The organism is Enterococcus ureasiticus, assembly GCF_001730285.1.
In the GTDB taxonomy this organism is placed as follows: Bacteria; Bacillota; Bacilli; order Lactobacillales; family Enterococcaceae; genus Enterococcus_L; species Enterococcus_L ureasiticus.
The window spans coordinates 1-115,343 of the sequence record NZ_MIJZ01000014.1; the positions used below are offsets into that span (position 1 = coordinate 1).

At 36.5% G+C, this 115,343-nt stretch carries 112 protein-coding genes, 1 pseudogene and 1 riboswitch; of the genes and pseudogenes, 23 read left to right on the forward strand and 90 right to left on the reverse strand.

All coding sequences use genetic code 11. The annotated features are described in order from the left end of the window. Positions 1–579 precede the first annotated feature (579 nt). From BCR21_RS10815 to BCR21_RS10835, 5 genes are all read right to left on the reverse strand, one after another. Entirely contained in the window at positions 580–2,088 is a 1,509-nt protein-coding gene (locus tag BCR21_RS10815; protein WP_420809828.1) for a HAMP domain-containing sensor histidine kinase, read from the reverse strand. 5 nt (positions 2,089–2,093) lie between these two features. Next, positions 2,094–2,780 carry a response regulator transcription factor gene (locus BCR21_RS10820; protein ID WP_010765234.1) on the reverse strand — a complete coding sequence of 229 codons (687 nt, stop codon included), beginning with the start codon at positions 2,778–2,780 and terminating at the stop codon, positions 2,094–2,096. A 150-nt stretch (positions 2,781–2,930) separates the two neighbouring features. Next, positions 2,931–4,352, reverse strand: coding sequence for an NADP-dependent phosphogluconate dehydrogenase (gene gndA, locus BCR21_RS10825; RefSeq protein WP_069646484.1), 1,422 nt, complete (start codon positions 4,350–4,352; stop codon positions 2,931–2,933). 244 nt (positions 4,353–4,596) lie between these two features. After that, entirely contained in the window at positions 4,597–4,776 is a 180-nt protein-coding gene (gene rpmF, locus BCR21_RS10830; RefSeq protein WP_010763436.1) for a 50S ribosomal protein L32, read from the reverse strand. Between the two features lie 56 nt (positions 4,777–4,832). Then, positions 4,833–5,402, reverse strand: coding sequence for a YceD family protein (locus tag BCR21_RS10835; protein ID WP_069646485.1), 570 nt, complete (start codon positions 5,400–5,402; stop codon positions 4,833–4,835). A 158-nt stretch (positions 5,403–5,560) separates the two neighbouring features. On the opposite strand from BCR21_RS10835, the gene BCR21_RS10840 reads away from it, so the two are divergent. Continuing rightward, on the forward strand, positions 5,561–6,340 hold the full coding sequence (locus BCR21_RS10840) for an ABC transporter ATP-binding protein (RefSeq protein WP_069646486.1): 780 nt from the start codon (positions 5,561–5,563) through the stop codon (positions 6,338–6,340). 68 nt (positions 6,341–6,408) lie between these two features. On the opposite strand, the gene recQ is transcribed toward BCR21_RS10840, so the two are convergent. The 5 genes from recQ to BCR21_RS10865 form a co-directional block, all read right to left on the reverse strand. Continuing rightward, entirely contained in the window at positions 6,409–8,196 is a 1,788-nt protein-coding gene (gene recQ / locus BCR21_RS10845; protein ID WP_069646487.1) for a DNA helicase RecQ, read from the reverse strand. A gap of 275 nt (positions 8,197–8,471) precedes the next feature. Continuing rightward, positions 8,472–10,298 (reverse strand): translational GTPase TypA, encoded by a 1,827-nt coding sequence (gene typA, locus BCR21_RS10850; protein WP_069646488.1) that lies wholly within the window; start codon positions 10,296–10,298, stop codon positions 8,472–8,474. Positions 10,299–10,523: 225 nt separating this feature from the next. Further along, a complete protein-coding gene (locus BCR21_RS10855; RefSeq protein WP_069646812.1) occupies positions 10,524–11,279 on the reverse strand; it encodes an inositol monophosphatase family protein in 756 nt (251 codons plus the stop codon). Positions 11,280–11,295: 16 nt separating this feature from the next. Continuing rightward, a complete protein-coding gene (locus BCR21_RS10860) occupies positions 11,296–11,574 on the reverse strand; it encodes a UPF0223 family protein (protein ID WP_069646489.1) in 279 nt (92 codons plus the stop codon). A gap of 55 nt (positions 11,575–11,629) precedes the next feature. After that, positions 11,630–12,856 carry a voltage-gated chloride channel family protein gene (locus BCR21_RS10865; RefSeq protein WP_420809830.1) on the reverse strand — a complete coding sequence of 409 codons (1,227 nt, stop codon included), beginning with the start codon at positions 12,854–12,856 and terminating at the stop codon, positions 11,630–11,632. A gap of 364 nt (positions 12,857–13,220) precedes the next feature. Between BCR21_RS10865 and BCR21_RS10870 the strand changes: the two genes are divergently transcribed. After that, positions 13,221–14,588 carry an MATE family efflux transporter gene (locus BCR21_RS10870; RefSeq protein ID WP_069646491.1) on the forward strand — a complete coding sequence of 456 codons (1,368 nt, stop codon included), beginning with the start codon at positions 13,221–13,223 and terminating at the stop codon, positions 14,586–14,588. Between the two features lie 56 nt (positions 14,589–14,644). Here the strand turns inward: BCR21_RS10870 and BCR21_RS10875 are convergent, their stop codons facing one another. After that, on the reverse strand, positions 14,645–15,148 hold the full coding sequence (locus tag BCR21_RS10875) for an HD domain-containing protein (RefSeq protein ID WP_010771925.1): 504 nt from the start codon (positions 15,146–15,148) through the stop codon (positions 14,645–14,647). A 140-nt stretch (positions 15,149–15,288) separates the two neighbouring features. After that, complete coding sequence (locus tag BCR21_RS10880; protein WP_069646492.1) at positions 15,289–16,248, reverse strand: aromatic acid exporter family protein; 960 nt, start codon at positions 16,246–16,248, stop codon at positions 15,289–15,291. A 116-nt stretch (positions 16,249–16,364) separates the two neighbouring features. On the opposite strand from BCR21_RS10880, the gene BCR21_RS10885 reads away from it, so the two are divergent. Beyond that, complete coding sequence (locus BCR21_RS10885; protein ID WP_069646493.1) at positions 16,365–16,976, forward strand: FUSC family protein; 612 nt, start codon at positions 16,365–16,367, stop codon at positions 16,974–16,976. Positions 16,977–17,028: 52 nt separating this feature from the next. Here BCR21_RS10885 and BCR21_RS10890 read toward each other — a convergent pair whose 3' ends face one another. The 4 genes from BCR21_RS10890 to BCR21_RS10905 all read right to left on the reverse strand — a co-directional run bounded on the left by BCR21_RS10890 (position 17,029) and on the right by BCR21_RS10905 (position 23,390). Continuing rightward, on the reverse strand, positions 17,029–18,507 hold the full coding sequence (locus BCR21_RS10890; RefSeq protein ID WP_069646494.1) for a flotillin family protein: 1,479 nt from the start codon (positions 18,505–18,507) through the stop codon (positions 17,029–17,031). A 19-nt stretch (positions 18,508–18,526) separates the two neighbouring features. After that, positions 18,527–19,051, reverse strand: coding sequence for an NfeD family membrane protein (locus tag BCR21_RS10895; protein WP_069646495.1), 525 nt, complete (start codon positions 19,049–19,051; stop codon positions 18,527–18,529). A gap of 202 nt (positions 19,052–19,253) precedes the next feature. Then, entirely contained in the window at positions 19,254–22,682 is a 3,429-nt protein-coding gene (locus BCR21_RS10900; protein WP_084013305.1) for an FtsX-like permease family protein, read from the reverse strand. Between the two features lie 6 nt (positions 22,683–22,688). After that, complete coding sequence (locus BCR21_RS10905) at positions 22,689–23,390, reverse strand: ABC transporter ATP-binding protein (RefSeq protein WP_069646497.1); 702 nt, start codon at positions 23,388–23,390, stop codon at positions 22,689–22,691. 199 nt (positions 23,391–23,589) lie between these two features. Between BCR21_RS10905 and BCR21_RS10910 the strand changes: the two genes are divergently transcribed. Then, on the forward strand, positions 23,590–24,258 hold the full coding sequence (locus tag BCR21_RS10910; RefSeq protein WP_069646498.1) for a DNA/RNA non-specific endonuclease: 669 nt from the start codon (positions 23,590–23,592) through the stop codon (positions 24,256–24,258). A gap of 135 nt (positions 24,259–24,393) precedes the next feature. Beyond that, complete coding sequence (locus BCR21_RS10915) at positions 24,394–24,783, forward strand: hypothetical protein (RefSeq protein ID WP_069646499.1); 390 nt, start codon at positions 24,394–24,396, stop codon at positions 24,781–24,783. A 116-nt stretch (positions 24,784–24,899) separates the two neighbouring features. Here the strand turns inward: BCR21_RS10915 and budA are convergent, their stop codons facing one another. Both budA and alsS read right to left on the reverse strand, forming a co-directional pair. After that, positions 24,900–25,613, reverse strand: a complete 714-nt coding sequence (gene budA / locus BCR21_RS10920; protein WP_069646500.1) for an acetolactate decarboxylase — start codon at positions 25,611–25,613, stop codon at positions 24,900–24,902. Between the two features lie 13 nt (positions 25,614–25,626). After that, the gene (gene alsS, locus BCR21_RS10925) at positions 25,627–27,288 is read right to left on the reverse strand and encodes an acetolactate synthase AlsS (RefSeq protein ID WP_069646501.1); all 1,662 of its coding nucleotides are present in this window, start codon (positions 27,286–27,288) and stop codon (positions 25,627–25,629) included. Positions 27,289–27,733: 445 nt separating this feature from the next. After that, a riboswitch (M-box (ykoK) riboswitch) is annotated at positions 27,734–27,903 on the forward strand. 255 nt (positions 27,904–28,158) lie between these two features. Between alsS and BCR21_RS10930 the strand changes: the two genes are divergently transcribed. The 3 genes from BCR21_RS10930 to BCR21_RS10940 are packed head-to-tail and all read left to right on the forward strand — an operon-like array spanning position 28,159 to position 31,429. Continuing rightward, entirely contained in the window at positions 28,159–29,085 is a 927-nt protein-coding gene (locus BCR21_RS10930) for an LCP family protein (protein ID WP_069646502.1), read from the forward strand. Further along, the gene (locus BCR21_RS10935; RefSeq protein ID WP_069646503.1) at positions 29,082–30,263 is read left to right on the forward strand and encodes an FtsW/RodA/SpoVE family cell cycle protein; all 1,182 of its coding nucleotides are present in this window, start codon (positions 29,082–29,084) and stop codon (positions 30,261–30,263) included. Before BCR21_RS10930 ends, BCR21_RS10935 begins: the two co-directional genes overlap by 4 nt. After that, positions 30,260–31,429 carry an FtsW/RodA/SpoVE family cell cycle protein gene (locus BCR21_RS10940; RefSeq protein WP_069646504.1) on the forward strand — a complete coding sequence of 390 codons (1,170 nt, stop codon included), beginning with the start codon at positions 30,260–30,262 and terminating at the stop codon, positions 31,427–31,429. The genes BCR21_RS10935 and BCR21_RS10940 overlap by 4 nt, the downstream gene beginning before the upstream one ends. Positions 31,430–31,836: 407 nt before the next feature. On the opposite strand, the gene BCR21_RS10945 is transcribed toward BCR21_RS10940, so the two are convergent. The 3 genes from BCR21_RS10945 to BCR21_RS10955 form a co-directional block, all read right to left on the reverse strand. After that, entirely contained in the window at positions 31,837–32,127 is a 291-nt protein-coding gene (locus BCR21_RS10945; RefSeq protein ID WP_069646813.1) for a DUF1292 domain-containing protein, read from the reverse strand. Between the two features lie 247 nt (positions 32,128–32,374). Beyond that, a complete protein-coding gene (locus tag BCR21_RS10950; RefSeq protein ID WP_069646505.1) occupies positions 32,375–33,196 on the reverse strand; it encodes a hypothetical protein in 822 nt (273 codons plus the stop codon). A gap of 835 nt (positions 33,197–34,031) precedes the next feature. After that, positions 34,032–34,268 (reverse strand): helix-turn-helix domain-containing protein, encoded by a 237-nt coding sequence (locus BCR21_RS10955; protein WP_069646506.1) that lies wholly within the window; start codon positions 34,266–34,268, stop codon positions 34,032–34,034. Positions 34,269–34,372: 104 nt separating this feature from the next. Here BCR21_RS10955 and BCR21_RS10960 point away from each other — a divergent pair, with 104 nt between their 5' ends. After that, on the forward strand, positions 34,373–34,552 hold the full coding sequence (locus BCR21_RS10960) for a hypothetical protein (RefSeq protein ID WP_069646507.1): 180 nt from the start codon (positions 34,373–34,375) through the stop codon (positions 34,550–34,552). A 514-nt stretch (positions 34,553–35,066) separates the two neighbouring features. On the opposite strand, the gene BCR21_RS10965 is transcribed toward BCR21_RS10960, so the two are convergent. The 4 genes and pseudogenes from BCR21_RS10965 to BCR21_RS17300 all read right to left on the reverse strand — a co-directional run. Beyond that, entirely contained in the window at positions 35,067–35,870 is an 804-nt protein-coding gene (locus tag BCR21_RS10965) for a hypothetical protein (RefSeq protein ID WP_069646508.1), read from the reverse strand. A 13-nt stretch (positions 35,871–35,883) separates the two neighbouring features. Further along, complete coding sequence (locus BCR21_RS10970; RefSeq protein ID WP_069646509.1) at positions 35,884–36,417, reverse strand: matrixin family metalloprotease; 534 nt, start codon at positions 36,415–36,417, stop codon at positions 35,884–35,886. A 254-nt stretch (positions 36,418–36,671) separates the two neighbouring features. Continuing rightward, the gene (locus tag BCR21_RS10975) at positions 36,672–37,133 is read right to left on the reverse strand and encodes a lytic exoenzyme target recognition domain-containing protein (protein WP_338031237.1); all 462 of its coding nucleotides are present in this window, start codon (positions 37,131–37,133) and stop codon (positions 36,672–36,674) included. Further along, positions 37,110–37,337 (reverse strand): annotated as a pseudogene (locus BCR21_RS17300) (peptidoglycan amidohydrolase family protein); the annotation flags it as partial. The pseudogene BCR21_RS17300 and the gene BCR21_RS10975, both read right to left, overlap by 24 nt. 32 nt (positions 37,338–37,369) lie before the next feature. Here BCR21_RS17300 and BCR21_RS10980 point away from each other — a divergent pair. Continuing rightward, complete coding sequence (locus tag BCR21_RS10980; RefSeq protein WP_069646510.1) at positions 37,370–37,666, forward strand: tyrosine-type recombinase/integrase; 297 nt, start codon at positions 37,370–37,372, stop codon at positions 37,664–37,666. A gap of 277 nt (positions 37,667–37,943) precedes the next feature. On the opposite strand, the gene BCR21_RS10985 is transcribed toward BCR21_RS10980, so the two are convergent. Genes BCR21_RS10985 through BCR21_RS10995 form a run of 3 tightly spaced genes read right to left on the reverse strand, consistent with a single transcriptional unit; the run spans position 37,944 to position 38,992 of the window. Next, positions 37,944–38,252 carry a DUF1292 domain-containing protein gene (locus BCR21_RS10985; protein WP_069646511.1) on the reverse strand — a complete coding sequence of 103 codons (309 nt, stop codon included), beginning with the start codon at positions 38,250–38,252 and terminating at the stop codon, positions 37,944–37,946. Positions 38,253–38,297: 45 nt separating this feature from the next. Further along, complete coding sequence (ruvX, locus tag BCR21_RS10990) at positions 38,298–38,726, reverse strand: Holliday junction resolvase RuvX (RefSeq protein WP_069646512.1); 429 nt, start codon at positions 38,724–38,726, stop codon at positions 38,298–38,300. Next, the gene (locus tag BCR21_RS10995) at positions 38,723–38,992 is read right to left on the reverse strand and encodes an IreB family regulatory phosphoprotein (protein WP_010760982.1); all 270 of its coding nucleotides are present in this window, start codon (positions 38,990–38,992) and stop codon (positions 38,723–38,725) included. Before BCR21_RS10995 ends, ruvX begins: the two co-directional genes overlap by 4 nt. 255 nt (positions 38,993–39,247) lie before the next feature. Between BCR21_RS10995 and BCR21_RS11000 the strand changes: the two genes are divergently transcribed. Then, the gene (locus BCR21_RS11000; RefSeq protein WP_069646513.1) at positions 39,248–39,865 is read left to right on the forward strand and encodes a class I SAM-dependent methyltransferase; all 618 of its coding nucleotides are present in this window, start codon (positions 39,248–39,250) and stop codon (positions 39,863–39,865) included. 42 nt (positions 39,866–39,907) lie between these two features. On the opposite strand, the gene argF is transcribed toward BCR21_RS11000, so the two are convergent. From argF to BCR21_RS11030, 6 genes are all read right to left on the reverse strand, one after another. Continuing rightward, positions 39,908–40,840, reverse strand: a complete 933-nt coding sequence (gene argF, locus BCR21_RS11005; protein WP_084013306.1) for an ornithine carbamoyltransferase — start codon at positions 40,838–40,840, stop codon at positions 39,908–39,910. A gap of 6 nt (positions 40,841–40,846) precedes the next feature. Beyond that, on the reverse strand, positions 40,847–42,025 hold the full coding sequence (locus BCR21_RS11010) for an acetylornithine transaminase (RefSeq protein WP_069646515.1): 1,179 nt from the start codon (positions 42,023–42,025) through the stop codon (positions 40,847–40,849). Then, positions 42,022–42,774, reverse strand: a complete 753-nt coding sequence (gene argB, locus BCR21_RS11015) for an acetylglutamate kinase (RefSeq protein WP_069646516.1) — start codon at positions 42,772–42,774, stop codon at positions 42,022–42,024. Before argB ends, BCR21_RS11010 begins: the two co-directional genes overlap by 4 nt. A gap of 52 nt (positions 42,775–42,826) precedes the next feature. Further along, on the reverse strand, positions 42,827–43,858 hold the full coding sequence (argC, locus tag BCR21_RS11020; RefSeq protein WP_069646517.1) for an N-acetyl-gamma-glutamyl-phosphate reductase: 1,032 nt from the start codon (positions 43,856–43,858) through the stop codon (positions 42,827–42,829). 218 nt (positions 43,859–44,076) lie between these two features. After that, positions 44,077–44,466, reverse strand: a complete 390-nt coding sequence (locus BCR21_RS11025) for a GyrI-like domain-containing protein (RefSeq protein ID WP_069646518.1) — start codon at positions 44,464–44,466, stop codon at positions 44,077–44,079. Positions 44,467–44,562: 96 nt separating this feature from the next. After that, entirely contained in the window at positions 44,563–45,261 is a 699-nt protein-coding gene (locus BCR21_RS11030) for a DUF554 domain-containing protein (RefSeq protein ID WP_069646814.1), read from the reverse strand. A 230-nt stretch (positions 45,262–45,491) separates the two neighbouring features. Between BCR21_RS11030 and BCR21_RS11035 the strand changes: the two genes are divergently transcribed. The 3 genes from BCR21_RS11035 to BCR21_RS11045 all read left to right on the forward strand — a co-directional run bounded on the left by BCR21_RS11035 (position 45,492) and on the right by BCR21_RS11045 (position 47,291). Further along, positions 45,492–46,244: a threonine/serine exporter family protein gene (locus tag BCR21_RS11035; RefSeq protein ID WP_069646519.1), complete on the forward strand. Its 753-nt coding sequence runs from the start codon at positions 45,492–45,494 to the stop codon at positions 46,242–46,244. Positions 46,245–46,298: 54 nt separating this feature from the next. Then, positions 46,299–46,781 (forward strand): threonine/serine exporter family protein, encoded by a 483-nt coding sequence (locus BCR21_RS11040; protein ID WP_069646520.1) that lies wholly within the window; start codon positions 46,299–46,301, stop codon positions 46,779–46,781. Between the two features lie 81 nt (positions 46,782–46,862). Next, positions 46,863–47,291 (forward strand): GNAT family N-acetyltransferase, encoded by a 429-nt coding sequence (locus BCR21_RS11045; protein WP_069646521.1) that lies wholly within the window; start codon positions 46,863–46,865, stop codon positions 47,289–47,291. A gap of 31 nt (positions 47,292–47,322) precedes the next feature. Here the strand turns inward: BCR21_RS11045 and BCR21_RS11050 are convergent, their stop codons facing one another. The 7 genes from BCR21_RS11050 to yycF form a co-directional block, all read right to left on the reverse strand. Then, positions 47,323–48,171: a TIGR03943 family putative permease subunit gene (locus BCR21_RS11050; RefSeq protein WP_069646522.1), complete on the reverse strand. Its 849-nt coding sequence runs from the start codon at positions 48,169–48,171 to the stop codon at positions 47,323–47,325. Between the two features lie 14 nt (positions 48,172–48,185). Continuing rightward, positions 48,186–49,091, reverse strand: coding sequence for a permease (locus tag BCR21_RS11055; RefSeq protein ID WP_069646523.1), 906 nt, complete (start codon positions 49,089–49,091; stop codon positions 48,186–48,188). A 266-nt stretch (positions 49,092–49,357) separates the two neighbouring features. Continuing rightward, positions 49,358–50,164 (reverse strand): MBL fold metallo-hydrolase, encoded by an 807-nt coding sequence (locus tag BCR21_RS11060; protein WP_069646524.1) that lies wholly within the window; start codon positions 50,162–50,164, stop codon positions 49,358–49,360. Positions 50,165–50,217: 53 nt separating this feature from the next. Continuing rightward, complete coding sequence (locus BCR21_RS11065; protein ID WP_069646525.1) at positions 50,218–51,099, reverse strand: two-component system regulatory protein YycI; 882 nt, start codon at positions 51,097–51,099, stop codon at positions 50,218–50,220. Next, positions 51,099–52,406 carry a YycH family regulatory protein gene (locus BCR21_RS11070; RefSeq protein ID WP_069646526.1) on the reverse strand — a complete coding sequence of 436 codons (1,308 nt, stop codon included), beginning with the start codon at positions 52,404–52,406 and terminating at the stop codon, positions 51,099–51,101. Before BCR21_RS11070 ends, BCR21_RS11065 begins: the two co-directional genes overlap by 1 nt. After that, a complete protein-coding gene (gene walK, locus BCR21_RS11075) occupies positions 52,403–54,232 on the reverse strand; it encodes a cell wall metabolism sensor histidine kinase WalK (protein WP_069646527.1) in 1,830 nt (609 codons plus the stop codon). The genes BCR21_RS11070 and walK overlap by 4 nt, the downstream gene beginning before the upstream one ends. 6 nt (positions 54,233–54,238) lie before the next feature. Further along, positions 54,239–54,943, reverse strand: coding sequence for a response regulator YycF (gene yycF / locus BCR21_RS11080; protein ID WP_069646528.1), 705 nt, complete (start codon positions 54,941–54,943; stop codon positions 54,239–54,241). 185 nt (positions 54,944–55,128) lie between these two features. Between yycF and BCR21_RS11085 the strand changes: the two genes are divergently transcribed. Continuing rightward, on the forward strand, positions 55,129–56,088 hold the full coding sequence (locus BCR21_RS11085; protein ID WP_069646529.1) for a S66 family peptidase: 960 nt from the start codon (positions 55,129–55,131) through the stop codon (positions 56,086–56,088). Between the two features lie 50 nt (positions 56,089–56,138). Here the strand turns inward: BCR21_RS11085 and BCR21_RS11090 are convergent, their stop codons facing one another. Further along, entirely contained in the window at positions 56,139–56,504 is a 366-nt protein-coding gene (locus BCR21_RS11090) for a MerR family transcriptional regulator (protein ID WP_069646530.1), read from the reverse strand. Positions 56,505–56,700: 196 nt separating this feature from the next. Here BCR21_RS11090 and BCR21_RS11095 point away from each other — a divergent pair, with 196 nt between their 5' ends. Further along, positions 56,701–57,468 (forward strand): SDR family NAD(P)-dependent oxidoreductase, encoded by a 768-nt coding sequence (locus tag BCR21_RS11095; protein WP_069646531.1) that lies wholly within the window; start codon positions 56,701–56,703, stop codon positions 57,466–57,468. Positions 57,469–57,527: 59 nt separating this feature from the next. On the opposite strand, the gene BCR21_RS11100 is transcribed toward BCR21_RS11095, so the two are convergent. The 8 genes from BCR21_RS11100 to BCR21_RS11135 form a co-directional block, all read right to left on the reverse strand. Then, on the reverse strand, positions 57,528–58,193 hold the full coding sequence (locus BCR21_RS11100; protein ID WP_069646532.1) for an MIP family channel protein: 666 nt from the start codon (positions 58,191–58,193) through the stop codon (positions 57,528–57,530). 196 nt (positions 58,194–58,389) lie between these two features. Then, a complete protein-coding gene (locus BCR21_RS11105; RefSeq protein ID WP_069646533.1) occupies positions 58,390–59,247 on the reverse strand; it encodes a DegV family protein in 858 nt (285 codons plus the stop codon). Continuing rightward, positions 59,240–59,809 (reverse strand): DUF1836 domain-containing protein, encoded by a 570-nt coding sequence (locus BCR21_RS11110; RefSeq protein ID WP_069646534.1) that lies wholly within the window; start codon positions 59,807–59,809, stop codon positions 59,240–59,242. The genes BCR21_RS11105 and BCR21_RS11110 overlap by 8 nt, the downstream gene beginning before the upstream one ends. Positions 59,810–59,956: 147 nt before the next feature. Continuing rightward, positions 59,957–60,580, reverse strand: a complete 624-nt coding sequence (locus BCR21_RS11115; protein ID WP_069646535.1) for a MarR family winged helix-turn-helix transcriptional regulator — start codon at positions 60,578–60,580, stop codon at positions 59,957–59,959. A 192-nt stretch (positions 60,581–60,772) separates the two neighbouring features. After that, a complete protein-coding gene (locus BCR21_RS11120) occupies positions 60,773–61,414 on the reverse strand; it encodes a TIGR01906 family membrane protein (protein WP_069646815.1) in 642 nt (213 codons plus the stop codon). Position 61,415: 1 nt separating this feature from the next. After that, positions 61,416–62,186: a TIGR01457 family HAD-type hydrolase gene (locus BCR21_RS11125; protein WP_069646536.1), complete on the reverse strand. Its 771-nt coding sequence runs from the start codon at positions 62,184–62,186 to the stop codon at positions 61,416–61,418. 6 nt (positions 62,187–62,192) lie between these two features. Beyond that, complete coding sequence (locus BCR21_RS11130; RefSeq protein WP_069646537.1) at positions 62,193–62,852, reverse strand: YutD family protein; 660 nt, start codon at positions 62,850–62,852, stop codon at positions 62,193–62,195. Between the two features lie 34 nt (positions 62,853–62,886). Continuing rightward, entirely contained in the window at positions 62,887–64,266 is a 1,380-nt protein-coding gene (locus tag BCR21_RS11135; protein WP_069646538.1) for a bifunctional metallophosphatase/5'-nucleotidase, read from the reverse strand. Between the two features lie 91 nt (positions 64,267–64,357). Between BCR21_RS11135 and BCR21_RS11140 the strand changes: the two genes are divergently transcribed. Then, positions 64,358–64,825, forward strand: coding sequence for a methylated-DNA--[protein]-cysteine S-methyltransferase (locus BCR21_RS11140; protein WP_069646539.1), 468 nt, complete (start codon positions 64,358–64,360; stop codon positions 64,823–64,825). A gap of 103 nt (positions 64,826–64,928) precedes the next feature. On the opposite strand, the gene BCR21_RS11145 is transcribed toward BCR21_RS11140, so the two are convergent. From BCR21_RS11145 to BCR21_RS11175, 7 genes are all read right to left on the reverse strand, one after another. Then, positions 64,929–65,351, reverse strand: coding sequence for an Asp23/Gls24 family envelope stress response protein (locus BCR21_RS11145; protein WP_084013296.1), 423 nt, complete (start codon positions 65,349–65,351; stop codon positions 64,929–64,931). Between the two features lie 25 nt (positions 65,352–65,376). Next, the gene (locus tag BCR21_RS11150; RefSeq protein ID WP_069646541.1) at positions 65,377–65,610 is read right to left on the reverse strand and encodes a DUF2273 domain-containing protein; all 234 of its coding nucleotides are present in this window, start codon (positions 65,608–65,610) and stop codon (positions 65,377–65,379) included. Positions 65,611–65,622: 12 nt separating this feature from the next. Then, complete coding sequence (gene amaP / locus BCR21_RS11155) at positions 65,623–66,186, reverse strand: alkaline shock response membrane anchor protein AmaP (RefSeq protein WP_069646542.1); 564 nt, start codon at positions 66,184–66,186, stop codon at positions 65,623–65,625. Between the two features lie 198 nt (positions 66,187–66,384). Next, positions 66,385–67,566 carry an AI-2E family transporter gene (locus BCR21_RS11160; RefSeq protein WP_069646543.1) on the reverse strand — a complete coding sequence of 394 codons (1,182 nt, stop codon included), beginning with the start codon at positions 67,564–67,566 and terminating at the stop codon, positions 66,385–66,387. 248 nt (positions 67,567–67,814) lie between these two features. Continuing rightward, positions 67,815–69,503, reverse strand: coding sequence for a ribonuclease J (locus BCR21_RS11165; protein ID WP_069646544.1), 1,689 nt, complete (start codon positions 69,501–69,503; stop codon positions 67,815–67,817). Positions 69,504–69,534: 31 nt separating this feature from the next. Beyond that, a complete protein-coding gene (dapA, locus tag BCR21_RS11170) occupies positions 69,535–70,407 on the reverse strand; it encodes a 4-hydroxy-tetrahydrodipicolinate synthase (protein WP_069646545.1) in 873 nt (290 codons plus the stop codon). A 266-nt stretch (positions 70,408–70,673) separates the two neighbouring features. Then, positions 70,674–71,729, reverse strand: coding sequence for an aspartate-semialdehyde dehydrogenase (locus BCR21_RS11175; protein WP_069646546.1), 1,056 nt, complete (start codon positions 71,727–71,729; stop codon positions 70,674–70,676). A gap of 332 nt (positions 71,730–72,061) precedes the next feature. Between BCR21_RS11175 and BCR21_RS11185 the strand changes: the two genes are divergently transcribed. Both BCR21_RS11185 and BCR21_RS11190 read left to right on the forward strand, forming a co-directional pair. Then, on the forward strand, positions 72,062–73,708 hold the full coding sequence (locus BCR21_RS11185; protein ID WP_069646548.1) for an alpha-keto acid decarboxylase family protein: 1,647 nt from the start codon (positions 72,062–72,064) through the stop codon (positions 73,706–73,708). A 92-nt stretch (positions 73,709–73,800) separates the two neighbouring features. Beyond that, the gene (locus BCR21_RS11190) at positions 73,801–74,259 is read left to right on the forward strand and encodes an S-ribosylhomocysteine lyase (RefSeq protein ID WP_069646549.1); all 459 of its coding nucleotides are present in this window, start codon (positions 73,801–73,803) and stop codon (positions 74,257–74,259) included. Positions 74,260–74,304: 45 nt separating this feature from the next. On the opposite strand, the gene BCR21_RS11195 is transcribed toward BCR21_RS11190, so the two are convergent. Continuing rightward, entirely contained in the window at positions 74,305–75,123 is an 819-nt protein-coding gene (locus BCR21_RS11195; RefSeq protein ID WP_069646816.1) for a ZIP family metal transporter, read from the reverse strand. 159 nt (positions 75,124–75,282) lie between these two features. Between BCR21_RS11195 and spxB the strand changes: the two genes are divergently transcribed. Beyond that, the gene (spxB, locus tag BCR21_RS11200; RefSeq protein WP_069646550.1) at positions 75,283–77,010 is read left to right on the forward strand and encodes a pyruvate oxidase; all 1,728 of its coding nucleotides are present in this window, start codon (positions 75,283–75,285) and stop codon (positions 77,008–77,010) included. 44 nt (positions 77,011–77,054) lie between these two features. On the opposite strand, the gene BCR21_RS11205 is transcribed toward spxB, so the two are convergent. The 3 genes from BCR21_RS11205 to BCR21_RS11215 all read right to left on the reverse strand — a co-directional run bounded on the left by BCR21_RS11205 (position 77,055) and on the right by BCR21_RS11215 (position 79,067). Further along, entirely contained in the window at positions 77,055–77,309 is a 255-nt protein-coding gene (locus BCR21_RS11205) for a CsbD family protein (protein WP_010760943.1), read from the reverse strand. A 98-nt stretch (positions 77,310–77,407) separates the two neighbouring features. Then, on the reverse strand, positions 77,408–78,007 hold the full coding sequence (locus tag BCR21_RS11210) for an alpha/beta hydrolase (protein WP_069646551.1): 600 nt from the start codon (positions 78,005–78,007) through the stop codon (positions 77,408–77,410). A 118-nt stretch (positions 78,008–78,125) separates the two neighbouring features. Continuing rightward, positions 78,126–79,067, reverse strand: coding sequence for a helix-turn-helix transcriptional regulator (locus BCR21_RS11215; protein WP_069646552.1), 942 nt, complete (start codon positions 79,065–79,067; stop codon positions 78,126–78,128). An 85-nt stretch (positions 79,068–79,152) separates the two neighbouring features. Between BCR21_RS11215 and BCR21_RS11220 the strand changes: the two genes are divergently transcribed. Continuing rightward, positions 79,153–79,596 carry a VOC family protein gene (locus BCR21_RS11220; protein ID WP_069646553.1) on the forward strand — a complete coding sequence of 148 codons (444 nt, stop codon included), beginning with the start codon at positions 79,153–79,155 and terminating at the stop codon, positions 79,594–79,596. A gap of 64 nt (positions 79,597–79,660) precedes the next feature. Here the strand turns inward: BCR21_RS11220 and araA are convergent, their stop codons facing one another. The 9 genes from araA to BCR21_RS11265 all read right to left on the reverse strand — a co-directional run bounded on the left by araA (position 79,661) and on the right by BCR21_RS11265 (position 89,788). Further along, on the reverse strand, positions 79,661–81,088 hold the full coding sequence (gene araA, locus BCR21_RS11225) for an L-arabinose isomerase (RefSeq protein ID WP_069646554.1): 1,428 nt from the start codon (positions 81,086–81,088) through the stop codon (positions 79,661–79,663). A 28-nt stretch (positions 81,089–81,116) separates the two neighbouring features. Then, positions 81,117–81,812, reverse strand: coding sequence for an L-ribulose-5-phosphate 4-epimerase (locus BCR21_RS11230; RefSeq protein ID WP_069646555.1), 696 nt, complete (start codon positions 81,810–81,812; stop codon positions 81,117–81,119). A 17-nt stretch (positions 81,813–81,829) separates the two neighbouring features. Beyond that, positions 81,830–83,437 carry a xylulokinase gene (locus tag BCR21_RS11235; protein ID WP_069646556.1) on the reverse strand — a complete coding sequence of 536 codons (1,608 nt, stop codon included), beginning with the start codon at positions 83,435–83,437 and terminating at the stop codon, positions 81,830–81,832. Positions 83,438–83,473: 36 nt separating this feature from the next. Continuing rightward, complete coding sequence (locus tag BCR21_RS11240) at positions 83,474–84,436, reverse strand: glycoside hydrolase family 43 protein (protein ID WP_069646557.1); 963 nt, start codon at positions 84,434–84,436, stop codon at positions 83,474–83,476. A 14-nt stretch (positions 84,437–84,450) separates the two neighbouring features. Then, positions 84,451–85,968 carry an alpha-N-arabinofuranosidase gene (locus BCR21_RS11245; RefSeq protein ID WP_069646558.1) on the reverse strand — a complete coding sequence of 506 codons (1,518 nt, stop codon included), beginning with the start codon at positions 85,966–85,968 and terminating at the stop codon, positions 84,451–84,453. Positions 85,969–85,980: 12 nt separating this feature from the next. Then, complete coding sequence (locus BCR21_RS11250; protein ID WP_069646559.1) at positions 85,981–86,580, reverse strand: DUF624 domain-containing protein; 600 nt, start codon at positions 86,578–86,580, stop codon at positions 85,981–85,983. A 10-nt stretch (positions 86,581–86,590) separates the two neighbouring features. After that, positions 86,591–87,481, reverse strand: a complete 891-nt coding sequence (locus BCR21_RS11255) for a carbohydrate ABC transporter permease (RefSeq protein WP_139125654.1) — start codon at positions 87,479–87,481, stop codon at positions 86,591–86,593. Positions 87,482–87,493: 12 nt separating this feature from the next. Further along, positions 87,494–88,402, reverse strand: a complete 909-nt coding sequence (locus tag BCR21_RS11260) for a carbohydrate ABC transporter permease (protein WP_069646818.1) — start codon at positions 88,400–88,402, stop codon at positions 87,494–87,496. Positions 88,403–88,501: 99 nt separating this feature from the next. Next, entirely contained in the window at positions 88,502–89,788 is a 1,287-nt protein-coding gene (locus tag BCR21_RS11265; protein WP_069646560.1) for an ABC transporter substrate-binding protein, read from the reverse strand. 245 nt (positions 89,789–90,033) lie between these two features. On the opposite strand from BCR21_RS11265, the gene BCR21_RS11270 reads away from it, so the two are divergent. Further along, positions 90,034–90,924 carry an ArsR/SmtB family transcription factor gene (locus tag BCR21_RS11270; RefSeq protein ID WP_069646561.1) on the forward strand — a complete coding sequence of 297 codons (891 nt, stop codon included), beginning with the start codon at positions 90,034–90,036 and terminating at the stop codon, positions 90,922–90,924. Between the two features lie 75 nt (positions 90,925–90,999). Here BCR21_RS11270 and BCR21_RS17205 read toward each other — a convergent pair whose 3' ends face one another. The 8 genes from BCR21_RS17205 to arfA form a co-directional block, all read right to left on the reverse strand. Continuing rightward, complete coding sequence (locus BCR21_RS17205) at positions 91,000–91,236, reverse strand: DUF6171 family protein (protein WP_069646562.1); 237 nt, start codon at positions 91,234–91,236, stop codon at positions 91,000–91,002. 3 nt (positions 91,237–91,239) lie between these two features. Further along, entirely contained in the window at positions 91,240–92,679 is a 1,440-nt protein-coding gene (locus tag BCR21_RS11280) for an alpha-N-arabinofuranosidase (protein ID WP_069646563.1), read from the reverse strand. 23 nt (positions 92,680–92,702) lie between these two features. Next, positions 92,703–94,307: a glycoside hydrolase family 43 protein gene (locus BCR21_RS11285; protein WP_069646564.1), complete on the reverse strand. Its 1,605-nt coding sequence runs from the start codon at positions 94,305–94,307 to the stop codon at positions 92,703–92,705. Positions 94,308–94,352: 45 nt separating this feature from the next. Next, on the reverse strand, positions 94,353–94,787 hold the full coding sequence (locus BCR21_RS11290) for a DUF4064 domain-containing protein (RefSeq protein ID WP_069646565.1): 435 nt from the start codon (positions 94,785–94,787) through the stop codon (positions 94,353–94,355). A 12-nt stretch (positions 94,788–94,799) separates the two neighbouring features. After that, positions 94,800–95,645 carry a carbohydrate ABC transporter permease gene (locus BCR21_RS11295; protein WP_069646566.1) on the reverse strand — a complete coding sequence of 282 codons (846 nt, stop codon included), beginning with the start codon at positions 95,643–95,645 and terminating at the stop codon, positions 94,800–94,802. Positions 95,646–95,657: 12 nt separating this feature from the next. Beyond that, positions 95,658–96,536: a carbohydrate ABC transporter permease gene (locus tag BCR21_RS11300; protein WP_069646567.1), complete on the reverse strand. Its 879-nt coding sequence runs from the start codon at positions 96,534–96,536 to the stop codon at positions 95,658–95,660. 127 nt (positions 96,537–96,663) lie between these two features. Further along, entirely contained in the window at positions 96,664–97,905 is a 1,242-nt protein-coding gene (locus BCR21_RS11305; protein ID WP_069646568.1) for an extracellular solute-binding protein, read from the reverse strand. A 15-nt stretch (positions 97,906–97,920) separates the two neighbouring features. Then, positions 97,921–99,414 (reverse strand): arabinosylfuranosidase ArfA, encoded by a 1,494-nt coding sequence (gene arfA / locus BCR21_RS11310; RefSeq protein ID WP_069646569.1) that lies wholly within the window; start codon positions 99,412–99,414, stop codon positions 97,921–97,923. 201 nt (positions 99,415–99,615) lie between these two features. Here arfA and BCR21_RS11315 point away from each other — a divergent pair, with 201 nt between their 5' ends. Continuing rightward, positions 99,616–100,506, forward strand: a complete 891-nt coding sequence (locus BCR21_RS11315; protein WP_069646570.1) for an ArsR/SmtB family transcription factor — start codon at positions 99,616–99,618, stop codon at positions 100,504–100,506. A 60-nt stretch (positions 100,507–100,566) separates the two neighbouring features. On the opposite strand, the gene scrK is transcribed toward BCR21_RS11315, so the two are convergent. The 12 genes from scrK to BCR21_RS11375 form a co-directional block, all read right to left on the reverse strand. After that, a complete protein-coding gene (scrK, locus tag BCR21_RS11320) occupies positions 100,567–101,442 on the reverse strand; it encodes a fructokinase ScrK (RefSeq protein WP_069646571.1) in 876 nt (291 codons plus the stop codon). 29 nt (positions 101,443–101,471) lie between these two features. Then, positions 101,472–102,512: an aldose epimerase family protein gene (locus tag BCR21_RS11325; protein WP_069646819.1), complete on the reverse strand. Its 1,041-nt coding sequence runs from the start codon at positions 102,510–102,512 to the stop codon at positions 101,472–101,474. A 188-nt stretch (positions 102,513–102,700) separates the two neighbouring features. Further along, positions 102,701–105,331 (reverse strand): HAD-IC family P-type ATPase, encoded by a 2,631-nt coding sequence (locus tag BCR21_RS11330; RefSeq protein WP_069646572.1) that lies wholly within the window; start codon positions 105,329–105,331, stop codon positions 102,701–102,703. A gap of 194 nt (positions 105,332–105,525) precedes the next feature. Then, complete coding sequence (locus BCR21_RS11335; protein WP_069646573.1) at positions 105,526–105,795, reverse strand: type B 50S ribosomal protein L31; 270 nt, start codon at positions 105,793–105,795, stop codon at positions 105,526–105,528. Between the two features lie 98 nt (positions 105,796–105,893). Then, complete coding sequence (gene rho, locus BCR21_RS11340; RefSeq protein WP_069646574.1) at positions 105,894–107,186, reverse strand: transcription termination factor Rho; 1,293 nt, start codon at positions 107,184–107,186, stop codon at positions 105,894–105,896. Continuing rightward, complete coding sequence (locus BCR21_RS11345) at positions 107,183–108,463, reverse strand: UDP-N-acetylglucosamine 1-carboxyvinyltransferase (RefSeq protein ID WP_069646575.1); 1,281 nt, start codon at positions 108,461–108,463, stop codon at positions 107,183–107,185. Before BCR21_RS11345 ends, rho begins: the two co-directional genes overlap by 4 nt. 254 nt (positions 108,464–108,717) lie before the next feature. Continuing rightward, complete coding sequence (locus BCR21_RS11350) at positions 108,718–109,584, reverse strand: class II fructose-bisphosphate aldolase (RefSeq protein ID WP_069646576.1); 867 nt, start codon at positions 109,582–109,584, stop codon at positions 108,718–108,720. A 215-nt stretch (positions 109,585–109,799) separates the two neighbouring features. Further along, positions 109,800–110,249, reverse strand: a complete 450-nt coding sequence (locus BCR21_RS11355) for a hypothetical protein (RefSeq protein WP_069646577.1) — start codon at positions 110,247–110,249, stop codon at positions 109,800–109,802. After that, positions 110,249–111,022 carry a MurR/RpiR family transcriptional regulator gene (locus BCR21_RS11360; protein ID WP_069646578.1) on the reverse strand — a complete coding sequence of 258 codons (774 nt, stop codon included), beginning with the start codon at positions 111,020–111,022 and terminating at the stop codon, positions 110,249–110,251. The genes BCR21_RS11355 and BCR21_RS11360 overlap by 1 nt, the downstream gene beginning before the upstream one ends. Positions 111,023–111,124: 102 nt before the next feature. Further along, on the reverse strand, positions 111,125–112,456 hold the full coding sequence (locus BCR21_RS11365) for a 6-phospho-alpha-glucosidase (protein ID WP_069646579.1): 1,332 nt from the start codon (positions 112,454–112,456) through the stop codon (positions 111,125–111,127). A 21-nt stretch (positions 112,457–112,477) separates the two neighbouring features. Next, positions 112,478–114,094, reverse strand: coding sequence for an alpha-glucoside-specific PTS transporter subunit IIBC (locus BCR21_RS11370; protein WP_069646580.1), 1,617 nt, complete (start codon positions 114,092–114,094; stop codon positions 112,478–112,480). 226 nt (positions 114,095–114,320) lie between these two features. Beyond that, positions 114,321–115,256, reverse strand: a complete 936-nt coding sequence (locus tag BCR21_RS11375) for a YitT family protein (RefSeq protein ID WP_069646581.1) — start codon at positions 115,254–115,256, stop codon at positions 114,321–114,323. Positions 115,257–115,343: the final 87 nt, after the last annotated feature.

A 115,343-nucleotide genomic window follows, 5' to 3' on the forward strand; every position in this document is an offset into this window, starting at 1 on the left:
ATTGCTTCGCTTTTGTTAAAAATTGTTGTTTGTTTTTACCGTTGTAAAAACAACCTACACATTTGGTTCGTCTTACTTTGTTCAGTTTTCAAAGGTCTACTGTGTTACCTCGCAGCAACTTTTACATCATATCAAATCTTCGATTTGATGTCAACACTTTTTTGAAAAAGTTTCAAAGTTTTTTTCTGCTTGATGTTATCGAATGTTCCGCGACAACTTCATTAGTTTATCAGGTTGTTTGTTATTTGTCAACAACTTTTTTCCTGATTTCCTAAGTTCTTTTGGTTGTTTTAAATTAACAACTTTGTTATTCTATCATGATTATATTCCTTTCGTCAAGTAGAAAAATATATAATTTTTCTCTTTCACTTAAGCAATGTTTAATCATCAGAACATGTATAAATATAACAATACTTATCATAAAATGCAACTAGAAAATGTCTATTTTTGATTCTTTTTTCTCTTAGCGAACAAATCACCTCAACTTCATTTTGAGCATTCGCTTTTTCTGTAGCATTCCGTACCAAACAGAATAGATTATTCGGTTAAGCGATAAGAAAAGAGTAGGAGCTTTTACTCCTACTCTACTATTTCACCTTTATCTACTATTGGAATGTAGATTCTAAATATTGTTCCTTGATGAACAACACTTTCCGCATCTATTCTTCCTTTATAATTCTCCACTAGCTGTTTGGCAATCGATAGGCCTAGTCCATTCCCACCCTTATTACGAGCCCGTGCTTTATCTACACGATAAAAACGATTGAAAATTTTAGCTAAATCATCTTCTGGAATTCCTTCACCAAAATCTTGAATTGCAATTTCAAATTCACTCAATGTTTTTGAAATAGAAATATGAACTTCTTTACGCGTTGTTGAATACTTCACAGCATTGTCCAAAATAATAATCAGAAGCTGTTCAAAGTGATTACGGTAAATCCCTAATGTTACTTCGTTTAATAAGTCATCATCTAAAGTAATAACAAAATCTGGATATAAAATTTTAAAATTGTTAAACACTTGATAAACAACCTGTTTGGCATTTGATGTATGATTAGAATATTGAACATCTACTTGTTCTGCACGAGATAGATCCAACATTTCTTGAACTAGACTCTTCATTCGCACAATTTCTTGTAGACTCGCTTCTAAAGATTCATCCAACACTTCCGGATCTTCTTTCCCCCAGCGATTCAATAAATTCAAATGACCTTCAATAATTGCAACCGGTGTACGCAACTCATGGGAAACATCTTCAACAAATTGCTCTTGCTGCTCGATATATCGTCTCATACGATCCAACATTTCATTAAAAATTTCCGCAAGGTCTGCTAACTCATCATTTGAATGAATGTCTGGCATATGGATATCCGATTGCGGGTCTTTTCTGATTGTATCCATTGTATCTCGTAAAACTTTTACTGGTTTTAAAAAATACGAAGACAAAATAAAACCTAGTATGCTACTTAAAATGAATGAAATGATTTCTAAAACGATTAATGTCAGTAATAAACGATTCCGAATATCATAAAAAGAAGACAATTCATAAAAAGCCTGAATATAACCGATCTTTTCTCTATTCTCTTTTGAATAAACTGGTTGAATAACTAAAAATCCTGTTTTATCATCTAATGTTTTAATCTCAGCCTCTTGTTTCTCTTTTTTCTGCAGCTGACTTTGAATTTTTTGCGTCTCAAATACTAACGTTCCATTTGTATCATAAACAGATAAAAACAACGCTGGTTGCCCCAACTCAGAAAGCATGGTATCCATCTCCATCAAAGATCCCTCTACGGAGATTTTTTTGTTGTCTAAAGCATTTTCATCAACACTAGGTGTCTTTAATTTCTCATAGACATCTGATACGGTTAATTTTCCATCAGCGTTTGCCAAACGATTGCCCACTTCTCCAACCGTTCTTTCTACATTTTCTCGTTCTTTTTCAACAATAAGGTTAACAGATGATTTATAAGTAATTACTGCAAATATCGTAAATACAACAAATATGAAGAAAGAACTTGCAGAAGCCCACTTTATTGTCAAAGAAGGCCCCTTCAGTTCTTTTTTTGCTGCTTTTTTCATTTTCATTGTTTTCACGAGCGCATCACATAACCTGTTCCACGAACAGTTTGAATGTAGCTCTCCTCGCCTGGAACATCAATTTTATTACGTAGATAACGAATATACACATCGACAACATTTGTTTCGACTTCTGTTTCGTAGCCCCATACTTTATTTAACAGTACATCACGAGCTAATACAACATTTACATTTTCCATTAAAGTTAATAGTAATTCGTATTCACGTTTCGTTAATTCAATCATTTCAGAATTACGGCGAACAACGCGATTCTCTTTTTCGATCGTTAGATCACGATACGTGATTGTTGTTTGTTTTGCTACGTTTTTGTCACCCTCAATATCGATACGGCGAAGCAATGCGCGCAAACGAGCTAGTAACTCTTCAATAGCAAATGGTTTTACAATGTAATCATCCGCTCCATGATCCAAACCAGATACACGATCTATCACAGAATCTCTTGCCGTCATCATGATGATTGGCGTATTTTTCACTTGGCGTACACGTCGACAAACTTCAAGCCCGTTCAATTCAGGCAACATCAAATCTAAAAGGATAGCATCCCAATCATTATTTAAAGCCGCTTCTAAACCAGTACGTCCATTGTAGTGAACCTCCGTAGTGTAACCTTCATGTTTCAGCTCCAATTCTACAAAACGCGCTAAGTTTTTTTCATCTTCAATAATTAGAATATTACTCATTGGTTATTTGTCCTTTCTCTTTAAAAGCTATCTTAAAGCCTACCCATTATACCCACTTTTACCTCAAAAAGCTAGTAACAACCTATTTCCCTCATATCTAACAGAGAGAAAACCATGAGAAATCTTTGAATCCCATGGTTTTCCAACATATTATTGTTCGTTATACCAACTATAGTGGTACGTACCTTCTTTATCAACACGTTGATACGTATGTGCGCCAAAGTAGTCTCTTTGCGCTTGGATCAGATTTGCTGGTAAGCGTTCTGAACGATAAGAGTCATAATAAGCAATAGCTGAAGCAAATGTTGGAACTGGAACGCCTGCTTGAACAGCAATTGATACAACATCACGAAGAGATTGTTGATATTTTTTTGTAATATCAATAAAGTACTCATCCAATAGTAAGTTTTCAATTGTTGGATTTTTATCGTACGCATCTGTAATTTTTTGTAAAAATTGAGCACGGATGATACAACCTGCACGCCAGATTTTAGCGATTTCACCAAATGGTAAGTCCCACTCATAATCTTCTGAAGCGACACGTAATTGAGCAAATCCTTGTGCATAGCTCATGATTTTACTAAAGTAAAGTGCTTCACGAATTTTTTCGATCAACTCTTTTTTATCACCTTGATAAGCAGGAGCTTCAGGCTTAGCTAAAACTTTACTTGCTTTCACACGTTCATCTTTATAAGCGGAAATGAAACGGGCAAAAACAGATTCAGTAATCAATGGTAGTGGAACACCTAAATCTAACGCACTTTGGCTTGTCCATTTACCTGTTCCTTTATTACCGGCAGCATCCATAATGACATCAACGATTGGTTTACCAGTTCCTTCATCGTCTTTGCGTGTTAAGATATCTGCTGTGATTTCTACAAGATAACTATCTAATTCTCCTTGATTCCATTCTTTGAAAATCTCAGCCATCTCATCTACAGATACACCAAGAATATTTTTCATTAAATCATAAGACTCAGCAATCAATTGCATATCCCCGTATTCGATTCCGTTATGCACCATTTTAACATAATGACCTGCACCATTTGGGCCAATGTATGTTACACATGGTTCGCCATCTTCTGCTTTTGCTGAAATTTTTTCTAAAATCGGAGCTACTAATTCATAGGCTTCTTTTTGACCGCCAGGCATGATTGAAGGGCCTTTTAACGCACCTTCTTCACCACCGGAAACACCAGTCCCGATAAAGTTGATCCCTGAATTAGCCAATTCTTCATTTCTACGAATCGTATCTTTAAAGAATGTATTTCCACCGTCAATCAAAATATCGCCTTTGTCTAGATGTGGTAATAACTCTTGAATCGTCGCATCGGTTGCAAAACCTGCTTGAACCATCAACATAATACGACGTGGTTTTTCAATAGACTCTACAAACTCTTCAATTGTATAAGTCGCTTTAAAATTTTTATCAGGATGCTCTTCAACGACATCCGTTGTTTTTGAACCTGTACGATTAAATAGAGCTACTGAGTATCCTCTACTTTCAATGTTTAAGGCTAAATTTTTTCCCATTACGGCCATTCCGACTACGCCAAATTGTTGTTTTGTCATCTTGTATCCTCCCACTATCTTTGAAAAAAAATTCATTAGAATTTTCTTATAATCTACATCATTATAACGTAGAATGCTTGATATGAAAACAAAATAGTTCGATTAATTTAATTTATTCTTGTTTATTTTTTTAAATTTGGACAATTACATAGGATTGTCCAGTAAATCATTTCTTCTTAATAAAAATAAATCCCTTAGGCTCCATGGTTAGCCTAAGGGATTTTAACATTTTCAAAAAAATGTTTTATGCTTCTTTAGAGATTACGTCTTTACCATCGTAATGACCACATGCTGGACATACGTGATGGCTTTTTCTCATTTCACCACAGTTTGAACATGCATTCAAACCTTTGATTGTTAATTTGTAATGAGTACGGCGTTTGCCCTTTTTAGCTTTTGAAGTTCTTCTAGCTGGTACTGCCATTGGTGTTCCACCTCCTTGTAAAGATGTGTGCATAAAATGCACGATATATTCCAATCCTACTGCTTATCGTCCTCGTCAGATGTTTCACTGAACAATTCGGATAATTTAGCAAGACGAGGATCCATTGTTTGTTGTGCTTCTTCTTGTCTTTTCTGTTCATAGTCTTCTTCCGACAGAACTTCCCAGTCATTGCCTTTAGGCATATCTTGACTTGTTTGCTCTTCTTCTGATAATACTTGAATTGGAATAGACAAAAGAATGTTATCTTCGACTGACTCATCTAAATCGATCGTTGGTTTTTCCAACAAAATGATTTCTTCATCTGCCAAACGTTCATCTCTTTGCTGATACTGTTCAGGAGTCATAAATACCTCATCAACATCAATTACAAGTGTAAGAGGAACAGGTGTTAAAGAACGTGAAGATGGAACTGTTACAATAACATCGATTTTATAGTGAAGCAAGTACTCTTCTTTCCCTACAGCTAGTATCCCGGTTGCTTTGACGGGACTAACATCTAGAATCAGATTATCTCTTTTCATCAAAGATGCTTTTAAATCAAGTGTCTCTGAAAATTCACAGGGTTCGTCTTTGTATTTGTTTAGTTCTAATAAAGACCATTTCATATTCATCACCTCATAACGCAACAAAAGCAATTATACAAGGGTTTGAAAGCTTTGTCAATGAAATTTTCTTGACAGTGTTTTCTTCTTTCAATTTTTTTCAACTACTACTATTCTATTCTCTATTCTTAGTGGTAAAATAAGACAAAGGAGGAGTTAGTATGAAAGCTTTTGAATTTACAGACGTCTCATTTATTCGGGATAAAAAGATGTTGTTAAATAACGTAAATTGGTCAGTTGAAACAGCCGAGAATTGGGCTATCCTTGGATTGAACGGCGCTGGTAAAACACTGCTTTTGCAATTGATCTGCGGGTATTTATGGCCAAGCAAAGGACGCTTGGTGGTTTTAGATCAAGTGTTTGGTCAGGCCTCGATCCCCGCATTACAGCGAAGAATTGGTTGGGTCAGCACTGCCTTGCAGTATCGGATGAAGAACTGGGAGACAGCCGAAAAAATTGTTCTATCTGGAAAATTCGCCAGTATCGGTATTTATCAGAATTACACTTTTGAAGAACTGGAGCAAGCAAAAACGATTTTAAGAAATGCTGGTGGTGAATCGCTTATCGGGAAAAAATACGAAGTTTTATCTCAGGGAGAACGACAACTGGTATTAATTTCAAGAGCTTTAATGACTAACCCAGAATTATTGATTCTAGATGAACCTTGTAATGGCTTAGATTTATTTGCTAGAGAAAAACTCTTATCTCAAATCCAGAAGATTGCTGAACAAGAAAATCACCCTACACTACTTTATGTTACACACCATACCGAGGAAATTCTGCCGTGTTTTAATCATTTGATGCTGTTAAAAGATGGCGAAATCTTTGCCAAGGGAACACAATCTGAACTATTTAATGAAGAAAAGTTCGCAGATTTTTACGCTGAACCGATTCAAATCATCCCATTAAAAGATGAACGTTTTGCTGTTTATCCTAAATAACAATGTTGATCAAAAAAAGTTAGAGTCCTGCTCTAACTTTTTTGTCACTCTATTCTAAGTACCTGCTTCTACTGAGTGCTGACATCTTTTTCTTCAGTCTGTTTAAATGTTTGGATTGCTGTTAAGAATTTTTCTCCGTATTTATCCAATTTATTCTGCCCTACACCTTTTACTTGCAGTAATTGAATTGAGTTTTTAGGGAGTTTTTCACACATTTCTTTCAATGTACTATCTGAGAAAATTAGGTATGGCGGCACACCCGCATCTTGCGCTAAATCCATCCGTAATTCCCTTAACATTTCAAAGAGCCCATCATTCACAACAACTTTGCGAACACGTTGATCTTCTTTTCTAAACACTGTCTGTTGGCCTAATAATACTTTAACCCCAGTTGGCGAAACAGATAACAATGGATATTGCCCATCTGAAGGATTTAAATATCTTTCTGCTGTTAGATAATCGATCAATTGATTTACTTCTTTTTGTGTTCTATCCTTCATCAAACCATACGTAGGCAAACGATGAAAATGCCACTGATCGATTTTTTGATCCTTAGAACCAGTCAGTACTTTTCCAACTAACCCCTTACCAAACTTTTCGCCCATTCGTTTCACACAAGAAAGAACTTTTTGAACATCAACTGTGATATCTACCAATTCACGCTCGTCTAAACAATTAGAACAGCGGCCACAGTCAGAGCCTTTCTCTCCAAAATAACGTAAAATAAATTTCTGTAGACACATTTGAGCATTGGCATATTGAGACATTTCTCTTAATTTCATGTATTCCTTTTGTTTATAATCGATCGTCATTTCTGATTGATCGATAAAGAATTGCTGAATTTGAAGATCTTGTGGTGCATAAAGTAATACAGCATCACTTGGAAGACCATCACGTCCGGCACGCCCAGCTTCTTGATAATAAGACTCAATATTCCCAGGTATTTGCGCATGAATCACGAATCGGACATTACTCTTATTGATTCCCATACCAAACGCATTCGTCGCAACCATTACTTGAAGTTTATCGAATAAAAATTCTTCTTGGTTGTGATTTCGCTCCTTTTCATTCATTCCACCGTGATACATGCCCACAGCAATTTTTTTACTTTGAAGTAAATGATAGATTCGTTCAACTTCTTTCCGAGTACTTGCATAAACAATACCTGATTGTCCTTTATTCAACTTTAAATATTCTAAAAGAAACACATCTCGATTTTGATCTTTAACAACTTGAAAGGATAGATTTTCTCGAGCAAAACCAGTCTGTATCTGATTATCTTTTGGAATGTGTAATTGTTCAAGAATATCTTCTGCTACTTGGGGTGTCGCAGTGGCCGTAAGTGCAATGACTGAAGGCTGCTGTTGGAACTGCTCAATAATCTCAGCTAAGCGTAAATAACTCGGACGAAAGTCGTGTCCCCATTGAGAAATACAATGCGCTTCATCCACTGCTAATAAATCGATTGGTACATGTAATAATAATTGCTGAAAATCAAATGACTCTAGTCTTTCAGGTGCTATATACAATAGTTTCACCTCACGATTAACAGCCATTTGAACTCGTTTATTCATTTCCTGCTGTGAAATCGTGCTGTTAATGAATGTAGCTGGAATTCCCATCATATTCAATGCATCAACCTGATCTTTCATTAAAGAAATCAAAGGTGAAATCACTAATGTTAGATTTTCTAATACGAGTGCTGGTAATTGGTAACAAATCGACTTACCACCACCTGTCGGCATAATACCTAAAACATTTTCTTTATGTAAAACATGATTGATGATGTCTTCTTGTCCTTGACGAAATTCGTCGTATCCAAATTTTTCCTTTAGTAAGTCTTTGATGTCAATCATGAAATTCTCTCCGTTCTTTGTGTCTGGTTGTTATTTTAGCATGCACTATAGGGCAATTCAAGGAAGGATTTTCCCGTTCGTGAAACAATTTGCGCCATGTGAAACACAGTATCTTTTTTATTAAAAATCAAAACCTTGGTTTATCAAGGTTCCTACTAATAGGATACGCATTTTTTATAATGATTTATCAAAAGTTATCCACAAAAAATAGGACAAAACTTATTAAGTTCTGTCCCATCTTTTTAAACTCGATTATATCATCGTAGTTCATTCGACTATTTTTTCTTTTTACTTGCTTTTTCACGTTCGTTTTTGTTAAGAATTTGTTTTCTCAAACGAATGCTTTCTGGTGTTACTTCACAGTATTCATCTTCATTCAAGAATTCTAAAGATTCTTCTAATGTAAGGATTTTTGCTTTTTTGATGACAGATGTTTGGTCTTTGTTAGCAGAACGAACGTTAGTCATTTGTTTTGCTCTTGTGATATTTACGGTCAAGTCATTGTCACGGTTATTTTCACCAATGATCATTCCTTCGTAAACGTCAGTTGTAGGTTCTACAAAGACAGTTCCACGTTCTTCAATACTCATAATACTATAAGTTGTTGCTTTACCTGTATCGATTGAAACAAGTGCACCTTGACGGCGTCCGCCAATTGTTCCTTGAATCATTGGTAGATATTGATCAAATGTGTGGTGCATGATACCGTATCCGCGAGTCATTGATAGGAATTCAGTTGTATAACCGATTAGACCACGAGCTGGTGCTAAGAAGATCAAACGAATTTGACCATTACCAGTATGGATCATATCTTGCATTTCACCTTTACGTAAGCTTAATGATTCAATAACACTACCCATGTATTCTTCAGGAGTATCAATTTGAACACGCTCAAACGGTTCGCATTTTACGCCTTCAATTTCACGTTCGATAACTTCAGGACGAGAAACTTGTAATTCATAGCCTTCACGACGCATATTTTCAATCAGAATTGATAAATGCAATTCGCCACGACCAGATACGGTCCAAGAATCTGGTCCAATTGGTTCTACAAGTAATGATACGTCTGTTTGTAATTCTGCCATTAAACGTTCTTCAATTTTACGAGAAGTTACGTATTTACCTTCACGACCAGCAAATGGAGAGTTATTTACTAAGAATGTCATTTGTAATGTTGGTTCATCAATGTGTAGGATTGGTAGAGCTTCTTGGTGTGCTACGTCAGCAACAGTTTCACCAACAAAGATATCTTCCATACCAGAAACGGCAATTAAATCGCCAGCTTTTGCTTCATTGATTTCAACACGTTGTAATCCAAAGAAACCAAAGATTTTAGTAACACGGAAGTTCTTCACGCTACCATCTAATTTCATTAAGGCAACTTGATCGCCCACTTTCATTGTTCCACGGAACACACGGCCGATACCGATACGTCCAACGTAATCATTGTAGTCTAATAATGATACTTGGAATTGTAATGGTTCATCTGAATTATCAACTGGTGCTGGTACGTGTTCAATGATTTGGTCAAAAATTGGTGCCATTGTTGGTTCTTGGTCTTCTGGGTTGTCAGAATTGCTTGAAGTCCCGTTCAAAGCTGATGCATATATAACTGGGAAATCCAATTGATCATCATCCGCACCTAATTCGATAAATAATTCTAAGACTTCATCAACAACGTGTTCTGGACGTGCTGAAGGTTTATCAATTTTATTTACAACAACGATTGGTGTTACTTTTTGTTCTAATGCTTTTTTCAATACGAAACGAGTTTGAGGCATTGTTCCTTCATAGGCATCAACAACTAAAACTACGCCATCCACCATTTTCATGATACGCTCAACTTCACCACCGAAGTCCGCGTGTCCAGGTGTATCTAAAATGTTGATACGAGTACCTTTGTAATCAACTGCAGTATTTTTAGCTAAAATCGTAATTCCACGTTCGCTTTCAATCGCATTTGAATCCATCGCGCGTTCTTGTAATTGTGTGTGTCCATCTAAAGTATCTGATTGTTTTAAAAGTTCATCTACTAATGTTGTTTTACCATGATCGACGTGGGCGATGATTGCCACGTTTCTAATATCTTCTCTGTATTTCAATGTAATTGCTCCTTATCCTTTTGCCTTACGTCACTTGTTCATTAAATCCGACTTTTTATTATACCAAATTTTTTTCATGAAATATAGTCTAAAGCTTTCAAAAGTTGTGAAAACTTCATATTTTATTGCCTTTTTTTGAAAAAATAACACATTTACTGAAAAAAAGCAATGTTTTCTGTCGGAATATCAGCTTTTTTATTTGACATGCTGAAGAAGTAGTTTCTATTATTGAATAAATTTTTCTTGAATTTGAGTATACGCTGCAGGAGTTGCTGCTAAAAAATATTCACGCTTGTCAAATGCTAAGGGTTTTCCTTCTATATTAGAGTACTTAAATCCAAACTCGTTTATCAATACCAATCCTGCCGCATAATCCCATGGACTCAAGTTAGAAATATACCCAATATGATTGCCTTTAAGCATAGCAATAAGCTCAACTCCCGCACATCCACTGACTCTGATACCCATACTTGCATGACCGATTTCTCCAGCAGAGTAGATATTTTTACGATACATATAGGCATTCATTCCAATTAAGCCTTCTGACAAAGTGACATCTTTAGGCTGTGGCAATTTCCGCTCATTCAGGAAAACGCCGTAATTTTTTCCACCCCAATACAATTCTTCTTTCATCACATCATAAATAAACCCCAATTGCCCTACGCCTTCTTCATAAACAGCGATCATGATACAAAAATTTTCTTGCTCCATCACAAAGTTCATCGTACCATCGATTGGATCGATGATCCAAACCCGACCAGCAAAAGAATCAATCGTATTAAACCCTTTTTCTTCAGCTAATATTCGATCATTAGGATAGTGCTGATTGATTTTCTTAATAAAAAATGATTGGATCTCTTCATCGATATTGGTGACCAAATCCGTTCTACCCGACTTTTGCGAAACGGTAAGTTGATTCGTCAGGCTCACACGAATATAACCTGCTGCTTCTGCTAACCATTCTTTGATTTCAATAATCATTTTTTCTGAAGTCAATTTAATCAGCTCCTAATTTTAATCTACCTACATTTTGCTTTTTAGCTTGTTGGAGTGTTCGATAAAGGGAGTAACCAGATGCCTTTTGAAACTCATTGCCTAAACGCTTTTCTTCTCCGATACTTTTAACGACTGTTTTAAATTCTTTATACGTATTCAAAAAAGTTTGGGTATCGATTCCTGTTTCGTTTGCTTGTTCTACCGCTGACCACAGATTGGTAACGATCACCATTTCATCGGTTGTCCAATCTAAATCTAAAGGATACTGATAGTCTTTCATGCTTTCACCTCATCATCTAGTTTATCATAGGCTAATAATATTATTCTATAGTCTATCATTTTCTTTTTCTATTTTGCCAATTCGTCAAGATGGGTAAAAACAAAACACCCTTTTCGACTTCCACTTTTTGAGCAGAATAAATTCCAGCGTTTCCTGAACACATATAGCTGATCAAACAGATCATAAAGAAAAACAGTGCCGCCTCGCTACCGAACAACTCGATTCCCATAATAAAACAAGCAATCGGCGTATTTGTTGCGCCGGAAAAAACACCGATAAAGCCCAATCCAGCTAAAAACGGAATCGATAAGTGTAAAATCACTGCTAAACTACTTCCTAATGTTGCGCCAATTTCAAACAATGGTGTTACTTCTCCACCTTGATAGCCAGCACCCAATGATAACACTGTAAAAAAAAGCTTCCCAATAAAATCAAACCAGTGACTCTCACCATTAAACGCATCTTTTAACAATGGCAGGCTTAATCCAAGGTAACGCTGCGTCTGTAAAATAAAAACAGCCGCTACCACAATGATTCCTCCGAAGAAATTTCGTAAAACAACATTCCCAAACCAGTTTGCATAGATTTTTTTAACTCGTACGATCGAACGACTAAATAGCCACCCAACTAAACCAAAACAAATGCCGGCAACCATTATTTTGATAAACAACATCAAAGACCAGTCTGGTATTTGCCCCATGCCATAATGTGTATGCGTTACGCCAAATGATTCCGTCACAAAATTTGCAAAGAAAGCGGCAAAAAAACTTGGGAAAAGCCCGTCTGATCTTAAGCGACCGATCATTAAAACTTCTAATCCAAAAATCGTCCCTGCTAAAGGGGTTCCAAAAACAGAGCTGAAACCTGCACTGATGCCACTGATAATCACGATTTCTCGTTCAAGTTTATCTAGTCTAAAAAGTCGTCCGACCGCATCAGCCACCGTTCCGCCCATCTGCACAGCTGTTCCTTCACGTCCCACCGAACCACCGAATAAATGGGTTGTGATCGTGCCAAACAACGTTAGTGGAATGAGGCGTAACGGAATGTTTTCTTGTTCACCATTGGCTTGATCAATTACAAGATTATTTCCTCTTACTGCATTTCCTCCAAATTTTTTATAAAGAAAGGCAAAAATAGCCCCACTGATTGGCAGTAGCAATAAAAGCCACGAATTATCCAGCCTGATTTGCGTCACAACATCCAAACTCTTCAGAAAAAAAGCAGATAAGGTACCCATCATTAGTCCGATTAACGAAGCAATCGTTAGCCATTTAACCATGTAAATGCTGATTTTTATTGGTATATTTAATTCACTTTTCACTCGATCACTCCTTAAAAACATGTCAATTGCTTCATAATTATCACTACTTAGAGCCGTGCTGGTCAATTATAACAATTTTTACGAAAAGAAACGAGAAAAAAATAAATTTTTGCTCTGTATAAAAGCGAAACAGACTCTTTTAAACTAAATATTGAAATCCCTTAATAAAGCACTTGCAAAACCTTAATATTATGCTACTATAAATAGGAAATTTTCAATATTTCCACTTTATTTACTTCATTATTTTAGCTGTTGTTTTTGTAAAAAATTGTAGAGAAAATCTACCAAAGGATTGTTCTCTCAAAATGAAAGGATGTTTTCATTGAAGGAATTAACACATGGCAATCCTGCAAAATTGATTTTTTTCTTTACGATTCCATTATTGATCGGCAACATTTTCCAACAGTTTTATAATATGGCTGATATGATCATCGTTGGCCAAACATTAGGAAAAGATGCTCTAGCGGCCGTTGGATCGACTGGGAGTATTACTTTTTTGATTATTGGTTTTGCACAAGGTTTAACTGCTGGACTTTCCATTTTAACGTCACAACGTTTTGGCGGACAAGATTTTCGTGGGGTAAAAAAGAGCTTTGCTACTGGAATCATCATTAGTGGGGTCGTAACAATTGTTTTGACCATCTTAAGTTTGGTCTTTGTTCGCCCGATGCTACACCTTATGCAAACACCTCTAGAAATTATTGATGATGCTCAGACCTTTATATCCATTATTTTCATCGGAATTTTTGCTGCAATGGCATTTAATCTATTATCCAATGTGATTCGGGCCTTGGGAGATAGTCGAACACCTCTTTTATTTTTAATCATTGCAAGTATTATTAATGTTGTACTTGATTTGATTTTGATTCTTAATTTTCATATGGGTGTTGCGGGTGCTGGTATTGCAACTGTTACAGCTCAAATCGTGTCCAGTGTCTTATGTATAATCTATATCCGGTGGAAAATCCCAAATCTTCAATTACGAAAGAAAGATTTTTCTATTGATAAACATGAATTTCGAGCTCATTTAAATATTGCTTTACCTATGGCTTTTCAATCATCGATCATTGCAATTGGTGCGATTATTCTACAAGCCGCTTTAAATAGTTTAGGTACTGATGTGGTGGCTGCTCAAGCGGCTTCGGGCAAAATCGAACAATTTGCTACCCAACCAATGATGTCATTCGGTATCGCTATGGCCACTTTTACTGCCCAAAATTATGGCGCCAAAAAGTATAAACGGATTTTACAAGGCGTCAATCAATGTCTTGTGATGAGTATTGGCTTTAGTATTCTGGCCGGCGGAATCGTGATTCTATTTGGTCAAAATTTGATGACCCTTTTCGTCAGTGCAAAAGAAACAGAAGTGCTCAATCTTTCTCAGATTTATTTTAATGTCAACGGCAGTATGTACTGGTTGTTAGCGATCTTGTTTATCATTCGTTATACGTTACAAGGTCTTGGACAAAGTGTGATTCCTACAATAGCTGGAATCATGGAATTAATTATGCGTTCATTTGCTGCGATTATTTTAACTGCTTCGTTAGGATTTGTCGGTGCCGCTTTAGCATCACCACTTGCTTGGGCTGGTTCTGTGCTTGTGTTGCTTGCTTCTTATTTTAAGGCAATCAAGCGGTTGAAGAAATTAGAACATCAACAAATAATTGAAACACAACAGCTTTCGCATTAACTGAAATACGAAAAAAGTCGACCGATTCTCAAAAAGAAAATCGATCGACTTTTTTATTATACGGATTGTTTTCTAGGAAAGTATTGACGCCATTTCGCTTTCACTGAGTTCGTCATCGGCTCAGATGCTTCTTTGACCGCACAATATTTATCAACCATCGTAACAATATAGCTTTCTTTATATTTAGGCGGAGCAATCGTTGCCCCCCACATATGTTTGATAATAATATCACGTTCTAAGTCTGAAAGCTCTGTCAGTTTCTCAGCATTTTTCACTGCAATTCTTGGATGCATGTAAGCATGAGATCCTTCGTCGAACTTTGTTGTACGCCAATCGTAATAGAACAAATCATGTAACAGTCCCGCTCGAGCCGTTGCTCTAGCATCACCATTCCATTTTTTAGCTAGTTTATAACTATAATAAGAAACGCTGATTGAATGATCTAAACGAGTTGAGTGAACATGCTGCGTGTAATTTCCTAAACGCTGTACTTCTTCCGTTTCCAACAAATCTTCCACATAAGACATATATTCTTGATCTTCACGCCATTTTTCAGTCATTAATTCTGGTTCCACCTTTTTAGAGACTTAAAGTTTCTATTTTTTTAACTTGATGAAAGTATAACACCGTGATTTTGCAAATACTAGGATTTTTGAATTACGTAACTAAACTTTAATATTTCCTTTATAAATGGACAATTCTATTTTTCATTCTGATGTTTTGCAAATTCAGCTTTGATTTCTATAAAAGATTGAAATACCTGTAAAAATTGAAACAGCTGAGCACGATTTTCAAATTCTTCTCTTGTTTTCGGTAACTCCTTTTTTCGATAAGCTTCATAAACTTGAGCAATTCTATCCAAGATATCTTGTCCATCATTATTTTCAGCAAAAGTTTCAGCAGTATATTGCAATAATTCTTGAATGTTTCCTACTTGCTCAGGTTCAACTGTGATCTTTTCCAAAGTCCGCAGCATGTCTTTCAAACTATTACTTTGTAAGCGTCGCATCGTAAAGTATTCGATATAATAATGATTCGAAGAAATCAGCTGATTTTCTGCATGATTTTTCGCCCAATTTTCTCCTGTTCGGATAAATGCTTTTAAGTCATTGCATTTTTCAAATAAGTTTCTTTCTTTAGTATGCTCGTTCAGATAGGCTGCCATATTATTCAAAATTTTGCGAAACATCGTTTCAATCACTTCTTGATCTTCCTTCAAACGTTTTTCGGTATCCGGCATATATAGATTCATGAGTAAGGCAAATCCAACACCTATCGTCATCAATAAAAACTCGTTTCCGATGATCGACCAAGATAGGTCTTGTTCTACTAAGTATTGCGTCACTAGCACAGAACTTACTACGATCCCGTCTGACAGTTTAAAATACACTGCTCCTGGAATAAATAAAAGCAAATAAACCCCAAAAGCCAACGCGTTGAATCCTAGAATAGAAAAGCAAAAATAGGCAATCGCTGTAGCTAAAGCCAAAGAAAGTAGTCGATAAATCCCCGTTAACAAAGATGTTTTCTTTGTATTTGTGACACTCAATACAGAAATGATCCCAGCAGATGCTGGATATAAAAGACCTAGGCTTCCTGCAACGATCATTGATAAGGTCGCACTCACTGCGGTTTTAATAGTTCGTAATCCAATTTTCATTTGACTGCTCCTGACAAAATGATTAATCTTTTGTTTTAATACTAGTAATTTTACCTCTATTTCGGTTATCATTAAATAGAAAACTGATTAAATGTTGATTATAGGAGAGAAAGCTCATGGAAGTCGGTCCTTTTCGTCTAGGTTTGCGCACATTGAAAACGGCTTTAGCTGTTATGCTATGTATTATTTTATTTAAAGTATTTGATCGGGGAGCACCAATGATTGCAGCTCTAGCTGCGGTTTTTTCATTGCGGCAAGATTTAACGACCAGTCTCACTTTTGGAAAATCAAGGATTCTTGGTAATACTTTAGGTGGCGGTTTAGCGATCGTATATTTTTTGGTGAAGGATCTTTTTTCAAATGATTTTTTAGTTGAGTTGTTTTTACTGCCTTTTTTAGTGATTGTAGTGATTGTGGTTTCAGATGGCATGAACAATAATTCAGGCATTATCTCAGCAATAGCAACTTTACTTTTGATTTCTTTGAGTATTCCTCAAGGTGAATCCTTTTATTTCGCTTTATCAAGGGTGATCGATACATTTATTGGAACGTTTATCGGGATCGGGTTAAATTTCTTTTTTAAGCCTAAACCAATTGAAGAAGAACATGAAATCGATGAAGACTTAGCAGAATTAGCGAAGAAAGAACAGGAATTGGAAGAACTTAGAAAAAAAGTCCAGGAACGAGTCGAATCAGAGAAAAGTAAAAATGATGAAATGAAAAAATAGCTTTATAAAAAAATGCCAAAATCACTTCTGATTTTGGCATTTTTTAAATTTGTTATTCCTTGTCGCCAGATGCCTCTTCACCATAGAAATTCACATTACTGTTCGTTCCTTTTTTAGAGAAGTTTTCGATCAATTCTTTGACATCTAAACCTGTTGTTTCTTTTAACGTTTCTTGTGTTCCTGCTAACAAATTCGTTGCATAATTGGTGATACGGTTAGCACCAGCATTTTCACCGCCGCCTCCGGTATCAACAACCGAAATTTTATCGATATTGCTAAGTGGTTGCGCTGCTTCTTTCATTAATTGTGGTAACATTTCCATTACCATACTTAGGACAGCAGCTTCGCCATATTCCTTGAAGGCATCCGCAATTTTTTGTTTTGCTTCGGCTTCAGCAGCACCACGAGCTAGAATAGATTCAGCTTCAGCTTGACCTGCTAGTCGAGTTTGATTGGCTTCAGCTTCCGCTAATGATTCCACACGGAAACGTTCTGCTTCGGCTTCTGCAACTTCACGAGCTTTTTGAGCTAATGCTTCTTGCTCTTTCGCATAGCGATCAGCATCCGCTTTTTTCTTCACTTCTGAATCATATTGCTTTTCACGACGAACGATTTCTTTTTCTTCCAACTCGATTTGTTTTTGACGCTCGATGACTTTTACTTCCATCTCTTGGGCAATAACTTCTTGTTGGGCTTTGGCTGTTTCCAAATTGTAGGCTTGGTCAGCTTTGGCTTTTGCGATATCTTGTGCTTCTTTATATGTTGCTAGTTTTAATTCTTTTTCTTTTGACGCTTCCGCGATTTCTGTTTGACGTTGCAGTTCTGCTTGTTGTGATTCTTTTTCTGCTTCGGCTTTTTTGATACGAGTTTCTTTCCAAGCTTCAGCCTCAGCAATATCTGCATCACGTTTGACTTGGGCAATTCTTGGTTTACCTAGAGAATCCAAGTAGCCATTTTTGTCGCGCACTTCTTTGATGGTAAATGATACGATGATCAAACCCATTTTTGCTAAATCCACACTGGCAACTTCTTGCACACTTTGACTGAATTTATCACGGTTTTGATAAATTTCTTCTACTGTCATTGAGCCTAAGATCGAACGTAAGTGTCCTTCTAACACTTCACGTGCTTCATTTTCAAGCTCTTCACGTGTTTTTCCTAAAAATTGTTCTGCTGCTGTAGCAATTTCTTCAACTGATGAACCGATTTTAATGATCGATGTTCCATCACACATCACTGGAACCCCTTGTTCTGTGTATACTTCTGGCGTCGATACATCTAACTTACTTGATAATAAACTGATTCTGTTTGATCGTTGAAAGACTGGCAGTACAAAAGCTCCTCCACCACGTACGATTTTTATTTTATTACCGCTTTCATCAGCATGTACATTTTTACTACCTAAATAGCTCCCACTAATAATCAATGCTTCATCTGGTTTTGCTGTTTGATATTTTGAAATAAAAACGATCAACAACATCAATAAAATAAAGACAACCAGAGCAATTGGTCCTAAAATCCCTAATTCCATTTTCTTCTACCCCTTCTTTTTATAATTGTAAGCTTCCTTCATACGGAACTACGTAGCATACGCGTTCTCTGATTTCAATGATCAGCACTTGCGCTCCTCGTTCGATTGGTTGATCTTGCGGAGCATAAAAAGCGGCTGGTCGGCTGATTGATCCAGTGACACTTTTTAATTGGATTTCGCCCATTCCACCAACTGGTATCGGAGTAACAACGGTTGCCATATTACCTTCCATGTCCTTTTCCGAAATTGAAAGGGTCGATTCTGCATTTTTCATTGGCATCAGGACATAAAAATTCAAGAAAAATACTAGAATTGAAGCCAATACCCCACTAACAAGAAACAACATCAGATGGTTCAACTCAAGCAATCGCTCTCCTAGATAACCAAATAATGAAGTAAATGCCAACCATGGAATCGCCAGCATTGGATCGATTGGTCCATCAAAATCGAAGACATCTCCAAATATCACCAATAATACCGCAATTCCTGCACAAACGATCAACGTATATAGATAAATTGTCTCAATCGGAATTCCTTGTATCACATCCCCACTCCTTTCTCCTTTTTAACAACCTTTCCCATTCTCTCCGACGTTCTCATGAAGATACTTATATTTTACCAATACTTTGCTCAAAATGACAGCTAATCTTGTAAAATCATACGAAGGGTGTATTTACCTTAACAAAAAGAAATGAAACGAATAAATCTTAGTTACAAGACTTATTCGTTCCATTTTTTAAGCTATTTTATTCATTTGATTTCAAGGCTTCGATCATATCGACTTTTTTCAGTTTTCTATGCATGAAGAACATGACCAACAATGTAAAGAGCAGTGTAATCAGTGCCGAATATAGATAGCTGAGCCAATGAATCGTTGGCGAGAACATTAGCATATCAACTTCTACTGTTGTCAATACATAACTGTGAACAAGTTTTCCAAAGAAACAGCCGAAGAAAATACCGATCAACGTTAAAATAATATTTTCACGGTATACATACATCGTGACTTCTTTATCATAAAAGCCCAATACCTTGATCGTTGAAAGTTCTCGAATTCGTTCTGAAATATTGATATTCGTCAAATTATATAAAACGATGAATGCCAATAAACCGGAAACTGTAATCAAGACCCAAACTACGATATTCAAACTGTGGATCGTATCATCTAAAGCATCACTTGAAATTGATAAAAAAGACACATTCAAAACATTCTGATTTTCCATCAATTCTTTACTGATACTGCCTTCAACTTTCTCACTAGGGGTTTTATCAAAGAGTAAGAATTCTGTGTTATAGCTAGGTTTCATTTTAAATATTTTTTCATAATAGTCTGGAGACATATAGGCAAAGTGACCTGTATAATTTTCAGCGATCGCATTGATTTTAAGTTTGTACTCTTGATTATCACTATTTTTCAAAACAAATGTGTCCCCGGTTTTATAGTGGAATAGCTTTGCCAGTTTTTCATTGATGATCACACCATCATCTGTCAGCTGGTACTTCTCACCTGATTGTCGATCATTGAATAAAATAAATTGGTCGATTTCTTTTGGTTTTTCAGGAACATAGATGGAGACATCTTGTTTGGCATTGGAATCTTTAGTTGTTTTTAAAGATTCAACATATAACGGCATCGTCCCTTTCAAGTCATCGACTTTATCCAAGACAGCTTGATATTTTTGCTCCTCTTTTTCTGAGCGATCATCTTTGAACGTCACGATTGCCTGATAATGCCAGATCTTATTAAATTGAACGTCCACGATATCTGAAATAGAATCTTTCAGTCCAAATCCAGTAATGATCAACGCCATACAACCAGCAATACCTAAAACCGTCATCAGCATTCTCTGTTTGTATCGAAATAAATTCCGAGCCGTAACTTTCTGAATAAAGCTTAATCGATTCCAAATCGGCTTCATCCGTTCCAACCAGATTCTTTGCCCTGCTTTAGGTGCTTTTGGACGCAATAAGCTCGACGGTGTACTGAATAAATCGATTCGCAAAACAACCATTGCGGCCCCTGCCGTACATATTACAGCAACGAATATTCCAATCAAACTATAACTTAAATACCATGGTGTAACAAAATCGGGAATATTATATAACTGTCCATACGCATCAAAGATGATTGTTGGGAATAAATAATACCCCACGAACAATCCTAAAATAGCACCACAGAGGCTGGCAATCGCTGCATATACTAAAAATTTAAAGGCAATCTCACCATTTCGATACCCTAATGCTTTCAGACTACCAATTTCCATCCGCTTTTCTTCAACCATTCGCGTCATCGTCGTTAAACTGACTAATGCCGCAATCAAGAAAAAGAAAATTGGAAAAACTGTTGATAAAGAAGAAATACGATTGGCGTTATCTTCGTATTCAGAATAGCCAGGATTATCATCTCTTGTAAAATAATAATAATCGGCTGCTTTTAAATCTGCTAATTCTTTTTGTTTCTTTTCCAATTGTTTCTTAGCATCATTTAGTTTTGTTGAAGATTCCGTCTTTTTCTTTTGAAACTCTGCTAAGCCTTGATCATAGGCTTTTTGACCTTCATCAATTTTTGCTTGCGCTTCGTTTAATTTGGTTTGACCATCAATTTTAGACTGTTCTAATTGCGCTTGACCTGCTGCCAGCTGTTCTTTACCAGCGGCTAACTGAGCTTCCGCTTGAGTGATTTGAGTCTCAGCCGCTGCAAGTTGTTGTTGACCATTTGCATATTGCGTGATTGACTGATTGATGGTATTGATTGTTTGGTCGATTGTTTGTAGACCTTCGGCAGCTTGAGCTTGTTGCGTTGACAAATTGCCTAAAGCGCCATTGATTGTCTCCATAACAAAAGCAATATTTCCTCTTTCCGGTTGAGTGATTAATTGATTGATTGCAGTAGAAATTGCTGCTGGTGCACCTAATGCTTGAACTGCCGCCTGTAACTGCGGCGCAGCGTCTGCAATACTTTCAGCTAATGCATCATCTGGCACACGATCTAAAATAGCTACTGATGATGCTAAACTCTGATAACCATTAACCAATTGATTTAATGATTCGCTCGACGATGCTAACTCGTTACGTTGTTGCTGTAAACCAGGCAAGGCATTTTGACCTTGTTCAACTTGAGCTTGGGCTTGCGCTAATTCATTTTTCTTTGTTTCTAGTACACTTTTTTGTGAGGCAAGTTCATTTTCACCATTTGTGATCGTTGCTTGGGTTGTTGCGAGTTCATTTTCTGCAGCTGTGATTTGTTCCGTGTAGGTCTCTTGAGCTTGTACTAGCTCTTGTTTTCCTGATGCTAGTTCCTGTTCACTTGTCTGCAGTTTGTTTTCAGCATCTTTTAACGCATTTTCGCCATCCGTAATCTCTTTTTGTGCTTTTTCAAATGAAGCTTTTGATTCTTCACGAATTTCTTCTACACGTTGCTCTGGACGTTTTTTTAGCGCTTGTTTGACTGATGCAACTGCTTTTTCTCGTTTGTCTTTATACTCTTGTGAATAGCTGTCTATACTGTTAAGGCCTTTAAACGATAACAGAATTTCTGTATAAGAGGATAGGTCCATATCTTCTTTTGGAACTACTGCAAAAAAATCTAATGATCCTTTTCCAATCGTCGTATTTCCTCTAGAAGTATTCTCAATATATTCAGGTGATTGGACAAATCCGACGATTTTAAATTGCTCATTTTTTAAAGATTTATCTTTATTGTCTTCTTTTGAAAGAGTTAAAGTTTCTCCTAATTTATAGTGTCCTCGTAGTTGTGCAAGATCATCTAATACGATTTCTCCACTTTTTTCAGGCATACGGCCTTTAACCACTCGATAATCGATCAACGGCTGCTTTTCTTTTAGGTCATAACTGACAAATTTCACCGCTACATTTCGCTCACTGATTGCAATATCCGTTGTGTATCTAGGAAAAACTGTTTGAACGTCTTTGACTTGTTTCGCTTCTTCAACATCTTTTTCAGTTAAACCAAGTGTAGAAACGATCCGAGCATCTGGTAATTTTTGGTTGTGATAATAATTTGAAGCAGTTTGGGTCATGTCAGGCCCTGTGGCTTTTAGACCAACAAAAACCATTACACCAAGAAAAATAATTCCCATAATGGATATAAATCGGGTTTTTGATTGTTTGATCTCACGAAAACTTGTTTTAAGTAACGCAGTTTTTTTCAACACTGTCACCTACCATTCTATCTCAGATACGGGTTTTGGTTCTTCATTGATCGTCACATTTCGAACCTTTGCATCATTGATACGGATCACACGGTCAGCCATTGGTGCGATTGCTGAATTATGTGTGATGATGATTACAGTAGTCCCTGTGTTACGGGCTGTTTCTTGTAAAATCGTTAGAATTTGTTTGCCTGTTTCATAATCCAATGCTCCAGTAGGTTCGTCACACAACAATAATTTTGGTCTTTTGGCAATTGCTCTAGCAATCGTTACACGTTGTTGTTCGCCCCCTGATAATTGTGCTGGAAAGTTATCTAACCGAGCGCCTAATCCAACTGATTTCAGTACTTCTTCAGGATCCAATGCATCTGAAACGATTTGAGATGCTAATTCAACATTTTCTTTTGTCGTTAAGTTGGGTACTAGATTGTAAAATTGAAAAACAAAACCAACATCATTTCTACGGTATGTAGTCAGTTGTTTTTCATTGAATTTTGCAATATCGGTTCCATCGATTACGATCTGCCCTTCGTCGCAAGTGTCCATTCCGCCTAATATATTTAGCACGGTCGATTTACCTGCACCACTTGGCCCTAGAATAACAGCAACTTCGCCTTTTTCTACTGAAAAAGTGATCCCGTCATTTGCAGCGATCGTTGTATCTCCCATATGATATCTTTTATATTCATTCATTACGTCGATATAAGCCATTAATTTCAATCCCCTCTCAAAAGAATTTTATCATAAGAAGGCAAACAAGTCCTCTGACAGGTCAAAAGCTTTTTGATTTTTTGATTTTTTTTCGTATAATAGATGGATGAGATTAAATCGGAAAAACGGTGAGTCTGAAAATTCTATTTAGTAAATGAGCTTTCTTTCTCAATCTCTGATAGTAGTTAGGAGAAAAAATATGGCCAGAAAAAAACAAAAACCGCCATTTAGTCCAGCAATTATGCTTGTGGCGGTTTTAATTATTTTAGTTTTGGGTGTATTTGGGGTTCAAGTTCCAGATAACATTCAAGAAATGTTCGGCATTCACACGCAAGAAAAAGCAAAACCTAGTACAACAAAACCTGTAAGTTCTACAAACCCAGGTCCTAAAGAATTAGGTCCTGCGTCTTTTTCAGCAGCTGAACTAACCGATAGTAAAAAAGGCTGGATTGATTACCACGCTTTAGATTCACTTGGACGTGCGACTGGCGCCGATGCCTTATTGAAACCTGCAATGGTCAATACAGGGACATCAGCCAATAAAGATATTCGTCCGCCCGGCTTCGTTTCGGGTTTAGAACCGACGACTCATTCTAGAGGGCATTTGATTGGTCGTCAGCTTGGCGGTTCAGGTGATGATGCAAGAAATCTCACTACATTGTATCAAACACCTGTAAACACACCTTTCATGACTAAATATGAAAATCAGGTTCGTCAAGCATTAGACAAAGGTGAAACCATTCGTTATCGTGTCACACCTATTTATGAAGGAACAGAATTGTTATGTAAGCAAATTGAATTAGAAGCTAAAGGGTTAAACAAAAATACAACGGTTGATTTTCGTGTTACGATATTGAATGAACGCTAGCTTATCAAATTAAACAGGCTAGTCTCTCGGGAAAAAGATAACATCTGATTGTGGCAAAAATCGCCGCACTATGACTTTCTTATTTTTCATTTGAGCTGAACGAGCCTGTTCAGCTTTTAAATCAGGAGGTACCTAATGAATTTTGAAAAAATCAAAAGACAACTAACTGAAACAGATCCACAAAGTTTTTTAACTGCAGTTTTAGAAAATGTACAAGATAAAGATAGTACGGTTATTTTCAGCCAAACCGTAGAAGAACAGTTTGAGCAAAACGTTCAGTACCTCGCCTCTGACGAAACAATTTCTTTAGATGATCTTTCCATTTGGAAGGAACACGGATTTCTAGTCGTAGCTCAAACAATTGATGGCGATTATATTGCTGGCACAATGGAGCAAACTTTTGTGATTCCTGTTTCACTTTATAAATCGGATATTGAATCATATGACCTATTTTTATCAGATTTTTTTATCGCGTATACAAACAGAACGATACACTCTCAAATTTTACCTGCAATGAATACGTAATTAAAAATAGACTGATGAATAACTGTAGTGCCCCCATAAAAAGTCTAACTTTTTATGGGGGCACTACAGTTTTGGTCTAATTTTTTCAGGTCGGTACACCTATATTAGACCTTTTTCTATTCAGCTTCTTGAATTTCTTTGTCTAATTCAGCATAATCAATTGCGGTATGAATAAACGTTTCGTCATTTTTGGGGAAATGTTGTAATAAAGAATCCATCGGTTCGATCTCGATTGTTCCTGTATCCAACTCAAAATCCATTAAATGTCCGCCAAAGGTTTGCTCATCGTCTATAAAATGCAAATGGAAATCTGCTGCTGCAACTCCTTGAAATAGTTCAGGTGTAAAGAAGCCCACTACGGTACCAGCCATATTTCCTTTTACAAACTCAGGTTGTTCTTTCGATACTTCAACTAAACGTTTATATGGTTTTTGTTGTTTGGGCATTACTCGAATATGGACTTCTTTGAAGTTTCCACGAATTTTAATTGCATGAAAAAGATTCTCACTTTTTAAATGTTCACGGATCAATGTGTTGATTTTTAAATTATCTACTGGTCCGTTCACCGGAAAAGTGATTGTTGGATTAAATGTAGTCACTGCGGCATACGGTGTTTCTTGTTCATCGTTTACTGCAATCAAGGCGCCATCTTCTCTTCCTTGAAAAGCTTTTCCATCTAAAATAATCAATTCTCCATCTAATCCTGATAAGGTACCGATCCCAAAATCGCCTTTTTTTAAAATATTAGCAATTGTTTCAGTCCCATCCATCAAGCCTGCCATTAAAGCACCTAACGTTCCGTGCTGATATAAGACTGTTTCTTTTGTCATTGTTATCACCTTTCTAATAAAACTGATCTGGTAAAATCGTTTCGCCAAGTTTTTCGTTGTCTTGGTAGTCAATTGGAATATCGATTACGACAGGGCCTTCTGTTTCTATTCCTGTCATAATTGCTGCGTTTAATTCTTGAGCATTTTCTGCCCGTAATCCTTTTGCGCCAAAAGCTTCGGCATATTTCACAAAATCAACAGGGCCAAAGTCCACACCTGAAATCCGATGATATTTTAGCTGCTCTTGAAATTCGACCATATTATAACGTCCATCGTTCCAGATCAAATGAATGATATTCAGTTTTTTACGGACTGCCGTTTCAAGATCCTGAGCAGAAAACAAGAATCCACCATCCCCTGAAACGGATATTATTTGCGTGTTTGGTCGAACTAATGCTGCCGAAATCGCCCAAGGGAGTGCCACACCTAATGTCTGCATGCCATTACTAAAAAGTAAATGCCTTGGTTCATAGCTTCTAAAATGACGAGCCATCCAGATGTAATGACTACCTACATCAACTGTTACTGTCATCTCGTCTGTTACGATACTTTGCAGTGTCTCAATAACTTCTAGAGGATGGATCAAGCCTTTATCCACTCGCTCTTTAACATCGTCCCGTTTTACTAGTTTTTCATGCAATTGATTTAAATAGGCTATCGCTTTTTCAGATAACACTTTTGCCTCAATACTTGGTAAAAGAACCGTTAATGTCTCTGCAATATCCCCAATCAATTCTCGTTCCGGTTGAAAATATTGGTCGATTTCAGCTGGCGTATCATCAATCACGATAATCTTGGAATCTCCTTCAGCATTCCAATTTCTCGCCTCATATTCAATTGGATCATAGCCAACAGCAATAACTAAATCACTACGTTTTAACAACATATCACCCGGTTGGTTGCGGAACAGACCAATTCGTCCAAAGAAATGGTCTTCCAATTTTCTAGAAATCACACCAGCGGCTTGGAACGTTTCAACGACTGGAATTCTTGTTTTCTCAACAATTTCACGAATTGCGTTTGCTTCTTTTTCAGTAGAAGCTCGCATCCCCACCAATAAAACAGGTAACTCCGCGGCTTGAATTTGTTTTGAAAGGTACTCGATATCTTCTGACGAAGCAGAACCAATTTTTGGATCACTTAGCGGTCTTATACCGATAGATTCTACTGGAGCATCAACAACATCTTGAGGAATACTGATGAAACTGGCCCCTTTTTTAGATGACTTTGCTAATCGATAAGCATTTGCTAAAACTTCAGAAATGGTCTCTGGATCTTGAATTTCTGCACTGTATTTGGTGATAGGTTCAAATAAGGCAGCATTGTTCATGCTTTGATGTGTTAATTTTAGTAAATCTCGTCGTTTCACTTGGCCGCCGATTGCCAGTACAGGATCTCCTTCTGCTGTTGCTGTCACCAAACCTGTTGCTAGATTGCTTGCACCTGGACCACTTGTCGCAACCACTACACCTGGATTTCCAGTCAAACGTCCAACAGCAGCTGCCATAAATGCTGCATTTTGTTCATGGCGCGTTACGATCAACTCTGGACCGTCATCGACTAGCGCATTGAACAAACCATCGATCTTCGCACCTGGAATCCCAAAGACATAATCAACTTGATGGTTCTTCAAACTTTCTACAATCACTTCAGCACCATTTCTGCTTTTATCCATCTTGTGTTACACTCCTTTTATCATCATGTTTCATTTATAAATTACCCTTAAATATGAAAGAAAATAACCAATAAATATATTAAAAAAACAATTATTATGATACAGTTAATAAACCTGTACTATTTTACGATTATAGCACGCAAACTATTTTTTGTTTAATCATTTGTTTCTCCAAAAAATACAGACAAAAATAAATACTCTTATTTCTGGTAAATTCTTCTGATTAAAAAGCCCAGGATTCTTTAATCCTATATTTAAGAAAAAGTAAAGAAAATAGCAAGCTGTACTTTTTTAATAATTTGTATTCGAAGGCTAGAATCCTCTACCAAACAGAATTATCCATTTTAAATAACAAATTTATTAGATTTACCATCATCGTATTATGAAAAAATTAATATTTAATTCATTGACTTTAGCTGAGATATTCACTATATTTAGGGCGATCTGAATAACTTGTTAGGTGAGGCTCCTATGGAAACACAGGCTACTGCTCAAAAATGTCGAAAGACAGTAATGGGTAGGACAGGAATTGTCGAATTAAGGCTTTTCACAAAGTAGCTAAAAGCTCTGCTTTTTACGTTTCATAGTGCTAAAACTCAACGATGAGAATGATGAAAAGCTCTTTTTGTGCTGAAATCAATTCCCCTTCGCTGAGTTATTCTAAGCGAAGGTTTTTTGTTTTGATAAATAATGTCGACAGAATTCTTAATTTTGGAGGTGGATATACAAATCGAAGAAGAAAATGTCTCTTCAACAAGACTGTGATTCATTATTTTTAGTAAAAAGATCTTTTTATCCCCCATCTAAATCAATTCCTAAAGCCAAACTTTATTTGATGATCAATTAAAAATGATTAGCGAGGAATAAAAAATGAAAACAGGAATGAAATTTTTAATTTGTATGATCCTTTTCGTTCTCTTGATTTTTATAGGAATCGGGAGTTACACGGCAATCAATTTTCATAATGGGAAAAAATCAGCTCAATCTCAAGTGAACAAGAGCAAAAACACTAATTTTTCTGGTGATCAACAGACAAATATGAAAGAAATCACGATTATGTTAATTGGTGATGATGGTCGTGAAGATGATGAAGATGGCGGGCGCGCAGATACTTTAATGGTCGCCCACTATAATAGTGAAACTAAACAACCAAAATTAATCTCGATCATGAGAGATTCTTATGTATCAATACCTGGACATGGATTAGAAAAAATCAATGCAGCTTATGCATATGGTGGGGCAGAATTAACTAGAAAAGTCCTTAAAGACTCTTTTGACTTACCAATCAATTATTATATTTCAGCTGATTTTAATAATTTTATTCGATTAATCAATGAGCTTTATCCAAAAGGGATTGAGATCGATGCGGAAAAAGATATCAATTTAGACAATGTCGACATCAAAAAAGGTAAACAAATCATGGATGGCAATACATTGTTACAGTATGCTCGTTTTAGAATGGACGAAGAAGGCGACTTTGGTCGTGTAAGAAGACAACAACAGGTCATGGACGCCTTAGCAAAACAATCTAAAGACGCCGTTTCCTTCTTGCAACTTCCAAAAATTGCTGGTGAAGCTGTCGGTTACTTAGATACTAATATTCCTACCGACCTCCTTATAGACTTGGCAAAAGATTTTCTAACAGGAAATGTAAAAAGTCTTGAAACGTTATCTGTACCAGTTAAAGGGAGCTGGTCATTTAACGATTACACTGATGCTGGCAGTGTATTAGAAATAGACGAGAAACAAAACCAAGAAGCCATTCATACCTTCTTAAGTGATGGAGCTGCAAAATGAAACAAATGAAGAGATTCTCAAAGATGCATTATTTAGACTTTTATATTTTGATCCCTTATTTTATCTTATGCGTCATTGGCATTCTAATGGTTTACAGTTCAAGTTCTTATCAATTATTAGATAGTGATCTTGGAACTTCTAGTAAAGCAATTAAGCAAACCGTGTATTTTCTTTTTAGTATCATTTGTATGAGTTTTGTTTATCGAATTAACTTGACGGTTCTTCGTAAACCTAAAATGATGTATTTTATTTTAACCATGACCTTCCTATCCATTATCGCTTTACCGTTTATAGGGACCAGTGTCGGCGGTGCCAAGCGTTGGATAAACTTGGGGGTGCTTTTGTTTCAACCATCGGAGTTAGTTCCTTTAGTAATCGTCCTTTATTTGGCTTCCAATTTAGCTAAAACGGACACACTTGTTCCATTTAGATTCAAGGATCATAAACGCTCACTGCTAGTTGCTATTTTCTTTATGTTTTTTGTAGCTTTGCAGCCGAATATCGCTGGAGCCTCAATGATTTTCATTCTTGTTTTAGTCTTGTTTTTATCTAGTGGACTTTCTCCTTGGTTTATGTCAATGGCTTTAATTGGTTTCGTTGCGATAAAACGGTTGGGAACAGTTCTTTTATTGTCGATTCCAACAAATTGGATGCCACAAAAATTCGGGTATTTAGTGACACGTTTTGAAGTGATGCAAAACCCTTTCATCGATCCAACTGGTAAAGGATTTCAAACGTCAAATGCATACTACGCTATGCACAATGGCGGTTTTTGGGGATTAGGATTAGGCAATAGTATTCAGAAAAAAGGCTTTCTTCCAGCTCCTGATACAGATTTTATTTTTGCTATCTGTATCGAAGAGTTGGGCTTGATTTTTTCTTTAGGGATTTTATTTTTAGTGTTCTTTATGGTCGCTCACTTATTCTTACTTGCGATAAGATCAAAAAATCTTTATTACTCTTATCTTTATATTGGTTGCGGTATGTTGCTTTTACTTCAAGTCTCTGTAAATGTAGGTAGTTTGTTAGGTTTTATTCCAATGACCGGACTGACCTTCCCGTTCATCAGTTATGGCGGATCTAGCTTACTGATACTGAGTATTACGCTTGGCATCGCTTTGAATGCTCGCGCTACGGAGATTAGAGAAACATCTAGGCAAGAAGGAGGTATTGCATGAGAAAAATGTTAAATACCAAAAGTGAACCAGTGAATTATGCCCTTCTGTTGCCTGTCTTTCTTTTGATATTAGTCGGTTTCATTGCTCAGTATGGTGCATTTCATGCGGATCCTTCTGTTGAATCAGTTGCACCTTTGTTGAGGAAACAGTTTTTATGGACTATTTTAGGTATTGTCACAATGTTTGTTACAATGTTCATTCCAATTAAATATTTATGGAAATTTACTCCTGCTCTTTACGGTTTATCGTTATTTCTAATGAGTTTACTTATAAAATTTCATGACCCAATAATGGCAGCCGCAACAGGTACCAAACGTTGGATTCGTATAGGGCCAATTTCCTTCCAGCCATCAGAATTCATGAAGCTAGGCTATATTTTGATGTTGGCCTATATTGTTACGAGAAGAAGACAAAAATCGTCGAATCCATCGACTTTAAAAGAAGATTTTCGTTTATTGGGTGAATTATCACTTGTCAGCCTCCCTGTTTTTGCTTTGATGTTTTATCAAAAAGATTTTGGAACAAGTTTAGTTTTTATTTCTATTTTTCTTGGTATGGTACTTGTTTCCGGTTGCTCTTGGAAGATTTTAACGGTCGGCTTTGGGATTTTAGGTGTAATTGGTGTCAGTGGTATTTTATTAGTTTTAACTGAACAAGGGCAAAAAATCCTTTCCTATCTTCATTTTCAGCCATATCAGTTTAATCGGATCCATGCTTGGCTCAATCCTTTTGAATATGCGGATTCAATTTCATTTCAGCAAGCTCGTGGTCTGACTGCTATTGGGTCTGGAGAGATGTTGGGGAAAGGTCTGTCGAATTTACAAATCTACGTCCCCGTTAGAGAATCTGATATGATTTTCACTGTAATTGGTGAGGCTTATGGTTTTGTAGGTACTTGTGCGTTGATTCTGTTATTCTTTTATCTAATTTATCAAATGCTGATCTGTACGCTAAATGCAAAACGTGAATTTTATGCGTATATTACGACGGGTGTGATTATGTATTTCTTGTTTCATATTCTTGAAAATATCGGGTCTAATATTGGTTTGTTGCCTTTGACGGGGATTCCTTTGCCTTTTATTAGTCAGGGCGGTACAGCTTATTTGGCTAATTTTATTGGGGTTGGGTTGATTCTTTCGATGTATTATCAGAAGGAGAAAGTGTAGCAAAAACTGTCTAGTGGTTTGAATTTAAAATAGAACTATGAAGTGAGTTTTTATAAAATTGCTTTATAGTTCTATTTTTTATTTTGTCTTAATATAGGCAATGTACTAATCGATTCTTTCTTAGCTATTGGTATTCGTAAATTTAAAAAAAGCCGAACCCTTATATTGCAAGGATTCAACTCTCTTTTAATTTCTATTCTTCTTCTTCCACCATGAATGATGAAAGTATTTCATAACGTTTTATCTATCGTCATTTAGTGACTTTTAAGAAGAAAACATGCATAGCCAATCACCGAATATCATTAACTATTTTGCTAATGGCATTCATTTTGGCATTCACTAAAATTCTCATTAGCATGGGGCGCATTTATTTTTCTATAATTGGTTTAATGGTAGAATTACTAGGTTTAATCCATAAATTGATTAAAAACTTCTTCAATCATATCCCATTCAGCATCAGTTTTAATTGAAGTCAAATCCCCTCCTGTACCTTCTTCATTCTCAACATAACTATAAGCCTCTAGTTCTATATCTTCATGGTCACTATTAGAAGGATAAATTAACATGTAATTCTTTCCAAATTCTTTTTTTCTGTCGATTGCTAGTAAAACTTCATATGATACTTCTTTTCCAGATTTATCTAATAAAATTGTTTCATCATTATCCTCATGATAATCATTATATGTAATAGTCGATATGTCCGTATTTTTTTTTGAAATACTTCTTAAATCTTCAACCTTTGAAAAGGATTGTTCAATTGGCAAATCACTCTTTTGTTTAGGTGAACAACCACATATAGATAAGCACAGAACCGTAATCAAAACACTAATCAAAAATTTGTTCATATTTAGCTCCTTTATTAAAATTTGATTCAGTCTTATCTACACATACAGACAAATATAAAGACAAAACCACCATGCTAGTAGATTTTTTTCGTTAAAATTCTCATTTACTCGAGAGATCATTTTTTCCTAATTTCTTACCTTTTAGGTACTGTCTTAAGACAAATAAATATATACTAATGAAAATTGAAAGCATCACAATCGTGTAAAATCCTTTTTTTTCTTGCGCCCACCATCCAAGCACTAAAACTATTGATAATAACATGAAAAGTATTATAGTTATAACTTTCTCTGACGTTGTGTATTTTTTCAAATTTATTAGTCTTTTCAATGTTTTATAATAATATTTATATCTTGCTTTTTTACGTTCTTCAATCGTTTCCAATTTAAAGTTTTTATTATTCAATTTAGAGAACTCTATAATCTTAAATGTTTTTATTTCGTCAGTAAACAATACTCTATCTTTTGTAATTCGCTTTAACACATAGAATTTCCTATTATTAAACTTTAAATAGACCCGTCTTCTATAATTACCATACCAAAACGAACGAATATATCCGTGACATACACCAATAATTAGAACAAATGAAAATACTAGTATAATTGATTGTATCTTTGTATTTCTATTTTCATTTGTTAAATACTCCTTATATTCTTTTTCGCCAAAGGAATAGTGTCCACTTGTTAATACATCATATTGAACTGACTTGTTTAACTCGTATGAAGAGTATATCAAGAAAATGATAATAGAAATATAAATTATAGTAATGCAGAGATTAAAAAATTCTCTAAACGCTCTATTGTAGTTCGTTTCAATACTAAATTCTATTTGTGTAGACCATAATCGATCAATGAAAAATTTTATTAAAACTCCCATTATTCCTAATGATCCTATTAATTTTAATATGTCAAGAAGTTGATCCATAGTATACCCTCCTTGCCTAATCATACCAATAGTAAGAATAAATATCTACAAAATATTAAAAAAAGTCAGCTAGTCCATTGTCCTACCTTGCTATCTCTTATCAAATTTACTACAAGACGGGTTACTATAAATAACTTGCCGAAAATATCAGTGTAGTCCTAAAGTAACGAATCGGGAATTTTGACAAGTCCTCTTTTCATGCCCTAGTGTTTCGTTAGGCCGTCGTTTTCAAAGCAACTAGGTAGATTTTGATACTTTGCTAGATAGCGGTGTAGTTATGCCCTAGCCGTCTACGAGGTCATGCTAACATAGTGAATATTGTTCACGCTGTTCTTAGAACAGAAATAGCTTATTTTTAATAACTCATCCTGTGTCAAACCCTATTATATCAATGTTTATAGACCAAAAAAGTTGAAAAGCGGCAATTTTGAGAAGAAAGGACTACACCGTTCTATTTTTTATGAAGGCTTGTAATTTTAGATACAGGGGGGTACAAAAAGTGTGCTACATTTTCAGAGTCGACCCCATCCACCGGTTCCCACGTTACATATTTTAATCTGAAATAATTAGACTGGGGGGGTTAATCTTTAAAAGATTGTATTCATCATTTCCTTTGTAATTGCTTAAACAAAAATACCCACCTGATTAATGTCGATAGCATTTCATAACATTTTATCTATCGTCATTTAGTGACTTTTAAGAAGAAACCATTCATAGTCAATCACCGAATATCTTTAACCATTTTGCTAATGGCATTCACTATAAGTCTCACTAGCGTAGGGTGCTATAGTAAAAAATATTATTATAATCAATTTATTACTATTTTTTGAATCGTTCAGCTCTTTAACTTCCGTCTAACTACATGTTCAAAAAGTGCGATACTGCTAAACTTCCATTCAGCACCTACTTTTACTGCCGGTATATTTCCGCTTATAGCTTCTTTTTTGCAAGTACTAATACTAATTCTCAAGAAATCAGCAACTTGTTTCGTCCCCCACACTTCGTTAGGAATTGCTTGTTCTGACATCAGAACTTTTAGATCATCTAAATTTACTAGTGCTAGATTTGTCATTTTAACTTTCCACTTTTAATTTGGCATTTCAGATGTGTTCTTTACTCTTTTCTCTTGTATCATACTACTACGCCCATCTATAATAAAAAAAGGAGATGATAGTTATGGAAAAATCTAATATAGGGAATATATTTTCTAACTGCTTTGAGAATCTGTTACTTAATTTATTAGAAAAGTATTTCGATAAGTTCGCAGAACTTGCTGAAGCTAGAGTAAATAAACCAGTATTCATTAAACAAAAAAACGCGCTCAAATATTATGATGGTATCGACGCAGCAACTTAAAAAAGTATGAAGATTTAGGTTTGAAACGTTGCAAACCTATTGAAGGTGGCGTCGTATTTTATCAAACATCTGAATTAGATCGATTTGTGTTGAGTAATCAAAATTAAAACAAAAAAGGCGTTGCAGGATGTGAAAAGTTGCTGATAACCAATAGCTTTTTTATTATTTACAAGTCTATTCGTTTTTTAACAATCAGTCATAGCGTTTCAACTAGAATACAATTTTATCTACTACTTTTCAACTATTAAAATAATTCCCTTCCCTCCTTGAGTATATTATCGTAGGGAGGTTTTTATATGGATCAGATAATTATAATTAGATGGTAATGTTGTAGGATTGATTAGCGATAGCAGATCGGCTTGTTAGGAATTTGAGAGTATAGAGGATGCTGCAGAGTTTATAGGTTGTTGGTATTGAGTGCTGATATTGAATTTAAAATTGCTAGACTGTGCGAAAAAAGTGTACAAAAATAAGCCTACCTCAAACTAAGAGATAGGCTTTTAGCCAATAACAGCTATTTTATTATGACTTTATTCATATCAAGCTTATTTCCATGCCCTTCAATACGTGCTTGAATTTCGGGGGCACTTAACATAGTATCTCCTATTTTATCAAATGTCTCTTTCTCATTTTCTACTTGTTTTTCAATTTCCTCTACTTTAGTCGAAGAATCAACGATATCCTCTACAACACTCCTAGTTTGCTTATCTAAGTTCATAGGCGCATTTTCCAACGGAAAATTACTAGGTGCTTCCCCTCCAGGTAGAATAGCTAATTCTCCATCTAGAACAAAAGTTAGAAAAACATAGGTTTTGCCCACCTCAGGTATAATATCATTCTCTATTAGGGTTAAGAACTTCCCTTTTTCTTGCCCATCGCCGTTTCCGAAATAGTCTCTTGAGGCTTGAATTGTTTCACCTGTCGGAAGGTCACCCCTTAAGTTATCTATCACATTCAATTTAAAATTGGTTTTTGGTGTATTGCTAATCAATTTTCCGTTCTCGTCGTATACTGGATTGGGATATGTTGTTTCCATTTCTTCCAAAGTCGCAACAAAAATATTATCCGCTTCCAGTGTTTTTCCTTCAAGTGTGGACGCTCCCATATAAGAACTTTCTAAAACAAGGATAGAGAGTGGCGTTTCCCACGTGTCTACATCATTTTGATTTTCTAATCCTAATGATGCTAGAATATCTTTCGTTTGTGAAATTGATGTACTTGTACTTTCCTTTTGTTCACTTTTCTCATTTTTACATGCCATAAGTGAAATAAGAGTTACACTTAAAAGCATTACTAATCCAAATCTGGTTATTTTCATTTTTTATCTCCTTCTACCATCTTCTTTTTGATGCAAGTAATCCAGCTCTGTCGTCTGCTGTAGGAAGATTATTTACAACACCCGGACCAAAGCTAGCATACATCACATTCTTAGAACCTGGAGAATGCCATAATCCTAAAGCATGTCCAAATTCATGTGTCGCAATCATAAAACCAAATTCTTCTTTATATGGGTGGTTACTCCGAATCATGTAGTAATCATTAAACTCTATTGTTCTATTACCTGAAGATGTGACTCCACCCACTTTATTTGCACCTTTATTGACATCATATAACCTTACATTAGCAGCTCTATCCATCCGTTGAATAGTACCTGGCGATTGTTTGTTCCAATGAATATCTGCGTGCGCTACTTGCAAGCTATGTTTCGTCCCTGGTTGATTGTACCTTAGAATCTTATTAGAGCCACCCAACCAATAATTCCAAAGTGCATATGCATCTGCTTTTTCCGGTTTCATAAAAACACAAAAAAACATGACCATGATTACTCCTACCAACACCTTTTTTTGTTTTATCTTATTCCCCATTCTTCCCAATTCACTCCTTCTCCCTAAATGTTAATTATATCTTCCTTATAATGAACAGTAAATCTCTTTTTGTAAACAGAAATAAAGGTCAATATTTTATGTAATCCTCCAATCAAGGAGGACTATTTAAACACAAAAAAATCCCATCTCAAAAGAGATGGGAAAGGAGAAGAACGAAAAAAGTGTTAGTTGTTAATTGGGTTACTTAAACCTACTATGTCTTATAAATTTTTGCAAATATTATACTTATTGATTTATCCATACATAAGTTGCTGCTTGCTACCTCTTACTAACCAAACCTCGCCTGTAGGTTGAGTAAAGTTAAACTTACGATAGTTGTGTCCATGATCGTTTACGGCTTGACCTGTGTCAGAAACCCTAGCCTCATTAAAAGCAAAATACATACCAGGCCTAATCATTTCTTGATCTGCTAACATTGCACCATTGCCTGGATCAATCATATCCACATCTGTAGCGTTTATACCGTTATCGGTCCAATCAAAACCAACTGGAGCCAATGAGTTACGACGGATTTTCCACATGTCGTTGATAAATTGTACATCATCCACCCTGTAACCATACCGTCTTTTTGTTGGAACAGGTTTGGGCTTTGGGGCAGGGGTGACAAGCTTGCTGTCTGATCCAGTATAACGATAAATCGTGATTGCCGGTTGTCCGTTGTAACCCCAGATTGTATCATGATTATTAACAGTAATACCATTATAACCATAGTTACAATGGATAATATTGTTATTATCATCTACAAAAATGCCCGTGTAACCTGCAGCTCATAACGTGTGGCCACGAGTACCCCAGATGAAAACATCCCCTCTTTTAGCTGGATAGTTGCCGTTTACTGGTTGGACATGTTGCCATCCGTTATGCTCTAAATCATTAAGCAACGTTTCTTTATTGCCCATCGATCCAGCTTTTAAAAATCCGCCAGTAATCAATGCATTATAAACAGCAACTTATTTTCAGTAATCTTCAAAATGATTATTTGCAGCCGACTATTACCAGAAAATATATAAAACAAGTTTGCGAAAAATATGAACTGAAAGAAATAACTACTCATGGCTTTCGACATACTCATTGTAGTCTATTTTTTGAATCCGGTGCAACAATTAAAGAAGTTCAGGAACGGTTAAGACATTCAGACGTTCAAACTACCGTGAACATCTATGCTCATGTAACACAAGACAATAAAGAAAAGACTGCTAAATTATTTGCTAATCATGTTGGAATCTAGTTCAATCGTATTCAATAAAAAAATAGACAGTACAACCGCTGTACAAACCTCTGTAAATCAATGTTTCTACTGTCTGTCTCCATAAAAGTTGTGGTGACGGCGGGAGTACAAAGACTAATGCTAACTAGTGCTAATATACACTAACATATAATTTTTTACTCTTTTTTATTTTTATCAATGTGAACCAATATGAATAAATTAAAACGAAATGGCATTCACTAAAACAAAAGAAAAAGCTGAATCCCTATATATCGAGGATTCAACTCTCTTTTAATTTCTATTCTTCTTCTTCCGCCATGAATGTATTGAAAACTTCTTCAATCATATCCCATTCAGCATCTGTTTCGATTTGTTGTAATTCGCCTTCTGTTCCTTCGTTGTTTTCGATGTAAGCGTAAGCTTGCAATTCAACATCATCTTCTTCTGGAACACCAGCTGGATAAAGAAGTACGTAATTTTTACCGAATTCTTCTTGTCCGTCAACTGTTAAAAGAATTTCGTATAACGTTTCGTTCCCTTGTTCATCAACTAAAGTGATGTGTTCATGTCCTTCATGATCGTGATCATGGTTATGCTCTTCTGCCATTGTTTTGCTCTCCTTTTATCTTACACTTGTTTTTTTACAAGTCGATTAAATTTTATTGCTAGCGCCATCTAAATAATTTTGCAAAATCATGACAGCAGCTACCTTATCGATTACTTTTTTTCTTTTCGCTCTGGATGTGTTTGCTTGTTCGACTAACATCCGTTCTGCTTGAACCGTGGTCAGACGTTCATCTTGATAGGTAACAGGAATTTGGAACATCTTTTCGATTTTCTTTCCATACGCCATTGACGCTTCGGCTCTAGGTCCGATCGAATTGTTCATATTTTTTGGTAAGCCCACAACAAAGCGAGTTACTTCATATTCTTTGACTAATTCCGCTAAACGTTCAAAACCAAATTCTTCCTGCGCTTCATTGATCCGAATGATTTCCACACCTTGAGCTGTCCAACCAAATGGATCACTGACAGCAATTCCTACTGTCTTAGAGCCAACATCAAGTCCCATTACTCTCATCGAATAGTGATTCCATGATCAGATAAGTAATATTTAACCAGCTCTTCCATGATTTCATCTCGTTCGTGACGACGAATCAAATTTCGAGCGTCTTGGTAACGAGGAATGTAGGCCGGGTCTCCAGAAAGCAAATAGCCCACAATCTGATTGATCGGATTATATCCTTTTTCCTCTAAAGCCTTGTATACAGTAGCCAGAGTCTCACTTACTTCCTTCTTACGGCTGTCATCAAAATCAAAACGTACAGTTTCATCTGTAAAACCCATTTATCTACACCTCACTTTTATTCTATTCATACAGTTTCATTCTACTAAAAACAAACCGAAACTACAAACAAAACTTCATATTTTCTGATATATATTAAAGATTTTCTTTAAATTTAAGGAAATTGGATGATTATCGGGGAAATAAAGGAATTTTAGCATCAATTTTGACAGGAGATGGTCAAGTTTTTTTCTAGCCATTGTTTTTTTATTGTATACTATTTTCAAGAGTTCAATATAAAATAAAGGAGTTTTTTTATGTTAATTGGGATTATTGCTGTGTTTCTTGTGTTATTGGTCTATTTATTCCAAATTTTATTAAAACAGTCAAAAAGACCTACTGGAATTATTGGTACGTGTATGATGTATCTTTGGAATAGTATTTACCTCCCTTTGGTCAAATGGGCGATGAGCAATATTACGGTAAATGACGGAATCACAATTTTAGATATTGGTGTCGGCAATGGTGCTTCAAGCGATTATCTCTTGCAGCAAACAAATCTGTCCGCTGTCACTGGTATTGACATTTCTGATGACGCGATGGCACAAGCCAAAAAGAAATATTTAAACCAACGGATTGATTTTAAAATAATGGATGTTCATGATCTTATATTTGATTCTGAAACTTTCGATCTCGTAACTGCTTTCCAAACACATTTTCATTGGGATGATCTAGGCCTGGCCTTACGTGAAATCCATCGTGTTCTCAAGCCAAATGGTATCGTAGTTTTTGCTTGTGAGACTGCAAAAATCAATTACTTTTTGGCTCAATTAAAAAATTCAGCTGATTTTCAAGTTTATACGTCTGAAATTGGATTCATATTTATCGATCAACACGTAACAAGTCAATGGACAATGTATACGTTTCGAAAATAAAAAATGACACAAAACGAAAAATCGTCTAGTATCATTTCTTTTCTATAGATTTGCCATGAGTTTGACCATCAAAGCCTTTTGAGCATGGAGACGATTGGCTGCCTCTTCATAAATCGCAGAGTGTGTTCCATCAATAATATCAACTGATACTTCTTCTCCTCTATGAGCGGGTAAGCAATGTAGGAACAAATAATCCTTTTTAGCTTGAACAGAAAGTCGATTATTGATCTGGAATTCCTTAAAGATTACTTCCCGTTCTTTTTGTTCACTTTCATCGCCCATACTTGCCCAGACATCTGTCACTAAAACATCAGCATTTTTGGCTGCTTGATCTGGATCATTCACAATTTCGATTATACTACCACTTACTTTTGCATTCTTTTTAGCAAGCTCAACAAATTCCGCTTTTGGTTCATAGCCTTTGGGCGTTGCGATACTGATATCCATCCCCACCAAACTTCCACCGATCAAAAATGAATGCGCCATATTATTTCCATCGCCAATATACGTTAATTTGATTCCTTCTAGCTTCCCCTTTTGTTCATAAATCGTTTGAAAATCAGCTAGTATTTGACAAGGATGATGATCGTCTGTTAGTCCATTGATAACAGGAATTGACGCTTCCTTTGCAAGTTCAGCAACGATTTGATCTGAATAGGTACGGATCATGATCCCATCCACATAACTGGACATCACTTTAGCAGTATCTTTGACTGGTTCCCCCCGACCCATCTGCGTACTTTTTGAATCTAAAACTATCGCTTGACCGCCAAGTTGAATGATCCCCGCTTCAAATGAAACACGCGTTCGAGTGCTATTTTTTTCAAAAATCATAGCTAATATTTTCCCAGCTAAAACGCCTCTATACGCTTCAGGATCAGCTTTTATCGCTACAGCTAGTTCAATGATCGATAGAAATTCTTCTTTCGTTAACTCTGTTAAATTTAAAATACTTTTGCCATACATGGAATTCATCATTTATCAATCTCCTTTTTCTGAAAAGCCTGTCTGTTTAGCTAGATTATGTAAGACTTTTTCAATGATCATTAGTCCTTGATCAATTTCATTTTCTGTGATTGTTAATGGTGGTAAAAGACGTAAAACGTTTTGACCAGCCTTTAATGTGAGTAAACCTTCGATTTCTAATTGATCCAATACAATCTTTAATATATCTTGATTTGCTAACTCGATACCAATTATTAATCCTTTACCACGAATCGCTTTGATCATTGAAGTTTTTTCTGCTAGTTGGTTTAGTCCTGTAAAAAGCTGTTGACTTTTTTTCTGAACATCCTGCAAAAATTTTGGTTGATTGATGCGCTCAACAACCTTGTAAGCAACACTCATCGCTAACTTATTTCCTCCAAAAGTAGAACCATGACTGCCAGGACCAAAAAATTCTGCCAAACTAGTTTTACCAACCATTGCTCCTACAGGAATTCCATTGCCTAAGCCTTTCGCCAATGTAAAAATATCCGGTTCGATCTGGTACTGTTCATAAGCATAGAAAGTGCCTGTCCGGCCGATTCCGGTTTGAATTTCATCGATGATCAACAAGGCTCCATACTCTTTGCAAAGGGACTGTACAGCTTGAATCCATGACTCTTCAGCTGGTAATACACCGCCTTCGCCTTGAATCAATTCCAACATGACAGCTGCAGTTTGCTGGTCGATTTCCGCTTTTAATAGCTCAATATCATTAAAAGGTACATAAATAAAATCAGGAACTAATGGCTCAAAACCAGCATGAATAATCTCTTGACCTGTCGCACTCATCGCACCATATGTTCGACCATGAAACGAATTTGTAAAGGTAATGATTTTGCTTTTACCAGTTGCTTTACGAGCTAATTTAATTGCAGCTTCATTCGCTTCCGCTCCACTGTTACAAAAATAACTGACATATTCTTTACCATTTGCTAATTTCTCAGCCACTTGTTCTTGTAAATGATTTTCATATAAATTCGGTGTATGCCATAAAAGATTAGCTTGTTCCAATAGTACTTGATTTAGTTCAGGATCATTATACCCTAAATTCATTACGCCGATTCCACTAGTAAAATCAAGATAGCTTTTCCCAGTTTGATCCGTCAGTGTACATTTAGAACCTTTGATCAATTCCAGCTCTTTTCTTTGGTAGTTTGGAAATAAGTAACTCATGCAAAAACCTCCTTTGATTTGATAATAGTTCCGTCGTATTGGATTTGATTTGTGATATGAACTTCTTTCACGCCACCTTTGATTGCTGTTACAGCACTTTCTAATTTTGGCAGCATTCCGCCTTTGATGATTTTGGCTGTTTTAAGTTGGGGAATTTCATTGGTGGACAGTTCTTTTAGCCATTGATTTTCCTTTTTCACACCTGGAACATCCGTTAACAGGTACAATTTTTCAGCCTGCAATTCCTCCGCTACTTTACAGGCTACATGATCCGCGTTGATATTCAACCACTCACCTGTTTTCGTTAAGCCTAAGGGGGCAATGATTGGAATATGCTTAGTTTCAAGTAGATGTTCTAACAATTCTGTATCCACCTGCTTGACTTCGCCAACTGAGCCTAATGTATTTTTATCAAGAAACGTTCCTGTAATGATTTGACCGCAAGAGGCATTTAAGCCCACGACTGAAAACCCTTCTTGTTGAAAATGAGTGGTAATCATCGGTTGTACTTGACCAATCAACACCATTTGGGTGATTTTTAACGTCTCTTCTGTCGTTACCCGCAGACCATCTTTGACTACTACGGGTACATTTAAACGCTGCATCATTTCAGAAATATAATGGCCGCCACCGTGAACGATCACAACTTTTTTCCCCTCTTTTTGCCATTGATCGACCTGTTCAAAAAATGATTTTGTTAAGTTATCGCTGGCTACTCCACCCATCTTTATAACAATGACTTTCTTCATAATTGCCGCTCCCTCTAAGTTTTGAACCTTCATTTTAGTTCATAATCAATTTTTATGGATAAATCGGTATATGATCCAGACCGCACCGTTCATCAAAACCTGCAAAAATATTCAAGTTTTGAATCGCTTGCCCAGCCGCACCTTTGCCTAAATTATCGATGACTGTTACGATCGTAATCATGTTCATTTTTGGATTATAGGCTAATCCAATATCACAGTAATTCGAACCAATCACCTGCTTAAGTACAGGATAATGACCGACTTCTTGGACCCGAATAAAAGGACTCTTTTCAAAATGTGCTTGATATAGCTGAACTAATTTCTCGTCAGAAATCGGCTCTTTTAGTTTAGCGTAAGCGGTTAAGAAAATGCCTCTAGTCACTGGAATCAAAGAGGTTGAAAACTGGATTGCTGAAAGCCGTGGTTCCCATTTTTTTAACTGTTGGATGATTTCTGGGATATGCTGATGGCTGTTCATTTTGTACAACGTCATATTATCATGTGTTTCGGTGTAGTGAGTCATTTGCGATAATCCTTTGCCTGCACCTGAAATACCTGATTTCGCATCAATAACGATGGAATCTAAAGCTAATTTATCACTTTTCAATAATGGAGCTAAAGATAACTCTGCCGCCGTCGCGTAACAACCAGGATTCGCGATCCACTTTGATAGAGGTTTGTCTCGATACTCAGCTAAACCATAATCAAATTTTTGAAGTATATCTATTGAAGCACCAGTTGTACCGTACCAGTTTTCGTATTCCCCAACTTCTTTTAAACGAAAGTCTCCCGATAAATCGATCACAGGAAAATCAGCTTCAATAAAAGGCAGTGCCAACTCTTTTGAAATACCTGAAGGTGTTGCTAAAAAGACCAGATCACTTTTTTTCATAATTTCATCAGGATCGATTTTTTCTAAGGGTAAAGAAATAAGTTGTTTTAAATGAGGGGTAACATCCTCTAATGATTTTTTATTCATTGAATGACTATGGATCGAAACAACTTCAACAAATGGATGTTGTCTAAGATAACGTAAAAGTTCCAGCCCACTGTACCCAGTCACACCAACAATTGAGACTTTCATTTACTTCACTTCTTTTCTTTTTATTTTTATCAAACGAGTGTTGTTTTTTATATTATAAGTTTTCTCATTATACAAGTCAATGGTTTTTTATTAATTTATTATTCATAATTAAATAAATATGCATTTATGAACATTAGCATTCATTTTACTTTAAATAAAAATAAGTCTGGATAAAAGCTCAATTGGCTTTTATCCAGACCTTAAATAATTTTATACATTTATACAGAAAGATAAATTACGATTGTCCCATCTGCTTTATAATGTTCAACATCGGTCAAATAGGTACGTTTTTTTTCTAACGCTCCGTCTTCCCAAATTTTCTGCCAAGTTTCCCCTACACTTTTTGGGCTTGCCTCTGCTACTGGAATTTCTACATACTCACCAGCATGAATGACTGAAATCTCAGGAAAATCAGCTTGTTCACTCCCCACCAATAAATCATAATCCCCTTTGAAATTGCTCTCATAGTTTGAATATACCGCGAAAAACTCCCCATCTAGATGCATGTCAGGCACCTTGTTCCACAAAGCGATAATTTCATCCAAGCGATGATTATTTGTGCGGATTTTCTTGCCTTTGATTGTTTTTTCTGTTAATTGAATGGTCATTTCCTTCACTCCTTTTCATTTATAAACTGAGCTTAACACAAAAATGATGACAACTGTCTGTCAGCATTTCATTCAATTTCCATTTTTTTACGTTGATCACAGATAAAATTTCACTGTGATTATTCCGATCAAGATAAGAATTGCTGGCAAATAGTTGGATACTCTAATTTTAGTGATGTCCATAATATTCAATCCAATTGCAAAAATCATCAAACCACCGATCGCACTGATTTCCCCCATTAGTAAATCCAGCAGCTCTTTAGGAATATAACGCATCAAGACACTAGCAAAGACCGCAATAGTTCCTTGATAAAGAAAAACTGGTACAGCTGAAAAAAGAACCCCTACACCTAATGTTGCTGTCAACATGATCGACATAAAGCCATCCATTACAGCTTTTGTAAACAACGTTTGATGATTATTCGCCACACCACTTTCGATTGCACCAATAATTCCCATCGATCCAATCAGAAAAATCAACGATGCGGTCACAAATCCATCGGCAAAATTACTGCCTGGTTTTGCATAACGTTTTTCTAGCTTCAAGCCAAATCCATTCATCTTGTCTTCAATGCCTATTGCTTCTCCCAACATTGCCCCCAAACATAAACTGATTAGGATCACAATAAAAGACGAGGTTTTAAAAGCCATTTGAATACCTAATACTAAAACGCCTAGGCCAATGCCTTTTGTTACAGTATCTTTCATTTTTTCTGAAATATTGCGTAAAATAGCCCCCAGTAAACTTCCAAAAATAATCGCTAACCCATTAACCAAAGATCCTAATAAAATCATTTTTTCCATCCCAATCATTCTGTATTTCTTTCCTTTTTCCTATTATACGATAAGAAGTGTTACAGGGATATTCTAATGTCTAAATATTCTTATAATTAAGATGATTTTTTTGTTTGTGCAAATTGCTTGATAGAGTATTATCTTTTTATTGTTCCGTGCTATTTTTTCAGGCTATAATAAACTATACTAATCATAGATGAGATGATAGAACTTAAAAGTGAGGAAAATAAATGGCAACGATAGATATAGAAAAAGTCTTAGAAACTTGTTTGCTAGCTGGGAAAATCATGCTGGAAAGTGATGCTGAAATGTATCGGGTAGAAGATACGATGAGTCGGATTGCCTTGGCATCAGGAAATTATCGCCTTGTGAGCTACGTTACCCAAACGGGGCTTTTCGTGGGACTAGATGGCACATCAACCATTCGGATGGTCCAAATTTTAAACCGTTCGATTAATTTAGAAAAAGTATCCACAATCAATCAGCTTTCTAGAGAGTATGTCACTGGACTTTACACACTAGATGAGCTTTTAGAAAAGCTAAAAAGCTTAGAACAAGAACGAAAGTTTTTCCCTTTGTGGATGAGGTTTGTCAGTGCTGCGGTTGTCAGTGGAACGATCATGATTTTGTTTGGCGGTGTCTGGTCTGATTTACTTTTGACTTGTTTAATCGGCGGTTTGGGTTATATGCTTTATTACAGCAGTTTGAAAGTGTTACGTATTAAGTTTCTTTCGGAGTTTTTGGCTGCCTTCTTTATTGGTTGTGCAGCACTTTTAAGCAGTAAAATTGGGTTAGGCGTTAATCAAGATATGATCATTATTGGCTGTGTGATGCCGCTTGTCCCAGGTGTTCAGATCACGAATGCCTTACGAGATTTACTGGCAGGCCATTACCTTTCAGGTGTTTCTAGAGGAACGGAAGCAATGATGACGTCCTCCATGATCGGTTTTGCCATTGCGTTTGTTTTTCAATTGTTTTATTAGGAAAAACCTTCGCCAATTTAAGTCGCTCATTTATAAGAATCTGGAGGGTTTCGAATGATCAATTTACTGGTTCAGTTTTCATTTAGTTTTTTAGCTTCATCGGCCTATGCTATTATCACAAATGTGCCTAGACGTTCACTAGTTGCGTGTGGTTTATCTGGTGCTTCCGGCTGGATGTTTTATTGGTTTTCGATTCAATTAGGTGCTAATGCTGCTTTAGGCTCTTTATTAGGTGCTTTGAGTGTTGCCGCGGTTAGTTTTTTTTGCTCACGAAAACTAAAATTACCTGTTACTATTTTCAATATTCCAGGAATGGTTCCTTTAGTGCCCGGTGGACTTGCTTATCAAGCCGTACGAAATTTAGTTATAGGAAACTACGAAACTGCTATTTATTCAAGTGTACAAGCCATCATGATCGCAGGTGCAATTGCCTTAGGTTTAGTTTTGTCTGAAGTTTTGAATCATAATATTCGCAACTTTAGAGAAAAGCGGGAAATAGTCGGATTGATTAGAAACAAAAAAGAAAAGAAACGCTAGTTTTAGCTACCACATTAAAGAGGTGAATTGATGAGTGCTATCTGTATTCTTTCATAAATAACTATTAGGAGGAATAGAAAAATGATCAAAAAAATCAATACACTAACGCCTTTTGAATTAGAAGAGATAATGAAGATTTGGCTAACAGCTAATTGCGAAGCACATCCCTTTATTCCAGAATCTTACTGGAAAGATAATCTCGCTTTCGTAAGGGAACAACTACCTCAAGCTGATCTTTATACTTATAGTGAAAACAATAAAATCATTGCGTTTCTAGGCATGAATGAGAATTATATTGCTGGGATTTTCGTACTGAGTAACTATCGTAGTAAAGGAATCGGTCAAAAGTTACTAAACGAAGCGAAACGTACTCATGATACATTAAGTCTTTCAGTCTATGTGAGAAATCAAAATGCTGTGAAATTTTATAAAAAACAAGGATTTAAACAAATAAATCAACAAGTAGATAGTACTGGCGAATTGGAATATCAGCTTGCCTGGGAAAAATAAAAAAAAACAGCCGATTTTTGGCTGTTTTTTTCTAGAACGAACGATAAACATATTGGTTTTTTGGTTCTTCAACTTGTTTTACCTTCGTAACATCCACCATTGGAATCTCTCGTTTAAATGGTGCATAATAACCAGAATGGATTGTTCCGGTTACTTCTACCCAGTCATTATTTTTAAATGTCTGTCCTTCTGGCATATGTGTCAATAATCCAAATACTCCTGAATCTGCCACACAATGAATGATACCAAAACGAAAAACAAACATATTTGCTTCCTCATTTTGTGAAGAATTAAATGCAAAACCTTTATAAGAAATTGTCTTTCCAATAAATTCACTCGGATAATTATAGATCAGTTCCATCACTTCTAAGTAATTTTCTTCAGTAACAGTTACTTTATCATCTTCGATATAACTCGTTAACGCTTGTTTCATCTGTTTATCATAATCTGTTTTATCAAAATAAATGCTAGTATCCGGTTTTAGATACTGCGTTTGTACATCCGGATCACCAACAGATTCTTTACTTAAGGGAAAATTGAACCCCTTCGCTTCAACGATCGACGTATCCAAACTAACGGTTGGAAACATAAAACCGACAACCAAAGGCAATGCCAGTAATACATAAGCAATTCCTCTTTGGTAAGGCTTATTCAATCCATGATCATGCTCCTCTTCGTGATGATGATGATGTTCTGTTGTCTTTTTATCGTCCTCTTTATTCCATAGAATCAACTGAACCATCGCTAAGACGAAAGAAAGTAGCATCGATAAAATAGCTAAGTAGCGGTAATGAACATTTATATATTGATTCAACCTGCCCGATACTTGTAAAAACATCATCAACGTCGTATAGCCAATTAAAATCAAAAATCGAATCATCTTTTCTTCCCTCCTTAGATTGCTAATGCATAAAGACTAACAACAACCGTTACAATACCGACAAATTTTAACATAAAGGATGTCTTAAAATAACGTTTCATCATTAATAAATTTTTGATATCTACCATTGGTCCAAAAACGAGAAACCCAACGACTGGGCCATTACCAAATAAACTCAATAACGAAGAACCAATAAAAGCATCGGCCTCAGAACATAATGACAAAGTTGCGGCTAAAACAAGCATGACTAGAATTGCTAAAAGTTTTGTATACCCTAGCTGTAACATCGCACCTGTCGGTAAATAGGTCTGCATGGCAGCCGCTAATAGTGAACCAAAAATCAAATAACGTCCTGTATCAAAAAACTCATCGATTCCATGTGTGAGGACAGACCAGCATTTATGCCAAAACGTTTCTTTTTCATGTTGATGCTCTTCATCCTCTATAGCACAAGTGCTATCAAAAGCAGAATCCTGTAAAATCGGTTCTTTATTGATGTACGCCAACCAAACACCCACAACTAGCGCCACTAACATACTGCCAAGCACACGCCAAATAACAAATTTCACAGAATTTCCAAAAGCAATATAGGTTGAAAAAAGAACAATTGGATTAATGATCGGTGCCGTTATCATAAAAGCAAAAGCCGTATAGGTCGGCACATCTTTTTTAACAAATTGATGCACGATTGGCACAATTCCACATTCACAAGAGGGAAAAAAGAATCCTAAAAAACTTCCCACAATGATCGATAAAAATTTATTTTTAGGGAGTAATCGTTTCACTCGTTCCGGCGTTAAAAAAACATGTAATGCCCCTGATATCACGCAACCAAGCATAACGAACGGCAACGCTTCGATTACGATCGATAAAAAAATAGTGCCCATTTGCAAAACTGAATGAGGTAAAAACTGAAACATCTAATTCCTCCTACTGCTAAAAATAACACCAGCAATTCTATTCTTAGCATCTGTTTTTTTAACATTCCAAAATATAATTAACTATACTGCTACTGCCATAAAAATTCAAGGCAAGATATATTTAATTAAAACTTATATAACAATTTCATTGCATAACAAAAAAAGGTAGGATCTTTGGAGTCCTACAAATCACAATAATTACCTTTTGTGATTTGTGGGAACCCTTCAACCCTAACCGACTGTGTCTTGAGCTCTGTTTCTACCCATCAAATTGCAAATAACTCTGATGCTGATTCTGGATCTGTATCATAAACATTAAAGTCAAAGTTCACACCTAGACCCTTTTCAGCTAAAATCGACTCCATCGCCATCCTAGCATGCTCTTTGGTATTATTCTCTTTACTCAAATGCCCCAAATAAATTCTTTTTGTGTGATCCCCGATCACATCAGCCATTGTTAATGCACCATCATCATTAGACAAATGTCCTTTATCGCCCAAAATTCGTTGTTTTAAACTCCAAGGATATGGCCCCATTCGTAAAATTTCTAATTCGTGATTGCTTTCGATGAGGTAAGCATCCGCATCTTTGATCGTTCCACGAACATGATCACTGCAATAACCTGTATCTGTCAGCATCACAAACGAACGGTTATCTTTAAAGAAACGATAAAACTGCGGAGCCGCTGCATCATGAGAAACACCAAAACTCTCGATATCCATATCACCGAAGGTCAAAACTTTGCCCATATCAAAGATATGTTTTTGCTCAACAGCAACATTTCCAATCAAAGGATCCATCGCTGCCCATGTTTTTTCATTCGCATAGACATCTAATTTATATTTTCTAGCCAAAACACCGACACCATGAATATGATCACGATGCTCATGTGTTACTAAAATAGCATCCAAATCTTCTGGTTTACGGTCGACCTCAGCTAGTAAGGATGTAATTTTTTTTCCACTTAGCCCTGCATCTATAAGCAGCTTTTTCTTCTCTGTTTCAATAAAAAGGGAATTACCTGTACTGCCGCTAGCAAGAATGCTGATATTAAAAGCTTTTTCTTGACTCATTTTTCTTCTCGCTTCCCTTCTTTGGTCTACAGCTACTTATTATACATCCATCACTACTGATTTTCCACCTTTGGCACACTATTATTTGTAATAATCGTATTGCTCATAGCATTCACCTGTTCGATCTGTAAGTTATTACCGCTGGATTTGATGCCGACAAACCACACAGGAACATATACATTTTTCTCACGAATTTTATAAATTCTCGTATAAGCTAGCTTTCTAAAGGTGATTTTAGCGTTACTTGGAATCTTATTATTGATGTACAAGGTTTCGATTGCATCCCGTTCAGAAGATAAATCCATCTTATCACGTAGTTCTTCAATTCCTTGAATATGAGTTTGCGTATACTTATAAATTTTGTGTAAACCATCAGACTCATCTGATTTCTCTAATTTTAGTGAAATTTGAGCCGTATCATCTTTAAATGAGATACTCTTATAGCTTTGAGAAACGATAATTTCTGGAAACTCTCCATCTAAAATGGAAAAATCTGGTAAATAACGATATTGACTCCCAAACAGAACACTATCTCTATCATTTAAGAACGCTTCTAATGATTTTTCAACATTTTTTTCATCAATAAAGTAGCTTGTTTGAGCATAATTCATCTGAGGATAAACGGTTAATGAATTATCGACTACTTCGATTCCGTTTTTAAAGAAATTACGGTCTCTAGTTTCTCGTTCAGCCTGAATTGCATCATAAAAATTCGTCTGTTCACCGCTCAAATAGTATCCTTCTTTTTTTTCTCCGGAAAGCGTTCCTTTGTATGAAATCCCATCTTTACTTAATCGTTTTTCAATGCTATCGGTCTGATCAGAATAAGAAACATTGTTTTCTTCTTTTAACCCTTCTTGATAAATACCGAAAAGGAACATATTTAAGCCCAAAAAAGCAAGGAAAAAAATCCACTCAATTCGTTTGAAGTCCATTATTCCACCTCCAAATTCGCTAATTTTTCCAGTAATTCACGTTCTGGATACCATTTATTGTCATAGCGAATGTACCATTCTGGAGTGAGATCAACAACTTGCGTTATTTCCTCAATTTTATGCCAAGTATAACCGATCATCATTGAATTAATTTTTTCCGAATTCGCTCCATTTGCTATCAATTGTTCTAATAAGCTTTCAGTACTTTTCAAAACAACTTCTTCTTCTGAAGGAATCGGTACTTGAATCGTATCAACACTTGTTTCGATTACCACAGTTGATTTTTCAGCTTTGTCGTTTCCAATCGTGATTCGAACTTGTCCTTTATCATTTTCACTAAAGACTGGAAACCCTTCTACAAACGTACGATAATTGATCTCAGTATCTGTCCGATCAAAGTAGCGAATATTCCCCATGTTCGTTCCTAATTTTTTTATATAATTAAAACTATCAGAATAAATATTATCTTTCGCTGTCCTAGCTTCTATATTACCGTTGAAATGGATCGTCCCAAGTTTTTCGTCTACAGTCAGCCGTTCACTACCGCTTGTATAGGATAGATCCTTACTGTCTTCATTCGTTTGAATGTTATCGGTGTTAGAGAAAAAGGCATTTCTAAATTTTGTTACAGGTTGAGAGGCTAAAATATAACTATATTTTTTCATTTTTTGGTCTTCTGACAAATAGTAATGTTTCCCTGCAACAGCTTGTTGATCTGAAATTTGGTTATATTGCACGCCGACTTTGTTCATTAAATTTAAAACTTTTTCGTTATCCATTGAAATCGATGCTTCATAGACATCTTTACGGTTAAAATCCAAGAAACGAATTTTATTTTGAGCCAAATCCACTTGAATACACGTAAAGAAAATTTGATCAGCACTGAGATCCGTTAACTGAAGATTTAAATTATATACAGAAATATATTCACTTAATAAAAACGGTCCCTCATAAAGTAATTCAACCCCTAGTTCCATTGATAAGTATTTTTCAAATTGCTCTGAATTACCTACAACTGTTTGAGTCAATTTACCAAATGAACTATGTTTTATTTCGTTTTGAATATTCGTGATTAGATTTTCACTCGTATTCATTTCTGATTTTCCATTTTGCATACGAACCAAATGTAATGGTAAAAATACATCTGTGTCTAATCGTTCATTCACAACAGTAGTCGCAAGTTGTGAATCATTCTTGATTGGTTGTTCTTTCTTTGAAGAACTGATCCAAATGCTAACCGAAAAGTACAAACTGAGTAGCACTAGGAAAATCAAACCGAATCTTACAATTTTTTCTGTTATTTTCATTCCCACCAATCCTCCTCATAAGGTTCATAAGGCAAGGAAATATAAAAGGTAGAGCCTTGGCCTTCTTGACTTTCCACCCAGATTGTACCATTGTGAGCTTTTACTACTTCTCTTGAGATGGCGAGACCGAGTCCTGTTCCACCTTGTTCTCTCGCACGTGCTTTATCCACACGATAGAAACGCTCGAAGACCTTGCTGATATCTTTTTTAGGGATACCTAATCCTTGGTCGGTTACACTGAATACAACGTTATTGTGGGTTTCAAGTAGACGGCACGTAATTTCTCCACCATCTGGTGAGTATTTGATTGCATTATTTAAAATGTTATCCAAAACTTGAATCACTTTATCTGTATCTAATTCCACCCACAAATCACGTTTGGTGAACTCACGATGGATCGTATAATTTTTATCATTTGCTTCAACCATCATATCAAAACGGTCCAAAACAAAATTGATCAATTCATTGAAATTGACATATTCTAACTGTAATTCACCGTTACCAGAATCCATTCTTGAAAGATTCAATAAATCATTGATCATCCGAATCATTCGATCCGTTTCTTCCAAGGTGACTTTTAAGAAATTAGGTGCGATCTCAGGATTTTCCCAAGCCCCTTCACTCAGCGCTTCAATATAGCTCCGCATACTTGTTAAAGGCGTCCGTAACTCGTGTGAAACATTTGAAACGAATTCACGACGTTCACGCTCATTCTTCTCTTGTTCCGTTACATCATGAAGCACACAAACAAGTCCCGTTATAAAGCCAGATTCTCGGCGGATCATTGCAAAATCAACACGAATGATCATTTGGTCTTCTTCCATAGATGACAAAGAACGATCAATCAAAATCTCTTCTGGCTCTTCCAATAATTTCCGCAGTGTGTAATCCGTTTCGATATCTAATAATTCCAGCAAAGAAGAGCCAATCACATCTTCGTCTTTCACATTTAATAAAGAAAGGGCCATTTCATTGATTGTAATAACTTTACCTCGCCTATCTGTCGCAATTACCCCATCTGTCATGTGGGCCAGTACGCTATCTAAACGATTCCGTTCAGCTTCCATCGTTTCTTGTGCTTCTTCGATCCGTTCAGAAAGCTGATTGAAGGTTTCTGCCAGTTGGCCTAACTCATCTTTACCATAGACTTTGACTTTACCAGTATAATCTCCCTTGGCAATTCGTAACGCTTGTTCTCGCATTTCGCCAATTGGTTGAGTAATCGATCTTGCAATCAAAATCGTAACAATAATCGAGATCGCACCAGCTATTAGTGAAGCCGTAAAGAAAATTCGAGCCGTGTCAGTAATCTCTTGATATTTGTTTTCTGTATTACTCTTAACATAAAGAACCCCGATGACTGTGTCGCCAGTCGGGGATTGGATAGGCTGAACATTGATATATACACGTTTATCATTATCAATAGCTGAATATTTTTTTGTACTAAAGTCATTCAAGTCACGATAATCATTTTTCTTACCAACGATGCCTTGCCGATTTAAATCGCTTGTTGCTCTTACAATTCCTTTATCATCAACTACACGAGCTTCAATCGTTTCAGAAGCTGAAAAATCACTTAATGTTTTTTTCAAATTGGCATCGATCTCTGTTCGATCACGGTCTTTTTCACCTAGCTTTTGACTGAGCGTGCTGGCTAGTTGGAAGACCTGTCGATCAACATTTTGTTTGTAGTCATTAATTGTTGTCGATTCCAGTTCACGGATGAAGTATCCACCGATAATTTGGATCGCAATCAATAATAACAAAATAAATGACAATGCAATCTTAAAATTTACTGATTGAAAAAAGTGAACTTTTTTCTTCATAATTCACTACTCCTGTTCAGGGTTTCGAAGATAGTAACCGACACCTCGACGTGTGACTAAATAGGTCGGATGACTTGGACTGTCCTCAATCTTCTCTCTTAAACGGCGTACAGTAACATCCACTGTACGAACATCACCAAAATAATCATAACCCCAAACCGTTTGAAGTAAATGCTCACGAGTCATCACTTGACCGATATGTTTAGCTAAATAATAAAGCAATTCAAACTCACGATGCGTCAACTCGATCTTGCCGCCACGTTTTGATACCATATAAGCATCTGGATGGATCGTCAAATCTCCGATCGTAAGTTCCGATTGTGTCGTTGATTCTGCTTCTTTAGCATTTGTAGCACCACGGCGTAGATTTGCTTTTACCCGGGCTACGAGTTCACGATTAGAGAATGGTTTAGTCACATAATCATCTGCACCTAATTCTAATCCTAAAACTTTATCGATTTCAGAATCTTTAGCTGTCACCATAATGATTGGCATATCATAGGTTTTACGCACTTCTCTTGCTACTTCTAGTCCATCCATTTTTGGTAACATCAAATCAAGGATTATCAAATCCGGTTCTACTTCTTTTACTTTTTCAACAGCTTCTTCACCATCATAAGCTGTGAAGACTTCATATCCTTCTTTAGTAAGGTTGTATTTTACAATATCCGAAATCGGCTTTTCATCATCTACAACTAATATTTTCTTCATATAAGAGGCACCTCTTTTTTCTTTTGTCTTTTCGTAGTCTAACCATATTCTCTCTCATTATACCTTATTTTGTCCACTGTTTCATCTTTGAGAAAAAATCCTTACCCTTTCTTATCTATATCTTGCAAAAACAAAGGCTTTCTGACTATAATTAGGAATAAGTTTTTTTAGAAGGAAGCGATAAAATGAAAGCACCACGATTACAAGCAGGTGATGAAATTCGAGTCATTGCACCATCTAGCAGTTTTTCGCGTTTAACGGACCTGGGTATTAAATCCGCTGAGGAAAAATTGACAGCTTTAGGGTTTAACGTCACCTTTGCTGAACATACGAATGAATATGATATCCTTGGCTCTTCTTCGATCATGAGCCGAGTTAAAGATCTGCATGCAGCTTTTTCTGATGATCATGTCAAAGGAATTTTAACAGCGATTGGCGGTTTCAATAGTAATGAATTACTGCCTTACCTTGATTTTGAACTAATTAAACGACATCCAAAAGTTTTTTGCGGTTATAGCGACATCACAGCATTGTGTAATGCGATTACGGCTAAGACAAAATTACTTACGTATGTAGGCCCACATTTTTCTAGTTTTCAAATGGATGAACTGCAAGATTATCAAACTGAAACTTTTTTGCATGCAACCACTGATGAAAAAGCGTTTGATGTATCTGCCTCTGAATCATGGAGCCAAGATGAATGGTATTTACCCGACCCAAAACGTACATTATTAGCCAATGATTGGAAAGTCTACAGCCACTCGGCCCCTGTGACTGGAACTTGTTACGGCGGCAATTTAGGTACTTTTCAATTGCTTTTTGGTACTCGTTTTTTACCAAATCTCGAATGTGCTATTTTATTTGTTGAAACTGCTGAAGAAGATGATTATCATGATTTCGCTCGCGGATTAGCCGCCTTGCTCCAAGTAGTGAAGCATCCTAAAGCCTTACTGATTGGACGGTTTCCTAAAGAAACCGAAATGACCGAAGAACGGCTTTTAGCAATTCTATCTAAATATCCTTTATTACGAGAGATTCCTGTGATTTATGATATGAACTTTGGTCATACACAACCGATTTTTACAATCCCGATCGGAGATCAAGCGACAGTCGATACAACAACAAAAATGATTACTTTTTTTTAAATAAAAACCATATACTGTTTGCTTTTTTCAACAATCAAACAGTATACGGTTTATTTTTTATACTTTTTTTCCATCTGTTCATATAACGTAATTTTATTATCCAGTAAGTCAAGATGACTTTTCGCTCTTTCATATTCGGTTAGGATTTTTATCCGATGGTTTAATAATAAGTTTTTGCGTTCTGTGATCGTTGAATCTCCGAGATTTCTTAACTGAGTATATTTTTTTATTTCCTTTAGCGAAATACCTGTGTTTTTTAGCTTGATCACAAAATTCGCCCACTCCACTTCTTCTTCACCAAAAACACGATAATTGTGTTCATCTCTAGCTGGTTCAATCAATCCTTCTTTTTCATAATACCGTAACGTGTGCTCACTGATGCCAATTTTTTTTGCAAATTCACTGATTGTATACATATTTTCCACCTTCTTTTATTTTTCTCTTGCTTTAGAGTCGTCTCTAACCCTTATACTTCGATTGTACCACTCAGTTTACGTTTTAGCATCATCTTGTTTCACGGGCTAGCACTACGCTCTGCTTCGATCTCATCAATTCCTAAAATCTGTCAGAGTTGAATGAGCCCACTACACTTTTAAATTAGGAGGAATTTTTATGAAGTACACAGTAATCACAGGCGCAAGTTCTGGAATTGGGTTGGAAGCCGCCAAAGCATTTGCCAAACTAGAGAAAAATCTTATCTTAATTGCTCGAAGGACTGATCTACTTGATCATTTGAAAGAGGAAATTTTATTAGAACATCCTACTCTTGAGATCGTGAATAAAACCGTCGACTTATCTCAAAAAGAAAACGTACTTGATTTGTACCAGGATTTAAAAATTTATGACATTGAAACATGGATCAATAATGCTGGTTTTGGCTATTACCATTCAGTCGCTGACCAAGATTTAGAAAAGGTCAGTCAAATGTTGCATTTGAATATCGAAGCCCTAACGTTACTATCCTCTCTTTATGTCACAGATTATGAAAACAAAGAGAATACACAATTGATTAACGTTTCTTCTTCTGGTGGATACAAAAATGTTCCAAATGCTGCTACGTATTGTGCAACAAAATTTTATGTAAGTGCATTTACTGAAGCGATTGCTTTGGAGTTACAAACCAAAGGATCTCCCCTTAAAGCAAAAGTCTTAGCACCAGCCGCTACTGAAACAGAATTTGCTCAAGTTGCCAATGGCTCAAAATCTTATGACTACATTAAAGGTTTTGGAACATTTCACACTGCAAAAGAGATGGCTCAATTTCTCATAGAACTTTATCAAAGCCAAGAAGTCGTCGGACTTGTTGATCGTAATACGTTTAAGTTTGATTTGTCTGGTCCAATTTTTGCTCATTACCAAACTGGAATAAAAAATATGTAATGGTCTTACACAAAAAAAGTGCTTGATAGAATGATTCTATCAAACACTTTTTTTTGCTTTTACTCTTCAGTATCAAGTAAGTATTTGCCAACTAAAGCAGCAAGTACACCACCAATCAGTGGTGCTACGATAAATAGCCAAACTTGAGATAATGCTTCTCCTCCTGCAAAAATTGCTGGACCTAAGCTTCTAGCCGGGTTGACAGATGTACCAGTTAGCGGAATTCCCACTAAGTGAATCATTGTTAATGTCAAACCAATCACGATTCCTGCAAGTTTCGCATTGCCTTTTTTGGTACTTGTGACAGTCATGATAACCAAAACAAAAATAAATGTTAAAATAATTTCCACGGTTAAAGCACCAACTGCGCTAAAGTCACCAAAACCATTTTGACCTAAGTTTGTTGTTTCTCTTCCTGATGCATTCAAAATTGATAGCAAAGCAAAAGAAGCAATCAAACCACCAATGATTTGACCAACGATATAATAAACTAAATCCATTGTTGAGATTCGTTTATTGACCCACATCCCCAATGAAACTGCTGGATTTAAATGAGCCCCAGAGATTGTACCAATGCTGTAAGCTGCTGCAATGATCGTCAAACCAAAAGCTAAAGCGATCCCAGTTGTACCAATACCTTCAATCCCGCCTCCTAAAACAGCTGTTGCTGTACCAAAGAAAACCAAGATAAATGTTCCAAGACATTCTGCAATTGCTTTTTTCATATATTCCCCTCCCTTCACTTTTATTCTTAAATAGATTATCACATTCATGAAAGTTTTCGTGATAGTTTCAACTAAAATTGAGAGAAAGTTCAATGAGTAATATCTCAATATGATTGATACATATAATCATAAGAGGAAAATAAAAAGAATACCAACAAAAAGCATCTAATAAATGCTCTTTTGTCGGTATTTAAATTTAGTCTAACAATTGGATTCCAATCCCTAAAAGTCCTGGTCCTGTGTGAACAACTAAAGCTGGACTGATCGTACCAAAATAAATCTTTTCTGCTTGAGGAAACTGTTCCTTCAACTTTTCGTAAAAGCTTTCCGCTTCTTCTACTGCTTGTCCTTGGGCAACTGCTAACACGAATTTCTTATGATCTCCAATGAAATCTTTTACTAATTCGAACGTTTTATCCAAGCTTTTCTTTCTACCACGTGCTTTAGCTACAGTATGATAAACACCTTCACCGTTACAAGAAATAATTGGATTTAATTTTAACGCCGTTCCTAAAATCGACGCAACCAAACCGATCCGTCCACCTTTTTGCAAATATTCAAGCGTCGCAACATTGAAAAAGACTTTGGCTTTCGCTACATTATTCGTTAATTTTGTTTTAATTTCATTCCACGGAAGGCCTGCTTCGACCAATTTAGCTGCTTCAATCGCTTGAAGACCACTACCTATTCCGATATTTTTTGTATCCAAAACGAATGTTTCTAATCCTTCAAATTCTTCTGCAATCAAACGAACCACATTAAATGTTCCGCTCAATCCGCTGGAAATTGTCACAGCCAATACTTTTTCATAACCGTCTGCTTTGATTTTTTCAAAAATTTTCGTGATTGTTTCACCATCTGGCAATGATGTACTTGGAATCTCTACAGCTAAACGCTCGTAAACTTCTTCTGGTGTGATATCTACTTTATCTGTATAAATGCGGTCTTTATATATAATTTGCAACGGAATCATGTACATCCCATATTGTTCAACTAACTCCCTAGGCACATCTGTCCCCGAATCTACTAGTAATGCAATTTTCTCTTTATTCATCCACTTTTTCTCCATCTTCTTCTAATTTTTTTTGTGCTAATTCAATGACCTTCTCAGTAAATAATTTGGTGGCAAATGATAAAGTTGCACCTTTTACAATTAAAAATTCTACTGGTATAGGTTGATTAAAAGCTGCGACTGGTTCATTTCCTAAGGCTTGAGCAACAACTACTGCCAAAGCTGCTTCTTGTTCGTCACAAAAAAGATTATATGCTTCACGAATACCAACTGCTGCACCTTGATAAAGAATGCCTTGTTTGATTTCCGGTATAGTTAGAACTTGCTTTAATAACGTAATGGCTATTAAAAAAGCCAAATGCTTTTGATTGTAACGTTTTTTATTTGGGGCTGGTATCAGTCCTAATTTCACATAATTATTGACCATCGACGAAGTCAGCAAGGTATGCTTTTCCTTTAAAATAACTGGTGACAAGTACCGTTCAACTAGTGTGATGACTTGATCCATATATAATTCTAATTCGGGCAATTCATGCCATCGTGGCAAGTGGACATCCACCAATTCTTTTCCCCAAATTTCTAAAGAGGATTTTATTTCATTCACAAGATCCCTCCTTCTATTTACTAAAACAGTTTAACATTCTTTCCAAAAACATTCAATCTAGTTGTTGAAACTAGATTGAAAATAGTAATAAAAAAACAAGCTTTCTCATTAAAGAAAGCTTGTTTCACTATATCCAATCAACATTTATTAAAAATCATTAAACCCATCATCGTCTTCTGTATTTCGTTTGAACGAATCAAAACCGAATTTTCCTCTTTTTGGAAAATCAGGTGATCCAAACATATCACGAGGATCAAATCCTGGCTCCATTTTACCAGGACCTCCACCAAAACCACGACCGTGTCTGCCACGCATATGAGGACCTCTAAAGTCACGCTCTTCTTCAGGGATTTCTGCTTCTAGTGCTTCGAGCAATTTACTCATAATGATTTTGAATGATTCTTGTTCAGATTCTGATAATACATCAAAAATCGTTTCTTCTTCTTGCTTACTATTATCAGCAGCTGCCATTCCGGCTTCCGTTAAACGGATCACCATCACTCGACGATCGCTTTCCAATGGTTCACGACTTATATAACCATTTTTCTCTAATTTACCTAAGAGCTCACCTAAAGATTGCGGACGCATATCTAACAAGTAAGACAGCTCTTTTTGCGTTGTTTCTGGTTTAAGTTTTAACAGATTTAAAACTCTCCCTTGCCCTCTATGCGGATTCCCGAAAGGTCCATGTTCTCTGCGACGTTTCATAAAATATCTTTGCATCATTGCTTGTAAGCTTAGAAACTGTTCCATCAATGTTTGTTCTTCCATAATAGATTCCTCCATAAAATATAATATAAATCAGGTACCTGTTTTATATTATAAAGGCACCTGTTTAAAATGTCAACAATTAATGGATATGAATAAATTGGTGTTATCACTTCCTTTTACGAAGCTACCTGTGTAATAAAAAAACTCCAGAAGCAACTCATTGAGTCTGATTCTAGAGATGTAAAATTCTATCTATAATTTTTTTAATTCCCTTTTTCCTAAAACGATTCCGATAAAGAAGAACAGTTCCAGCAAAACAAAAAACAAAATAAAACTATGCATAAAATATTGTTCTGGTAAAACATTGATGATCGGGTCAGTAGCCGGATCAAATAACCAGTCATCGTTATTAAAAAATACGCCATGGAATGCCACAAAAAATTGATCGAATCCAATAGCCATTAAAACACCAAAAAATACTGGAATGATCATTCCCCATTGAAACGGACGAATCAAACGCCATACTCGTTTTGACTTGATCAAACGAAAAACAAAGATGCCGCTTGGAATCACTGTCACGAGTAGTACACCATAGCAGAGTAAAAAAAGACGTTTTACTTCGTAAAAATGGAATGCTCCACTTTTTGATGATGGAAAATCAGATAATTTCAATGTATGATTAAACGGATTATTTAAATAGGCCATCAACTGATCAAAGTTTTTTAGTAATGTTGGCTTGTCCATATCTACATAATCTAATATCTTTAATGAATCGATATCAAAAACATATAACAGACGAAAATTGATAGTGATCGCAATGCTTAAAGAAATGATCGTCAAAATCAAACATACGATTCCAGCTCGCTCTCGCCAAATCCAACCTTTTTCTTTCATATCAAAAAGTCCACTCATCCAAAGAATCCACTACATAGGTGGGTTGTTCAGGTAAACTTGGAACTGCTGATTTCGCCGTAAATCCAGACAAAACAAGTAAACTATCGATTCCATTTTGAAGTCCTGACTGAATATCTGTTTCATAGTTATCGCCAACCATAATAACATCTTCTTTATTCATTTTCATGACTTTTAGCGCTTCATTCATAATAATCGCATTTGGTTTTCCGATCATGATTGGATCTGTCTGTGTTGCGGTTTGGATTAAAGAAATAAATGAACCCGCTCCAGGTAATAAACCACGTTCTGTCGGGATACTCTTATCTGGATTGGTGCCAATAAAAGTTGCACCATTTCGTATGCACAGAGCAGCCGTAGCGAATTTTTCATAATTAATATTAGTATCTAGCCCCACAATAACATAATCTGGTTCTTCTTCATCCCATTCAAAACCTGCAGATAAAATCAAATCAACAAGACCAGATTCTCCGATTACATAAACTCGGTTTCCTTTACCTTGTTCTTTCATATAATCGATTGTCGCAAGGCTTGCTGTATAGACAGTCTTAGCTGATACCTGAATATCAAACTCCTGTGCTAATCGATCAGCGACTGCCTCAGGTGTTTTTGTTGTATTATTGGTCACAAAAAGAAAAGGCAATTTCAGTTCTTGGAGGCGTTCAACAAATCGTTTCCCTGCTGGAATGACTTCTTTGCCTAAATAAATCGTGCCGTCTAAATCAATTAAATATCCATTATATTGCTTCTTCACGAATGATTACTCCTCACGTTGACGAATAGTAAATGAACGACCTTTATTCGTATCGTTCTCTTTCTTACCAATGACAGCTTTTTTCGGTTCATTTTCTTTACGGTTCTTGATCACTGGTTTCGTTTTATTAGTCACTGGTACACGTTTTTCTTCCGTGTGTGCTTGCGTTTGATTCACTGGTTTTTTATTTGGTTTCTTGCGCCGTGTTTGTTGTTTTTCACGTTTCCCACCAACTCGTTCGATCACAAAATAAGCACAGCCAAAATTGCAATATTCATATAAATAATCTTCTAGTGTATCGATTCTCTGTTCAGGAGCTGCTTTACGATTGGATTCATTGAAAAAACCTTTCAAACGAAGTTGATCGTAGCCCCAATCACCAACAATATAATCATATCTTGAAAGAACATCACTAAAACGTTCTCCTAATCTTTCTGCATCAAAGGCTTCCCGATGATTTTTTACTAAAAGATACTCGCGAGCACCGATCGTTACGTGAACATCATCAATGAGTGTTACGATTTCGCCTTTTTTCTTTTCTTTGACAGGTTCTTCTTTTATCTCTTCAAGGACAGCTGTGATTTCATCTGTTAAGGTCGCTGCTGGTTCTTCTTTATGTTTAACTGGTTTAGTTGATTTGTATGGTTTTTTTACTTTTTCTGTCATTTTTTCACCGCCTAGATTTTATTATACCTTGTTTTTATAGGATTGGGTAGTGCTCGTTCAAGTAGTTAGCTAAAACGGTTCGGATAAATTCCGGAAAGATAAAGTCAACTTCTCCCGCAAGCTCGATTGTTGGGAAAAAAGGAATAAACATGAAATGGTCAACAGTGGTAAACGTATACTTCCGTTCTAAATCAATCGGCTGATTTTGCCATAGGACTTGTCTTTTCTGTTTATCATACTTTAGTCCATCATAATATAGTTCACCAAATACTTTACCGCGAAAGCCCATGCCTGTAATTGGAAACTTACGCAAGTAATGTCGGTTTTTTTCCATTTCTTTGACCATTCGAATCAGTTCAGCACCAGACAAAGTCACACGAATCAAATGCATTGGATGAGGCAGTGTTTCATGCAGTTGATCTGCATCAACGATTCCTTTTGGTATGTCTGATAAAAATAAGCCATTGTTTAAAATCGCAACATCCGTCTGCCCTTTTTCTTTCAAAGCTTTTAAAGTGGTTACGATCAAGGGATGTTCAGCATTTAAATCAACCAATAAAGAATGGGGAATTGCTGCGATTTTTTTTGCTTTTAATAACTGATGACCTACTCCCGTATAGTCCTCTATTTCACTTTGATCTGTAGATAATGTAGGCAGTTCCGCTGTTGATACTGCTTTGGCTTCACTACGAACAATTTTGCCATTATCGATTGTTAGATGAACTTCCCCAATATAATAGCCAAATTTCCCAGCAGCTGAAAGCTGTGTGCCGTTGATTTTTTCACCATGTTTAAATAAATGATGGGTGTGGGAACCTAGCAATACATTGATTTCTGGAAATTCATTGGCGATTTTAATATCTTCATCGATACCCAAATGGCTCATTAAGACTAAAATGTCACATTGCGGCTGGATTTCTCTGATCAATTGCGGCAGCATCTCTTTCGTTGAACGAATATCCCAACCATTTGGATTATAAGTCAAAGGAAAAGGTGCAGTTAGCGCAATCAAACCAATTTTTGTTTTTTCTGTTGTTTCGATAATTTTATATGCTCTTACCCAATCAGGTGCTTGTCCATTTTCTAGATCAAATAAATTTCCTAATAAAACATCAAAATTCCGATGATCATATAAATGATTCAACTGCTCTTTAGAATTTCCAACACCTTCATTATTTCCAATTGTTGCTGCATCATAGCCAATCTCATTCATCAGCTCAATATTCGCTTGACCATCGGTTGCTTCAGTCAATGGATGCCAACGATCAACAAAATCTCCTAAGTCGACGGCCAAAACTGTTTTACCTAATTTCTTATATTCTTCTTTTTGACCTATCAAATATCTTCTGATCTTGGGCCAATTTTCTAAATGTGAATGTAGATCATTTGTATGAAAGATGACGATTTCTTCCATTGTATCGCCCCCGATTTCAGTTTATAAAAGTATAGTACCATACTTCTCGATAGAGTATAATAAAGTAACCACACAAACAAAGGAGAAAAAAATGAAAATTAACGTTCCGTTCGGCTCGATTTGGTTGGATGCTGATGATGAAGGTCTAAGTGCTCTTTCTTTTTTCGAGATCGCTCATCATAAAACGAATCATTTTACAGAACTCGCTGCCAAAGAACTCACAGAATATTTTGCTGGTAAACGTACACATTTTACTGTCCCTTTATCCATTCACAGCGGTACTGAATTTCAAAGAAAAGTCTGGCACGCGCTTTCTCAAATTCCTTTTGGTGAAACTCGCAGTTATTTAGATATTGCCCAAACAGTTGATTCACCCAAAGCTGTTCGAGCAATTGGTCAGGCAAATAGTAAAAATCCCATCCCAATTATTGTCCCCTGTCATCGAGTGATTGGCAAAAATGGAAAATTGACAGGTTACTTAGGTAGTTCTGAGCATGATGGGCTTAGTATCAAAACGTTTTTACTGCAGGTGGAACATGTGCCCCTCGATAAAAATTAACTTTCTATAACAACAAAAATAATGAGAAACAAAACGGTCTTCGTTCTGCTTCCCATTATTTTTGTTGTTGTCTAAATAGAATGAAAAATATATCTACTACCTATTAGCTGTTGCCCTTATTGTCATCGCTATCTTTCCCACGATATTTTTCTAAATATTGTTCTTTCGTCATAACATCATCTACGCTCATATTAAATTCAACTAGCTCTAAACCGGTCATATAAGCAATTGCTTCTTTTACTTTTTCAACGGTTTGATCAAAAACATTTGAAATATTGACATCGTATTTGCAAATCACTGATACATCAACAGCCACTTGTTTTGTGCCAACTTCTACTCCCACGCCTTTAGTAACGTCTCCATTGTCTCTAAAACGGTCTGCGAAATCTGTGAAAAGGTTGCCACTCAGCCCTAAAATTCCATCGACATCTGAAATAACCACACCTACGATTTTTTTGATTACGACATCACTGAATGTTAATTTCGCTTTTAATCCACCTGTGTTGTTTTCTACTGCTTCTGCCACTTGCATTCACTCCTTCAAAATAATTTTAAATTCCTATCATAGATCGAATTGACTCTATCAAGGAATAAATATCCAAATCTTCATCTCGCATTTTTCCGATAACATATCCTACTACTGCAAAAATCAGTAAGACCAATGTTTTGCCAAAACCGATCAGTAATAGAAGGAGCGCTAATAGGAAAAATAGGGTGGTCCAAATAATTCTAAAGCGATAAGGTTTAAGCTGTTTAATCCAGCGTTCTTTCTTCTCTTGATCCATGGCGTCTCCCTCCTATACCACTCGTGATTGTTTTTTACCAAAGGTAGTGGATTCTGTTGGTTCTTTTTCTCTTAATTGAACTGTTACACGGCTATCAATTGATTCCAGGGCCGTATTTAATGCGCTTTGTATTGTTTCTTTTATCTCTTCTCCTAAAGGTTGAAAGCGATCTTTACTTCGAACATCGACTCTTAATTTAACCGCCACTTTTTCTTTCCCTTTGATTTTAATGGTCATTTTCGTTTTATCCGGATGAATAATTGTGCTGTAAGCCTCTTTCACAATTTGTTCAACCGTACTTTTAGGAATCTCTATCCGATTCTTGCCAGCTTTTACGATCAGACGTTTTCTACGCCCGGAAACTGAAAGTACAACAATCAAGCTGAGAAATAAAAGACCTCCAAGAATAAGTAACAGCCATTCAAAGAACGTGAATAACCAAGGATAACTGTAAAGAAGCCCATCTACTTCGTAAGATAACCGAGGAATGTCGATCAACTGACTAAGTAAGCCCAATGTTCCGACAAACAATAGGAGTATGATTAATGCAAAAATAATTTTCAGCAATCGTTTCATATACTTCCCTCCTTTGAGACTAATTGTTTTGCTGTTAATTAAATTGTAACGCCTAAAAAAAAGTATTACAAAAGATATGAATTTCTTTTTTGCGCTGGATAAGATTTATACTTGCAGAAATTATATAAAAAAGAACGATTGAACCACGGTCTGCCTGCAAATAATCTACTAGGCCCTTAGGTTTAATCGTTTCTTTATTTATTCATCTAAATATTCTTCTTTAGAAAATTCAGTATCTTCATACTCACCACTATCTCCATAAAATTGGTTGTAGCGCTGTTTAAATTTACGGAAAATATAGGTAACTAAGACTTTAGCAATCGCATAAATCGGAATTCCGAAGATCAATCCGAACATACCTAATAAGTCACCCATTACCAATAATACGATCACGATTGTCAGTGGATGCACAACGAGTCGTTTACCCATCACTTGTGGTGCTATCAAATGACCATTTAACATTTGGACTAGCATCCAAACTAAGCTCATTTTAATAAACATGCCAAATGACACCATCAATGCCACGATTGCAGCTGGAACAAAGGCAATCACAGGTCCAATGTATGGAATAACCGCTGTGATCCCAACAATGATCGATAAAGTTCCAGAATAAGGTACTTTGACCAGCCAAAAACCGATAAACGTCAAAATACCGATCGCAATTGAGACTAAAATTTGTCCTTTTAAATACGCACCTACTTGACTGCTCATTGTTGCACCGATTTCTTTAGCATCACTTCTAAAACGCGGGGGTATAATCTTTAAAACAAACGAAAAGAACTTCTGATCGTCTTTTAATAGGAAAAAAGTAATGATCGGAGCCGTTACCATCACCAACGCAAAACCAGTTAAGGTAGAGAAAACCGTAGAAGCTCCTTCCACAGCTTTGCTAAAATAACTGCCAATTCCATCTGAGACATTATCAAACCATCGTTGAATGCCATCTAAAGCATTTGCTAAAGGTTTCTCCAAGGCAGAATTATGGAATAAATCAGTGACCATTTTGTTTAAATCCTCCATATACTGCGGAAAACTTTGGATCAAGCCGTCTACTTGTTTTTGCAAAATCGGAACAACTAAAATAATGCCGACAACAATCAATGCAACCAACACAATAAAAATTGCTGAAACGCCATAGACCCGTTTCACTTTGTGTTTTTCTAACCAATTGACAACTGGATTGAATAAATAATATAAAATCAATGCTAAAATTGTTGGTCCGATAATTGTTTTAAAAACAACGCCGATTGGTCCAAAAATAAAGCCTACTTGATGAAAAAGAAAAATCACAGCTCCTAGCAACAATAAAGCAACTAGCGTGAATAATAGATTTTTACCACCTAGAAATTTGATCCAGCGTGTTTCTTGTTTCTTTTCCATTTTCTTCCCTCCTTAAATTAAAAGTGTCATGAGCTCGTCTAGACTCGTAGAAAAACAGGAAAAATCAGAAAGTAGTGCCTTTTGCCACATTTTGATTTTATCTTTTCTCTGATAAGCTAGCCCATGAAACTAGATAATATCACTTCTTTATTGTAGCGAAAAAAACATTATCTGTAAAAAATAGTCCCTTCATCGTTTAAACAGAAAATCACTCAGTCATTAAACAACTGACTGAGTGATTTTATTTATTAATTCGCTGCTTTGCGCCCTTTGCGTTGTGTTGCTTCCATAATAACAGGAAGAATCACTGGACGGCGTTTTGTTTGTTCAAACAAGTAACGACTCAACTGTTCACGAATATCTTGTTTTAATTTGCTCCACTCAAAATCGCTACTTTCAAGATGTTTTTCAACGATCTCAGTTACGATATTGCTGCTTTCTTTCATCAAGTCTTTGCTTGTTTTGACATAAACAAAACCTCTTGATGTGATTTTAGCAGGCGAAACGATCCGTTTTTCACGACGATTGATTGTCACAACCGCTACGAAAATACCATCTTCAGATAAAATTCTACGATCGCGAAGCACGATATTTCCGATATCGCCAACACCAATTCCATCGATCATAATATTATCAGCCGTCGTACTACCAGCAACGTTCATTTTCTGTTTATTGTATTCAAGGATATCTCCTCGACCAGTAATGAAAATATTTTTGTAAGGAATACCCAATTCATGTGCTAAATCAGCATGTGCTGCTAATTGACGATACTCACCTTGAATTGGAATAAAGTGTTTTGGTTTCATTAAGTTTAACATCAACTGTAAATCGTTTGGAGTAGCATGACCAGAAACACGCATATTATCAGAGATTTGTTTTACTAAACCGCCAGCGCGGTATACGATATCTTCTGTCTTGGCTACGGCTGTCTCCATCGCAGTAGTTGGCGTTGTTGTGATATACACCAAGTCGCCTTCTTTGATTTTGATGACACGATGTGTCCCATTGGCCATTTTTTGTAATGACTTGATTGGCTCACCCATTGTTCCTGTTTCTAAAATCACTAATTGATCTGCTTGATATTTTTTCATATCTTTCACACTAACGATCAAATCTTCACTAGGTAATTTTAGTTTGTCTAGTTTGATAGCTGTATTGATGATTCTTTGGAAATCTTGACCAGTTAAAACAACTTTTCGGTCAGATCGATGTGCTGCATCTAAAATTTGTTGTACGCGTTGTAAGTTACTTGCGACGCAAGCCACAATGATTCGGCCTTCCCAGTAACGGATCGTATCGAAGACTTCATCAGCAATCTGCAGCTCAGAAACAACCTGAGTAGGATTTTCTGCATTAGAAGAATCACTCAATAATGCTAAGACTCCTTCGTTACCAATTTCAGCTAAACGACCAAAATCTGTTTGATACATCGGGATCGCACTTTGGTCAAACTTGAAATCTCCTGTGTAAACGATATTGCCTTCTTTGGTTTTCAAATTGATTCCGATAGAATCTGGAATCGTATGTGTGGTACGGAAAAAACTAATTGTAGCATGTGCAAAATCGATTTCTGTATGAGCATCGACCACATGGAAATCATTAAAATCTTTTGAATCTGCATGATCTCCTACGTTTAATTTTGCTAACTCGATTGTTAATTCAGTACCGAATACTGGTACATGAACTTTAGATAAAAGGTATGGTAATGCTCCGATTGCATCGGCATGACCATGTGTTAAGAAAATTCCTGCAACACGGTCGATATTTTCCACCAAATACGTAAAATCGGGGATCACCACATCAATTCCTAATAGCTCATTTTCTGGATATTTTAATCCACAATCCAGTACAAAAATTTCATCTTCCACTTCTGCGATGTACATATTTTTACCATTTTCACGAACGCCGCCTAAGGGAACGATTTTTATTGTACTCACTCATTTCACCTCTCTATATTCTCATACCGAATCAAAGATCCAGTATGCTTAAAATTTTCGCTTTTTCTTCAGATGTACATGATACAAGAGGTAAACGCAAATCACCAACGGAAATGCCCATTTGATTCAACACAGCTTTTACTGGAGCCGGAGAGGGTACTGAGAATAATGCATTCATCTTCGGTAACAACTGACGTTGAATGCCAGCAGCTTTTTTGATTTCTCCATTATCCAGTGCTTGGAACATTTCGTACATTTCAGTACCAAACACATGGCTGGCAACTGAAATTACCCCTTGTCCGCCTATCGCTTTTATTGAAAAAGCTAAGGAGTCTTCTCCAGTATACACTAAAAAGTCTTTTGGCGCCTTCTCTACTAACTCGGTCAACGCATCTAAACCAAAACATTCTTTGATCGCAATGATATTTTCCAATTCAGCTAAGCGTAAAGTTGTTGCTACATCAAGGCTTGCCACTGTTCTTCCCGGAACATTATATAAAATAATCGGCAAATCACTCGCCTCAGCAATTGCTTTAAAATGTTGATACAATCCTTCTTGATTCGGTTTATTATAATAAGGCACGACTGCCAAACCTGCATCGATTCCTCGAATAGCTGAAAGTTCTTTTACAAACTCGACTGAATCACGTGTATCATTGGTTCCCACACCGCAAATGATTGGCACTCTTCTATCAACTAAGCGGATCACTTCATTAAACAAATCGATTTCTTCATCATGTGTCAACGTTGGTGATTCCCCTGTTGTTCCAGCTAAAATAATTCCTTCTGTATGATGATCAAGCAAATGTTCAACTAACTGAGGCAGCTTATCAAAATCGATTGCGCCACTTTCATCAAAAGGTGTGACCATTGCTGTAATTATCGTTGCATTTTCTAAATTCATACTTACTACCTCCTAATTTAAAAGCGTAGCGGGCTCGTCCAGTCTCGACTGAAAAATAGGAAAATATGCTTGTGACGCTTTTTGTCACAGGCATATTTTATCTTTTTTCCGAGAGACTAGCCCGCGAAGCTAGATAACACATGGTGACAACATTCCACTCCGCTATACCTTATACTTTTCAACATCAGTTCACTTCATCACTGCGTTTCAAATCAAAAGCGAAATGGGTTCATTCAGCCTCGACCGAAAAAAAGTCTAGATACTATTTAAACCCTCACCAAATCCATCTCATGTAGTGTTTCTGCAATTTGAACGGAATTCCATGCAGCACCTTTTAATAAATTATCAGAAACGACCCACATATGGTATCCCTTGTCAATATCGATATCTTGACGAATTCTTCCTACAAACGTTTCTTTGCGATCAATACTCGCTAAAGCTTGCGGATAAATTTGCTGACTTGGATCATCTTGTAAAATAGCTCCTGGAGCTTTTGCAATCAAGTCTTTAATCTTACTAACGTCAGAGCCCTCTTCTTTAACCTCAATGTAAATCGATTCAGAGTGACCAGATAATACAGGAATACGGACACACGTCGCAACGACTTTGATACTGTCATCTTCCATGATTTTCTTTGTCTCATTAATCATTTTCCATTCTTCATACGTATAATCAGCCTCCGCAAAGACGTCAATCTGAGGTAATGCGTTGAACGCGATTGGATAGTGTTTTTTGTCACCACCAGATGGCAAAATATTGGCTTCTAATTTGTCTGCAGGTGTACCATTGATATACGCCAACGCTTGTGTTTTCAGTTCTTCCATCGCATTGATCCCTGCTCCGCTGACAGCTTGATAAGTAGAAACAATCAAACGGTCCAAACCATAAGCTTGTCTGATTGGCTCAAGTGCCACCATCATTTGGATCGTCGAACAATTTGGATTGGCAATGATTCCTTTATGGCGTTTCAGTGCTTCTGGATTGACTTCTGGCACCACTAAAGGGACTTCTGGATCCATTCTGAAATGACTTGTATTATCGACAACAACTGCTCCGCGTTTAACTGCTTCTGGGGCGTATTGTTTTGAAATATTTCCACCAGCGCTGAATAAAGCGATATCTATACCTGTAAATGACTCAGGTACTAACTCTTCAACTACAAGGGTTTGCCCCTTAAACGTTACTTCTTTTCCCGCAGAACGTTTTGAAGCTAAAAGTTTTACCTGATTCATTGGTAATGATGTTTCTTCCAACATTTCAATCATTTTAGTGCCAACCGCACCGGTTGCGCCTACCACGGCAACATTATATTTTTTTTTCATACTTATTGATCTCCTCTCAAATTCCTGAAGAAAGTTGCTTTTACTATTTTACCATAATATTGCCTTTTACTACATAGGAAGTAAAATGATTTTGCTTTAATTTTGTCAAAAAAGAAAAAGAAAATTTAGAATCATAACATTTCAAATTGATTTTTAATAGCGTTCTTATGATTCGAGCATCATAGTCGACTATTTTTTTTTGCAGTTTTATACTTGCTCTGCAACTTATTTTTGTTGGCTTCATACTTGTATTGTCTTTGACGGGAAATGTTTTATCTTTTCCTGTCAGAGCTGGACGAGCCCGCAACGCTTTTAATTTAGGAGGATGTTCAATGTACACCATATCAGATTATTTACTAGATCGTTTAAAAGAATTAGGAATTGATGAAGTATTCGGCGTTCCTGGAGATTATAATTTACAATTTTTAGACCATATCACAGCTAGAGAAGACCTTGAATGGGTCGGTAATGCGAATGAGTTGAACGCTGCTTATATGGCTGACGGTTATGCGCGTACTAAAGGAATTTCTGCTTTTGTAACAACATTTGGCGTAGGAGAATTAAGTGCGGTCAATGGCTTAGCAGGCAGCTATGCGGAAAATGTCCCTGTTATTGAAATTATCGGTTCACCAACAACAACTATTCAAAAAAATAAAAAACTGGTTCATCATACGTTAGGCGATGGTGATTTCCTCCGCTTTGAAAAAATGCATGAAGAAGTAACCGCAGCAATTGCTCATTTGACGGCTGGAAATGCCACATCTGAAATTGACCGTGTACTGAATGTTGCCATGACTGAAAAACGTCCAGTTTATATTAACTTACCAATCGACATCGCTGAAATAGAAATAACCAAACCCAATAAACCTTTAAGACAAACGACAGAAAATTTAACAGATGTTGAAGCGACTATTTTAACTAAAGTTGAACAAGCATTACAACAAGCTGAAAGCCCAGTTATCATTGCTGGACATGAAATCTTAAGTTATCATATAGAACACGAATTAAACGAGTTCATCCAAAAATTTAATTTGCCAATCACTACTTTACCATTAGGAAAAGGCGCTTTTAATGAAGAAGATTCACATTATCTAGGGACATACACAGGCTCACCAACTGAAGAACCGATGAAAAGCCGTGTTGATAATGCTGATTTAGTTTTACTTTTAGGAGCAAAATTGACAGATTCAGCAACATCTGGCTTTAGTTTTGGCTTTACAGACAAACAAATGATCTCTATTGGATCCACAGAGGTTAAATTTTATGGAAAAAAATATGAAACAATTCAGCTGGATCGTTTTGTTTCTGCACTGTCAACTCTCACTTTTTCTAGATTTACAGGTGAAATAACTCCCGTAAAACGTAGGTCAAACACAGAAATAAAAGATGAAAAACTAATCCAAAAACGTTTCTGGGAAATGGTGGAAGCTTTTCTGTTACCAGGAGATACTATCGTTGGCGAACAAGGAACCTCTTTCTTCGGACTGACGAATGTTCCACTAAAAAAAGACATGCATTTTATCGGCCAGCCCTTATGGGGATCGATCGGTTATACTTTCCCTTCTACTTTGGGTAGCCAAATCGCGAATAAAGGCAGCCGTCATCTGTTGTTTATAGGAGATGGTTCATTGCAACTGACTGTTCAAGAATTAGGAACTGCTATCAGAGAAAAACTTACGCCGATTGTTTTTGTCATCAACAATAACGGTTATACTGTTGAACGGGAAATTCATGGAGCTACAGAGCAATACAATGATATTCCTATGTGGGATTATCAAAAACTACCACTAGTTTTTGGCGGAACGAGCCAAACTGTTGCAACTTACAAAGTCACTACAGAAGTTGAATTAAATGATGCGATGACGTCTGCTAGAAAAGATACTGAACGATTACAATGGATCGAAGTGGTGATGGATCAAGAGGATGCGCCAGAGTTATTGAAAAAATTAGCAAAGATTTTTGCAAAACAAAATTCATAAAAGAGTTACTGTTACAACGCAATCTATTGACTTTCCAATGTATTTTGTTATAGTTAAAAGCGACATTTACTTAATCTGAAGGAGTGAATAATATGGCACGCGTTGAAAGTTTTGAATTAGACCACAATACAGTTAAAGCCCCTTATATTCGTTTAGCGGGTACTGAAAAAAATGGTGAAGCATTGATCGAAAAATATGATCTTCGTTTCTTACAACCAAATGAAGATGAATTACCAACAGCTGCAGTTCATACATTAGAACATTTATTAGCAGTGAACTTACGCGATCATTTGGAAGGAATCATCGATATTTCTCCTATGGGTTGCCGTACTGGCTTTTACATGATCATGTGGAATGAACATTCTCCAAAAGAAATCCGAGATGCTTTAGTGAAAGTCTTGAACTTTATTGCTGAAACTGATTTTGTTCCTGCTGTTTCTGCTAAAGAATGTGGAAATTATAAAGATCATTCTTTATTTTCTGCGCAAGAATATGCGAAGATCGTCTTAGAAAAAGGAATCAGTTTAGATCCTTTTGAGCGAGTTTTATAATAAAAAGAAACCAAGTCTGGGTATTCAGACTTGGTCCTTTTTTATTTATCCTAAAGCAACATCCAAAATCATCATAATAATAAAACCAAGCATCACGCCGAAAACGGCAAAATGTCGTTTACTCGTCACTGTTTGCTGTGCTTCTGGAATCAATTCTTCGACAACCACATAAATCATCGCACCTGCAGCAAAAGCCAAAGCATACGGCAATAGCATTGTAACTTTGGTCACTAAGACTGCTCCAATGATCCCAGCAATTGGTTCGACAATTCCTGAAGCTTGCCCATAAAGAAAGGCTTTTTTGCGGCTTAAATTTTCTTGTCTAAGTGGAATCGACACTGCAGCACCTTCTGGAAAATTCTGTATCCCTATCCCTAACGCTACAGAAATTGCTGCTAATACCGCTTTTTGCGGATCATCTGCTGAATTTGCTGCGCCAAACGCGACTCCTACTGCTAAACCTTCTGGAATATTATGTAAGGTAATAGAAAAAACTAATAAAATCGTCCGTTTTAAGTGACTTGGCAAGCCTTCTTTTTCATGATTTGGTCCAAAATGCATGTGAGGCAAGGTTTTATCCGCAACATACAAAAATAACCCACCTAGGCCAAAACCAAAACTAACGACAAGCCAAGCAATACTCCCATTTTCTTCTGCCTGTTTGATTGCTGGATCTAGCAAAGACCAAAAACTTGCGGCAATCATCACACCTGATGCAAAACCAAGCATCATATTTAGAACATCCTTTTTTATTTCCTTGAAAAAGAAAACTAATCCAGCCCCCAAAGCTGTCATAAAATAAGTGAAACCCGTCCCTACTAATGCTTGCTGCCAAGCTTCTAACGATAACAACCAATTAGTAATTGCAAACACCCCATCTTTCCAAAATACTTTTCATGACTTAACTTTATCATACTGATGATTTTATGACCACGCCTAAAGTCAAAAATGCTTTCAGTTGGTACAAATATTTAGAAAGAGTATACTCAATGTAGAAGTAATTATAGAAATGGAGTGAGGTAAATGACGGAAACAATCAATGCCGCTGTCGCAATGATCAAAGTATTGGAAAGTTGGGATATCGACCATATTTATGGAATTCCCGGCGGATCTTTCAACTCCACCATGGATGCCTTATACAAAGAAAGAGAAAACATCAATTACATTCAAGTTCGTCATGAAGAGGTAGGTGCTTTAGCTGCAGCCGCAGATGCTAAATTGACTGGAAAAATTGGGGTAGCTTTCGGCTCGGCCGGCCCTGGTGCTACTCATTTGATCAATGGATTGTATGATGCTCAAATGGATCATGTTCCTGTCTTGGCTCTCTTAGGTCAAGTTGCTACAAATTCGATGAACTACAACTCCTTCCAAGAATTAAACGAAAACCCAATGTTCGCTGATGTCAGTGTCTACAACCGAACAGTTATGACGCCCGAAAGTCTCCCCCATGTCGTGGATGAAGCAATCAAAGCAGCTTATAAAAACAAAGGTGTTGCAGTCGTAACGATTCCAGTCGATTTCGGAACAAAAGAGATTCCTGCAAAAGAGTTTTCAACCGCGAAGAATCATCGAAAAGGGGTAATCATGCCGAATTACAATGATCTTAAAAAAGCGATTCCTCTAATCGAAACAGCCGAAAAACCCACTCTTTATATTGGGCAAGGCACGCGCAATGCTTGGTCTGAAATCAGAGCATTCTCAGAGCACTTTTCAATGCCTATTATTTCAGCTGTCTTAGGAAAAGGAATTGTTCCTGACGCTTATGAAAATTTCCTTGGTTTTGCCGCTCGCGTCGCAACAAAACCGGCCAATGAAGCTTTAGCAGAAACTGATTTGATCATATTTGTTGGTAGCGATTTTCCTTTTGCAGCTTATTTTTTTAATCCTGATGCTAAATTTATTCAAATTGATATTGATTCAACAAAATTAGGTCGCCGACACAAAACAGATGTCGCAATCTTAGGGGATGCCAAAGAAGCCTTAAAACGTCTGGTTGAATTGGGAGAATATCGTCCGGTCGATAGATGGTTAAAAGCGAATCAAAAAAATAAAGAAAACTGGATCGCATGGTTAAGAAGCTTCGATGATAAAGCGGATAAACCACTGCGCGTAGAACCTGTCTTCAAAGAAATTCGTAGAATAGCAGATAAGGAAGCAATTTTTGTAACAGATGTTGGGAATACGACAGTTCATGCCATTCGTCTTTTAGACATGAACGGCAACCAGAAATTTACAACTTCTGGTTGGTTTGCTACGATGGGCAATGGTGTTCCAGGCGGAATCGCTGCCCAACTTAGTTATCCTTATCGTCAAGTATTCACCTTAAGTGGCGATGGGGCATTTGCCATGGTCATGCAGGATATCATTACCCAAGTAAAATATAAGCTACCTATTATCAATGTTGTGTTTTCAAATGACTCTTTTGGTTTTATTGAAGCAGAACAAGAAGATAGTGAGCAAAAGAAATTTGGGGTCCATTTAGAAGGAGCCGATTTCGGTAAAGCTAGTGAAGCGCTTGGCGCCCAAGGATTTACTATTACAGAATACAGCCAATTAGAGCCAGCTTTTGAAGCCGCTAAACTTAGTGAGCGCCCTGTTGTGATCGATGTGAAAATTAGAAATACTCGACCATTGCCTGTTGAGGAACTGGTTTTAGATCCTGAAAAATTTAGTGCAGACGAAATCAATGCCTTTAAAGAAAAATATGAAGTTCATGATATGCCTGTTTTGAAAGAGCTGTTGAAACATTAAAAAAACAGCAGGTGCGTTTTTTACGCATCTGCTGTTTTCATATTTTATTTATCGTCATGTTTATGGAATTTTTCTTTGATATCTTCAAAACCTTCTTTGATTTTATCGCCTAATTTTTCAGCGCCATCTTTGATATCATCACCGGCATCACGAGCTTTGTCTTTTACATCGCCAAAAGCTGATTGCGCTTTACCTTCAAGTTCTTTACCTTTATCATCTGTTACTTTACCTTGAACTTCTTTAGCTGTTCCTTCAACTTTGTCTTTTGCATCATTTACGCGTCCATTTAAATCTGCCATGTGAAAATCCCTCCTAGTTAATTTATATTACATAACTAGGATAGCATCATTTTAAACTTGCTACAAACGATTCGCTTTGTTTTTTATCAACGAATTATTTAGCGCCCACTCAACCATTGTTTTGCTTGATTGATTTCGTCCATAGTTATTTGATGACCTGAATTTGTCTTCGTAATTGTAACTGCTGCTTGGCGATTTTTTAATTGTTGAACCAGCTGATTTGAAGCTTCCTTTGAAACAATAGGGTCATTTTCACTCACAGACAACCACAGCTCCTTATCAGCAAGTGGAAAATCTTGGGTATCGACACCTAAAGACATTGGGTGAAACAAAATAGCATACTTGATAGCGGTCGTACGTTCCAACAACATGTGTGCCGCAATATTAGCACCGTTCGAATAACCAACAATAACCCATTCTTCTAAAGGTATACCTTTTTCTTCACTAACTGATGTGATAGATTGGATCAGGCGGTCACTTTCTTCTTCTAGACTAACTAGGTCAAATTGATTCAACCCGTTTCGCTTAAAAAAGCGATTCATCCCTGATTCTTGAATTGTTCCGCGAAATGAAAGTAACGTAGCCTCTTCATCCAAGAAACGAGCAATGTCGAGCAATGATGTTTCGTCTCCTCCAGTACCATGAAGTAATAGTAATTTTTTGCCGTTGGGCGCACCTTTTTCAAATAGATAATGCATTTTTTTCCTCCCTTTTCTATTGTTTTTAGGACGAAAAATGATCCATCCAAAACGCTTACTTTTTGTAAGTTAAATTCATTTTAACACCTTTTATGTTATTTGTCACTTTTACAAAATGCTATAACTGACCCCAGTAATCAGCAAAGGATGCCGCTTTTTTTGACAGACTTGCTTTTAATTGAGTCGGCTCTATTTGTATAATTGATTTTCCAAACCGAAGCAAGTAATTCGTAATAAATTCTTCCTCGGTTATATGGTAGTACCCGCTAATCAAATAATTTTCTTCAGATACTTGGATTGACATTGAAGGGTAGTTTTCCTTAGAAAAAATATCTTTGCCCTTTTCATCAACTTTGATTGAAAATGACGTTAGTTGTTCCTTTTGATAAAACGTTTCAGCTTTTTCTAATAGCATTTCAAGTGGTAGTGAATCTTGACGGTTTTCTTCTTCTAGTGACTCAATTTTATCGCAACGAATGACACGAATTTGTTGGGTTTCAATCGTCCAAATTCTAGCATACCATTGGCCAAACTTAGAAGAAAGCTGAATAAATTGAGCCTTGATGGACACTTTTTCTTGCTTTTTTGCATACCGAATGTTAAAGATCTTTTCATGAAGGATTCCTTCAACGATTTCTTTTAAATACTGACTGACATTGCTGTGATTGACTTGCTCAAGTGTAATGATTTTACGCATTAATAAAAGTTTTTGCTGTAACTTCTCTGGCAGAACCTGACTATATTTTAATTCAAGTGTACTGCTTTCCATGTTGAATGGTGTAGAGCGATAACCTTTTAACGTTAACAAAGCAAAATAAAGAGCATAAATCTCACCTTCTGTAAATAAACCTGGAGCCACTATCCGAGTATCCAACAGTTGATATTTACCATATCTTCCAAGTTCAGAGTAAATCGGTAGACCAATTTCTTCAAGTGACTGTATATCTCTCAGCGCTGTACTTTTTGAAATGTTATATCGATCGATCAATTCTTTTAAATTAAAACTATTTTTATTGGCTAAAAAAAGAATCATATCATTGATGCGTTCTGCTTTTTTCATAACTCCTCCTAAAAAGTATCATGTTTTGACACCTTTGATCAGTATACTAAAGGTGGAAAGAAAATAAAAGAAATGAGGAATTCATATGACTTTAGAAATTGCAGTATTTTTATCCATGAATGGACGTGCTGAAGAGGCTTTGGCGTTTTATAAAAAACATTTAGGAGCTAAAGAGCTACTCGTTGTGACCTATGAAGACATGGCCAAAAGAGATGACAGTTTCCTAGTGACAGAAGAAAATAAACAATTCATTTCCCATTCAGTTTTACAAATTGGTCAAACGAAACTAATGATTGCAGAAGATTCAATGGATCCAACCCAATCATTTAAAATAGGTAATAACTTTTCTTTGTGTATTCAAAGTGCTGATTTAGTCGAAATTGAAACTTTTTATTCCAATCTAACATCAGATGATCGTGTCAAAATCATTGTACCGTTGAATCAAAATGTTTTCAGTGGTGCTTACGGGATTGTAGAGGATCCTTTTGGGGTGCAAATTCAGTTAATGCATGATGAACGCTTAAAATAAACAAAAGCCAAACAATTATGATGAGAAGTCCATCATAATTGTTTGGCTTACTTTTTGCTTAAAACTATTTAATCAGTACAAAATCCAAATCAACCATTTTCGCCCAAGCTACGATTTGCTTGGAAGAAAGGTTTAAGGAAACAACGGTATGATGCCCCCCACCGCTTTGGATCCAAGAATGAACGCCTGATTTAAAATCAGGTTTTACTTTCCAAAGAATTCTGGCAACAGGTAAATGAGGTGCTGGTTCAGTTGGTTCAAATGCATCCACTTCATTGATCAATAAACGATAATTCGTGCCAAAATCGGCCATAGAAACAACCACTCCTGACCCGGCTTTGCCGTCAAAAACTAGACGAGCTGGATCTTCACGATTGCCCATACTCAATGGCGAAACCACGATTTTTGGCTTATTGACTGCTAGTGTCGGATCCACTTCCATCATATGAGATTGCAAAATCGCTTCTTTTCCTGGTGTTAGTTCATACGTATAATCTTCCATAAAACCAGTATTTTCATTGTGAGCCATAATTTTCATCATACGATCGATCGCAGCTGTTTTCCAATCTCCTTCACCTGCAAAACCATAGCCTTCCGCCATTAAACGCTGAACAGCTAAGCCTGGCAATTGTTTCATACCATATAAGTCCTCAAAATTACTTGTAAAAGCTGAATAGTTGCCCTCTTCTAAGAAACGGCGCAATCCGATTTCGATCCGAGCTTGTTCTTTAACATGTTTAGTCCAAACTTCTTCTGCATATTCTCCAAGTTCAAAATCATACAATTTTTTATATTCGGCAAACAATGCATCGATTTCGGCATCTGTTACTTGATCGATTACGGCAACCAAATCGCCGATACCATAATAATCAACCACCCAGCCAAACTTGATTTGCGCTTCAACTTTATCCCCTTCTGTCACAGCAACGTTCCGCATATTATCACCAAAACGAGCAACTTTGATAGCAAAACTTTCCGCATAAGCAGCTGCTACATCCATCCACTCAGAAATTTGTTTTTGAACAGATTCATGCTGCCAATACCCAACGACTATTTCATTATTGATCTTTAAACGAGCATTGATAAACCCATATTCCCGATCCCCATGAGCTGCTTGATTTAAATTCATAAAATCCATATCAATCGTGCTCCATGGGATACTTTCGTTATATTGCGTGGCTAAATGCAACAACGGTTTTTGTAGTAATTGCGTGCCTCTGATCCACATTTTTGCAGGAGAAAATGTATGCATCCATGTAATTACGCCAGCAACTTCATCATTGTAGTTTGCTTCTTTCATAATCCTTGTAATGACATCCGCTGAAACTGCTAATTCATCTTTCAAAACGATTGGATATGGTAATTTTCCACTTTCATTTAATCCAGTTGCAATTTCCTGTGCATGCTTTTTTACTTCTAATAATGTTTCTTCTCCGTATAAATGTTGCGAACCTACGATAAACCAAAATTCTTTTTTACCTGTCTTTAACATATTTGTTTCGCTCCTTCAAAGAATTCTTTTATTTTTGACCATAATAAGCATCGGTCCCGTGCTTGCGTAAATAATGTTTATCTAAAATACGTTGCGGTAAGGTTTCAGCAAAATGATTGAGCTCTCTAGCAAATAAGTTCATTTTACACACTTCGTCCAAAACAACCGCATTCATTACTGCACTTTTTGCATCCTTCCCCCACGTGAAAGGACCATGACCATGAAGTAAAATACCTGGAACTTCCATAGGATCGATGTTTCGCCTTTCAAATGTTTCTATGATCACATTACCTGTTTCTGTTTCATATCCTTGATTGATTTCAGCCTGATTTAAAAAACGTGCACAAGGAATTGATCCATAAAAAGTATCCGCATGAGTTGTGCCCATCGCTGGTACATCTAATCCAGCTTGAGCCCAAATCGTCGCCCAAGTTGAATGGGTATGCACAATTCCTCCAACCTTAGGAAATTTTTGGTATAACACCGCATGCGTAGGTGTATCTGAAGATGGGTTTAGTTTTCCTTCAATTACTTGTCCATTTAAATCACAAACGACCATGTCTTCAGCAGTCAATGTTTCATAATCAACGCCACTAGGTTTAATCACAAAAAGTCCTTTATCACGATCGATCGCACTGACATTTCCCCAGGTATATTTGATCAGTCCTTGTTTAGGCAATTCAAGATTTGCTTGAAAAACTTCTTCTTTCAGCTGTTCTAACATCATTGATTCCTCTCTTTCTACTGCAGGTAGTCAACGGCTGCTTGCTCGATTGGCAGTCCTTTTTTATAACAATCAATAAAAAGCTCAAAGCCAGCTTTTTCTTCTTGATTTGGACCCACAGTGTTTTTTTCAGCGTTAATGAATATCGTTTGAGTAAGGTAATTCGCTAAAGTCAATTCCGCTGTCTTTTCGCGCATAAAAGCGGCTAATAAAGCAATCCCCCAAGCACCGCCTTCTCCAGCATTTTCCATCACAGAAACTGGCGAGTCCATCACTGATGCCACAACTTTTTGACAAACTTCTTTCGTTTTGAACAAACCGCCATGTCCGACAACACTATCGATCCGTACCGCTTCCTCTTTTAATAGAATATCCATACCGATCTTTAATGCGCCAAAAGCCGAGTATAAATGAACTTGCATAAAATTAGCCAAATTAAACTTACTCTCAGGTGTGCGAACAAACAAAGGGCGCCCCGCTTTGATTCCCGTAATATTTTCGCCTGAATAATACCCGTAAGAAAGCAAACCACCACAATCTTTGTCCCCTTCGAGTGTTTTTAAAAATAAGGTTTCAAATAATTCTGTTGTTTGGATGGGTACACCGATCATTTCAGCAAATTCTTTAAATAGTTGTACCCAAGCATTGATCTCTGACGAGCAGTTATTCGCATGAACCATCGCCACTAAACTACCAGATGGTGTTGTGACAATATCAATTTTCGGGTAAACTTTTTTCAACGGTTTGTCTAAAACAATCATAGCAAACACAGAGGTTCCAGCTGAGATATTTCCTGTATGCTCTGCCACACTATTCGTTGCAACCATTCCAGTTCCAGCATCTCCTTCTGGCGGGCACATCGGAATTCCACTTTGAAGAGTTCCGCTTATGTCTAACAGTTTTGCTCCGCTTTCAGTTAATTGACCAGCTTTTTCACCCGCTATGCGGATTTCAGGTAAGATCTGAGTTAATGTCCATGGATATCTTTGTTCACGAATCAAATCGTCAAATTGTCTTACCATGCCAACATCATAGTTTTTTGTGGCGGCATCAATTGGGAACATGCCAGAAGCATCTCCGATTCCTATGACTTTTTTACCAGTTAATTGCCAATGAATATAGCCAGAAAGGGTTGTAATATAATCAATCTCCTGTACATGTTTTTCATCATTCAAAATAGCTTGATATAAGTGTGCAATGCTCCATCTTTGAGGAATATTATGCTCAAATAATGCGGTCAGTTCTTTTTCAGCTTGTTCAGTTGAAGCGTTTCTCCATGTCCGAAAAGGAACGAGTAACTCTCCATTTTTATCAAATGCTAAATAGCCATGCATCATACCGCTAAAGCCGATTGAACCAATAGTTGTAAGTACTTCACCATATTTTTCTGTGACTTCTTTTGCCATAGTTTGATAACTGTCTTTTAGTCCTTGCCAAATATCGTTAAGCGCATATGTCCAATTTCCATCTTCTAAACGATTTTCCCATTCATGACTGCCTGAAGCAATCGGGGTATAATCTGAGCCAATCAATACAGCTTTGATGCGCGTCGAACCAAATTCAATGCCTAACGAGGTACGACCATTTACAATATCTGCCTTGATGCTATTGTTTTTATCATCCACAGTTAGCCCTCCAATACTAATTGTTTTATCTCTGATTCAACGAACTGGTTCTCCAAAAACTGGAAATCCCTTCTCATCCCATTCGAAAATTTGTGCTCTTGCATGACGATTTGGATTGTTTAAAGGATCACCTACCTTGTTTGGTTCTGGTCTAGCATGATAAACGATTACATCACGTTTGCCATCTTCACTGACTGTAAATGAATTATGTCCTGGACCAAATTGTTGATTTTCGGGAGAACTTTTAAAAACAGGTTCAACCGTTTTATTCCAAGAGAATCCATTCAGTAAATCACTCTTTTCATCTGCCCATAATAAACCCATAGCATAATTTTCGTCTGTCGCACTACCTGAATACGTGATAAACACTTTACCGTTTCTGATGATTGCTGCGGCGCCCTCGTTCACAGAAAATCCAATTTTTTCCCAAGGATATTCGGGCACTGATAATAGCGTTTGTTTCCCTTTTAGAGTCCAAGGATTTTCCATCTCTGAAATGTATAAATTAGAATTACCCGGAATGACCGGATCTTGCTGCGCCCATACGTAATAAAGACGTGCTTGATGTTCAAACATCGTACCATCCAAGCTAAAACTTTCAAATTGGGTCTTGATTTGCCCTTTTTCTACCCAATTTGTATTCATAGGATCTTCCTCAGCATTTTCAATGACAAACATGCGGTGATGATGGTTTTCATTGCGAATTTCCTCGTTGTCACTTGCGGCAAAATAGATATACCATTTCCCTCGTACAAAGTGGATTTCAGGTGCCCAGATCAAACAACTCATTGGTCCTGTTTCTGGCGCCTTCCAAACTGTTATTCGTTCTCCATTTTCTAAATCATTTAACGATCTAGCCCGACGAAGTTCAACCGATTTATAACCTGGCACTGAACCAGTAAAATAATAATAACCATCACTATGTTTATAGACCCAAGGATCAGCTCTTTCTAAAACAATTGGGTTTGTATAAATTTTTTGCGGATTTTCCCCTGACATAGACATTGACTCCCTTATTTTCCAACTCTTATCACATTCCAAGAATAAGGTGCGGCAGTGATGTTGATTTGATTGTTCGTAAGACTGACGCGCCCTTTTACCTCTTTTGGTTGAACATTAGTTGGATTTTCTCTTGTATTTGTATCTTCTAAATTTTTACTAGATAATTCTGAGTGACTAATTTCTCCTGAGAAATCAATCGTTGTGTTTACAACAATCTTTTCTTCCTCCGCGGAACGATTGACGATAAAACAAATCAATTCTGTTTCTGAATCCACAACCACTGAATCGATATATGGCACCTCTTGATAGATATCGGTATGATAAAGAGTCCCTGATGAAACACTTTGTAAGACAGTCCCTTTCGCTAGATTACTCAAATCTTTCATAACAAAATACGTTGGATTACACCACGATTGTCCCATGGCATCCGTCAATATCAAGGGAATCGTATTCACTAACAAAGACTGACAAGTAATTTTGATACGATCAGCCCGTCTTAAAATCGATAAACCCATTGAAGCAAATAACAACGTGTCTTCCATCGAAAAGTGACACCAATCAATTGGACTACCTAATTCAAAGTTGCGATGTTCTTTTTCTGGAAAGTTGTGAACATTCCATTCATCAAAAGCCAAATACATTGTTTTGTCACTGCGGACTAATGCTTTTACGTAATCACATGTGGCAATCACCGCCTCGATCTGCTTATCAAATTCAATGGAACGAGCTAAGTAAGTTGGTGTATCGTCTGGCTCGCGCGGCGCCTTTTTGCTTAAATCCTCATCTTGACAACGATCGATATAATTATGCAATGCCAAATAATCAACTGTTTCATATGCTTGTTCTAAACTAACGCGATCCCATTCAGGGTAAGAATCCAATTTGGGAGTGGAACTTCCGACTAGAACTGTTTCGATCGTGTCATCAACCAATTTCATCGCTTTTGATGCTTCATTTGCTAAACGTCCGTATTCATACGCTGTTTTTCTACCTATTTGCCAAGGTCCATCCAGCTCATTCCCTAAACACCACACTTTAACATCGTGTGGTTTCTTAATCCCATGAGATTTTCGCAAATCACTCCAGTAAGTTCCTTCAGGAAAATTGCAATATTCAACAAGATTACGTGCATCATCGATCCCTTTTGTTCCAAGGTTGACCGTCATCATAGGTTCAGAGCCAACTAATTTGAGCCAATCAAAAAATTCGTTCAATCCAAAAGTATTTGGTTCAATCCCACGCCACGCAAGCTCCAGTTTTGTTTTTCGATTTTCTATCGGTCCAATCGTATCTGTCCAGTCATAACCTGAAGTGAAATTTCCACCAGGATAACGGATAATCCCTAAATTTAATGCTTTAATTTTATTTAACACATCTAAACGAAAACCATGTTCATCGGCATCCGGATGTTCTGGCTCGTAAATCCCTGTATAAACCACGCTGCCCATCTGTTCGATAAAAGAACCAAACAATCGCGGACTGATTTTGCCCACTTTAAATTCCTTATTTATTTCTATCGTTGTCGGCATACTTTACCTCCTTCAATTTCGCCTTATGTGAATGAACATTTTCTTTTTGCAACTTATTTTATAGATTCCTATTGCCGAGATGATCGGTGTAAAAAAAACAGTGACTGGCAATAGAAACACTAGAAAACCATTGATTAAAACTAGTACTAGAATGAGCATATCTAAAAGAAAATTTGTACATAAACTGAGCACTGTTGCTTTGAATAACTCAACGAAGTTTAATCCCTTTGTTATACCATCGATAAAAGTCATATTTATAAAAAGTAACCCCACTATCAAACTAGTTACAATCAACCCAACAACGATTGGTTTATCATCCGAAAATAGAGTAGATAATAGTGAAAAATCAAAATAGATCACACTGAAACTAAGCAAAAACAAGCCGGAAATAAGGATTCTGCGAATGAACTTTTCTTTGAATTTAGTAAAAAACAGATGCAGGATAATACCAGTTTCCCCTTTATGCCATTGATCCACCACATAAATCATTGAAACAGATGCCCCGTAAATAGTAATCAACGGAAATGAACAAATCAGCCACAATAACCCTAACAATAGGTAATCCGTAATCACCATCATTGCGCCATAAAATCGACTATTGATCAGTTTCATTTTCTTCCCCCTATTCTTTCATTCCAGACATCGCCGTGCTTTGAACAAAGTACTTTTGAGCAAACATGTAAATGATCAGCAGCGGCAACATCGAAATAACTGTTCCCGCCATAACTGGGCCATAAAAGGAAATATTTTGTCCAGTAAATAAGGCCAAACCAGCTGGTAGCGTTCTCATCTTAGAGCTGCTTGTTAAAATAAGTGGATACAATAAATCATTCCAACTATTCATCAAGGTAAAAATCGCCAGGGACAACATTGTTGGTTTGCTTAACGGCAACATTATCTTTAAAAATATTTTAAATTCATTGAGTCCATCCACCCGAGCGGCTTCTTCTAGATCCTTTGGTAATGTTACAAAAAATGATCGCATCATGAATATTCCAAATGCACTCGTCATTTTTGGAATGATCAACCCAGCGTACGTATCAAGCAGGCCTAATTTATTGATTTCAATAAACAACGGAATCATAAAGACTTGAAAAGGGATCATCATTGTTAGTAACACAAAATAGAAGAAAACTGATTTTCCTTTGAAATTCATTCTGGCAAATGCATAGCCAGCTAGTGAGTCAAAGAAAACTGACGTCAACACAACTCCGCCTGAAAATATAACGGTATTTTTGATATAGTCTAGTAAAGGAATCGTTGACCACACTTTAATATAGTTTTCAAAGGTATACTTATCCGCAAGAATTTTAGGTGGAAAAGAGATAATATCTTTTTCATATTTAAATGATGAAATAACTAACCAAATAAAAGGAAAGGCAATAATCACTAAAATGATCGTCATTGCGATTTTAGTAAAAATAGAGGTTTTATCCTTTTTCTTCAGCGACCTTTTGTCTTTATTTGCAGGACTTCTATCAAGTGTTGCTGAATGCTCTACAAGTTCTGTCATTTTTTTCATCTCCTATTTCATTTGGCGTTCTTTTCTTGTCATGTAAACATTAGCTGTAATAGCAATAACTGCCACTAATACAAACAACACGGAAGATAATGAGGAAGCATAACCTAACTCATACGGTGCAGAAAATCCTCGGCTGTAGATATATTGTACGGCTGTTTCTGTTTTAAACTGTGGACCACCGCCTGTTGCTACATAAACTTGGTCAAAGACTTGCATTGAACCAATCAAATTAGTCAAAATACAAAAGCCTAATGAAGGCACGATTTGCGGCAACGTAATATTAAAAAATTGCTCTTTTTTAGTTGCCCCATCCATTTCAGCCGATTCATATAATGAAGGTGAAATCCCTTGAATGCTTGTTAAGAGAATCGTCATAGTCACTCCAAAGTTTTTCCAAACCGTCATAAAAGCGACTGTAGGCATTGCAAGCGTTGGATCTCTAAAAAATTGAGGGATCGGCATGCCTAGTTGAGAAAGTACGTAAGGAATCGCACCAATATTTGGATCTAACAGCATTGAAAAAATAATGGCAATCGATGTCAACGAACAAATAACGGGAATATAAAAAGTTGATCGACAAAAACGATTAAATCTTGTGTTTTTAGATAATAAAACTGCAAATAGCAAGCCTACAATAATCTGAGCCGGTGTTTCTAGTAACGTAAAATACAATGTATGGATCAACGATCGAACCGCTCGTTCATCTTGAAATACCCGGAGAAAATTGTCAAAACCAGTAAACGTAGTATTCGTAAAGAATATATTGATTTTAAAGAAACTGAGTGCAAATGTCCCAATCAACGGAATCACTGTAAAAAACAGCAAAACCAAAATTGATGGTGCGAGAAAAAGATACCCCGCTCGACTTGGTTTATTCCAATAAGTTGAAAGTGATGTCCTATAGTTCTTCATCTGTTTTCCATCCCCTTTTTTGCGAGTATGTAGTGAAACAATCAAGCGAAAACACACTCATTTTTTACTCTTTAATGAGTGTGTTTTCATCCGTCTTACTTATTTGTTAGTTAACATGTCATTGATTGCTTTGTCAGCGTCTTTCATTAGTTTTTCAGGATCATCACCAGCTAATAATTTTTCGATCAATGGATTCATAATATCGTTGTTGATCGAAGGTAGTTGATCGAATCCCGGTAAGAATGGTTTAGCAAATTCTATTTGTTTCCCTAGTTCTGAGACAATTGGATCTGCTTTGACTTCAGCGTCTTCACTAACGGATTTCAAGTATGGCGGAAAGCCATTTTCAATACTCCATTTCTTACCAATTTCTGTTGTATTCCAATATTTAATAAATTCATAGATAGCTTCTTTTTTCGAATCATCTGTGCTGGCTGGAATACCAAATCCTACACCATCTAAAATTGCATGTTCATTTTTTCCAGCAATAAGTTGTGGAATCGTTGTGACACCATAATTGATTTCATTTTTCTTCAAGCCATTGTTTAACCATGGACCATTTAACTCGATTGCTAATTGCCCAGCGTTCATCAAATTATCCATTTCAGCACCAGAAATGGATTCTGGACCAGTTTTATCCGTATGAATCATTGTTTGGATTTTTTTCAGTACTTCTAACGTTTCAGGTGAGGCAAATTCCGACTTTGTATAATCATCGTTCACTAATTTCCCACCATTCGCTAAAACCCAGTTATACAATGGTGCGGTACCATCTTTGTTAAAAACAAACCCAGAAACATTTTTAGACGCATCTGTTAATTTTGGTGCCATTTCAGTTAGCTCATCCCAAGTTTTCGGTGGTTTATTTTCATCTAAGCCAGCAGCTTTAAATAAATCTTTGTTCCAATAGGTATACATCCCTTGAACTTGCATTGGAATATAATATTGTTGTTCATCCACTGTTCCTAATTCCAAAGCAGTTTTTGTGAAATCAGATTTGTCGACTCCTTTGTAGTCCCAAAAATCATCTAATGGTTGAACGGCACCATTCTTAACATATTGAGCAAAGTCTCCATAATTCAGCAACATAAAATCAGGGCCTGTCTTAGAAGAAATCGCAGGTGGAAGCTTTTCATTTAAGTTCGCCCAAGTCATGACATCCATTTCAATTGTGATACCTTTATCATTTTTCTTATTGAAATCGTTAACAATACTTTGTAGTATCTCTCCATCAGATGCTGTAAAACCATTCCAAAAGGTCAATTTTGTTTTGCCGTCAGCTGACTCAGAAGCTTTTTTTTCATTGCCTCCTCCGCAAGCACTTAACAATAATAGACTGCAACCTAACACAAGTGACGCTCCTAAAATTTTCTTCCATGCTTTCATCTTTTTTCTCTCCCTAGTTAATTTAGTAGTAAAATCTTAGCCAAAATCATTAACCAAAACCTGATTAAACCTCCTTCATTTCATTTACAACTAAATAATATACCTAATTGCAAACGCTGTCAATAACAATTATACGAATTATATTATAAATTAAAACCATCGATTAACATTTATATTAAACGTTTACAAAATATACCTCAGATGATACGATGGACGTAAATAAAACTATGAATAGGTGGGAGCATATGCAACTAGATATTTCAGATCAATCTTTATTAACCTATGAAGCTTTAGCAAGTTCAGTAAGACTACATATCATTCGGCTACTATCGGAGAAAAAAATGAACAACAAGGAATTAGCTAAAGAACTGAACTTAAGCAGCGCTATCGTGACAATGCACATCAATAAGCTTGAAGAAGCCCATTTGATCAGAACAGAACGAGTTGGTCAGCAAAAAATTTCTAGTTTAAAAGTCGACACTATCGAAATCAGTTTTCCAGAAAAAATCTTTCATGCATTTGATACCTATGAAACGTCGATTCCTGTTGGTTTATATACAAACTACCAAGTCAAACCAACATGTGGCTTAGCTACAGAAACGCACCGTATTGGTATTTTTGATGAGCCAAAATATTTTATGGCCCCAGAAAGAATGAACGCTAAAATATTATGGTTTACCGAAGGCTTTGTTGAATATCAGATTACTAATTTTCTGCAAGCTGAAGACACGCTAGAAATGTTGGAAATTTCTTTTGAGATTTCTTCTGAATTTCCTTTTGCAAATAATGAATGGCCGTCTGATATCACGTTCACTTTAAATGATATTGAATTAGGCACTTGGACTAGTCCAGGGGATTTCTACGATGCTAGAGGGAAATTAACACCTGATTGGTGGGAAGATCATCTCAATCAATATGGTTTACTTAAAACGATCCGAATTACGCATCACGGAACAAATGTGGACAGCAATATTTTATCAGACGTTACGATAGCCGATATTAAAAGTGAAATGGATACGTGGAAATTGAAAATCGAAGTGAAAGAGGATGCAGATAATATGGGCGGCTGCACATTATTTGGCCGTGAGTTTGGTAATCACGATCAAGATATCAAAGTAAAAATGTATTACCGCTAAACACTAAACAAGCTGAAAAATGATGTCTCAATCATTTTTCAGCTTGTTCCTTTTAGTCAATCGATTCGTCTTCTGTCACCAATGACCAACTGGACATTTTTTAACTGCTAAACTAGCTCGAAATTCAAAAAAACAACCGCATTTGGAACAAGTGTGAGCAACTCTAAAAGGACATGTCTCACACAACTTTATTCGTTTTATTTTGACTTGTTCTTTGACGACATTTGTTTCAAGAAGTAACTGTTCCTCAATCAACTGTTGTACATCTAAATTAGTGGTAGATTCTTTGATTTCACAACCAATACAACTCATCAGCTACTCAACTACAATCGAAACAACAGACATCGGCGGAATTATCACGTTAAGCGTTCCATTGAGTATAGAAAGTTCCTTGAATGGCTTAATCGAAATCGTTTCTGGGTGAGTGAAATCATTGTGCGCATCCATTGATTCTGCTGTAATATAGTTTGCATCAACCAGTGTTAAATCATTATCTCCATCAAAAGAAAGTTCTTTCGATGCTGTTAATGAAAAATGACAGATAGAAATCGTCACTTTCTCCTCTTTTTTAGAAATTGTATAAGAGATTGTATCATTTTCATCTCCATAACTATCGATCAATTCCCCATCTTGATGATTTTTATACAAATCAAACACATGATAAGTAGGTGTCTTGACCATTTGCTCTCCGTCTGTTAATAACATTGCTTGGAGCACATTGACAGTTTGTGCGATATTAGCCATGTGCACTCGGTCAGCATGTTTATGGAAAATATTCAATGTTACTGCTGCAACCATTGCATCTCTGATAGTATTTTGCTGATAAAGAAATCCGGGATTGGTCCCTGGCTCTACCGACAACCACGAACCCCATTCGTCAACGATCAAACCAATTCGTTTGTCAGGATCATATTTATCCATAATCGTGCTATGTTTAGTGATCAATTCATCCATCTTTTGCGCACTAGCAATCAACGACCACCATTGTTCTTCTGGAAAATTCAGTGCTGGACCTTTGTCTTCCCAAGCCCCTGTTAAAGCATAATGATGCAAACTGATTCCGTCCATAAACGGTGCAGCACTATTCATTACCTGCTCCATCCAATTGTAATCATCAATATTAGGACCACAAGCAATTTTATAGATTTTGTCTTTGCCATATTGTCTGACGTAGGTTTGATAGCGACGATACAAATCAGCATAATATTCAGGACGCATATTTCCACCACAGCCCCAGCTTTCATTTCCTACACCGAAAAATGCTACTTTCCACGGATCTACCTTATGGTTTTCTTTTCTTAAATTGGCCATAGGTGATTCACCATTCATCGTCATGTATTCGACCCATTCCTGCATTTCTTGAACCGTGCCACTTCCCACATTGCCATTAATATATGCTTCACAGCCTAATTGTGAGACCAACTCAAAAAATTCATGTGTGCCAAAATGATTGTTTTCAGTCAAACCGCCCCAATGTGTATTGACCATTTTTTTTCTTTTTTCTTTGGGACCAATTCCATCTTTCCAGTGATATTCATCAGCAAAGCACCCACCCGGCCAACGTAAAACGGGTACACAAATATTTTTTAAGGCATCAACGACATCCGTCCTGATACCGTTCTTATTTGGAATAGGCGAATTTTCTCCTACCCAAATTCCCTCATAAATACAGCGTCCTAAATGCTCTGCAAAATGACCATAAATATATTTACTGATTTTAGTGCCTGATTTATTGGGTGTCATAATAATTTTCATCTATCTCATCCTTTGTATTTTACTCATTTTTTGCTACCCCAAATCGTTTCATTGTTATTGCCAATTGCTGAAAAAGTCACAACGATCTCAGCATTTGCTGCTTCATTATTTTGTTTGGTCAAAATACCTGTATAGGTTACTCCATTAATGACGAAATCAATACCAGATCTTGCTGTAGTTTGCTTCCAAGTTCCGTTAACAGCACCTTTTATTTTTCCATCAACAGTTAATTGAATCGTCTTTGTTGGTAAAGTAGTCGTACCGTTATCTGTTCCATGTTGAATAAACTGATAAGTTCCAGTAATTTCAGACGAAGCAACCGTTCTAGATTCACCTTTACGATATTCGTAAGGTGTAGCAACTGGCCAACCAGCTTCATTCATATACATCGTATGAATCCTCACTTCATGATTTTCCATTCCTGTATTGAATCTAGTATGAAACGCTAAATACCATTGACCATTTTGACTGATGATCGCTGAATTATGCCCTTGAGCTTTATAGGCAGTCTGCATTTGTTCAAACTGATAATTCCCCATCACTTTTACACCATAATCACTATTGATCGAGTCTTTATCAAATAGTGGCGTATTTCCCTTTACATCAACATATGGACCATCAGGATTTTTAGAACGGAACAAGCGCATATTGTAGCCGCCGTCGGCAAATAACCCGCCGTAGGTTTCAAACAAATAATAATACCCCACTGAACGATCATATACGATGAAAGGACCTTCACCAGATTGATGGTACCCACCTGCTAATTTCACGCCAAAATAACGATCGATCGGTTGACCAGATGTTTTAACAGAATCTTTGCCAGGGTAAATCGGGTTGCCTGTTTTTTGATCGATCTCTAACAGAAATATACCACCTGACCAAGAGCCATATGTCATCCATAATTTACCGCTTTGATCATGAAAAAGAGCTGGATCGATCGCATTTGGCGCATAGTTAGTATTATAAGTTAGGCCATTATCTTTGCGCCAATTTTGACTAAATCCAGAGACTTTACCGTTTTTAATTAACTGGCTGACGTTGGTATTTTGATAATTGGTATTTCGAGTACTGCCATCGGTGGAATCTTTTTCAGTAAACCCGGAATAAACAATCGTATTGCCATAAGAGTATGGTCCTTCAATTGTTTTAGAAACAGCATATCCTATACACGAACGACGCCATGTTGAAGACGTCGAATAATAGTACATATAAGCACCTTTTTCACCATTCGACCATTCATATTTCTCGTTCCAAATCACATCCGGTGCCCAAATTGCATAACCGCCTTTTGAATTTCCATCGTCATAACCAGCCCAATTGAATGACTCTTTCAAATTTTCTTTTAAATTTCCTAACATTAGATTATTGCTAGGATTTTCATACTCAGTTGTAAAAGGAACGTTCCAAGTTTGAAAATCAGTTGTTTTTGCTTGAGCTAAATGACTACCAAAAATATAAAATGTTTCCTTACCATCTTTGATAACAGAAGTAATTGATGGATCGTGGACAGATACTCTATTAGCTGTATGCGTTTGCCACTCTTGTGCTTTTGCTTCACTCACGTTCCAACCTCCTAAAACAAACCCGCTCAATACAGAAAAAAGAACACCGATCATCCATTTTTTCATTTCATTTCCTTCTTTCATTTTTAGTCAATACCTGGTTTTTCACTATTATTCGCTTACTCGTATAAAATTCGTGTCTGTTTGTTGCATTATCATACGAATTGCTTTGTTTTTTGAACAATACAAAACACTTGCAACTAAATAGAAAACAAGTCCAATCAAGTCAAACGATAACAATTGAATCCCTGTCACGAACCATAACCAAATCATCACCTTTCTATCAATCTGATTCGCTTTTAAGCTTTTAGCCACGAAAAGATTAATGATCCCCACTCCTAACGTAAATAGCCCAAAGATCATTATGACTTTGGTAATAGAATCTACCATCGTACTATTTACATAGTTCAACTGACGATTTTTTTCTAAAGCTTCAATTCCTGTTTTTTTAAACCAAGAAGAATAACCAAGAATCGTGAAACTAGCTGTAACAATATTCCAAATTCCACCACAGTACAATAAGATTTTCTCTGTATTTCTTTTCATTCAAGCTGTCACCTAGCCCTTCACACCTGCATTTAAATTCATAGACTGTACAAAATACTTTTGAGCAAATAAAAACAGTAGCATCGTCGGAATAATCGCTAAAAATGCTGAACCCATCAGTTGCCCGATCATGCGATAATTCCCATAAATATCCTGTAATAGCAGTAATCCTGCGGTAATCGGCATTTTTTCAACATCACTATAAACAATTACCGGCCATAAAAAATCATTCCAAGAACCCGTGAAAGAAAAGAGCCCTGTCACAATCAATACAGGTTTGATCATCGGCAAAATGATACGAGAATAAATCGTAAATTCACCTGCTCCATCGACCCGTGCAGACTCATCAAATTCTTTTGGAATCCCTTTCATGAATTGTCGAACTAAAAAAATATTTCCCATTCCAGCAAGACCAGGAATAATCATCGCTAAAGGCGAATTGACCCAACCAAACGTCTCGATGATTTTATAAGAAGGAATCAGATTCACAACCCCTGGAAACATTGAGATTCCTAGTAGCAAAAAAAATAGCTGATCTCGATATTTAAATCGCAGTCTAGAATATCCGTAAGCAGTCAAAGAAACAACCATCACCACTAAAATCGTATGGCTGACAGCAATAAAAAGTGAATTGACTAACCATTGTAGAATCGGTGCGGTGGATGTATTTTCTAAAATCGCTATGTAGTTATCAACGATCCAATCCACTGGCAATAAACGAAAACCAGAAGAAACTACCTCGCTTTGAGAACGAAACGACGTCATCAACCCAAAAATGATCGGTACGATCCAGATCACACAAAGAACGCTTAAAAATATATAGGCAAGCCATTTGCTAATTGCTCCATTTTTTTTCATTCCTTGTTCCTCCTAATCCGTATTTTTGTTCATGACATAATATTGGAAACCAGAAATAACTAAAATAATCAGTCCTAAAAGTACAGCCATCGCAGAAGCCATACCAGCAATCGATTCCCCATGTCCAAATGCAAGCGTTCGAATATACATCATCAAGACATGCGTGCTTTGTTTCGGACCTCCTTTTGTCATCATCAACGGTTGCGCAAATACATTAAAACAGCCAGCTGTCGTCATCACTAACGTATAAATCAACGGAAATTTGATCGAAGGCAAGGTAATATTCAAAAATTTTCGAAAAGAACTAGCACCATCGATCTCAGCAGATTCATACAAATCTGGAGAAATCCCGGCAATTGCCGCTCGATAAATAATCATATTTCCCCCAATCCCGCCCCATAAACTAACAATAATAACCAAAAACCACGCAAAAGGTTGCTGAGATGCCCACGAAATATTCAAACCAAATAAATTATTCGCAATTCCCAACTTAGAATGAAACATCAACGACCAAATCAACGCTGCAGCTGAAATCGAAACAAGTCCAGGGATATACAGAATCCCTTGAAACACGCTTTTAAATCGAATTTTTTTATTTTCTAAAGCAACAGAAATCAGTAAAGGAATGACAATTAACAAGGGGACCATCAAAACAACATACAGCAACGTATTTTTCAGTCCATTTGTAAATTGAAAATGGAAGGTCGATGAACGATCGAATAAAAGTGTTTTGTAGTTATCTAACCCAACCCACTGCGGTTCACCAATCAAATTCCATTTTGTAAATGATGCATAAATACCGTAAACTGTTGGCAGACAAATAAAAACAATGAATAATAACAAATGTGGCCCTATATATAAGATTGGCTTTAGATTTGCCTTTTTCTTCATAGTAAAAATACTCCTTTCTTGGAGAAAAGATCAAAAAGCAACTCTTAAAAAATATTAATCTATCAAGAGCTGCTTTTTTCTACATAGTTTGGCACAAGTTTTTAATCAGTCTATTTATTGTTTACTTTTATCCGCCGTTGTCTCCTTCTGCGATTTTATCTTCTACAAATTTCTGCATAGTCGCCAAGCCTTCTTCAATACTAGTATCGCCATAAATAATATCCAACCCATACGTATCAAGCGCCTCTTGGATATAAGGATAATACTCATAAGTGAAAATATGCAGCGAATCTAATTCTTTTTCATTTGAAGTAAAGTAAGACTGTTTATAATCCTTAAACTCTGGGCTCTCAACTACTTCTTTACTCGCTACGATTTGTCCCGCTTTAGCCCATTCAATCGAATTCTCACGAACATATTCTAAAAATTCTGCGACGCCTTTTTCTTTTTCATCTGTTCTCGCTTCATTTTTAAGCATAGAAAACATATGAGAGGATGCCCGATTTGTAAATTTGTCAGGTGAATAGGCATAGATATTGGTTACACCATAATTTAAACCATCCACTTCATCATGGGCCGTCGATGTCCAAGTCCCATCAGTTGAAAACAATACATTCCCTGATTGAAACATTAAGTATCCATCTTCTCCGTTCGGTGTCATAAGTCCAGCTTCTACAATTTTTTTGATTGATTCAAGTGCTTGTTTCATTTCAGGAGTATTCACTGCTGGTTGGCCATCTTTTTGAATATCACCATTTAAATTAATCACTTCGGCTAAAATTACCCAAGAAAGCAAGGCATTATTTACTAGATAGTCCCCTTCGTCTAGCTTGCCTTTTAAGGACATCATTTCATCAAAGGTTACGACATCGTCATCTAAAAAATGTTCGACACCATATTTTTTTAATAGATCTTTGTTATAATACATCGCACTCGAGTGGATATCTAAAGGCACAGTGTATTGAACATTTTCTACTTCTCCAGCAGACCAAGCTTGAGGTAGGTAGTTAGACTCTTTGATTTCCTTTTTGTCTTTTAGGACTTTAGTCATTGGCTCTAACATATCCGCTTTAACAAAACCAGGTACACGATCTGCGTGAATCAATGTTAAATCTGGAACATCTTTTTTTGAATTCAATACGGTATAAATTTTTGTATACATATCCGATGTGACCACTGACTTCACAGGAAATTCTGGCTCTGTTTTATTATAAGCTTTGACCATATTATCCATATAAGCCCCGTCGTCCCCTGTTAAAGGGTTCCAAAAAACGATTGTATTCGGGTCTTCTTTTTTTCCGCAACCAGCTAGCAATAAGCTAGCTGATAACGTGATAATGCTTAAACGAATCCATTTCTTTAAATTCATCTTAATGCCTCCCTTTTATAATTCACAACGAATCATATTCCATGAAAGTGGCGCAAGTTCGATCGATAGACCTCCATCGGTTACTTCATAACGGTCAGAGTATTTTGGTTTGACCCGTTCTTTGTCAGCTGTATTGGTTTCTTTGATGTCAAAATCTGTCATCTCTGTAAACTCAATGATTTTCTTAATCGCAAAATCTGTTGTTTCAACGGAGAATTTCATCGTTTCTTTGCCTCTGTTTACAGCAAAGATAATGACTTCATTTTTTTCTTTATTTAAAACTGCAATCGTTTCTAAATATGGTACAGCATCAAAGTCTTTCGTTTTATATGTTGGTGCATCAATAATTGGAGTCAAAACAGTTCCGCGTCCATAATTCGATACATGCATAAATGGATAAAAAATGGTTTGTCGCCATGCTTTTCCTTCAGCTTCTGTCATGATTGGTGCAATAACATTGACTAATTGAGCAAGACAGGCAATTTTTACTCGATCAGAATGCTTTAACAATGTAATAAGTAAACAACCTAATAATAACGCATCTTCAAAATTATAATGATCTTCTAATAAGGGCGGCGCTACTTGCCAAGGTTTTACTTGTTCATCGTGCTCATTCGAGTGATACCAAATGTTCCACTCGTCAAACGATAGATTAATTTGCTTTTTGCTATGCTTTTTCGCTTTTACTGAATCACATATGGCAACAACACCTTGAATAAATTCCTCCATATCCAGTGAACGAGCAAGATAATTTTCCAAATCATCATCTGGATTACCGTAATATTGGTGGAGTGACAAGTAGTCGATTTGGTCATATGCATGATCCAAAACAGTTAATTCCCAGTCACCAAAAGTCGGCATGTGACTACTGGAACTGCCACACAAAACAAGCTCGATCGAGTCGTCTACCAATTTCATTGCTTTTCCAGCTTCTTCAGCCAAACGTCCATACTCATCAGCAGTTTTGTGCCCAATTTGCCATGGTCCATCCATTTCATTACCTAAGCACCACGTTTTGATTCCAAAAGGTTTCTCTTGTCCATGTTGTTTACGCTGTTCACTCCAATAGGTACCGCCTTCAAAATTACAATATTCTACAAGATTTCTTGCCTCATCGATCCCTCTTGTTCCCAGATTAACAGCCATATTGATTTGGGAATCAATTAATTCAATCCAGTTAGCAAATTCATGCATCCCTACTTCATTTGTTTCTAAAGAACGCCAAGCTAAATCAAGTCTTTTAGGCCGCTGTTCTTTCGGTCCAACACCATCTTCCCAGTTATAACCAGAAAGAAAGTTTCCTCCTGGATAACGAATCAAAGGAATATTCAACTCTTTCACTAATTCGATGACATCCTGACGAAATCCCTGTTCATTTGCACTGGGATGTCCGGGCTGATAGATTCCTTCATAAACTGCCCTTCCCATATGTTCAATAAAAGAACCATAGATACGTGGATCAATTTCAGAAATCTCAAATCTCTTCGAAATTATTAATTTGCTTTCCATTTAATCACCTCACTATTTATTTACAAACAAATAATAATTCATTTTGAAATCGCTGTCAACAATATTATTGTTAATTATAACTATAAATAACACTTAATAACTTAATAAATATGTTAATAATAAGTAATGATAAGTTTACCTGTTTACACGTATTAGCGTATATGTTAATATATATATAAATATATAATGGTGGTGGTTACTATGCAACTGGAGATTTCTGAAGAAGCATTACCCGTTTATGAAGCACTGGCTAGTTCTGTCCGTATCAGGATCATCAAACTACTCGCCAAACAAAAAATGAATATCAAAGAAATTGCACACGAGCTCGGATTAAGTAGTGCAATCGTCACTATGCATATAAAAAAACTAGAAGATGCGAATATCATCAAAACTGAAAAAATAGGCCAACAAAAGATTTCAAGCCTACGCGTCGATAATATTGAAATTCACTTTCCTGAAAAAATCTTTAATGCATTTGATACATTAGAAACAACGATTCCTGTTGGTCATTATACGAATTACTCGGTTGAACCAACTTGTGGGCTAGCAACGGGGACTCATTTTATTGGAAAAGTGGACGAACCTAAATATTTTATGGATCCTAGCCGAATGGAAGCTCAAATTTTGTGGTTTACTAAAGGCTATTTAGAATATCAAACACCTAATTTTTTGACTTCAGATCAAAAATTAGAAATGATCGAACTTTCTATGGAGATTTCTTCTGAGTTTCCTTTTTCTAATGACAATTGGCCTTCTGATATCACTTTTTCTTTGAATGGTATTGAGCTCGGAACATGGACAAGTCCAGGTGACTTTGCGGACATACGGGGCAAGTATACTCCAGATTGGTATCCTGATAATCTTAATCAATATGGCTTGCTAAAAACGATTCGCATCATGAATCATGGTACCTATATGGAAGGTGAGCCGCTTTCCGCTGTGAAATTATCTGATATTGATGAACGAACAGATACTTGGCAATTACGCATTGAGGTCAAAAACGATGCTGAAAATATCGGAGGTTGCACATTATTTGGTAAGGATTTTGGAAATTATAATCAAGATATCAAAGTAAAAATGTACTATAGTTAAGCATAAAAATCAGTCGATAAAAAAGCAATCAGGACTTGGAAACGATCCTGATTGCTTTTTTTATGAATTTTCCAGTTCTTTTTTAGCTAATGCTAAACACCCAATCGTTCCTGGATCATCCTCTAACTTAGGTGTCACAAGATAATCTTTTAATGGTGGTGTTTTCACGTAACCGTTGATCAGCTTTTCAAATTCACGATGGACTTTAACTAACATGTGGCGTTGCTTCATTACTCCCCCACCAAAAATTATTACATCTGGCGCAAGCATTAACGTGGTATTATAAGCTGCTTGTGCAATATAATATGCTTCGATATCCCAAATTAAATCTTCTTCTGATAGATCCTGCCCTTTTTTTCCAGCTCTTTTTTCAATCGCAGGACCTGCTGCCATACCTTCTAAGCAATCGCTATGAAATGGACAACTCCCTTTAAATTTGTCATTTGAATGTCTTTTTACGATCATATGACCCATTTCTGGATGACTGAACCCTTCAACAAAATGACCATCTTGGATAGCACCAGCGCCAACACCTGTGCCAATCGTATAATAAACACAGCTGGAAGAACCCTTGCCATTTCCAGAAACATATTCTCCGTAAGCTGCAGCATTTACATCTGTTGTAAATGCGATAGGAAGATCAAATTCTTTTTTCATCGCCCCAACAAAATCATAATCCTGCCAAGCTAATTTAGGTGTCGAGGTAATATGTCCATAAGTTGGTGAATCTTTATGGATATCAATTGGTCCAAAAGAGCCAATGCCAATCGCTTTTAAGTTGTATTTTTTGAAAAAACCAATCACTAGAGCCATTGTTTCTTCTGGTGTAGTAGTGGGAAAACTAACTCTTTCAATAATTTTTAACTCGTCATTTCCGACGCCACACACAAATTTTGTACCGCCAGCTTCAATGCTACCTAATAATTTTTCCGTCATTCATACCACTCCCGCATGATTATTTTTGATCAATTGATTTTGTAAATTGTTCGACTTTGATAAATTGTCTCTGGATATAAAATAATATCGCCAAATCCATCGAATTCAACAGCTCCTGGACTGACTTGCGTTTCTAATGTTAGTCCACCATGATTGACTAATTTCTCCCCTCGAACCTCTGGACCCATTTCTCCAAATTGTGCTGTGAAAATAACCACTGCCGGTCGATCAGTATACATCTCAACAGAAAGATCTTTTTTGGGTGCAGTAATAATTGCTTGGGGCTGATCAAAACCCGTACGATTTAATATAAATGGATGATCCAAACCATCGACCAAGTTATTTTGCTCATAACGTGTCTCAAATACTTGATTCATACTCTTTGATTCTCTAAAATCAAAAGGTGTCTCATCAACTGAGCGTAATTCACCTGTAACAGTTGTATCACTGTCGACTACTGCAAATCGGTCAGCATCTACAAATAATTCATGCTCACCAACTGATTGTGTGACATCCCCTGTCAAATTAAAATAAACATGATTTGTTGGGTTATATAACGTTGGTTGATCTGTTTCAGCTTGATAGTCAATAATCCATTCATTTGCGTTTGTTAAGGAGTAGATTACACGAGCTTTTAATTCTCCTGGAAAACCATGTTCTCCATCAGGACTCATATAAGAAAATATAACAGAAACTTGATTACTTTTTTCTTCTATTTCCGCTTCCCAGATTTTTGCCTCAAAACTTTCCGGCCCTCCATGCAGGGTATGACCATTTTCAGGAGATACTGGTAATTGGTACTTGTGATTATCAATTGAAAATGAACCATCTTTGATTCTTCCAGCAACACGACCAATCGTTGCGCCAAAATACATGTCTTTAGACAGATATTCCTCTGCAGTGTCAAATCCCAATATAATATTCCGCTTTTCTCCGTTAACTGGCACGATCAAATCAACGATTCTAGCTCCTAGGTTCGTGACATTCATTGTCAACCCATTGTCGTTCGTAAGCGAATACAAAATAGCATTTTCTCCAAATTTTTGATTACTGATTTTCAATACTTTCATCTCTCTTCCGTTTGAAATCGATTGTTCAATTGAATAAGCTAACACTATTTTATCATTTTTTGCAGCATTTTTTTCTCTAAACTTCAATTTAGGCTACTTTTGTTTATATTTACAATTTTTTTGTCAAGTTGCACTTAACAAAAACGAGGTATTCCGTTTTTTCTAAACAGAATACCTCCATAATTTTTTTAATTTTTTTTCAGGTTTCGAGTAATTAGTTTTTCAAGTTCTACGACTACAAATACAACAAGCCCTGAAAGTAATGCTAATTTGATATATGGCCAACCTATAGCTGCTGTCCCTAGTGCTAGATGCATGATTGGCGTGTAAATCAACAATGCTTGTAAAATAATTAAAACGAGCAGAGATAACCATAATACTTTATTTGAGAGGATACTTTTATTGATCGAAAACTTATAAATTTCCCGACAATTGATCATATAAAAAACTTGACCAAACACGATGGTTGTTATCAATGTCGTTTGCATAACAGCTTCAGAAGCATTGCGCCCTTCTAAAAATCCATTAACTAAAAAACCTAAGGCTGCTAATAAGAGTGACACATAGACGATACGGAAAACAGCATATCGATCTAAAATATTTTCCTTAGGATTACGAGGTGGTTTATCCATTCCATTTTTTGCTAACGGTTCAAACCCTAAAGCAAATGACAATGTAATTGTCGTCACCATATTCAGCCACAAAATTTGTACAGAAGTTAAAGGTAACGGTCTATCTAACAATAAGGAAACTACCACTAATAACCCTTGTGCAAATGCCGTTGGTAAAGAAAAATAAATTGTTTTTTTCAAGTTTTCGTAAACTCGTCTACCTTCTTTGATCGCTAAGGTGATAGTCGCAAAATTATCATCTGCCAAAACCATATCCGCTGCGTCTTTAGTCACTTCAGTTCCTTTGATTCCCATAGCAATACCAATATCCGCTTGTTTAAGAGCTGGTGCATCATTGACACCATCCCCAGTCATTCCGACGATTTGCCCATTTTTTTGGATTGCATGAACTAAGCGCAGTTTATGCTCTGGTGTCGTTCTAGCATAAACATCATTTGTTAAGACCACTTTCGCCAATTCATCATCACTTAGTTGTTCAATATCTTTTCCTACCAATGCATTTTCATAATTCTCAAGCCCAATTTCTTTGGCAATTGCTACCGCAGTATCCTTATGATCCCCAGTAATCATTTTTACTGAAACACCTGCTTTGCGACTGATACGAACTGCTTCAATTGCTTCTTTTTTTGGCGGATCGATAATTCCAAATAAACCTGCAAGTACCATCCCATTTTGCAAATCTTCATGCGCAAGTGTTGTCTGTTCTTTCGTTACTTCTTTAAATGCAGCAGCTAAAATCCTTTGACCTTTAGTTGCTTGTTGGCTGATTTTTTGTTGCCAATAAGGTTCATTAAACCTTTCCGATTTTTCATCTGAAAGTTGATATTCAACCATATTTAATAAAACATCTGGTGCTCCTTTTAAATAAACATAACGCTTATCTTGAATTTCGACTAATGTCGCCATGTATTTATAAGATGAATCAAAAGGAATCTTGCTGATATCATGTTCTTCTTCCACAAGAGCTGTATGATTTGCCCAATCAAGTAACGCACCTTCTGTAGGATTCCCGATCACTTCTCGTACACCATTTTTATATGTGATTTTTGTATCATTACAATACAAAGCAATTTCCGCCATTTTTCTTAAATTTTCATCTATTTCGACTTGGCGAATAGAATCTGATTCTGCATCATTTGTTGTTGTATCGATTGTTTCTTTTGACGTGACTAGTGCTACAACTTCCATCTCATTTTTTGTTAGAGTTCCTGTTTTATCCGAGCAAATCACGCCCATACTCCCCAACGTTTCAACAGCTGGCATTTTCTTGATAATAGCATGCTGACGTGCCATTCGTGTTACCCCGACGGACAAAATAATGGACAAAACAGCTGGCAATCCTTCTGGAACAGCCGAAACAGCTAAAGCAATCATAGAAGATAGTAATTCACTTGCCGATAATTCTCGGAAAAACAAACTAAACAAAACTAGAAAAATGATCAAGCCCATTAAAAACAGAAAAATCTGTTTATTTAATTGTTTCATTTTTTTGATCAAAGGTGTTTCATTACTTCCCACACTTTTCAAATGCTGATTGATCTTACCAATCTCGGTTTGATCCCCGATTTGTACAACGATCCCAATACCTGCGCCACTATTGACCAATGTACCAGAATACGCCATATTTGTATGATCGCCCAGATCCGCTTCTTCATCAAGTGTAAGCGTACTTTTCTCAACAGGCGTTGATTCACCAGTTAAAATGGCTTCATCGATTACTAAATTGTATGCTTCGAGCACTCTAAGGTCTGCTGGAACAATATCTCCTGGATTTAAATAGACAATATCTCCAGGTACTAAAGATTCAGCTTTAACAGTTTCTTTTTCACCATCTACTAAAACGACTGCATCTGAGCTCATCATTGATGAAAGACTTTCCAAAGAATCTGTCGCTTTTGCTTCTTGAACATAACCAATAACTGCATTGATGATCACCACAAACAATATAATTGCCATATCAATAAAATCACCACTGATGCCTTTTAATACAGCCGATACAAGCAGCACATAAATCAATAAATCGTGAAAATGATGAAAAAACTTTTGTAATTTACTTACTTCTTTTTCTTTTGAAAGAATGTTACTACCTTCTTCTTGCTTCTCTTTTCTTTGCGTTCTATCGAGCCCATTTGAACCAGAATGTAATGCTGTTAGCACTTGTTCTGGTGTCATTTTATACCATATCATAACGACTCCTCCTCAATAGTTCCTCAATACTTTATTAAAGTGTACAAAATTAGAGACGTAATTCATAACAAAAAGCCTTTGAGAAGAACAAAAATTACTTTTTCTTTAATTCTTAATTTCCCAATTTTCAATCTAGACAAAAAATAAGACCGAACTCATAAATGAGTTCGGTCTTATAAACATTGCTGTTTGAATTAAGCTTCTGGATTGGCGTTGGTATCTTTGATACCATACTTTTTGTTGAAACGGTCCACACGTCCGTCTGCTTGTGTGAATTTTTGACGTCCAGTGTAAAATGGATGAGAGTCAGATGTAACTTCGACACGGATTACTGGGTAAGTATTTCCGTCTTCCCACTCAGCTGTTTCATCAGAGTGCTTAGTAGAACCTGATAAAAATTTAAAGCCTGTAGTTGAGTCCATAAAAATAACTGGATGATATTCTGGATGGATATCTTGTTTCATAGTCTTTTCGCTCCTTTGCCCTGATCCATTTGCTGCATCAGAGTTTATTTGTCGATATACAACAGTACTATAATAGCATGATTCGTTTATCGATGCAATTATCTTTTAATATTTTTTTTCGCTTGTCTACCAAAAGAAACATCGTGAAAATCTTCAAAGAATTTTTGATTGTTTTTTGTTTTACGTAAAAATTTAACGAATTGCTCCGTATATTCTAAAGAATCGCCAGTCATATGATTGCGCAATTTCCACGTCTCTTCTAATTGTTCAGATGACATTAGCAAATCTTCTTTACGCGTACCTGATTTTTTGATGTCGATTGCAGGGAAAATACGGCGATCGGCTAAATCACGCGACAAGTGCAGCTCCATATTTCCTGTTCCTTTGAATTCTTCAAAGATAACGTCGTCCATTCGACTTCCAGTATCCACTAACGCTGTAGCAAGAATCGTTAAACTCCCACCTTCTTCAATATTTCTAGCTGCACCAAAGAAACGTTTTGGTTTGTAGAACGCCGCAGGATCGATCCCACCGCTCAACGTACGTCCACTTGCTGGTATCACCAAGTTATACGCACGTGCTAAACGAGTGATACTATCCATCAAAATCACGACATCACGTTTATCTTCAACTAAGCGCATCGCACGCTCTAAGACTAATTCAGAAACACGTGTATGGTTTTGAGGTTGTTGATCAAAGGTTGAAGAAACAACGTCGCCTTTAACGCTACGTTCTAAATCGGTAACCTCTTCTGGTCGCTCATCGATCAATAGTAAAATTAATTCTACGTCTGGATAATTTTCTGAGATACCATTTGCAATTTCTTTTAATACGCTTGTCTTCCCAGCTTTAGGAGGTGCCACAATTAGACCACGCTGACCAAAACCAACAGGAGAAAAAATATCGATCATTCGCGTTGACAATCTACCTGAAGTTGTTTCTAATTTGATTTGTTTGTCGGGGTAAAGTGGTGTTAATGCTGGGAAATGTGGACGTTCTTTTGCTTCTTCTGGATCTTTCCCATTGACACTTTCAACATGCATTAAACCATAATAACGTTCTGATTCTTTTGGAGGGCGTGCTTTTCCAGCAACTTTATCACCATTTCGTAAACCAAATCGGCGAATTTGAGAAGAGGATATATAGATATCTTCTGCACTAGGTCCATAATTGATTGGTCGCAAAAAACCATAGCCGTCCTGAGAAACAATATCCAAAATTCCTTCCATGAAGAAAAAACCTTGTTTCTCAGCTTGTGCTCTGATAACAGCTAAAGATAACTCTTTTTTATTCATTTGACTATAATAAGGGATCTTGAACTCTTTAGCATAAGAATAAATATCCTTTAATGTACTATTTTCAAGCTCCGCCATCGTTAAATAGTCACTCATTTAGCCACCTCGATTTCTTCTTCAGTTTCAATCATTTGGATATCAGCACCAAGTGCAGTTAATTTTTCAATGATGTGGTCATAGCCACGTAAAATGTATTCCACATTATAAATCGTTGTTGTGCCAGTCGCCATCAATCCCGCTATTACTAAGCAAGCACCGGCTCTAAGATCTGAAGCTACAACTTCTGCACCATGTAATTGTGTAGGACCATTAATAATGATCATGTTGCCTTCGATCGAAGCATCCGCACCCATTCGCACGAGCTCTGGGATATGCTTAGTCCGTTGTGCATAGATACTATCAATAACCTCACCTGTCCCTTTAGCTTTTAACATCAAAGGAGTGATCGGTTGTTGCAAATCTGTCGCAAAACCTGGATAAGGATAGGTTTTTACTGTAGTCATTTTCAAATCATGAGACGGATGTACTTCGATCATATCTTCTTCGATTGTCATCTTTACGCCCATTTCTTGTAATTTGGCAATAAAACTTTCTAGATGTTCATAAATCACATTACGAACTTTTACCCCTTCACCCATTGCTGCAGCTAAAGCTAAATACGTTCCAGCTTCAATTCGGTCAGGAATGATCGAATGACGGCAACCATGTAATTTTTCAACGCCTTCGATTCTAATAATATCTGTTCCAGCACCTCGAATGTTTGCACCCATATTATTCAATAACGTTGCAACATCAATAATTTCTGGTTCACGAGCCGCATTTTCGATAATTGTTTTACCTTCTGCTTTAACAGCAGCTAACATTACGTTGATCGTAGCGCCAATCGAAACCATATCCATAAAGATTCTAGTTCCATGAAGTCCGTCTTTCGTTCTTAAATACATTGCACCATGCTCATTTGTTACATCGGCGCCTAGCGCTTCAAATCCTTTGATATGAAGATCGATTGGACGAGGGCCCAAATAACAGCCACCAGGAAGTCCAACAACACCTTCACCAAATTTACCAAGTAATGAGCCCATAAAGTAATAAGATGCACGAAGACTATTGATTTTACCTTTAGGCATTGGAACAGAAACGATTTCTGTTGGATCAATGACTAGTGTATTGTCAGTAAAGGTTGTTTTAGCACCCATAATTTCTAAAATTTCTATTAATGAATGAACATCTTGAATATCAGGCACACCATCTAATGTCACTGGTGAATCAGCTAAGATAGCCGCTGGAATCAATGCTACTGCACTGTTTTTTGCACCGCTGATACATACTTCTCCTGTTAATGGACGATTGCCATTGATTACAATTTTTTTCATTTAATATTCTCACCTATCTATAGTAAAACAAATAGTTTTATTTTTTTGTAATATACCCAAACTATTCTAACACATTAAGGAACAATAAAAAAGCCAACAGCCATTTGCATTTGGTTATTTTTCTCCAATTACTTGATTTCTAATTAGTTTTTGAACATTTTGAACGAAAATCGATAGGTTAACATTCTTTTAAAAAAAAAAACTGAAACAACAGCGAACCTGTTGTTTCAGTTTAAATTACTTGTAGAAATTAATTATGCTTTATTAGCAGAACCGAACCATTCGATGCGTTGTTCTACTAATTCAGTAACAGCTTTTGTTCCTGGTGCTAATAATTTACGAGGGTCAAAACCTTTACCTTCAAGATCTTTGCCTTCTTCGATGTATTTACGTGTTGCAGCTGCAAATACTTCTTGACACTCAGTGTTCACGTTGATTTTAGAAACGCCCATTGAGATTGCTTTTTGAACTTGTTCTAAAGGAATACCTGACCCACCGTGCAATACTAATGGAATGTCACCAACAGCGTCAGCGATTTCTTGTAAGTGGTCAAATGCTAATCCAGTCCAGTTGTCTGGATATGAACCGTGGATGTTACCGATTCCGCAAGCTAGGTAATCAATACCAGTTGCAACCATTTGTACACATTCTTGAACATCAGCTAATTCGCCAGAACCAATGATTCCGTCTTCTTCGCCGCCGATTGAACCAACTTCACATTCTACAGAAACACCTTTAGCGTGTGCTTTAGCAACAACGTCTTTTGCTTTTTCGATGTTTTCTTCGAATGGTAAGTGAGATCCATCAAACATAACTGAAGTGTAGCCAATTTCGATACATTCTAATGCATCTTCATATTCACCATGATCTAAGTGAAGAGCTACAGGTACAGTAATACCCATTGAATCGATCAAGTCTTTCACTAAGTCATAACATACTTGGTATCCGCCCATGTATTTAGCAGCACCCATAGAAGTTTGGATCAATACTGGTGCTTGTTTCGCTTCAGCACCTGCAAGGATCGCTTTTGTCCATTCTAGGTTGTTTGTGTTGAATCCGCCAACACCGTAACCGTTTTTACGAGCTGCTTTAAGAAATTCTGTTCCTGATACTAATGGCATAATAAAATTCCTCCTAAGTTTTAAAAAAACTTTATTTGTTAAGGATATCCTTAACCAACAGTTATATTTTAGCAGACTTTTTAGTACTTTTCTACTAAAATTGACTTTTTCAGAAAACTTTTGTCCAGAGTTTCACAAAAGTGTAGACACTTACTGCTTTTTGTCCAAAAAAAGAGTGAGACAACAGATTATTTGCGCCCACACTCTTCATAATATTATAACGATGATCGAACCCAAAGAATTAAAATAGTTAGTAAACCGACAAACCCCATTAAACCATAAACCGTCCATTGCACTTGTTTTGGCAATACAACTACTTCTTTGGCATCTAATAAACTTCGATAAAATAGTAAACATATAATGAATCCAGGGATGTTAACTGACAATAATTGCTGAACCATATTGAATTTTAAATAAAACCCTAATAAAGAATGCCGACAATCACTTGAATTATTCATAATATACAGACCAAATAGTTGAAAAAACAGTAACAAAACAACAATACTTGTTAAGGTCAAACTAGGGATGCTCGTAAAAACAGTCCCAACTGAAACTTGTTTAACTGTTGCCAAAGTCAAAATATATACACCAAACAACAGAGGAACCATCAGCCAATAACCAAATAATACCCGCTTTATTTTAGTTGGATGCAACAATAAAGTCATCAAATCCCCTCCTCAAATTCTTTATTTAAATAAGTAACATATTTTCGATAAACCAAGTCCATCAATACACTTAACCCTACCAAAGACTGGGCTATATGCTCTTTCCCAGAAACCGTAAATGGTGTTGAATAATAAAAATAGGCATATTGCGCATGTTCTGCAAAAAAATTATGGGAGAAAGTAGTGAGCGCAACCACTGGGATCTTTCGAGCATTCAAGGATAAAATATTTTCCTTGATCTCATCCGTTTCGCCACTTAAAGAGACAAATAAAACGATATCTTCTTTAGTGATCATTGACATGCTGATATCAAGTTCTGTTTTAACTGGGATTATAATAGAACGTTTATCGCAAATCATCAACATCTTGGAAAATTCTTCGATCACTTTTCTTTGTGAGTAACCTGTCGCGTAACAATAAACGGTATTGGCTTTTTGAATTGCTTTATTCAATGCAGTGAAATCCGTTTGTTGCGCCAATTTGACTGTATTTTCAATGTCTTTTGTTTGTAACTCGATTAAATCTGTCCCTGTCGTACCAATATTATTTTGCTTAGACTGCCGCATAAAATACTTAAACTCTGAATAGCCAGAAAAACCCAACTTTTTTGCCAAACGTAAAATCGATGATTTGGAACTATGAACCTTTTCACCTAATTCAACAATGCTTAGACGCATAATATCTTGTTCATTTTCTAAAATATAGCCTAAAATAGCCCAATCCATTTCACTTAATTGTTTTTGGTGTTTTTGCATCAATGTTTCTAAATTCATAACTGATCCCTCTTCCCCTTAGTGTTCTTCCCTTAGTATAAAGGATGAAAAAACAAAACGATACTAAGGGAATTTACTAAGGAAAACTACCTTGAAACAGGACTATGACAATTTAGGCCAAAATTCTTTATTCGCTTCCACTAGATCATCTAAAATCTCTTGGGCAACTCGAGCATTTGGTACAATTCTAGACAACATTAGTGCTTGCCATAATTTTTGGTAAGAGCCTTCTGCCCATGCCTCGACAACTAATTTTTCGACTGCTACTTGTTGCTCCATCAAGCCCTTTTGAAAGCGAGGGATTTTTCCTTGAACGATTGGCTCTGGCCCATTACTTCCAACAATACAGGGAACCTCAACCATCGCGGTTTCATCGAAATTAACAACAGCTCCTTGATTTTCAATGATCAACAACATTCTTTCATGAGTGTTATAGGCAATTGCTCTTGCTAGATCTACAATATATGATGCGTGTTCATCAACTTCCAGAGTTGTTCCTTTAGCCGTTCCAGCTTGGGTAATTCGATTACATTCACCAAAAACATGTTTCTCACGTCCAGCCATTACTTCATTTGCTCTTGTATATTCTGGATTCGCATGTGCTACTTCATCTTGCGGGTAGAAATAATATTTCAAATACGTATTCGGTAAGGTAGTGGGATCAACTGCAAATACTTCTTTGGCTTTGGCAAACGTATGCATCCAGCTAGCATCTGTATGTTGAGATTCCTCGATTTCTTCTTTCAGTGAATAACCATATTCCTTCACATGCTCTTTGATTTTCGGCATCAGATCATTGCCTTCTTTATCTCTGATATCCGTCCACCAGCCGAAGTGATTCAAGCCATAATACCGAACCACCATTTCTTTTCTAGAACTTAAACCAACTGCTTTCGCCATTCTTTCTTCGATACCGACTGGCATATCACAAATATTGATAATTTTTGTATTGGGACGTAATTTTCGAGTAGCCTCAGCCACGATAGCTGCCGGATTTGAGTAGTTCAGCATCCACGCATCAGGTGAGTATTTTTCCATATAATCGATCAATTCTAGCACGCCTCCAATCGAGCGCATCCCATAAGCAATACCTCCTGGTCCACATGTTTCCTGTCCGATTACCCCATATTTTAAAGGGATCTTCTCGTCTTTTTCCCGCATAGCATATAGACCGACACGAATATGAGCCATCACAAAGTTAACATCGGTAAAGGCTGTCTTAGGATCTGTGGTTGCTAAAAATTCAATTTCTGGTGCTTGTTCTTTGATGATGATCTCGCAAGCATCCGCAATTTGTTTTTGTCTTTCTGGATTATTGTCATAAAATTTGATTTGTCTGATAGGAAATTTTTCTAAGTTATCCAATAACATTAAAACGATTCCGGGAGTAAATGTACTTCCCCCACCTGCAATTACGATTGAAAATTTCTTCATTTTTTTCCAGCTCCTTCATTTTTATTCATTTATTTGATTTTCATTTCCTAATGCTAATAAGTTCTCGAATTGCTCTCTTACTTGAGGGACATCTAAACCAACGATCACTTGAAATGCGCTACCACTTCTAACAACGCCATGAGCCCCACCTTCTTTAAATGCACTATCAGGTAAAACAATTCCTTCATCTTTCACTGTAATTCTTAAACGAGTCGCACAATTATTGACCTTTTCGATATTATCACTACCGCCAAACGCTTCTAAATAAACGGCTGCTTGTTCTGTATATTGATTTGCACCGGCCATAGCAACCTCGCCCAAAGTTCCAGCTTTTTTCGCTTCTTTATATTCTTTTTTACTATACAATTTAACTTCTTGGTCTTCTTCTTCTCTTCCAGGTGTCGCGAAATTAAATTTCAAAATCAACGCTCGAAAAACGACAAAATAGATCAAAGTGAAGGATAAACCAATAATCAATTGCGTGAAAATCATCCCTTTATGATTTGCAAATAGCGGAATCCAGTTTTTTGCCAATAAATCAATAAAGCCACCACCCATATCTCCTACAACACCGAAGAAATACATTGTCGCAGCCATTGTTGCAGCTAATACAGCATGTAAAACAAATAATGGCGGTGCAACAAATAGGAACGTAAATTCCAATGGTTCTGTAATACCAGCTAAAACGGCAGTCAAAGTTACAGGAATCAAAATAGCTAACACTTTTTTCCGCTTATCAGGTTTTGCGGTAAAGTAAAATGCTGCTGCGATCCCAGGTGAAGCAAAAATTTTCGAGTTTCCATGTAAAGCAAAACCACCTTGTGGGAATAATTGTTTAAGTGGTGTTGTTGTTTGCGCATATTCATTTAAGTGAGCCATCCAATATTTAGTAATGCCATTTTCAACAACTGCTGGTCCAAAAACAAACGGTGTATAAATGAAATGATGCAATCCTGTAGGAATTAAAATTCTTTCCAAAAACGTATACAACCAAACCCCAAAGGTTCCTGCACTCGCTAAGAATGTCTGCATTGAACTGATACCCATTTGAATTTTCGGCCAAATCAAACAAATCAGAAAAGCAATCGGCAACATAGCGAAAAATCCTAAAATTACTACTAACGATGACCCTTGAAAAATACCTAAAAAGTCTGGTAACTTAGTATCAAAGTAACGATTATGCAGCCAAACCACGATTGCTGAAATAAAAATAGCACCAATAATCCCTGTATCTAATGTTTTGATACCTGCAATCAGTTTCATCCCACTATCGCCACCAACTTCTTGGGAAAAATCAACCCCAAAGAACGGACCGAAATATTCTAGCATGCTACTGATAAAATAATTACAGGTCAGATAAATTACAAAAGCTTCCATCGCTGCCCGAGCGTTAGCTTTTTTAGCTAATCCAATCGGTAATCCAATCACAAATAGCAACTCCATTTGATTAAAAACAGTCCAAGCTCCACTTTCCAAAACAGACCAGACACCATACCAAACGGTACCTTCATTGGCAATATTTCCAACGATCATTGGATTTTTAAATATAATCGCAAGCGCTACCATAATTCCCGAAAATGAAAATAATAAGACCGGAGTAAACATTGCTCCTCCAAACCGCTGCACTTTCTCCATCACTAACGAAACACCTTCCTTCTTTTTATTTGTTTTACATGTTAGTTATAGCATTGCATGAATGCGCTATCAATACTTCTAAGAATTTCTGGGAAGCCAGTTATCTGATAGAGAAAAAGTGTCAACGTCTGGGAAATTTATCAGGTAAATTATCAACAAGCTTAAATCAAAAAAATTCATCAAAAATCTGATTGAAATCAGAATTTTTGATGAATTCGAAAAGACGCTTTTATTTTTGTTTTGACTTATATTTCTTCATCTCTGGGAAACTCCCTGTACTTTTAAAAATACGTTGCTCATCTTCATTTGCAAATCTTCCTAACACAGAATGCGTAGGAATAATATTCATAAAGGCATTTTCATCAACTTCATAAACGATTTGTTCTAAATCATACAACTCATAACGCGTGATCACCATCATGATCATACGTCCTTCAACACCAGAATAACCACCCATCGATGGCAACAAAGTCATCCCACGAATCATTTGTTTTGAAATTGCCTGTGTCACAACTTCAGGCTGAACCGTTACAATCATAGCTGTGACTTTTTGATGACTTGTATGGATCGTATCGACCACCTGAGTCATACAATAAATCGAAATAATCGTATATAGCGCACTTTCCCAATCAAAAACAAAACCAGCTAAAGCCACAATGATTCCATTCAGCATGAACATATAATTACCAACTGTTTTACCTGTTGTTTTCGATAGAACCAATGAAATAACATCCATTCCGCCAGTTGTAAAACCCATTTTAAGCGATAGACCTGCACCAATCCCGATTAGAACTCCGCCAACAATCGCGTTCATCAATGGATTCGTCGTGATCACTTCGATTGGAATCAAAATTGTTGTCAGTGACACCCATGCTACATTTAAAAAACTGTAAATCGTTGATTCTTTCCCAAGTTTCATAAATCCTAAAACAAAAATCGGAATATTTAATAACAAAATAAAAAGACCTGTATCGATTGTAATCCCAAGATGTGTATATAATAACGTTGCAATGATTTGTGCAACTCCATTCATTCCAGCAGAAAAAACCTTAGCTGGTATCAAAAAAAAGTTCAAGCTGATTGCTACTAAAATCCCAGTAACAAAAATAACAGCAATCTTCTTCAATGTCTCACTTTGTTTGTACGAAATAACCCACTTACTCATCCAAAACTTCCCCCTCACATGAATTGCCTCAATACTCTTTCGAGCTTCAATATTTGCTTCTTTAGATAAAATCCCTCGAATTAGGAT

Bases quoted from the DNA above. Each gene is read 5' to 3' on its own strand.
- BCR21_RS11030 (WP_069646814.1), bottom strand. From the start codon at position 45,261: ATGATTTTATTAGGATCTTTGGTTAATGGGTTAGCGATTATTTTTGGA.
- BCR21_RS11085 (WP_069646529.1), top strand. From the start codon at position 55,129: ATGAAAGCACCACGATTACAAGCAGGTGATGAAATTCGAGTCATTGCA.
- BCR21_RS10955 (WP_069646506.1), bottom strand. From the start codon at position 34,268: ATGACAAATCTAGCACTAGTAAATTTAGATGATCTAAAAGTTCTGATG.
- BCR21_RS10840 (WP_069646486.1), top strand. From the start codon at position 5,561: ATGAAAGCTTTTGAATTTACAGACGTCTCATTTATTCGGGATAAAAAG.
- BCR21_RS11185 (WP_069646548.1), top strand. From the start codon at position 72,062: ATGTACACCATATCAGATTATTTACTAGATCGTTTAAAAGAATTAGGA.
- BCR21_RS11295 (WP_069646566.1), bottom strand. From the start codon at position 95,645: ATGAAAAAAAATGGAGCAATTAGCAAATGGCTTGCCTATATATTTTTA.
- araA (WP_069646554.1), bottom strand. From the start codon at position 81,088: ATGTTAAAGACAGGTAAAAAAGAATTTTGGTTTATCGTAGGTTCGCAA.
- BCR21_RS11290 (WP_069646565.1), bottom strand. From the start codon at position 94,787: ATGAAAAGAAATACAGAGAAAATCTTATTGTACTGTGGTGGAATTTGG.
- BCR21_RS10875 (WP_010771925.1), bottom strand. From the start codon at position 15,148: ATGACTGAAAAATGGCGTGAAGATCAAGAATATATGTCTTATGTGGAA.
- BCR21_RS11335 (WP_069646573.1), bottom strand. From the start codon at position 105,795: ATGAAACAAGATATCCATCCAGAATATCATCCAGTTATTTTTATGGAC.
- scrK (WP_069646571.1), bottom strand. From the start codon at position 101,442: ATGACGGAAAAATTATTAGGTAGCATTGAAGCTGGCGGTACAAAATTT.
- BCR21_RS11090 (WP_069646530.1), bottom strand. From the start codon at position 56,504: ATGTATACAATCAGTGAATTTGCAAAAAAAATTGGCATCAGTGAGCAC.
- BCR21_RS11205 (WP_010760943.1), bottom strand. From the start codon at position 77,309: ATGGCAGATTTAAATGGACGCGTAAATGATGCAAAAGACAAAGTTGAA.
- BCR21_RS11055 (WP_069646523.1), bottom strand. From the start codon at position 49,091: ATGTTTCAGTTTTTACCTCATTCAGTTTTGCAAATGGGCACTATTTTT.
- BCR21_RS10885 (WP_069646493.1), top strand. From the start codon at position 16,365: ATGGAAGTCGGTCCTTTTCGTCTAGGTTTGCGCACATTGAAAACGGCT.
- BCR21_RS10865 (WP_420809830.1), bottom strand. From the start codon at position 12,856: ATGGTTAAATGGCTAACGATTGCTTCGTTAATCGGACTAATGATGGGT.
- BCR21_RS11330 (WP_069646572.1), bottom strand. From the start codon at position 105,331: ATGATATGGTATAAAATGACACCAGAACAAGTGCTAACAGCATTACAT.
- BCR21_RS11265 (WP_069646560.1), bottom strand. From the start codon at position 89,788: ATGAAAGCATGGAAGAAAATTTTAGGAGCGTCACTTGTGTTAGGTTGC.
- BCR21_RS11120 (WP_069646815.1), bottom strand. From the start codon at position 61,414: ATGAAAGAAAAAGGTTGGATTTGGCGAGAGCGAGCTGGAATCGTATGT.
- BCR21_RS11105 (WP_069646533.1), bottom strand. From the start codon at position 59,247: ATGAATAAAGAGAAAATTGCATTACTAGTAGATTCGGGGACAGATGTG.
- BCR21_RS11140 (WP_069646539.1), top strand. From the start codon at position 64,358: ATGAAAATTAACGTTCCGTTCGGCTCGATTTGGTTGGATGCTGATGAT.
- BCR21_RS11065 (WP_069646525.1), bottom strand. From the start codon at position 51,099: ATGGACTTCAAACGAATTGAGTGGATTTTTTTCCTTGCTTTTTTGGGC.
- walK (WP_069646527.1), bottom strand. From the start codon at position 54,232: ATGAAGAAAAAAGTTCACTTTTTTCAATCAGTAAATTTTAAGATTGCA.
- BCR21_RS11115 (WP_069646535.1), bottom strand. From the start codon at position 60,580: ATGGAAGAACAAACATTGATGGAACAGTTTCTAAGCTTACAAGCAATG.
- BCR21_RS10855 (WP_069646812.1), bottom strand. From the start codon at position 11,279: ATGATTATTGAAATCAAAGAATGGTTAGCAGAAGCAGCAGGTTATATT.
- BCR21_RS11350 (WP_069646576.1), bottom strand. From the start codon at position 109,584: ATGCCATTAGTATCAGGAACAGAATTTCTTAAAGCAGCTCGTAAAAAC.
- BCR21_RS11355 (WP_069646577.1), bottom strand. From the start codon at position 110,249: ATGACTTTATTGTTGCATCCAACTAAAATAAAGCGGGTATTATTTGGT.
- BCR21_RS11285 (WP_069646564.1), bottom strand. From the start codon at position 94,307: ATGAAAAAATGGATGATCGGTGTTCTTTTTTCTGTATTGAGCGGGTTT.
- argB (WP_069646516.1), bottom strand. From the start codon at position 42,774: ATGAAGAAAGTCATTGTTATAAAGATGGGTGGAGTAGCCAGCGATAAC.
- BCR21_RS10915 (WP_069646499.1), top strand. From the start codon at position 24,394: ATGAATTTTGAAAAAATCAAAAGACAACTAACTGAAACAGATCCACAA.
- BCR21_RS11150 (WP_069646541.1), bottom strand. From the start codon at position 65,610: ATGGATCAAGAGAAGAAAGAACGCTGGATTAAACAGCTTAAACCTTAT.
- BCR21_RS10820 (WP_010765234.1), bottom strand. From the start codon at position 2,780: ATGAGTAATATTCTAATTATTGAAGATGAAAAAAACTTAGCGCGTTTT.
- BCR21_RS11270 (WP_069646561.1), top strand. From the start codon at position 90,034: ATGCAACTAGATATTTCAGATCAATCTTTATTAACCTATGAAGCTTTA.
- rpmF (WP_010763436.1), bottom strand. From the start codon at position 4,776: ATGGCAGTACCAGCTAGAAGAACTTCAAAAGCTAAAAAGGGCAAACGC.
- argF (WP_084013306.1), bottom strand. From the start codon at position 40,840: ATGAATTCCATGTATGGCAAAAGTATTTTAAATTTAACAGAGTTAACG.
- BCR21_RS11215 (WP_069646552.1), bottom strand. From the start codon at position 79,067: ATGAAAAAAGCAGAACGCATCAATGATATGATTCTTTTTTTAGCCAAT.
- BCR21_RS10880 (WP_069646492.1), bottom strand. From the start codon at position 16,248: ATGAAAATTGGATTACGAACTATTAAAACCGCAGTGAGTGCGACCTTA.
- yycF (WP_069646528.1), bottom strand. From the start codon at position 54,943: ATGAAGAAAATATTAGTTGTAGATGATGAAAAGCCGATTTCGGATATT.
- BCR21_RS10940 (WP_069646504.1), top strand. From the start codon at position 30,260: ATGAGAAAAATGTTAAATACCAAAAGTGAACCAGTGAATTATGCCCTT.
- BCR21_RS10860 (WP_069646489.1), bottom strand. From the start codon at position 11,574: ATGAAAGACTATCAGTATCCTTTAGATTTAGATTGGACAACCGATGAA.
- BCR21_RS11135 (WP_069646538.1), bottom strand. From the start codon at position 64,266: ATGGAAGAAATCGTCATCTTTCATACAAATGATCTACATTCACATTTA.
- recQ (WP_069646487.1), bottom strand. From the start codon at position 8,196: ATGATTGACATCAAAGACTTACTAAAGGAAAAATTTGGATACGACGAA.
- BCR21_RS11050 (WP_069646522.1), bottom strand. From the start codon at position 48,171: ATGATTCGATTTTTGATTTTAATTGGCTATACGACGTTGATGATGTTT.
- BCR21_RS11025 (WP_069646518.1), bottom strand. From the start codon at position 44,466: ATGACCATTCAATTAACAGAAAAAACAATCAAAGGCAAGAAAATCCGC.
- BCR21_RS10815 (WP_420809828.1), bottom strand. From the start codon at position 2,088: ATGAAAATGAAAAAAGCAGCAAAAAAAGAACTGAAGGGGCCTTCTTTG.
- BCR21_RS10985 (WP_069646511.1), bottom strand. From the start codon at position 38,252: ATGGCAGAAGAGCATAACCATGATCACGATCATGAAGGACATGAACAC.
- BCR21_RS11045 (WP_069646521.1), top strand. From the start codon at position 46,863: ATGATCAAAAAAATCAATACACTAACGCCTTTTGAATTAGAAGAGATA.
- BCR21_RS11190 (WP_069646549.1), top strand. From the start codon at position 73,801: ATGGCACGCGTTGAAAGTTTTGAATTAGACCACAATACAGTTAAAGCC.
- BCR21_RS11365 (WP_069646579.1), bottom strand. From the start codon at position 112,456: ATGAAGAAATTTTCAATCGTAATTGCAGGTGGGGGAAGTACATTTACT.
- BCR21_RS11095 (WP_069646531.1), top strand. From the start codon at position 56,701: ATGAAGTACACAGTAATCACAGGCGCAAGTTCTGGAATTGGGTTGGAA.
- BCR21_RS10890 (WP_069646494.1), bottom strand. From the start codon at position 18,507: ATGGAATTAGGGATTTTAGGACCAATTGCTCTGGTTGTCTTTATTTTA.
- BCR21_RS11315 (WP_069646570.1), top strand. From the start codon at position 99,616: ATGCAACTGGAGATTTCTGAAGAAGCATTACCCGTTTATGAAGCACTG.
- BCR21_RS11255 (WP_139125654.1), bottom strand. From the start codon at position 87,481: ATGACAGAACTTGTAGAGCATTCAGCAACACTTGATAGAAGTCCTGCA.
- BCR21_RS11130 (WP_069646537.1), bottom strand. From the start codon at position 62,852: ATGACAGAAAAAGTAAAAAAACCATACAAATCAACTAAACCAGTTAAA.
- BCR21_RS11260 (WP_069646818.1), bottom strand. From the start codon at position 88,402: ATGAAGAACTATAGGACATCACTTTCAACTTATTGGAATAAACCAAGT.
- BCR21_RS11210 (WP_069646551.1), bottom strand. From the start codon at position 78,007: ATGCATTATCTATTTGAAAAAGGTGCGCCCAACGGCAAAAAATTACTA.
- BCR21_RS11240 (WP_069646557.1), bottom strand. From the start codon at position 84,436: ATGTCAGGGGAAAATCCGCAAAAAATTTATACAAACCCAATTGTTTTA.
- BCR21_RS11360 (WP_069646578.1), bottom strand. From the start codon at position 111,022: ATGAATTTAGAAACATTGATGCAAAAACACCAAAAACAATTAAGTGAA.
- arfA (WP_069646569.1), bottom strand. From the start codon at position 99,414: ATGGAAAGCAAATTAATAATTTCGAAGAGATTTGAGATTTCTGAAATT.
- amaP (WP_069646542.1), bottom strand. From the start codon at position 66,186: ATGAAACGATTGCTGAAAATTATTTTTGCATTAATCATACTCCTATTG.
- BCR21_RS11040 (WP_069646520.1), top strand. From the start codon at position 46,299: ATGATCAATTTACTGGTTCAGTTTTCATTTAGTTTTTTAGCTTCATCG.
- BCR21_RS11245 (WP_069646558.1), bottom strand. From the start codon at position 85,968: ATGCCGACAACGATAGAAATAAATAAGGAATTTAAAGTGGGCAAAATC.
- BCR21_RS10970 (WP_069646509.1), bottom strand. From the start codon at position 36,417: ATGGGGAATAAGATAAAACAAAAAAAGGTGTTGGTAGGAGTAATCATG.
- BCR21_RS10950 (WP_069646505.1), bottom strand. From the start codon at position 33,196: ATGGATCAACTTCTTGACATATTAAAATTAATAGGATCATTAGGAATA.
- BCR21_RS10965 (WP_069646508.1), bottom strand. From the start codon at position 35,870: ATGAAAATAACCAGATTTGGATTAGTAATGCTTTTAAGTGTAACTCTT.
- BCR21_RS11280 (WP_069646563.1), bottom strand. From the start codon at position 92,679: ATGAAAATTATTATGACACCCAATAAATCAGGCACTAAAATCAGTAAA.
- gndA (WP_069646484.1), bottom strand. From the start codon at position 4,352: ATGACAAAACAACAATTTGGCGTAGTCGGAATGGCCGTAATGGGAAAA.
- BCR21_RS17205 (WP_069646562.1), bottom strand. From the start codon at position 91,236: ATGAGTTGTATTGGTTGTGAAATCAAAGAATCTACCACTAATTTAGAT.
- spxB (WP_069646550.1), top strand. From the start codon at position 75,283: ATGACGGAAACAATCAATGCCGCTGTCGCAATGATCAAAGTATTGGAA.
- BCR21_RS11070 (WP_069646526.1), bottom strand. From the start codon at position 52,406: ATGAAAATAACAGAAAAAATTGTAAGATTCGGTTTGATTTTCCTAGTG.
- BCR21_RS10995 (WP_010760982.1), bottom strand. From the start codon at position 38,992: ATGGGTTTTACAGATGAAACTGTACGTTTTGATTTTGATGACAGCCGT.
- BCR21_RS11300 (WP_069646567.1), bottom strand. From the start codon at position 96,536: ATGAAGAAAAAGGCAAATCTAAAGCCAATCTTATATATAGGGCCACAT.
- BCR21_RS10935 (WP_069646503.1), top strand. From the start codon at position 29,082: ATGAAACAAATGAAGAGATTCTCAAAGATGCATTATTTAGACTTTTAT.
- BCR21_RS11230 (WP_069646555.1), bottom strand. From the start codon at position 81,812: ATGTTAGAACAGCTGAAAGAAGAAGTTTTTCAAGCAAATCTTGAATTG.
- BCR21_RS11305 (WP_069646568.1), bottom strand. From the start codon at position 97,905: ATGAATTTAAAGAAATGGATTCGTTTAAGCATTATCACGTTATCAGCT.
- alsS (WP_069646501.1), bottom strand. From the start codon at position 27,288: ATGGATAAAAGCAGAAATGGTGCTGAAGTGATTGTAGAAAGTTTGAAG.
- BCR21_RS10930 (WP_069646502.1), top strand. From the start codon at position 28,159: ATGAAAACAGGAATGAAATTTTTAATTTGTATGATCCTTTTCGTTCTC.
- BCR21_RS11035 (WP_069646519.1), top strand. From the start codon at position 45,492: ATGGCAACGATAGATATAGAAAAAGTCTTAGAAACTTGTTTGCTAGCT.
- BCR21_RS11375 (WP_069646581.1), bottom strand. From the start codon at position 115,256: ATGAGTAAGTGGGTTATTTCGTACAAACAAAGTGAGACATTGAAGAAG.
- BCR21_RS10905 (WP_069646497.1), bottom strand. From the start codon at position 23,390: ATGGCTTATATCGACGTAATGAATGAATATAAAAGATATCATATGGGA.
- BCR21_RS11220 (WP_069646553.1), top strand. From the start codon at position 79,153: ATGACTTTAGAAATTGCAGTATTTTTATCCATGAATGGACGTGCTGAA.
- BCR21_RS11100 (WP_069646532.1), bottom strand. From the start codon at position 58,193: ATGAAAAAAGCAATTGCAGAATGTCTTGGAACATTTATCTTGGTTTTC.
- BCR21_RS11060 (WP_069646524.1), bottom strand. From the start codon at position 50,164: ATGAGTCAAGAAAAAGCTTTTAATATCAGCATTCTTGCTAGCGGCAGT.
- BCR21_RS11000 (WP_069646513.1), top strand. From the start codon at position 39,248: ATGTTAATTGGGATTATTGCTGTGTTTCTTGTGTTATTGGTCTATTTA.
- BCR21_RS11345 (WP_069646575.1), bottom strand. From the start codon at position 108,463: ATGAAAAAAATTGTAATCAATGGCAATCGTCCATTAACAGGAGAAGTA.
- BCR21_RS10910 (WP_069646498.1), top strand. From the start codon at position 23,590: ATGGCCAGAAAAAAACAAAAACCGCCATTTAGTCCAGCAATTATGCTT.
- BCR21_RS11175 (WP_069646546.1), bottom strand. From the start codon at position 71,729: ATGAAAAAAAAATATAATGTTGCCGTGGTAGGCGCAACCGGTGCGGTT.
- BCR21_RS11250 (WP_069646559.1), bottom strand. From the start codon at position 86,580: ATGAAACTGATCAATAGTCGATTTTATGGCGCAATGATGGTGATTACG.
- argC (WP_069646517.1), bottom strand. From the start codon at position 43,858: ATGAAAGTCTCAATTGTTGGTGTGACTGGGTACAGTGGGCTGGAACTT.
- BCR21_RS10960 (WP_069646507.1), top strand. From the start codon at position 34,373: ATGGAAAAATCTAATATAGGGAATATATTTTCTAACTGCTTTGAGAAT.
- rho (WP_069646574.1), bottom strand. From the start codon at position 107,186: ATGAGTGACTATTTAACGATGGCGGAGCTTGAAAATAGTACATTAAAG.
- BCR21_RS11010 (WP_069646515.1), bottom strand. From the start codon at position 42,025: ATGAGTTACTTATTTCCAAACTACCAAAGAAAAGAGCTGGAATTGATC.
- budA (WP_069646500.1), bottom strand. From the start codon at position 25,613: ATGACAAAAGAAACAGTCTTATATCAGCACGGAACGTTAGGTGCTTTA.
- dapA (WP_069646545.1), bottom strand. From the start codon at position 70,407: ATGAATTTAGAAAATGCAACGATAATTACAGCAATGGTCACACCTTTT.
- ruvX (WP_069646512.1), bottom strand. From the start codon at position 38,726: ATGAGAGTAATGGGACTTGATGTTGGCTCTAAGACAGTAGGAATTGCT.
- BCR21_RS11325 (WP_069646819.1), bottom strand. From the start codon at position 102,512: ATGAAAGTATTGAAAATCAGTAATCAAAAATTTGGAGAAAATGCTATT.
- BCR21_RS10980 (WP_069646510.1), top strand. From the start codon at position 37,370: ATGCATTATAAACAGCAACTTATTTTCAGTAATCTTCAAAATGATTAT.
- BCR21_RS10835 (WP_069646485.1), bottom strand. From the start codon at position 5,402: ATGAAATGGTCTTTATTAGAACTAAACAAATACAAAGACGAACCCTGT.
- BCR21_RS11160 (WP_069646543.1), bottom strand. From the start codon at position 67,566: ATGGAAAAGAAACAAGAAACACGCTGGATCAAATTTCTAGGTGGTAAA.